The sequence below is a fragment of the Citrobacter sp. FP75 genome, assembly GCF_018342065.1.
GTDB lineage: Bacteria > Pseudomonadota > Gammaproteobacteria > Enterobacterales > Enterobacteriaceae > Citrobacter.
Map to the genome: position 1 here is coordinate 632,578 of NZ_JAFDOE010000002.1, position 115,343 is coordinate 747,920.

Here is a 115,343-nt window from a genome sequence, read left to right on the forward strand (position 1 = left end):
TGTAGTGGGTACGGCCATGGTACGCGCCGCTGAAGGCGATCGTACCGCTGCGTTTGGTGGCGGCGCGGGCGATTTTCACTGCGTTTTCCACCGCTTCGGAGCCGGTAGTCACCAACAGGGTTTTCTTGGCGAAATCGCCCGGCACTTTCTGGTTCATGATTTCGCACAGTTCCAGGTACGGCTCGTAGGCCAGCACCTGGAAGCAGGTATGCGACAGCTTTTTCAACTGCGCTTCTACCGCCGAGACAATCTGTGGATGCAGGTGGCCGGTATTCAGCACTGCGATACCGCCGGCAAAGTCGAGGAATTCGCGTCCTTCAACGTCCCAGACCCGGCAGTTTTCTGCGCGCTCGGCAAAAATCGGGTGGATCTGCCCTACGCCACGAGGGACCGCGTTGCTACGACGTTGCATGAGTTCTTTGTTGGTGCTCATCAGGTGTTCTCCAGTATTATTTTATTAAAGTCCGATGCACATATATTTGATTTCTAAGTAATCTTCGATGCCGTATTTCGATCCTTCACGGCCAAGACCGGAGGCTTTGATGCCACCAAAGGGGGCGACTTCGTTGGAGATAATGCCAGTGTTAATCCCGACGATGCCGTACTCCAGCGCTTCGCCCACGCGGAAAACGCGGCTTAAATCACGGGCGTAGAAATAGGCGGCCAGACCGAACTCGGTGTCGTTAGCCTGCTGAATCACGTCGGCTTCATCGGTAAAACGGAACAGCGGTGCCAGCGGGCCAAAGGTCTCTTCTTTGGCGACTTTGGCGTGGTTGGGAACATCAACAAGGATGGTCGGCTGGAAGAAATTACCGCCCAGCGTGTGAGCTTTACCGCCGGTGAGCACCCGGGCGCCTTTATCCAGCGCGTCGGCGATGTGCTCCTGCACTTTAGCGACCGCTTTCTCGTCGATCAGCGGTCCGGTGGTGACGTCAGGTTGCAGGCCGTCACCGAGGTTCAGTTTGTTTACCGCCTGCTGAAGCTTTTCGGCGAAACGGTCATACACGCCGTCCTGTACGTACAGGCGGTTGGCGCAGACGCAGGTCTGTCCGGCGTTGCGAAACTTCGAGGCCAGCGCGCCTTCAACGGCTTTGTCGAGATCGGCATCGTCAAAAACGATAAACGGCGCATTGCCGCCCAGTTCCAGCGACACTTTTTTGATGTCTTTAGCGCACTGTTGCATCAATTGGCGACCAATTTCAGTCGAGCCGGTAAACGACAGTTTGCGCACCAGCGGATTGCCGGTCAGCTCGTTGCCGACCGCGCTCGCTGAACCGGTCACCACGCTGAAAACACCTGCCGGGACCCCGGCGCGATTAGCCAGTTCTGCCAGCGCCAGCGCGGAGAACGGCGTCTGGCTGGCGGGTTTAAGCACCATGGTACAGCCTGCCGCCAGTGCTGGGCCGGCTTTGCGGGTGATCATCGCGGACGGAAAATTCCACGGCGTAATCGCGGCGGTCACGCCGATGGGCTGCTTAATGACGATCAGGCGTTTATCGGCCTGATGGCCGGGGATCGTGTCGCCATAAATGCGTTTACCTTCTTCGGCAAACCACTCAATAAAGGAGGCGGCATAGGTAATTTCGCCTTTAGCTTCCGCCAGCGGCTTACCCTGCTCGAGGGTCATCAGGCGGGCGAGATCGTCCTGGTGCTCAATCATCAGGTTGAACCAGCGGCGCAGGATAGTCGCTCGCTCTTTGGCGGTCAGCGCACGCCAGGCGGGCAGCGCACGGTTAGCGGCTTCAATGGCTTCGCGGGTTTCATCTGCCCCCATTTTCGGTACGCTACCCAATTGCTGACCGTTGGCCGGATTGGTTACTGCGAGGGTCTCGCCGCTGTTGGCGTCACGCCAGTGGCCGTCAATCAGTGCCTGCTGGCGAAACAAGGTGGGATCGTTAAGTTGCATGATTGCTTCCTGTCGTAAAAAGTTTAACGGGTAAAGGCGGCGTGTAATGTCTCCACGCTACGTGCCGCACGCAGCGTGCGTCCGGGATTACTCTGGTTTTCCAGCAGCGCGTGAACTTTGCTGACGATATGCGCGCCGATGGGGATCGCCGACGTTGCCGCCGGAGAAGGGGCGTTACAGGTGTGAATTGAGCGTGGCGTGGTGACAAACAGGAAATCGTCGATCAGCTTGCCGTCTGGCGATACCGCCTGCGCCCGCACGCCCGCAGGCCACGGCTGTAGATCCTTCTGCGTCAGGCTCGGGCAGTACTTTTGTACCAGCCGCAGATAGCCGCTTTTGCACAGCGAATTCTTCATTTCGCCAAGCCCGGATCGCAGGTTGTTTTGCAGCACGCGGCGGATGCCGGAAGAGCCGAGGATCTCCAGCGTATCGCTGAGCGAGAAGTCGCGTTTACGGTAGCCTTCGCGTTTAAACGCCAGTACCGCGTTAGGGCCGACCGTGACGCTGCCGTCGATCATGCGGGTAAGATGCACGCCGAGAAACGGCATTGCCGGGTCGGGGATGGGATAAATTAGATGGTTAACTATCTGGTTATGTTCTGACGCCAGACGGAAGTATTCGCCACGGAACGGACAGATGATAAAACCGGGCTCGACGCCGAGCATTTTCACCAGTCGGTCAGCCATCAGTCCGGAGCAGCTAATCAGCGTCGCGCCCTCATATTCCTGGCCCTGACGGGTATGTACAATCACGCCCGCCGCGTGTTCTTTCAGCGCGCTGACTTCGGCGTTATAAATAATCTCGCCACCTTTGGCCTGGAAAATCTTCGCCATCGCGGCGGTCACTTCGCGGTAGCTGACAATCCCGCTCGACGGGACAAAAATCCCGCCCAGCCCGGTGATGTTGGGTTCGCGCTCGTGTAGCTCCTCGGCGTTCAGCCATTCGCGCTCCAGACCGTTGGCAGTGGTGCGATCCCACAACGCGCGCATGCGCTCCATTTCCAGCTCTGAGGTGGCGACCAGCATCTTTCCGCAGACGTCATAGCGGATGTCATTTTGATCGCAAAAGGCTTTAGTGGCGCGATTGCCAGCCAGACAAAACTGAGCCTTCAGGCTGCCGGGGGTGTAATAAACCCCGGCATGAATCACGCCGCTGTTGTGGCCCGTCTGGTGACAGGCCGGGCCGGACTCTTTTTCCAGCAGCGCGATTCTGGCGTCAGGGTAGACATCAATCAGTTGCATGGCGGTCGACATGCCGATAATGCCACCGCCAATAATCACAAAATCATACATCCGCTTAATTCCTTCGCGCTTACTGATGAGTCTGGTAGTGGTTGGTAGCGTAGGCAAAATAACCACGCTGGCGCATCAGTTCGCGGCGCAGGTCCGGATGCGAGGTAAAGCGATCGCGACCATGTAGCCAGAACAGGTTGTTGATCAGCAGGAATTTGCCGACTGAAACCGGAACGGACAGGATACTTTTGCTGGTTTCCAGCGCATCGGACAGGTCGCTGAGCCAGACACCTTCTTCATAATCTTTTGGCTGGACGAACTGGTCAATGTAGCGCATCACCGGGCGACCCTGCTGGTCGACGTCAAACACCGGATGAAACACGTCCTGGGTGACATTTTTGCTTGGCGGTGCGGCAAAGCGCATCGCGCGGCGGGCCAGCGGGTGCGTGAAGTAGTGGTCCAGATGTTCCCAGTCGTCGAGGTGCAGCAACAGCGAGTTACCGCCGGTCATGTTCTGCTCGTCGATTTTCATCATCAGCACGTAGTCGGTTACCTCTTCGAGGTAGGTGCCGTCGTTATGCAGTTCCATCACGCGGTGCGGCTGGCGCAGGTAGCTGTCTGAGTTATCGACGTTTTTCACCACAAATCGCGCGTAGTATTGACCGCTCATCGCATCAAAGTTGGAGCGCCCAATCAGATGTGCCACCGCCGTCGCCAGCTTGACCATCTCCTCCGCCTGCGCCACGTCATCGACGCCTTCCGCGTTGATCAGCAATGCGCCTTCGGCACGATCCAGCAGCGTTTTTAGCAGCAGCGGTTGCAGTTGATTGCCGCACAAATCATTGAGGATGTTCGCCACTTTGAAGCGTAAGAAGGATTTGTATTCCAGCGCCTGCACTGGCCACTGCGCCACGGCTTGCAGAAATTGCTCCGCGGTCTGGGCAGAAAACGTCAGTTCCAGCAGGCGTGGAGATTGGGCTGACGGTTTCAGCGTGAAGCCGCTGTAGTGCTGGGTTGGATCTTCAGCGTTCGGTTGTACGGCAGTCAGTGCGTTCATCAGAGTCGATCCTCTCAGTAGATTGTCAGGGAGACATGGCGCTGCTCGTTTCGTAGCCATAAATTAAAAATATCTACATTTTTGAAAAACGCGCACAGAATGGGCTTGTTTGTTTATTATTTGTGATCAAAAACAACAAATATTTAACATTATAAACGGTGGGGATAAATGCCAGCAGAAGGAGAGGGGAGGGAAAAGTTATTTTAAAACAGGGGATTAATCAGGCTGCCGCAGACGGAATGCCGCGGCAGCAAAAATGTCAGTAACCGACTTTATAAATACGTCCGGTTTGGATGCCTTCGACGCTGCGGCGATAGGCGTTGGCGACCGTGGCGGCAGGGACGCTTTCAAAACCGGGGAAGAACCCGTCATAGGCAGCGGCGGATTCACTCAGCACGGTAGGGCTTATCAGGTTGATGCGTATGCCGCGCCCTAATTCACAGGCTGCGGCGCGCACAAACCCTTCCAGCCCAGCGTTGACCGTTGCCGCGCTGGCCCCCTGCACAATGGGCTCATGGGCGATAATGCCGCTAATCAGCGTGATGGACCCGCCATCGTTGAGATAATGCTGTCCGGTTAATGCCAGCCGCACCTGGCCCAGCAATTTATCCTGCAATCCCTGATTAAACTCGCCTTCGGTCATGGTCGACAGCGGACCAAAAAACAGGCTCCCGGTGGCGGAAACAATGGCATCCACCTTGCCAATTTTTTCAAATAGCGTCTGCACGCTGCGTTGTGAGGTGATATCGACCTGGTAATCACCCTGTGTGCGGCCCACGCGGACAATCTCATGCTTGCGACCCAATTCTTCTGCGACTGCGCGACCGACGGTACCGCTGGCACCAATAATGACGATTTTCATAACCACCTCCGCAATAGTGTGAGCCACTATTCTTTAATGAAAATGAAATCGGATAAACTGGCTAAAAGTTAGATGATTACTAACCAGAGGTTTGTAATATGGATAAGTTACGCGGTATGGAAACGTTTATCGCCGTGGTGGAAAGCGGCAGCTTTACCGGGGCGGCAACGCGGCTGGAGATGTCGGCGGTGATGGTGGGGAAATATATCGCGCTGCTGGAAGCGCAGCTCGGTACGCGACTGCTGGAGCGCAACACCCGTCGCCAGAGCCTGACCGATGCCGGGCGCGTCTATTTTGAGGAAGCGCGTCGCGTGCTGGAACAGGTGTCGATAGCCGAACGTTCGGTGGAGCGGCTGCGTTTGGCCCCGGCGGGGACGCTGCGCATCAGCGCACCCACCTCCTTTGGTGCCTGTGTAATCTCGCCGCTGGCCGCGGCGTTTTTACAACGCTGGCCGGAAGTGCGCATCGAGCTGGATCTGACCAACCGGATGGTTGATCTGGTGGATGAAGGGGTCGATCTGGCGATTCGCATTGGCGATATTCATCAGACCGACGTGGTGGCGAAATACCTGTGCCCTTATCGCATGGCGATCTGTGCGTCAGCAGACTATCTGGCACGCCACGGTACGCCCCGGACGCCCGCGGATCTGGCGGATCATCTGTGCCTATCTCACACCGTGTGGACGGCGCGTAATGAATGGAAGCTGCCGGGTATGGAAGGCGAGGTCAGATGGAAACGCGAGGCGATCCTGCGCTGTAACGATGGCCACGGCCTGCGCATGGCGGCGGTAGCGGGCGCGGGCCTGCTGCTACAGCCGGAAGTGTTACTGGCAGAAGAGCTTGCCAGCGGCAAACTGGTTCGAGTGCTGGAAGGGTTTACGCCGCAGCCGCGACCGATTCATCTGCTGTGGCGCCAGGATTTACGCCCATTGCCCAAGTTGACGCAGTTTGTCGAGCACGTGTTGGAAGGAACTCAGGGTTTACGCTGAAATAAAAATGCCGGATGGCGCTGTGAACTACGCCATCTGGCATATGACTAGCCGATATCCATCTGCGGCTTGCTGTTGCGCTTACGGATCAGGCGCAGCACCGGCGGGACAACGATAACCATCACCGCCATCGCCAGCAGCACTTTTGCTACGCCGCTAGCCCACAGAATATCCATACTGCCGTTACTGATCGACAGCGCGCGGCGCAGGTTCTGCTCCAGCATTTCCCCCAGCACAAAGCCTAAAATTAACGGCGACATCGGGAAGTGCATTTTACGCAAAATGTAGCCAAATACGCCGAGTCCGACCATCAGTACCAGATCGAAGGTGGTGCTGTGCACGGCATACACGCCCACGGCTGAAACCGCCGCAATAGCCGGTACCAGGAACCACAACGGGATGGTCAGCATGCGGGTAAACAGACCGATCAGAGGGATGTTCATTACCAGCAGCATCACGTTGGCAATCAGCAGCGCGGCAATTAGCCCCCAAACGATATCCGGTTGCTCGGTAAACATCGCCGGACCCGGTGTGATATTGTACAGCGTCAGCGCACCCATCATCACCGCCGTAGTGCCGGAGCCCGGCACGCCGAGCGTCAGCATCGGAATAAACGAGCCGCAGGCCGAGGCGTTGTTTGCCGCTTCCGGCGCGGCCACGCCGCGAATATCCCCTTTACCGAAGCTGTCGCTGTTACCGCTGAGCTTTTTCTCCGTCATGTAGGTGATAGCACTGGCGATGGTGGCCCCGGCGCCGGGAAGTACGCCGACAAAAAAGCCAATCACCGACGAGCGCAACGTGGCGCCCACGCACTGTGCACCTTCTTTTGCGTTGAACATCATGCGGCCCGTTTTGCGCACCAGCGCCTGGCCGCTGCTGGTATGTTCCAGCATTAACAGTATTTCTGAGACAGAGAACAGCCCAATCACCACCACGATAAACTGCACGCCGTCGGAGAGATGGACACTGTCAAAGGTGAAGCGATAAACCCCGGTATTGGCGTCTACGCCGACGGTCGCAAGGCCAAGACCGATCAGCGCTGCCAGAAATGATTTCAACGGGTTTTGCGCCATCATGCTGCCGAGGCAGGCAATGGCGAAGACCATTAAGGCAAAGTATTCCGCCGGACCGAAGGCCAGCGACCATTGAGCCAACGCCGGGGCAAACAGAATGATGCCGCCGATGGCGATGAGCGAACCAAAGAAAGAGCTGACCGCCGAGATAGAGAGCGCCACGCCGCCGCGCCCTTGCTGGGCCATCGGGTAACCGTCGAGGGCGGTCATAATGGCGGCGGCATCGCCGGGCACGTTCAACAAAATCGATGAGATTCGCCCGCCATATTCACAGCCGATATAGACGGTCGCCAGCAGGATCAGCGCAGACTCTGCGGGCAGATGCAACGCAAAGGCCAGCGGCAGCAGGATCGCCACGCCGTTGATCGGCCCCAGTCCTGGCAGCAGCCCGACAATAGTGCCAACAAAACAGCCGATCAGCGCGATGACAAGGTTTTCCGGCGTCATCGCCACTGCAAAACCCTGAGAAAGATATATCCAGGTATCCATCGTTTCTCCGTTAACTCAGCCAGGCGCCGAGAGGTAAGGTGACGTCAAGCAGCCGATCGAAGGCATACCACAACAAAATGCCGAGAACCGACCCGGAAATACCCGCTGCCGGGATGGTGGCCCCGAACAGCAAGCCGATCACCACGGTGAGAATGGCAGTGGCAATGGGGAAGCCCAGCCATTCAAAACCCCAGGCGTACATAAACAGAATAATCACCATCGTCAGCAGCTTTTGCAGCACGTGGCGACGAGGCCAACTGATGGTGTCCGGGTGGCGCAGTAACAGCGCCACGGCGCACAGCAACATCAGACCGATAATGCCCAACGGAAAGGGACGTGGCCCAACCGGCTCATAGCTGTATTCGCTGGTGATTTGCCAGGCTATGAATAGCCCGGCTATGCAGAGCAACAGCCAGATACCCGCAAAAATACGATCGCTCATCATGGTTGCCCCTGCGTTTATTTCGCCAGACCGAAGGCTTTTGCCTGCTCACGATAATCGGTGACCTGTTTCTTCACGTACTCATCGAGTTGCTTCCCGCTCATATTGAATTCAAACAGACCGCGCAGATCTCGCTGCTTTTTAAACTCATCGGTTTGCTGGAGTTTGCTAAAGGCGTCCACCCACCATTGATATTCGGCGTCGCTGACTTTTGGTCCGACGTAGAAGCCACGAATGATCGGCCACACGAGGTCATATCCCTGCTCTTTGGCGGTGGGCACATTGGCTAACTGACCCGGTAGGCGCTGGTCGGAGAACACCGCGAGCACGCGGATCTTGTCGCCGCTGAGATAAGGCACCATCTCACTGAGGTCGCCGGAAACCACCTGCACGTGGTTGCCCATCAGCGCGGTGACCGGCTCGCCGCCGCCTTCAAACGCCACGTAACGCATCTTGTGCGGATCGACGTTGGCCTTTTGCGCCAGCAGCGCCGACTTCATCCAGTCCTGACTGCCAATTGAGGCACCTGCGCCAATCACCACGCTATTGGGATCTTTCTCCATCGCTGTCAGCAGGTCTTTCAGCGTCTTCCACGGGGAATCATTGAGTACAGCAATCATGCCGTAGTCAGTGCCCACGCTCGCCAGCCAGCGCACATCATCGACGCCGTAGCGGCCAAATTTGCCCTGCGACAGGTTCAGCAGCGAGCCGCCGGAAAAGGCCACTACGGTTCCTGCCTCAGCCGGGCGTTGCGCGACGATGGCGTTATACGCCACGGCTCCGACGCCGCCTGGCATATAGGTCACGCGCATCGGTTTTTCGATGGCACCGGTTTCCATCATGCTCACCTGAATCAGCTTACAGGTGAGGTCAAAACCGCCGCCGGGTTTCGCCGGGGCGATACATTCGGTACGCGAGGGCGCTTGTTCCGCCAGAACAGAGGTACTCATCAGTAACATGCTTGCAGTAAGGGTACGAAGTAATTGTTTTTTCATTATTTATCCTCACGCCGGATGACCGGATTTCGGGTACGGAAGATTATTTTTGTGATTATGTGAACCGATGTGTAGCAGTTCGGTTGCATGATTGTTAAAACATTAACCTTTCAATTCCCTTTCAATGCGGCAGAAACTTTACAGGATGTGATATGCGTCTCTTATTAGCGGAAGATAACCGTGAGTTGGCTCACTGGCTGGAGAAAGCGCTGGTGCAAAACGGTTTTGCCGTTGACTGCGTTTTTGATGGTCTGGCAGCCGATCACCTTTTACACAGCGAAACCTACGCGCTGGCGGTGCTGGACATCAATATGCCGGGACTGGACGGCCTGGACGTCGTCCAGCGACTGCGCAAGCGTGGGCAAACGCTCCCGGTTCTGCTGTTGACGGCGCGCAGCGCGGTGGCGGATCGGGTGAAGGGACTTAACGCAGGGGCTGATGACTATCTGGCAAAACCATTTGAAATCGAAGAACTTGATGCCCGGTTGCGGGCCTTGCTGCGGCGCAGTGCGGGACAGGTGCAGGGCATCCAGCAACTGGGCGAACTGGCGTTTCACGATGAAGGCTATTTTCTGTTGCAGGGGCAGCCGCTGGCGTTAACGCCGCGCGAACAGGCGCTGCTGACGGTGCTGATGTACCGGCGGTTGCGCCCGGTCTCGCGCCAGCAGCTGTTTGAACAGGTTTTCAGCCTGAGCGATGAAGTCAGCCCCGAAAGCATTGAGCTTTACATCCACCGTCTGCGGAAAAAACTGCACGGAAGCGACGTGCGCATCGCGACTTTGCGCGGCCTCGGTTACGTGCTGGAGCGTGGCGATGAAGTGGGTTAAGCCCCAGTCGCTGTACCTGCAACTGCTGATGTTCCTTGGTCTGCCGCTACTGTTGCTGTGGGGGCTGTCGGCGTTTAACAGTTACGTTAGCGCACTGCAGGCGGCGACCCAGGCGTATGACCGGACGCTGCTCTCGTCTGCCAGGACCGTCTCTGAGCGGCTGGTTGTGCGCCATAAACAGCTGGAAGTGAACGTGCCGTGGGTCGTGCTGGACAGCTTTGAACTGAACATGAACGACAGGCTGTATTACAAGGTGGTGGATCCGACGGGGAAGGTGATTTCAGGCTATGACGATTTGCCGGCAATGCCGCCAGCAACTTCACGCACACGGCTTTATCCGGCGCTGGCGTGGTTTTATCATACCGAATATCGCGGCGAGGCGATTCGCGTGGCGCGTCTGCTCCAGCCGGTGAATGAAGGCGGGATTGTCGGTATGGCGGAGATTTATGTCGCCGAAACGCTGCAATCGCGACGCTATCTGGCGCGACAGCTGCTGTTTTCCTCGTGGGTTTCGCAAGGGCTGCTGGTGCTGCTCACGCTGGTGCTGGTCGGTTGGCTGCTGCGCCGGGTGTTACGCCCGATGCGCCAGCTGTCGTCGCTGATGGTACGCCGCGAGCCGGGGCTGCTGACGCCGCTGCCGGAGCTGCTGCCGTGGTCGGAGACCCGTCTGCTGATTGTGGCATTCAACCGCTACATTGATCGACTACGTGCGCTTATTTCGCGGCAGGAGCGCTTCAGCGCAGATGCTTCTCATCAGTTAAAAACTCCGCTGGCGGTGCTGAAAACCCAGGCAGCGGTTGCCCTCGCCAGCCCGCAACCGCAGCAGTGGTATGAGAGTTTACAGGCCATGAGCACCACGCTGGATAGCACCATTCAGCTGACGGAAAGGCTATTACAGCTTTCTGCAGTGAAGCGCAAAGAGCAGGGGGAAAGGCACTTTTCACCGGTCAATCTGTTTGAGATGGTGCAAACCAGCTGTTTTACCCGCCTGGCGCAGGCGCGCAGTAAAGCCATCGATCTCGGCTATGAAGGGGAGCAGGGCGCGGTATGGGTTGAAGGGGATGATGTCCTGCTCGGCGAGCTGTGCGGGAATCTGCTGGATAATGCGCTGAAATACACGCCTGCGCAGGGGATGGTGACTGCCCGCCTGCTGCGCGAGGGAGAAAGCGTGGTGCTGATGGTTGAGGATAGCGGGCCCGGCATTGATGACGATCGGGTGCATCAGGCGCTGTTACCGTTTCATCGTCTGGAAAACGTGGGCAATGTCCCCGGGGCGGGGATTGGGCTGGCGCTGGTCAATGATATTGCGCGTCTGCACCGTACGCATCCGCAACTCTCGCGCAGTGAAACCCTGGGCGGGCTAAGCGTACGGGTACGGTTTTTGTGCCTGGAGCGAGAAGGGCAGGACGATCAGTGTCGTCCTGCGCCTGTTATTTAAAGGTCACCGTCGCGTTGACCGGGATACTAAATGTGCCGGGTCGTGGTGGATTCTTCAGCCAGAACAGGGTTGCCATAAACTCTTTGCGCCGACTGTCGCTCTGGCTGGTAAACGCACCGCTGGTAAAATCGATGCGGTTGCCGCTGATAATATCCCCGGCGCCGGGCTGCGCAGCATCCTGGAGCGTAACGCCAATATCCGGCGTACCCTGACCGGTAAAAACCGCGCCGCTGTTTTGTGTGGTGCCGGTAAACGTCACCGCGTAGTTGATGCCGCGACATTCATGCTTCCCGGCGGCTTCTGCAGCGATAACGGCAAACTGTTTACGGTGGCTGTTGTCCTTTCCCGCTTTAGCTTCGGTAATGCTGATCCTGCCAAACTCGACGGTATCCGTTCCTTTGTCAGAGGCGATAGAGACGATCGGCTCGCAGTTGATATAGCTGATGTTATTCAGGCCATTAAGCGCGGGACCAAAATTTTTAGCTGGATTGCTGGCAGTGCAATGCATACCACAGGCGTTAATACTGCCAATACCGTCGACGACGAAAACTTTGTTGATGGTACGACCCGCCAGCGCGGGCAAAGGGTCCGGGAGCTTCCCGGTTGCGACCAGGCTGAGGTTAAAGGTGAAAGAAAAGGTTTGCGGGTGCGCCAGGCAGTTACTGCTATTCCTGTTTCTGTTTTGGTTACAGAAACTGGTAGAACCCGTTCTTGGCAGCGTTGCCTGATAGTGGGTGGTGACGGCCTGCGCGCCCTGATCGTAAGAACGACCGTCGATGCTCACCACCAGTTTCATATTGGTTCCCTGCAAAAAACGCGCAAACTCATGGTCTGGGTCGATGTAGATTCTGGCAGCTTCGCCCTGGGGCATATGGTCTGTGTCGCGGCAGGTGACGCTAACGGTCTGCGAATTGGACACCCAGACGGTGTCCCCGGCGGCGGTGCTGTGGCTGATTTTAATCGGGTCAACGTGTATAGAGACGCTGTTCGCTGTACAGCTCACCGCATAGCTTGTACTACTGAAGATCGACAGACAAAGCAGTACCATGAGTTTAACTGTGTTTAACGGGTTCATTGATAGCACCTTACGAGCCGACGCACTGGGCGGTAATTTGTGTGTATCCGATTTTCTTCACCGGCTGGTGATGGTTATCCGGCATCTGAATAAAGCAGTGTTCATCTGGATGGGAGCCCCAACGCACTTCCAGGCGCGAATTATCTTCCACGCCGCTGGCATACAGTGCGCCATGCAAACCGACCAGGCCGTGATTGCGGCCTTTGGCATCCCGCACAATCGCCCCGACCGGAGGGGCAATGTCGCCAGGTATGACGGCATTCACCAGATAGTTGCGCCCACTGAAGGTTTCAAACACCACTTTGCTGATGGCTTTCTCTGTCGGGACAATTTTTTTCTGTGCCTGGGGAATATCCAGACCGGCGCCAATATCGGCGGTATTCAGACTCACCACGTTGTAATGCCAGGCATCTGCCGCAGTCAGGACCGCATAGCCGTTACCGTCTATCGCCACGCCGTTTTGTTGCTGGATATGGACGCCGTCTGCATTTTGAGCCTCGACCAACACCATGGTGTCACCCGGAGAGTGCATAAGCGTAACGCCGCCTGCGTGCAGCATCGCACCGCCGCTGATGCCCATATTCATATTCTGGTAGTTGCGCCCAGCGCTATAGCCTCCCTGAACGTTGATCTTGTCACCTTGCCAGGCGGCGTTAACGCCAGTAGAGGGATCCTGCCGATCGGTGGTGCTGCCCTGGACGCCCCAGCTCAGACGATCGTCAAATGCGGTGTTGCTGTAGCTGGTGGAGTAGCTGTCGCCATTCTGCTGACTATGCATCATGTTGGCAGAGACAAAGCCGTGACTGTCCATGAAATCGAATGGGATGGATAATGTCAGATTGATACTACGGTCCTGATAGTCGTACTGGTTGCGGGTATCCTGCACGTATACGCTCCAGTTGATTTTCCCCAGCGTATCGTTGTAACCCAGCTGTATCGTGCGGTCGTGACTGCCGTTGTGCCAGTAGTTTTGCTGGCTGGCGCTAACGTAAAGCGAGGCGTTGTCCCACAAACGCTGGTTAACAGAAACCTCAAAACGTTGGCGACGATTATTGTAGTTATTGGTGTAGTAATGCTTCCTGTTGTGCTGCTCGCCAGGAAAACGCAGTTGCTGATTGGGGTCGTCATAGGCGATGTCGTAATAGCCCGAGGACCAGCTGTTGTGCTCGTTAATGGTGTCGCTAAAGCTGTAATAGCCGGATGTATTGTAACGGTAGCCGACCAGACGGAAATCCGTGCCGTACTGGTTCAGCGATTTAGAATAGAGGAAACGGTAACTTTGCCCCGTGGACGCTTCTCCGCTGGCAAGCAGGGCCCTGGCGGCGGTGATATCAAAGGAGATCGCACCGAACTGATGCAGATCCTGAGCGACCCCGCTGGCAATCGCGTTGTAACTTTCCGCCGTCAGTAAACCGCCGTACAGCGTGGTTCCAGAGCTGAGGCCATAGCTCAACGTTCCCTGGACAAAACGGGGTCGCCAGCCGCCGCTGTAGCCGTCACGATATTCCCCTGCCGTAAACTGAAAGCGGCTGTTACCAGCGCGCAGCATGTTCGGTACCGCTGAATAAGGCACGCTGAAATTGCGACGGCTGCCATCGGCCTCAGTAACGCTAACATCCAGATCGCCACTTTGGTTGCTGGGGTTAATATCGTCAATGTCAAACGCGCCCGGCGCGACGTTTTTACTGTAGATCAGGTAGCCATTTTGCCGGATTTCTATTGTGGCATTGCTATTGGCGACGCCGCGTACGACCGGGGCAAAATCGCGTTGACTATCTGGCAACATATTTTCATCGCTGGTGAGCTGCGCCCCGGTAAACTGGATACTGTCGAACACATTATCGTCCGTGTAGGTTTGCCCGATGCGCAAGCGGCTACGTAGCGCAACAATGTTGCGCTCCACCCACGTAGAAACAGCCTGCCACTGGCGACCTGAACCGCTGGCGTAGCTGAACGTAGACTGGTTACGGAAATGCCACCCCGCCAGGTTGATGCCGTTGGCAAAGCTGGCAAAGACGGAGTCATGATCCTGACCCTGTTCAGTCAGACGGGTGGTATTGGCGTTGTAGCCGACAAAAGCCGCATTAATCCCATCGTCATAGGCTGATTCCGGGATAGCATCATGTGCAGTCGAGAGCAGAAAAGCCTCCGGAACTGAAATATCAATGCGCTGGTAGTTTGCATCTGCCGTCAGGTGGCTGTTTGCTATCAGCGCTGCGAGCTCAATGCAGGCATCGGTGCGGCCATCCGGGATTTTAATCCCGTATCTGCGTAGATCGTCAGCGCTCAGGCAAGGTTGTGGCGTGTCTTCCGGCTGACGTCTTTTGAAGGCAACATTGCGCGTCTCAATGAAGTTGTGATCGAGATAAATATCGTACTCAAACGTCCCTTCGCTAAGCCCGTCATTACGGGCTATTTGCTCAACGGAGGTGATGTTTTGCGCACCGTGTACAAAACGGGTATTAAACTGTGGTGCGCCGCTGGCGTAAGCAGGCATACACATGACCAACGCTGACAACGTAAAGGCCTTTTCCTTGAACCGTTGCGGTTGCTTATTTATTATCATCATTGCAACCCCTGACTTAATAACACGCTACCGGGACGTTATTGACCGCGTTAGTGCCGCCGTAATCATCTACCCAGTTAAAACCAATACGGCTGACTTTTTGCTGCGACAGCGTAAACGTGCGTTCGCCATGAGGATTAACCATATCGGCATCAATGTGTTGGCCGTTAATATGCAACTGCGTCAAAGAAATATGAAGCGGTGTAGGATTAACGGCACGCAGAGTATTACCGTGACACTGCCACTGTAATTTCTCGACCGCTTCAGGTAGCGTCATATTCAATCCAGCAGGGCGATAAAAAAGTTTGATGCGAATACGTTGCGCCAGCTGCAAGGTGTTATCCTCGTTTTCAATGGTGGGGATTTCCTGCACATTAATCCACAATACCGATTCAACATCCTGGGGAAAGCCGCTGCCCTGATAAATAGCTCGCAACACGGCGGATTTATGTCCGTCGAGTTTCAGGATCGGCGGGGTAATTATCATTGGTAGATTGGCTGGCGTCTCGTCTGGATTACCCTTATCCAGCCACGTCTGTACCATATATGGTTTGTCTGTATTATTGTTGACGTCAAACATCGCCGCTTTATCGTTCTCATTATAAATAACGCGCGTTTGACCCAAATTAATAGCGCTGTGAGCGGTGCTGATGACGCACAACATCAGGCAAAAGAATACTTTATTCATCAGGTGCACTTTCCAGATTCAGGGAACAGTGCCATCCATAGCAATCAACGTCCGTTATTTATAAATGACGGTGTAATTCATATCCGCAGTGATTGTGCCTGCCGCAGGCAGCGTTGAGCCTATTTGCTGATACTTGGCGACCAGATCGATTTGCGCATCGCCCGCAGGGGTCGGGGACAATTGCACTTCATTTGAACCAGAGGCGAAATCAAGGGCGCTGCCTGAATTACCTGTATTGTCCACTTCAATGCCGACATCTTTGGCCGCCCCTGTCGAACGAGTTGCTTCCAGCAATGTGGTCTTACTGCCAGGGTTTTTACCGGTAAAGACCACTACATAGCTGCCTGCTCCCGCTGCACCAGTACAACCGGTAAATTGCAATGTAAACGGGGTATCGCCGGTGGTAGAACCCGCGCCGCTAAATAGCTGGTTGGTAACTTTCGGCAATGTGACGGTTGTATTTGTTGGATTGGCGGTGTTCACCACGCAGGTACTGGCGACGATTTCACCGGTAAAATGGACCGTCGCTGTCGCTTTAGAGCCTGATGCCGCAGTGGTAACGTAAGTTGTTCCTACCGCGCCAACATTAGCAGCAAATAAAGCGACCAGCACGGTGCTGGTGAGCGTAGTTTTCTTCATCATAACTCCGTTAAATTTATTATTTACCCAGAAGAGTACTTGTCAGAGGCGCAGGTTCAGCTGGAGTACATCAATGTCAAAAAATGATGCGGGACTTCATTTGAAAGAAACGATTAACGTTCGTAAATTGCTCAACAAGTAATCCGCTGTGGATATTATTTATTTGCGAAAAATAAGTAAACATAATTTTTTAGTGCAGCGAAATGGTATTGAGATAATGTTTTTGATGTTTTTTAACATAGCGTATACATGATTATAAATAACTGGTGGGATTATTGCTGTTGCGTGTTTAACAAAATATTAATGTTGTCATTTATTCTATTCTTATTTTTTAATAAGCAGGTTGAAATGTGCTGAAAATTCTGTTGTTAGATGTGTGTGTTTGTATAATGTTGACATTGGTGAAATGTGATGTTCATTTTTTTGGTTGATGGTTTATAGTGTGGTTTTTATACCAGCAAAGTCATATTGGTCATCTCTCATCATCGGAGTTGCTACAATTATTTAAACTAAATTTTTTTGCTGGGTTTCATTGTTCTTCAATTTTACACATCAGAATGACGATAATCCTGGATACTATCAGCAAGCATTGTACTCATAGTGATCTCGCTAATTATTTTTTTTGTGAATATATTGCAGGGTTATTTTTCTGGCGGATATTAATTACGCTACGGATTTTAAGTTGTAGGAAGGCGGCAAGTGAGAGAATCCCGCTGATCTTACTCCAGTAAGTGACCCAGGCGTTCATCATACAATTCCACTCACCTTTAGTTCATGAATTGTTATCTGTCAATGCGATTTTTGTTGCAGGTAATTATATTTTCTAATAAGGAAAATAAATCGAGCTTGATTTTAATGATCAATAAAATCATATGGATGCTGATTTCTCTTGAGGTGTTCGTCACAATCTGTCATCTTTGTTTTTACATTTGCTGACAATCTACCCTTGTATTTTTTAAGCTTGTGATATAATTAACATTGTGAAATGAGAAAAAAACAATTAAAGATCAATCGATAATAGGTTGAGATATGCTTAAAAATTCGCTAAAGATTAGCAGTCAAGGATATCCAGTGGTTCTGAAACTGGTCGATTTTCTTGTTATCAATATTACGTTGATTTTTAGCGCGCACCTGTTAGGTTTGGTGCCATTTAAAACTATTATCATCCTTAGTATTCTGTTCTCTACTTTCTTCTTATTATTCGCTGAGTACACTAAAATGTATCAGCAAAAAATTAAAACCATTGGTTTACGCAACCAGAAGCGGCTGCTTGGGTGTACCCTTCTGGCTATCTTTTTTAACGAACTGCTCAGTATGATGGTTCTTGAACCTGACTCACTTGGATACCTGGAGCCACTGGCACCTCCTTTTTGTTCAGCCATTATCTACTGGTATTTTATTCCGCTGCCTTTTCTCTACTATATCCGTTTTTTTCTTTTCAAATACTCCGCTAGGAAAAGTGTTCGCGTTGCTGTGATTGGGCTTACCGAGAATGGTCTGGCGGCGGAAAGCGCATTGACCACTGAATATGCCAACATCAAATTAGATCTGGCATTTTATGATGAGCGCAGCCCATCCCGTTGCGGCGAGGTGGTGGACAAAATAAAAAGTCCTTTTCGTGGTTCGGTGATCAATTTAGTTGAAGAAGCCAGGCAGGGGAATATAGATGAGATCTATATTGCGCTACCGATGGTGGCCTTACAGCGAATTCGTCACTTTTTGGCGATGATGTCTGACACTACGGTTGATACCTATATTGTGCCTGATTTTTATACCTACAGTAACAATATGTCCAAGCTGCGGTCGATCCACAACCTACAAACCATCGGCATCTTTAGCTCCCCGTTTGAAGGGGCTGGCTCGTTTATTAAGCGGGCGGAAGATCTGGTTTTGGGCAGTATCATTATGGTGATGATTTCCTCGCTAATGTTAGCCATTGCCATTGGGATCAAACTCACTTCGCGCGGGCCGGTTTTTTTCAAGCAAGATCGGTATGGCCTGAGCGGGCAAAAAATTAAGGTCTGGAAGTTTCGCTCAATGCGAGTGATGGAGAACGCGGACACCGTTATCCAGGCCACAAAAAACGATCCACGGGTGACAAAATTCGGCAGTTTTTTACGTCGTACCTCACTCGATGAGTTACCGCAATTTATTAATGTATTGCAGGGCAGTATGTCGATTGTCGGTCCCAGACCGCATGCGGTTACGCATAATGAGCAGTATCGCAAGCAGGTCGAAAATTACATGATCCGCCATAAAGTGAAGCCAGGAATCACCGGTCTCGCGCAGATCAACGGGTTTCGTGGGGAAATCGATGCGCTTTATAAGATGGAAAAACGTGTCCAGTATGACATTGAATATATTCAGAACTGGTCATTATGGCTGGATATAAAAATTATTATTAAAACTATTTTCAAAGGATTTGTCGGTAAGAATGCATACTAAAATAATCGTTATTACCGGGATCGTGATATCGCAGTCCGCATGGGCTGATTTGACACCGAAATCACACATTGGCTTTGCGGGGATCGACTTCCAGGGCAAGGTTGGGGTGGATTATGGCTATGATGATAACGTGACTTATCAGCCGCATAACCGCGATGCTAAAGGTTCCGCTTTTCAGAGTGCAGCGCCCGTGCTGAGTATGATCGGTGAGCGCGGCCAGGATAAGTATTTGCTGATGTATTCTGGCGATTACCGTCACTACTCCAGCGATTCCGCCGACAACTATAACGATCATTTTTTCCGTTTTAACGGTGCATGGCGCTACGGACAAATGCACGGCTTAACCCTGAATCTGGAGGATTCGCTTGGGCATGAAGATCGTGGTCGCGATATCACGGAAGGTTTTCTGCCGGGCCAGTTTCGCCAGTTTGGAATAACCTCGCCGTTATCGACGAATTTTATCAATAGTGAATTGCGCTACAGCTATGGTGCGCCGGATGGGCGCGGTAAAGCAGAACTGGCGTTGTTATACAAAAAATTGACGTTCGGCAATACGTCGGAGGTTCAGGATACCAGTGAGGATTTTTACAATTACATCCAGCAGCAGGAGTGGCATGAAAATAGCCTGGTTGCGGAGATTTTTGATCAATACACCTCGAGAACGCGTTTTCGCTATAGTTTTATTACGAACCAACGTCATTACGATAACAACTCAGAAAAAGACAGTAATGAATACTATTTGCTTTACGGCCTGAAATCACAGTTGACGGGTAAAACCAATGTCGACATGAATATTTCGTGGTTGTACAAAACATTTGAAAACGATCCAAACTCGCATGATTTTAATGGTCTAAACTGGGACATAAAAGGAGAGTGGAAACCGTTACAACAGTCTGTTTTCACAGCGCACTCGTCGCAAAGTATTAAAGACCCATCGGAAGTTGGGGGATATATTTTAGTGACACAATATGGGGTTTCGTACCAGCATTTCTGGTTGGGTAATCGTTTTTCTACTCTGCTCGATTACTCATACACCACGGAAGACTATAAAAAACAGAACAAGGATCGGCATGATAAAAATGGTGTATTTAGCGTTACCATGAGCTATGACTATACGCCGTCGGTTAATTTTGAGATTAAATATCAGTTAGATACATTGAATTCTAATAAGGATACTGATTCGTTTTATATCGGTCCCAATGACAATCAGGAAGTCATCAGAACGCTCGGTTATGATAATTCTATGATTATGCTTACAGCTAAGGTTCAGATCTAAAATGAAAATAATAGAACTGTGCGCGTTTATGCTATTCAGTATCCTGTTGGTCGGATGCGCAACGTCCAGGCCACCATTAACGGACGATCCTGCTGCGAGTGCAGCGGATTACCATCTTGGTGCCGGGGATACGGTCAATATCGTGGTTTACGGTGAACCCGAGATGACCATGAAATTTATCGTTGATAAGAGTGGGACACTCAATTTCCCCTATATTGGTGCGCTCGTATTAAAAGATAAAACGCCAGAACAGGTTAGTGCGGAATTAACGCAACGCCTGCGTAATGGTTATATGGTCAATCCCATGGTGACGGTCAGCGTCGCTGAATTCCGTAAATACTACGTTTCAGGCGAAGTGAAAAGTCCAAATGGTTTCGCGTATGAGCCGGGGCTTACCGTGGAGAAAGCTATTGCTCAGGCTGGCGGATTTACCGATCGCGCCGACCGGAAAGATATCAATATTCGCCAGTCGGGCAGCAATCAACTGCTGGAGAATGTGGATTTAACGCACTCGGTGCGTCCTGGGGACGTCGTGATCATTGGCATGGGGTTCTTCTAACGATGAAACTATCTATAGTCGAAAACGGCAAAAAGCGAGAAAACGCAGTTGAACTCTCCCGTTTTGCCAAAGAACTGAAAAAGAATGCCTGGAAAATCGCGCTTACCGGAATTATCGCCGGGGCGGTGGCGTATCCCTTGATCAGCATGATGACATCAAAGTATGTGTCGACGGCGACGGTGCTGATAAAGGCACAAGCCGATAACGTTTCGCCGTTTCCTCAGGTTGATGGCTTTGATTCAACGCGTAGCGGTTACTACGAAACGCAATATGCGCTGATGCAGTCGCGAATTATCCTTGAGCAGGCGGTACGCGACCTGAAGCTGGATGAAAATCCTGACTTCAATGGCGATAAATCGGCAGCTGTCGGGGCTGATGGCAGTGAACATCGGCAGCAGAGAGTCGACCAGGCGCTGAAGACTTTGTCGCAACACCTGAAGGTCATCGGCATTCGTACGACCAATCTGGCGTCTATTTCCTATGAATCCCCCTCACCACAGCGTTCGGCTGAGATAGCCAACGGCGTCGCGCAGGCTTTTATCAACTACACGGTCGAGCAAAAGCGGCAAAAAGTGGAGAAAGCGAAAGCGCTGAATGCTGAAAAGATGGACGAGATTCAGGCGTCGATCGCCAAACAAAAAGAGGAGATGGATGGTTACCTGAAAAATGCCGGATTGTTAACCTTCCGCGGTATCGATGGTTTTGAAACCGAGCAGCTTAGCATTGTGACCAATCGTCTGGCCGATGCGACCCAGCGCCGGGTCGCGGCGGAGTCAGTGTATAACGAAGTGAATAGCGGAGGGAAATCCCTCGAGAGCATCATTTCACAGCCATCTGTTTCTGACCATGCCCAGATTCAGGACTTACGTATTGCGCTGATTCAGGCGCAGCGCACGCTGTCGGAACAGCGAAAACTGTATGGGCCGAAACATGCGACGATTTTAAAAGCGGAAGCCGATGTTCAGTCGATCCAGAGCCAGACGGCGCGGGTCCTTGGCGAACTGAAAACAGGGTTGCGTCAGCAATATCTGGCCACGCTTGCGGATGAAAATAACTACCGGCAGCAGCTGGCGCAGCAAAAAGAGATATTCCAGAAAATGGCGTCAAAGCGGGATATCTACAACAGCCAAAAACTGTCGCTGGATAAAATGGAAGAGCTGTATAAAACCCTTTATCAGCGGACTCAGGAGCTGTCGCTGTCCGGCGTCAATGCCGACGCGGTGCTGTACGATCCTGCTGTACCCCCATTGAAACCGGCTAAGCCGAATAAGTCATTACTGTTGGTGATGGTGGTCTTGATGGCGGTGTTGTTTAGCATCCTGTACTTCATCGTCAAAGCGGCAATGGACAATTCTATTCGCACCCTGAGTCGCATGAGCAAATGCCTTAACCTCGCACCGCTGGGTGAGATCCGCCGGTTTAGCGGAGTAACAGGGCGGGCGCAAGTTCGGGATATGATTTTGAAGAATCCGCTGAATGCCGACATTGTTCACGGTATCCGCACCCGGATAATGCTTGATAGCAGGCCATTACAGATAGTCGCTGTGGCTTCTACAGAGCACGGCGAGGGGCGTTCTCTGCTGGCTAATTTGCTGGCGAGCTCGTTCAGTTTTGATCAGAAAACGCTGCTTATTGATGCCGATTTTTTTAATAACGATGGCTTATCCTCTGAGCTTGCTAGCGCAGCATCTGCGGGCGTGGCGGAGCTGCTGCGCGGCGAAACCGTGCTGGAAAACGTGCGGATGACGATCAATGAGAATCTCGATTTCATCCCACGCGGTAAGTCCACCATCTCTTCTTTGCTGATGCTGTCGTCGGGAAATGTTGAACCCTTAATGCGTGAGCTGAGGTCGCGCTATAAGCGCATTATTATTGATGTTGCGGCGGTGAATCAAAGCCAGGATATTCAGCTGATTAAGCGAGCCGCCGACGGGGTTGTTTTCATCGTGAAAGCCGGAGTGGGGTCGGTGCAGACCATTACCCGCGCGCTGGACACGATAGAGGATAATCATGGCGTGGTGATTGGCGCGGTGCTGAACGGGGTCGAGGAAAAAAACCTCGAAACGCAAGAAGGACTGCGTTCTCTGAACTTCAGTACTGACCAACTGATGACGACGCCAGGCCGCGTATGAGTCTACTGAAGAGCGCTTCCACGATAGCCGGCTCATCCGTCATTTCGCAGTTGATTGGTGCGTTGTCTATCTGGTTGATCTCACATAAGTATGACATGGCCGAGGTCGGGCTGTATGCGCTCAACTACAGTATTGCCGTGGTGGGCGCTCAGGTCTGTACCTTTGCTTCACAGCTGTTAATTCCTAAACAGCAGGACGACGAACTGGTGCAGAATGTCGTGTTTTGTCTGATTCAAAGCACGATTATTGCGCTACCGTACGCCGTACTGACCGCGTGGTTGTTTCACCAGAATATCCTGTTTCTCTATTTGCTGACGCTGGCAACGGCGTGGGTTTTAATCTCGGAAAACCTGTCGCTACGCACGGCCAACTTTCGTTTTCTGATCTTCCAGCGTATTTCTGTTTCTGTGGTAGTCGTGCTTTCTGTACTGTTTACGCACCATGTACAGCTGTTTTATTGGTCGTGGGCGTGCGCGACGATGGTGCTGACCATAAGCTGTATTTTACATTCGTTTGATATTCGCTCGGTGACGTCTCAGCATCTTCGCCCAATGAATAATTGGCTGTTCTTTAAGGACAATATTCATCACATCAGCAAAGTCGGCAGCGCTGAGGTGCTGGCGATGGCCAGCAGCAATTTGCCAATTATGCTGATTAACTTCTGGTTCTCGGCACTGACGGCGGGCTATTTTTCCGTTGTCAGCCGCTTCTGCCTGGCCCCGGTGGTGATTATTGGCAATGCGGTACGCAATACCATTTTCTCCAAGTGGTCTATTGATTTTCGTAATAACACCTTTAATTATCAGGAATATACCAAGGTCCGTTTACTGCTTTTAGTGCTCGGGGTGGTCTGTACCCTCGGGGTCTTTATTTTCTACCCGATAGTGATGCGGCTTGGATTTAGTGAAGACTGGATTAACTCCATTGAGACATCACGCTATATGTTGCCCTATTTGTTCCCGGCACTGGCGATCAGTCCTTTGACGGTGATTGAGCTTATTTTTGGTTCCCATCGCTATTTTCTGCGCATCCAACTGGAACAGCTGGCGATTGTGCTGTTTGCTTTTGTTATCACGCCCTATTTTTACAAAGACTATGCAACGTCGGTCATCTTGTTTTCTTCACTGACATTTATTCGCTATGCCTTCATTTATCTGAAAATGAACAAGCGAGCCAATCTCCTGAAAGACAGGCCGGTGATACTATGACGCTGAATACCGGGTATTATTTACAGGTATATACCTTTATCACGCTGATCCTGTGTGGTCTGGTGCAATATTTTACCGGCATGCAGTCGGTGCTGTGGATCCCGTTCTTTCTGACGCTGCTGATGGTTGGATTAATGGTGATGCAAACACGTGAGAGCCCGCTGCATCTGGATGCGCAGGAGACCATTATTCTTGCGTTGTATTTCTCTTTTCTGGTGCTGGCTGGGACTTCGACGCTGCTGCAGGGGGGGATAACCGTTGCGATTGTCGCCTTTAAAAATGAAATTGCACTGTCGCTGGTCATGATCTGTTTGCTGCTGGGATTCTGCCGGGAGTCGCAGATTTATCGGGCTACGCGCTATCTGTATTGGGTGTTTTATGCGCAAATCCCGGTGATGATCTATCAGGTATTGCTGGTGGTTCCCCAGCGCGTGGCCCAGCGCGGCGAAGAGGAAAAATGGGACTCGGTGGTCGGGACGTTTGGCGGCGACCCAATGGGCGGCGGTAATACGGCCGCAATGGGGTTATTTTGCCTGCTGATTATGTTGCTCAAACTCTCGGAATATAAACACGGACTGACGACGTTTAAATCCATGGCGCTGCATATTATTCTTGGATTTGGACTGTGTATCATTGGCGAAGTGAAGTTTGTCATCCTGCTTTCGCCGGTATTCCTGGCCTGGGTATGGATTTCGCCGAGCTATGTTAAAGACATCAATAGAATAAACCTTAAAACGTTGTTGATGATTATCGCGAGCATGCTGGTGCTCATCGGCCTGTCGATTATGATTCTGGCCTGGTATTATTCCTCGGCTTTTGGCGGCGATCCGACAAAAAGCGCCTTCAGCGTTTTCATCGATTCACTCAGCTATATTTTTGACCCTAACTACATCATGTCCACCGGAGAGCTGGGGCGCTTCACGACGTTTCTGTTCTGGCTGAAAAATAACGATCTTTGGGGGCTGTCCGGTACGCTGTTTGGTTACGGACTGAACGCAACGAACAGCGGAAGCACGGTATCACCAGGGTTTTTGAATATTGTCTATAACCTGATTCTGGACTCCACGTCCCTGAGTATGCTGCTGTGGGAAATAGGCGTTATTGGCACGCTGCTGTTTATTGGCCTGTTTATTTATATTCTGAAAGTGTGTCAGCCAAAGCCTGTGCTGGCGCTTGAACAACTGGACCAGCAGGACCTGCAATTATTGAGCTTTGCGCCAGCTTATAACGCTTTTGCAATCGCTTGTTTAGTGAGCTTACCTTACAGCCAGATTTTGATGATAACGCCGATGCTACAGTTCCTGTTTTATCTCTCCCTCGGTTCAAGCTTAGTGATTCGTCGCACCGTTCTTCGCAGTGCAGGAGGAGGGTATGGATAATAACCCGTTTATTTCGGTGAGTATTAAGACGCTCAACGAAGCGAAAGGTATTGAGAAAACTATCGACAGCATCCGCCGACAGCTGGTGGGATATCCACATAAAATTATTGTGGCCGATAGCTTGTCGACCGATAGCACCCAGCAGCTGGCGGTGAATAAAGGGGTGACGGTGGTGTCATTAACGGAGCCTGGCGATCGCTGCTGCGGCGTAGGACACCAACTGGGCTACCTTTATAGCGAAGGCGAGTACCTGCTGCTGATGGACGGCGATATGGAGCTGGAAGACGGGTTCGTCGATCGGGCGGTCGCCTTTTTACAGGCCCATGAGGAATATGCCGGTGTGGCGGGGACCGTCGAAATGGATGATGCGGCGAACTATGAGTTTAAATCCCGTAAGCAGCGAATTAATCAGATCTATCCCGTGGGTGATTGTGACCATTTAGGCGGCGGCGGGCTGTATCGCCGCGCGGCGATTGAAAAGATTGGTTATCTGACTAACCGGAATTTGCACGCATATGAAGAAGCTGAACTAGGGCTGAGATTAACCGATGCCGGATACAAACTGCGTCGCCTGGACATCCCTTATTTTAGTCATACTTCTCATACTCTGCCGACCTTCAAGATGCTCAAGCATCGCTGGTTAAGCGGCTACTACCAGGCGCCGGGAGAGCTTTTACGCTGTAGCTGGGGAACACCGTATTTCACACGCGCGCTCAAAATGGTCAAAAATGAGGCGGTATTTGCGCTGTATTTGCTCATCCTGTTTGCCGCGTTGATAACCGTCAACGGCAGTGTTATTGCCGTGGTGTTGCTGCCATTACTGGCCTTCACACTGTGGAAAATTGTGCAAAATCGTTCATTAAACGATGGGGTTCAAAGCGTCATTAATATGATTGTCCGTTCCGCGGGATTGCTCAAAGGGAGTCTTAATCCGGTACGCGATCCGCTGACTCCGCCCAACAGTAAAATCATTCAACAATAATAAGGGCTGGTGTAATGAAAATTTTATTGGTTAACAAGTTTTTCTTTATTAAGGGCGGTGCGGAAACGGTTTATTTTCAAGAGCGCGAAATGCTGAAAAAGGCCGGCGTGCAGGTGATTGATTTTTCGATGCAGCATGAAAAAAATTTCCCCTCGGACTATGCGGATTTTTTTGTCAAAAATATTGATTACCATAAAGAAAGTAACCTGTTAGGCGGTATTAAAACAGCGGTTAACTTTATTCATAATGCTGAAGCTTGCCGCAATATGCAGGTATTGCTGCAAAAAGAACGCCCGGATATTGTTCACTTTCATAATATCTATCATCAGCTCACGCCCGCGTTGATTAAAGTGGCGCGCAATTTTGGCTGTAAAACGGTGTTGACCGCCCATGACTATAAGATTGTTTGCCCCTCCTACTCAATGCTACGCGACGGAAAAGTGTGCGATGCCTGCATAACCGGGACGGTTTTCAATGCGTTCAGATACCGCTGCCAGGAAGGCTCAGCCGCAAAAAGCTTACTGCTCTCTTTAGAAGCCACCTGGCAATACATCGCCCAAAATTACCAGGCGCTGGATGTGATTGTATCCCCCAGCGCATTTTTACGCGGCATTTTGCTACGCACGCTACCGAATTCGCGTATTGATGTGATCGTCAACGGCGTAGACGACAGCCAGCCTGTTGATGCCACAAGCGATGAAGGCTATATGCTGTACTTCGGTCGCCTGAGCCGCGAAAAGGGGGTGGCAACGTTGTTGGCGGCCCACCAGAAAATGCGTAACCCGGCGACGCTGAAAATTGTCGGCCACGGCCCACTGCATGACGAGTTGGCCGCTAAATATCCTGACGTGGAGTTTTTAGGATATGTGCAGCAAGGAGAAGGCCTTAATAAGCTAATTAAGCACGCCCGGGCGGTGATCCTGCCTTCAGAGTGTTATGAAAACTGTTCGATGGCGGTATTAGAAGCAATGTCTTTTGCGAAGCCGGTAATTGGCTCACGTATTGGCGGTATCCCTGAACAAATTCGTGATGGCGTTGAAGGAATTTTATTTACGCCGGGCAATGCGCAGGAGCTGGCGGAGGCGATGGATGTGCTGGTTGAAGACCCGGAGAAAGCACGGGTGATGGGCTTGAATGGACGTCAACGGCTGAGTGAGAAATATGCGCTCAGCAAGCATATGGAGACGTTGCAGGCATTGTATAAAGAACTGCTGGGCAGGCCATAGTATGCGTAAAAAAATAACGGTATTTGGTACTCGTGGTATTCCTGATGTACTGGGTGGGGTAGAAACGCACTGCCAGCATCTTTATCCGGTAATTAAGCAGCTGTGTAATGTTGATATTTGCGTGATCGCCCGCTCACCGTATGTGAATTACACACGCTCATCGTATAAGAACGTCGAAACCTATGCGCTGTGGGCGCCTAAGAAGCGCTCACTGGAAGCGATTGTTCATTCCGTTTTAGCCGCGTTCAGAACCTGCGTTGATCGTTCGGATATTGTGCACGTCCATGCTATCGGTCCGGGGCTGGTTATTCCGTTATTACGTCTGATGGGTAAAAAGGTAGTTTTCACCCACCATGGCCCTGACTACGATCGTCAGAAATGGGGATACGTCGCCAGGAAAATATTATTACTCGGTGAACGCTGGGCGGTAAGACATGCCAGTGAGGTGATTGTTATTTCAGAGGTTATTAATCAACTGATCCAGAAGAAGCATGGTCGCTATGACGCGCATTTGATTCACAATGGCGTGAACGAACCGCGAGCGTTATCAGAACACACCCTTCACAACACGCTGTCCCGCTATGGACTCCAGCCAAAAAACTATCTCGTGGTGGTGGGAAGATTCGTGGAAGAAAAAGGCATGCATGATGCCATTTCTGCCTGGAAACAAAGCGGTTTGACGATGCCGTTGGTATTAATCGGCGATGCGGATCATCCGACCGAATACAGTATTCGCCTTAAGCAGCAGGCCGCCGATACGCCAGGCGTGGTGATGACCGGATTTTTACGCGGCGATGAGTTACAGGCGGTGTTTTCGCAGGCAAATCTGTTCGTCATGCCTTCGTATCATGAGGGATTACCGATAGCGCTGCTGGAGGCCATGTCCTTTTCTTTGCCTGCTGTGGTGAGCGATATTCCTGCGAATCTGGAAGTACAGTTACCCGCAGAGGCGTATTTTCAGGTAGGCAATTTGACCAGTTTGGCCGGGAAAATGACGGCGTGGGCAGCAGTAAAGAGCGTTGACTATAGTGTATATTTGAAAAACTATAACTGGCATGAAATTGCCAGAAAAACGGTCAACGTCTATCACTCTATTGATAAAGATATAGGTTAATTTTGCCCAGTCCTCAGAACCGCCCGCCCGTCATTGAACGATTTTATACTCATCTTGATGAGCAGATTGCGCAGGGGTTGACCCCAGAGCAAAAAGAGGGAGTGGAAAATGCGATCCTGGCCTCGACTCTGGCTTCGCGGCATCAGATAGATATTCGCAGAAGCTTTCCTTTTTTCGGTAAGCGTTTTTATCTGGTCTTTTTATTTGGCAGAGATTTACGTCGGCAACATCGCCAGGAATCGACTTTGTCGAGGATCTTGCTTACGTTTTTGTTGCTGTTCGCCGTGCTGTTCGTCACCTGCTGCGTATTGCTGACGCTTTACATGATCAAATCAGCGTTGGGTATTGATGTGTTCCAGAATTTTCACGTGGGTATTTGGGACTGGTGGCTAAGCCTGAAAGGCCACTAGCGTTAACCAACTGGTGGAGGGCGTTGCTGCGATGAAGAGTCAATGGGTTTCTGCGCTGTTGTGTCTGTTCTGTCCGTTGACGGTAATCGCTGCATTAACGACCGTTACCCCTAAAGCCGTGACCGGCCCGCTGACTAACCCCGGGATAGGGGTAGCCAGTTTTCATCAGGGTTACGGTGAAACGCTGGGCCAGGCGGATTACCCTAATACCGGGTTTGAATATGAACGTTTCTACTGGCGGGACCTTGAGCCCGTGGAAGGCCAGTACAATTTTGCGCTGGTTGATGATGCCTTCAAATACGCGGCGGCGCATCGACCCGCGATGAACGTAGGGCTGCGGTTTATGGCGCTTGCGGAACCGGAAAGCGGTCCGCAGATCCCTGACTGGCTGATTAAAAAAGGAGTGAAAGGTACATGGACACCCGATCATAAAACCTTTGCCCCGGATCTCGACGACCCCCTGTTTATTGCCTACAGCCAGCGGCTGCTGAATGCCTTTGGTAAGCGTTACGATGGCAATCAGAATCTGGCTTTTGTGGATATTGGCATGGTAGGAGCGTGGGGAGAATGGCATAACAGCAACTTTCCGACGCTGAAACCCTTGCTGGAAAGATACACGACGGCTCAACTGGATCGCTACGTCGCCATGCACTTTGCTGCATTTCCCGTGACGCCAAAAATTATGCTGATGAGCGGCGGGCAAAGCCTGGCCAATGCGGTGGCGCGAGGGGCGGGATGGCGCGCGGACTGTTGGGGAGACCTGCGCGTGTTTTCTGATAGCTGGAATCATATGCAAGATGATTACCCGCAACGATTGCTGGCCGCTCAGAAAAGTTATTCAGGGTTCGATGATGCCTGGAAACGATCGCCGGTGAGTCTGGAAATATGCTCGTATATGCTGGACTGGAAAAATATCTTTAAGTATACGCCCGATGAAGTGCAGGGTATTTTTAACTGGGCGGTGACTCATCATGTCAGTACCATCAACCTGAAATCGCGAAAGGTGCCCGGTGAGTATCGGCCCATTGTCGACGATGCGCTGACAAAGCTGGGTTATCGCTTTCGTTTAGCCTCTCTGAGTCACGAATCAGTGTGGGAAAACGGCCAAACGCTGGCGCTGGTGAGCACCTGGTATAATGACGGGAATGCACCGATTTATCTTCCCTACACGCTGTCATTTCGCATTATTAATGATGCCAATAAGGTGGTTGCCCAGGGGAATTCGCCGGAAGATATTCGTCGCTGGCTACCGGGTAAACATCAGCTGAATTATTCGCTGCCCATGCCCGGTGCGCTGCCAGGAGGGAATTACTTTATTGAGGTGGCGATCGTGGATAAATCAGGCACAGCAAGAATTAACTTTGCCAATGAAGGGGGGCAGAGCAGCGGCTGGTATCGGGTATCAATGTTGACGGTGCGTTAAGTCGCGGCAATGCGCCTGCGGTCAGACGCATTTCCGCTGGGTGTTAAACCTGATAACCATCAGGATTATTTTTCTGCCAGTTCCATGTGTCGCGCATCATATCGTCAAGCGTGTGGGTTGCCTGCCAGCCCAGCTCTTTGTGCGCCAGCGACGGGTCCGACCAACACTCGGCGATGTCCCCTGGCCTTCTTGCAACAATCTGATAATTTATTTTTGTTTGTGCTGCTTTTTCAAAGGCCGCAATAAGATTCATCACCGAATAGCCAATGCCGGTCCCGAGGTTAATCACCTTATAAGCCGCGCCTTTACCCTGGCAATCCAAAGCTGCTAAATGACCGGTTGCCAGATCCATAACATGAATATAATCACGTACCCCTGTGCCATCTGGGGTTGGGTAGTCATTGCCAAACACCGATACGGTTTCCAGCTTGCCAATGGCGACCTGAGAAATATACGGAACCAGGTTATTGGGGATACCGTTAGGATCTTCACCGATTCGGCCTGATGGGTGGGCGCCGACGGGGTTAAAATAGCGCAGACAGGTGATGCGAAACTCGGGGTGTGCGCGGGAAAAATCCGCCAGAATCTGTTCGACCATTAATTTGGAGGTGCCATACGGATTCGTTGTGCCCCCGGTGCGTGAATCTTCGCTAAGCGGCACGCTTTCCGGGTCGCCGTAAACCGTTGCGGAAGAACTGAATATTAAGCTGTTCACACCCGCAGCCTGCATTTCACTCAGTAAAACCAGCGTCCCAGTGACATTATTATCATAATAAGCAAGTGGCTTTTCTAGTGACTCTGAAACCGATTTTAATCCTGCAAAATGAATAACATCGGTAATAGCATGGCGAGAGAAAATTGTGCTTAATACCTCTCTGTCCAGGACGTCGGCGATGTAGATAACAGGTTCTCTACCGGTGAGTTCCGCGACCCGATTTAATGATGTTTGCGAGGCATTTGAGAGATTATCGATGACCACAACCTCATCACCTCTTTCCAGAAGCGTTAAAACGGTATGTGAGCCAATATAACCCGCGCCACCTGTGACAAGAATTGCCATACAGCCTCCAGCGAAATCTTATAAAAAAGATCGTTGATTCACCAATGCCACTGTTAAAAATAAAGAACTATTGATGGCGTCTGGTAAGGTATAAATTCCTGTATTTCACCATGCACTTATAAGATATTTTTTTGAGTATTGATAAAAAACTGAATGCACTTATCTTGCTATCATAAACAATATAGCTATCCGTGAAGTTAAACGTGTGAACGCCGTCGCTTTGGTTGATGGTGGCATTGATCTGTGTAACCAGGTTTTCATCAAAAATCGAGGCGTTTAGTGAAACTAATTCTTTGATGTAAATGGATTTTCCATAGGTTTCCGGTGTGCATTCCTGAGTGAGGATGTACAGCTTGCTGTCGATGCTATGGGGTGCGCCCGCTCCCCGCTGATGCGGATTGCACAGCTGCAAGGTGGGTGTTATTTTCTGCCACGGACCGCTTACACTATCAGCAGTATGGATCATCAGCTCATTATTCATTGTCGTCGACAACAGATAACAGCCATCATTACGTGAAATAAACACGTTATCTGTTAATGCAGTACCAGAGATTAATACTTTAATGGGCTTCCAGTACCGAGGGAAATCAACGCACTGGAATAAGATAACCTCTTTTCTTTCTGACGACTCAGGGATCATAAAGAGTTGGTCATTGTCCTTAAAGATAAAAGGGAAGGATAAATGACATTTCAGATAATCAAAGCCGTCGAGTTTCATATCGTCGAGTTCAACTAAATCGGCATCAAGTATACGGCAGCGCAGTATTCCCTTCGAATTACGAAAGCTTAATGCTTCATAAAAAATATAAATCTTATTATCTCTTTCGATGATGAAAGGATCGGCCTGGAAAGTATATTTCTTTTTTAACTGCTGAGCGGGAGTATGGCTCAGGATATCCAGCGTGTTGCTGGGAAATGAATGCAAACCATTATCCTTAATAATCATGATGTCCCACGACTCATGATAAAATAGCATATTTATTATTTTTTTATATTTGGCTTGCATTCGCACCTGTTCCTTTTGTTGCTTCAACTCACTGAGTACCTATACGGCAACATTAACGGTTAGTTTAAAAGCTAGTAGCAAGCGTGTTTTTTGTCCACTAACAGAAATAGTGGTAGGGGGAAGGCGTGGCGCTGCCAGAGCATCCTTGCTCCAGATGAAGGTTTTACTCGAAATGTACCTGCGGATTCTCTGCCAGTGAAACGTACGTTTTGCTGTTTTTATCCAGCGTACGGATCTCACCGCTTTCAATGTCGTACACCCAACCGTGCAGGCGCAGCGCATTATTACGCAGTCCGACAGCGACCGAAGGATGCGTTTTAATGTTATTCAGCTGAGCGATGACGTTCTCTTCCACCATGGCATTAACTTTATCGGTTTCGTTATCCCAGGTTTTCTTATCAACTACCGCTTTCGCCGCATCGGCATAGTGCAGCCAGTGAGCAACCGCGGGCATCGGATCCAGGCACTGGCTGGCGGCAATGGCTTTCATTGCGCCGCAGTTGGAGTGACCACAGATGACGATATCCGTCACGCCTAATGCGACAACCGCGTATTCGATGGTGGCAGACACCCCACCAGGCTCCGGGCCAAAAGACGGGACGATATTGCCGGCGTTGCGGATAACGAAAAGCTGCCCTGGCTCCTGCTGCGTGACCAGTTCTGGTACCAGACGACTATCTGAGCAGGAGATGAAAAGCGCTTTAGGATTCTGGCTGGAGGCCAGGCTGCGAAAGAGTTCCTTACGTTGAGGGAAAATCTCTTTTTGGAAGTTGAGGAAGCCCTCAATGATATGTTGCATAGCAGTGTCTCTTTTCTCTGTTTAAGCAGGTTATGATGAAGATCACACTTTCCAGTTTAACACCCGCTGACAGAAGAGAAAGAGTTTATAGCCGTTCAGTGGGGATCTTTGGGTTATTTAGCCCTGACGCGGCAGGGCAAATATTGAGCGTAGTGCTATGCGTTCTGCCTTTTCTGGTATGCCTCTTTTAGTCTGTTCATGACCTCTTCCAGTACGGATCGCGGACAGCCAACGTTTAATCGCATGTGACCTTCTCCACCTGGGCCATATTGTGAGCCAGGCGACAGAGCAAGCCGGGCATCATGGACAAAAAAAGCACTTAGCTGTTCATCGTTAAGACCCATTTTTTCAGCATTCAGAAACAGCAGGTAAGATGCGCCACCGTATACGATTGAGATCAAAGGGCAGTGTTTCTCAATTTCAGCCTTTACATACGCTATATTGTCAGCCAGATAGGCCAATAATTTCTGGTGCCAGTCACCGCAGTGAGTATAAGCACTGTAAATGGCCGCCTGCTGTAACGAATGCGCCTCGGCAAGATAGCAATTATCAAGAAAATGATAGAACCGATCGCGTAGTTCATCATTCTGAACAATGGCGATCCCGCCTTGTATCGCGGCGGTGTTAAAGGTCTTACTGATAGAGGCAAGCACAATTGACTGACTGTTCAACCCCTCATTGATGGTGAAAAATGGGAGGTGCGATTTACCGGGTAAGGTTAAATCGCAGTGAACTTCATCCGCGATCACGATGACTCCAGCGTCATGACAATAGCGACTTATTCTTTCAAGCGTCTCGCGGTGCCATACCATCCCACCAGGATTATGCGGAGAAGGAAAAAGAAACATTTTGCACTTTTTAAGCTTCTCTCTGAAATCGTGCCAGTCTAATTCGTACCCCCCATTTTTCTCGATTAGGCAGGTTTGTACCAGATTTCTGCCGCTGGTTTTGACAAGGTTGGGGTAGGGATCGTATATCGGGCTACAGGTTAATATATTATCCCCTGAACGGGTGAGTGCCATCAAAGATAACACGATGGTTTTGATGACCCCCGGAATAAAATGCACCCAATGCGGCTGAATAGTGCTGCCATACTGTTTCGCGTACCACTGGATAACCGCATCTTTCCACTGTGGATAATCCAGGTTATAGCCCTGAACGGGCTGTTCTATAACCGAACGTAGCGTATGCATAATCGGCTCTGGCGTGGCAAAATCCATATCTGCAATCCACAGCGGTAATACGTCGTTGGTGCCGTACATCTGTTGTAATTGCCCGTACTTACGACAGTTAGCATCCCTTGTGACAATATCGTCAAATAAAGACATCGCTGACTCCTGGCCGGTTTTAATCATAAAAGTTAAATAACGAAAAAATAATTGAAGTCTATTGAAAGAAATAACCAGACTATGATTTTTGTTCAACGACATACTCTACGTTGTCATTGGGTTCATATTTGGCGATGCCAATACCCGTTGCCGCCCACAGCAACGCAAAAATGACTCCGCTGTAGCATAAGATTGCCCAGGGTAAATAATCGAGAGTGGTAACGCCCAGCATAGTGGCACAATAAACACCGGAAGCAGACCAGGGAATAATGGGTTCGACGACTGTTCCGGCGTCCTCCGTGGTCCGCGAAAGGTTTTTTGCGGCAAGGCCGCGTTTTTTATATTCATCTTTAAAGGCGTCGCCGCACAACAACAGAGGTAAGGTGCCGTTTGCCGTGCAGGCGCAGATGGTGAACGTGGTGACAATGGTGGTGGCGACCAGGCGAAATGTCGATTTTACCCCTTTTGTCAGTGCGTTAATGACGGTGTGCAGAGAGCCTGTAGCGCTCATCGCCCCGGCAAAACTAAAGGCGCTGAAAACGGTAACGAAACTGCTAAACATCGAAATCGCGCCACCGCGTTCCAGCAAGCGAGAAACATCAGATGACAGTGCAGGGAGGTTATCACCTGTCAGCATCGCGAGCTTAAAGCCACTGACCACCGACTCACCGACTGAGGATGCAGTGAATGCCTGAAAAACTAACGCCAGAATCATCGACACGATGGTCGACAGAAATAACATTGGAATCGGCGGTTTCTTTGACAGTGAACCGTACAAAACGATAATCGGTGGCAGAAGTAGTAGAATATTAAAGTGATAAATTTGGTCGATAGAGCTCATTAAACTGATAATATTAGTCGGTGCACTGGATGAGGCATCAATACCCATCCCCATATAACTGTAAATAACACAGCAGATCACAAAACCAGGGCCAGTGGTCCACAGCAGATGCCCGATATGCGAGTACAGGTTTACGCCTGCCGCCAGTGCGGCCATATTTGTTGAATCCGAAACTGGAGAGAGTTTATCGCCAAACCAGCAGCCTGAGACAATAGCTCCCGCCGCGATGGGAAGCGAGACATTTAGCCCGATAGCGACGCCAATCATGGCAATTCCGACGGTACCAATCGATCCCCAGGACGTTCCGGTACAGACAGAAATGAGCGCTCCCAACAAAAAGGCTGAAATATAGAAATATTGTGGGTTAATCCACTTCAAACCATAATAGATCATCATGGGAATGGTGCCTGACACCATCCATGATCCAATTAAGAAGCCGATACTCGCCACAATGAGTATGACAGGAAGTGCCTCGGATATTTTATTACAAATTGATTGTAGAATATCGTCCCACGTATAGCCGTGCGCGATAGCGATAAATGAAGAAGTCGCCGTTCCCATCAAAATCATGGGTTCTGCACGAATATTAAAAACAAAATATCCGATGCTAATCCCACTTAACATGACTACCATCGGTAATACTGACCAAAAGAAGGATAACTTCTTCCGGTTATTTAAGGTACAGTTATGTTGTTCCATAATTCCATCCCAATAGTTAATGGTTTACAAATCAAGTAAATACCTGTCACAGGTCATGCAGTTGTTGAATGACGTAGTGACTCGCGTTCACAGCGAATGTTATTTTATTAACTGTGTCAGGCTATTTATTCTTGATTTGTCATTTTGATATTCATCTTCGGGTAGTAATATAAGAGTTTGCCTTAATAATACGTTATTCCTCTGCATAAGATTAATGGTTCCGACGCTGTTGGCTTAGTTTGCGATACTGTTGCGGTGGCATACCAACGTATTTATTAAATGAGCTATAAAAACGACTGCTGGAGCGAAAGCCGGCAATTGTAGCGATATCGAGTATCGTTTTATCGGTATCACTCAGTAGCGCGCGGACATGATTGATACGCATGGCGGTAATGTACTGCTTCATGGTCAGCTGCATTACCCGGTGGAAAATGCCCATTGCATAGTTCGGGTTGAGTTTGACGTGTTCGGCAATGGCATCAACCGTCAGCTGTGTGTCGCAGTTTGCGGCGATAAACTCAAGCATCTGGCTGACGTAAAACTGTGAATGTCGCGAAATACCGTTCTTCTGAGTTCGTGGTGTTTTATTACCCAGTAAAGTCTGCCAACCTGAAAGACTAAATCGCTTGAGCATGAGGGCAATTTCATCAATCGCCAACTGGCGAATCTGCTCGTTATCGCTGTTAAGTTCACTCTGCCAGCGCTGGACTTCGAATGTGCTGAGCTGCTGTGACGCTAATGATGTAATGACCATTCCGTGAGTCACATGGTTAATCAGTTCCCTGTCCAGGGGCCAGGATAAAAACAAATGCATCGGCAAGTTGAAGATTGCCATTTGTGTGCACTGTCCTGGGTCGGTGAGTTGATGAGGCGTACAGGCCCAAAATAGTGTGATGTAGCCCTGCTTACTCCGTACAACTTCGTCATTGAAAAGGTATTCTACGTCTCCATCAAACGGAACATTCACCTCAACCTGGCCGTGCCAGTGGCTGTAGGTCATGGCCAACGGCGCTCGCAATTCGACGTCCATACGCTGATACTCGGAATAGAGTGCCAGTGGGCTACGCGTTTTTTTTTCATAACTGCGGCACATATGTGGGTCATGTGGCAGTTGCGGGATACTTTTAGCCATGATGGATTCCTGGATAGTGAGTCTGGCCGGGTGGTAGCGCCAAAGCATGAACATAGCTTAACCGAAAAAAATCGCCGTTATTCTCTCCGTTTTCGCGAAGTTATTCCCAAAAACTCAGATCTCCTGTCAGTCACATGAAGATCTGAGCTATCGGGAATAGCGGGTTCAGCTAACCTTTGCCGTCATCGGCCCAATAAGGGGTACGGGAACATCGCAAGGATGCACAAAAAAATGGAACAAAGAGCCGATCGCTGTTTTAGCGACGCTAAAGCCAGCCGGGATGGCGATATGTTCGGTTTACAACTGTTCCGACAGAATGTGCGCTGGTGTACTAAATCAATCTCTTAATTGAATTCTCTAATGAAAATAACATCGGGTGTTTTAAACCACAAAAATAAGACGTTTTATTGTTTATTGTATCCAGATCTGGATAGATAAGAGCATATCTCTTCTTAGAGAAGCATTCAGTATAGAAATCCATGTGGTTTAATACTTCGGTGTTTAATGGTTTGGCTTTGGTGTATATCTCTTTAGCGAAAGCACTGCATTTACTACAGTTGCAATGACAAGTGGAATAATCAGTAGAGATGATAGAATCATTATTGTCCAGGCTAAACCCCAGTTTTTCTCGCCGGGTATAGGCATCCATTATTCCGCTGGCCTCATGCTTCAATAACACGCTTGTCCATTCACTTCTTTTTAAATATGGGGATAATATATAACTCAGCAACAAGATGGTTCTTTCATTTATCGTCGGGTAGACATTTAACGTGTTTATTTGTTTTGTTATGATGATAAAATATGATGCTATTATAAACCCAAGGCTCCGGGCGGTACTGATCTCCAGATCTCCGTTTCGTTTGTGTGAAGCATAGCCTCCGGATAAGGGTATGAGTACATTTTCGAAAGCTAAAAAATCGGCAATAAACTCCATAGTCCTGTGGTAGGGTAGTTTATTTCCATTGCTCTTAATGAATTCATGGCGATGACATATCAGATGAACCAGTTCATGGAAAAAAACAAAGTTCATAAAAGATTTTGCTGTGTTAAGCGATACCGCTACTGATTTAGTATCAACTCTATTTGCAATCATACAAAGAGCTGTATCAGCTAATGCCGAGTGCTTAAATATTGTGGATAAATCGAGGCTGATGTTTAAGTTGTAGGTTCCTGTAACAATAATCACCCAGGAATAGAATCTTCGATTGATTGCAATAAATGCAGTATCATCTTTAATCTTTATCTGGACTAAGGGTTCATTTTCATAAACAAAACCCCAAACGGATTTCCGCACAGGGATTAATGCGTCACGTCCCAGCCAGGCGTCAAGAGTTAAATCAAGCTCAGTAAAAGAATACCAGGTTATATCGGTGTCAATGTCTGCCGGGGAGCACCAGGACTGATAGGGCCATGAGTCGGGAGTTATATCAGGGAAATCAACATTATTTAATGATTCTCGTATCTGATTCATTTTACTTTACGCCATTAATCAATTGCTTCGTTGACGACCAGAAAGGCAGCGTAGTTGCTATTCTGGCACCTTATGTTCTCCTTAAATGGTGAAAGTGATGCTTTAAAGGGCTGGGTTTTCTTCACACCAGGTTATGCAGTAGTGAAATTTCTGCGGATCTGATTTTTTCTAAAGATAAATTGTCGAAATTGTTATCACCCGAAAGTATGAGAACGCATATCGCTGATATATTTTGAACAATGAACTAATGTGTCCAGGCGGTTCGTTTATGGGGTGTTCCTGTTATATAAATGCGTAAAGACAAGTGTAGAATATTTTTACGTAGAAATGAAATTCACAAAAATAAATTTTGTCAACGCTTTGAAAAATAATATTTGTTTGATTTATAAATCCTATAATAGACAGGAATATATCGTTTTCCAACGGTGACGGGACGCTTAACGGTTCGGGTCATCCGGCGAAGCGGGTGCTTCGCGTTCTGCGGCCCTGTGAAACAGAGTCGCAGATGGCGTTATGCGCGGCTTATTCTACATCTGATATTCGATCATCCCGCTTTTTCTGGCAACCCAGTCATAAAGGCGCTGCCCACGGAGATTAGTTTCATGGGTATGCCAGTATAATCTTGAAGCATGGCGCTTACGGGCGCATTTTTGAACATACTCAATGAGCTGCTTGCCGATATGTTTACCCCGGACATCCTCGCTAACAAACAAGTCTTCCAGATAGCAATATTCTGTCTCAGACCATGTTGAGCGATGGAAGAGATAGTGCACCAGGCCGACAATTTTACCGTCAGACTTCGCGACAGCACAAAAAACAGGTTCCACGGGATTGAGAAAACGCGCCCAGGTTAACTGTGTTACCTTGTCTGAAATGTCAGTGTGGTAAAAAATCTGGTAGTTTAGCCATAGAGGAAGCCAGTCGGCGTAGTCTTGTTGTGAGACGGGTTCGATAGTAATACGTGCATCAGTGTTTGGGTTACTCATAGGTCTCCTGATATTTTTAGTTAGCATGGTTTTGTATTGTGGTTATCCTAGTTAGTGTTTGAACCACCGCAAAGAGACACTTTTTATATATTGATAGGATCCACTTTTTCCGGAAGAGTTAAAACAATGAAAAAAAACAACGCTCCTTTATTTCAGGAGCTCTTTTTAGAAAAAGGCATTATTAAGGAGCAGGTCTACCATGCTCTGCGTAACGCCATTGTAGAGGGGCGTTTGCCGTCAGGTACGAAGATCCCCTCAACCCGGGCGTTGTCCGAGATGATGTCAATTTCACGGAACTCGGTTATTGCTGGTTATGACCGCTTATTAGATGAAGGGTATATTCTGACGCGCAAGGGTGCCGGAACATTTGTCACACAAAATATTCCTGACCGAAGTATTAGCAGTCACTATTCCAAAACGGTGCAGGAGAATGAACAGCCGTTTGATGGGCAGCTAAATGCGGATATCACTGCTGTTCATGATTTGTGGTCAGGGGATTATGAGGGGCGAGAACTGAATCGACTCTTTGCGGTTGGCGTGGGTTGTACCGATCTCTTCCCACATACATTATGGGGAAAGTTGCTGGGACGAGTCTGGAGACAATCCCGGCATCAGTTGGGTTCTCACACCAGTCCCTGTGGTTTTTATCCCCTAAGAAAAGCAGTTTGCCATTATATTAAAACGACACGGGGTGTTAACTGTAGCGAAGATCAGATTATTATCGTTAACGGTATTCAGCAGGCATTAAATATTACTGCACGGGCGCTGCTTTCAAAAGGCAATGAAGTTTGGCTGGATGACCCGGGTTATAAAGGCGCTCGAGGCGTATTTATGTCAACGGGGGCAATAGTGAAACCCGTGCCGGTAGATAGCGAAGGGATGAATGTGCAATATGGTATTAATCATTTTCCGCACGCGAAACTGGCCTATGTCGTTCCTTCAGACCAATACCCATTAAGTGGCGCTCTGAGTTTATCCCGGCGACTTGAGTTACTGGAATGGGCGAAGTTAAATCAGGCATGGATATTTGAAGACGATTATAATAGTGAATTTCGCTATGCCGAGCGTTCTTTACAAGCATTGCAAGGATTGGACCAGCATCAGCGGGTAATCTATTCCGGGACATTCTCTAAAATGATGTACCCAGAGTTTCGCTTAGGCTTTTTAGTTGTCCCTCCGGGTTTAAAAGAACAGTTTATCGTGACGAAATATTTTTCAGATATAGGGACCAGCTATCTTGAACAGGCCGTGTTGGCGAGTTTTATTGAAGATGGGCACTATGCCAGTCATGTGCGCCGAATCCGTAAGGCGTGTTATGAGAGAAGGGCGGTGTTAGTTAATGCGATTCAATACTATCTTGCAGATAAAATGACTATCCAGCCTTCGGATTCAGGGATTCATATTGTGTGCTGGTTGCATAATGGGTTGACGGGAAATGAAGTCGAAGAAAAAGCCAGAATGCTTGGCATGGGAATACAGTCACTGAGTCATTATTATCATGGGGAGGCATCTCGACAAGGGGTTATGATCGGTTTTGCAAATCATCCGCCAGAGGCCATTGTTGACGGCATCCGCCGCCTTGCGCATGTTATTTAGAGGCGGTCTGGTGGTTGATGCAATGCAAAAGTGTGGATCTCTAAAAAACACCGATTGTGGCTCTTTTTACCTACGCTTTCATCCCTTATTCTGGCGTCGTTTGGCGCAAATATAAGAGGTAAAAAATGTCATCCACCTTTAATGAATTCCAGCAGCCAATAGGTGTGGGATTACCTGACTGGCAAGGTGCGCAGTTTCCTGCGGCTCAACAAATTACAGGGCGCTATTGCAAGCTCGAGCGTATAAATGCCGAGCGCCATGCGCAAGATCTCTATGAAGCCTATCGCGATGCCCCTGATTCCCGCGACTGGACCTATCTCGCCGCCGGGCCATTCGCAACGTTTGATTCAATGTTTGCTTATTTAACAAAGATTGAGGCACAGTCCGATCCTCTGCATTACGCCGTGATCGATTTGGCCAGTATGAAGGCCGTTGGAACGCTGGCGTTGATGCGTATTGATACGTCGAATGGCGTGATAGAAGTTGGCTGGGTTACTTATTCCCGACGTATGCAACGCTCGCGGCTGTCAACGGAAGTCATGTCGCTGATGTTAAAGTATGTTTTTGAGGAACTGGGCTATCGCCGTTTCGAATGGAAATGCGATGCACTTAATGTGCCTTCCCGTGAGGCTGCTAATCGCTTTGGCTTCAGCTTCGAAGGGATATTTCGTCAGGCAGTTGTCGTGCATCAGCGTAATCGGGATACCGCCTGGTATTCAATCCTTGACAGTGAATATCCAGCGCTACAAGCAGCCTACAAGATCTGGCTTGATGAGAGTAATTTCGATGCCAGCGGACAGCAGATTCAGCGCCTGGCGGATGTGATTCGCAAGGAACAAAACAAGCGCTCAATGTGACTGAACTCGCGACGAGTCAGATGCCTGTTTATTGTACAATATGACCTCTGGCATTCGTCGCGATTGGCGCTTACTTTCAATGGGTTCTTACCCAGCCGAACGGCTTTTTTCATTTACCCCATCGCCTAATCTGTAAGCCAGCGCCACCACTAACGATTGCACCAGGCACAGCGTTGCAGATTGTGATCGAAATGCGTCGACCTGCGCCTCTTTTACCACAAAGCAAAGATCGCTGAACGTTGCCAGCGGACTGATCTGGCTGTCGGTGATCACAATCTGGCGGGCACCCGCGTTCGCCGCCGTTTCACTGACCATCACCGTCTCTTCTGCGTAAGGCGAGAAGCTTATCGATACCACGATATCGTTCGCTTTAATGCGGTTTATCTGCTCGCGCAGCATTCCCCCCATCCCGTCGAGCAGTATCGGGCGGCACTCAAGGTGGCTCAGGGCGTAGGTGAGATAGGCGGCCACGCTAAAGGAGCGACGCAAACCGGCGATGTAAATCGTGTCGGCTTCTTTTAACAGTTGTACGGCGCGTTCCAGCATTTCTGGTTCGGCGCGGGCCGCCAGTTGTTGTAAGGCCTGAGCGTTCGAACGGGCAAATTCCTGCAGGATGTCCAGCGGGGTTTCCGGTACGGCTTCGCTTTCCATTTCGCGAAACAGCCGCGCACGGTCGCTGTAGCTGGCGGTTTCTTCAACCAGGTTCATACGAAACAGCTGTTTCATTTCGTTGAAACCGGAGAAGTCAAAGGCATTAGCAAAGCGGATCAGCGTTGATGGCGGTACCCCGGCACGCTCGGCAATGACGGCAACCGTATCGAAGGCCACGCTGTTGGTATTATCCAGCACATAGCGGGACACCTGCTGCAGCCTCTTGCTCAGGCTATCGTAGCGATCGCGGATTTGCTGCTGCAGCTCGTTCAGGCTGGTTGCTGTCGTCATTTTACCTCCTGTTGCATAGTTTTATGATTCTAAACGCAAAGCCGCGTCTTTTAAATGTTGCTCATTCAATTGCTATAAAAAATGAAACAAAAGCTTCAATGCTCACATCACCTGAAATACACGAATAGCCAGATGAATCTGGCGATGCCGCTCGTTAACATAAAAATCCATCCTTGATCACATTAATCATTATTTGTTTTATTTCAACTTAAAATGGAATATTTGTTTCATATATAGTGTGTAGATAACGATAGTGTTCAGGTAACAGTCACGTATCAACAGCGAGAGGTTAAGGATGGAGACGGTAGCGAATTTTATTCACGGCGAATGTGTCACCGGTTCAGGCCAGCGTGTGCAGGCAATCTTCAACCCCGCCACCGGCGAACAAATCCGCCAGGTGGTGATGAGTTCGGTACAAGAAACCGAACAGGCCGTCGCGGCGGCGCATGACGCTTTTCCAGGATGGGCGCGGCATTCTCCGCTAAAACGTGCGCGAGTGATGTTTCGCTTTAAGGCCTTACTGGAAGAGAACATGGAACGGCTTGCCCGGTTGATCAGCGAAGAACATGGCAAAGTGTTTTCTGATGCCGTCGGTGAAATCACCCGTGGCCTGGAAGTGGTGGAGTTCGCCTGCGGTATTCCGCATCTGCAAAAAGGCGAGCACTCCGCCAACGTGGGGACCGGCGTTGACAGTCACTCGCTGATGCAACCGCTCGGGGTGTGCGTCGGGATTACGCCGTTTAACTTTCCGGCGATGGTACCGATGTGGATGTTCCCCATCGCGCTGGCGACCGGCAACACCTTTGTGCTGAAGCCGTCGGAAAAAGATCCTTCTCTGGTACTCGAACTGGCAAAACTGCTGCAACAGGCAGGGCTGCCGGACGGCGTGTTCAACGTGGTGCAGGGGGATAAGGAGTCGGTAGACGTGCTGCTGACCGACCCGCGCGTGCAGGCCGTGAGCTTTGTGGGCTCCACACCGATTGCCGAATACATTTATCAGACCGCATCGGCCCACGGTAAACGCTGCCAGGCGCTGGGCGGGGCAAAAAACCACTGTATTTTAATGCCGGATGCCGACATGGAGATGGCGACCAGCGCCATTATGGGGGCCGCTTACGGCGCGGCAGGAGAACGCTGCATGGCGCTCTCCGTGGTGCTTGCGGTGGGCGATAAAACGGCGAATGAACTCTGTACCCGACTGGAAAAACAGATTGCGGCGCTGCGCGTCGGACCCGGTCTGGACCAGATGCCGGAAAATGAAATGGGGCCGCTTATCTCCTCGGCGCACCGCAGCAAAGTGCTGAGCTATATCGACAGTGGAGAATCTCAGGGCGCCAGCCTGCGCGTTGATGGCCGGCGTTTTAGCGTTAAAGGTCATGAGCAAGGCTATTTTGTCGGGCCGACGTTGTTCGATAAGGTCACGCCAGAGATGACCATCTATAAAGAAGAGATTTTTGGACCGGTGCTTTCCGTGGTGCGGGTAGCAGATTACGCCAGCGCGGTGGAACTGATTAACCGCCATGAATATGGTAATGGTACGGCTATCTTTACGCGTGACGGCGGCTGTGCACGCCGCTTCTGCGAAGAGGTGCAGGCGGGTATGGTTGGGGTGAACGTGCCGATCCCGGTGCCGATGGCGTTTCACAGCTTTGGCGGCTGGAAGCGTTCTATCTTTGGCGCGCTCAACGTTCACGGTAACGACGGCGTGCGTTTCTACACCCGAATGAAAACCGTCACCGCGCGCTGGCCGGAAATGCAGCAGGACACGGGCGCTGCGTTCTCCATGCCGACGCTGGGCTGACAGGAGGTGCTATGCAAACCGAACGTATGACCATGGCCCAGGCGCTGGTCAAATTTCTCAATCAACAATATATCTGCGTTGATGGACATGAAACGCCCTTCGTGGAGGGCGTGGCGACCATCTTTGGTCACGGTAATGTGCTCGGCATTGGCCAGGCGCTGGAGCAGGATGCCGGACACCTGAAGGTGATGCAGGGCTGTAATGAGCAGGGAATAGCGCATATGGCGACCGGATTCGCCAAACAGCATTGTCGACAGCGCATTTGGGCCGTGACATCGTCGGTAGGTCCAGGCGCGGCCAATATGCTGACGGCGGCGGCAACCGCGACGGCGAACCGCATTCCTCTGCTGCTGTTGCCGGGGGACGTTTACGCCAGCCGCCAGCCGGATCCGGTATTACAGCAAATTGAGCAGTACCACGATCTCAGCATCAGCACCAACGATTGCTTCCGCCCGGTCTCCCGTTACTGGGATCGCATTAACCGTCCAGAGCAGTTAATGAGCGCGATGTTAAGTGCGATGCGAACGCTTACTGACCCCGCAGACACCGGTGCGGTGACGATTTGTCTGCCGCAGGATGTACAGGGCGAGGTCTGGGAGTATCCGCTGAGCTTCTTCGCACGCCGTGTCCACCACATTGAACGCCGACCGCCTGACCCGCAGCGTCTGGAGATGGCCCGGGGGCTGATTGCCCGTAAACAGCGCCCGCTGGTGGTGTGTGGTGGCGGCGTGCGTTACTCCGGCGCGCATGAAGCGCTTCGCACGTTTGTTGAGACACTGTCGCTGCCGTTTGCTGAAACCCAGGCCGGAAAAGGCGCGCTGGTAAGTGACCACCCACTTAATCTCGGTGGCATCGGCGTGACGGGAGGAATGGCGGCGAATCAGCTCGCACCGCAGGCCGATCTGGTGATTGGCATCGGCACCCGCCTTACCGACTTTACCACCGGTTCAAAAACACTGTTCTCACACCCGGGCGTGGAGTTTTTGCTGCTGAACGTGGCGGAATTTGATGCACTAAAGCTGGATGCCACCGCGCTGATTGCCGATGCTCAAACCGGGCTGACGGCACTAACCGGGGCGTTGAAAGACTACCGCAGCGAATGGGGAGCGGAGGTCGCGCAGGCGCAATCGGCCTGGCGTGATGAGTGTCAGCGTTTATGGGCCCGCGACTGGCATCCTGATGATGTGCCGGAAGTGGCGGGGCACCTTGATGTCCAACTGGCGGAATATGGCGATACGCTCAACACCCGGCTGACCCAGACGAGGGTGCTGGGGCTTATCAACCAACATATTGAAGATAACGCCATCGTGGTAGGCGCGGCCGGATCGTTACCGGGGGATTTACAGCGCATCTGGCAGGTCAGAACGCCGGACAGCTATCACCTGGAGTACGGCTATTCCTGTATGGGCTATGAGATTGCTGCCGCGATAGGCGCGAAGCTGGCAACGCCGCAGCAGCCGGTATACGCCATGGTGGGAGATGGTTCGTACATGATGCTGCACTCGGAGCTACAAACCGCCGTGCAGGAGGGAATAAAAGTCACCATCCTGCTGTTTGATAATGCCAGCTTTGGCTGTATTAACAATTTACAGATGGGTCACGGAATGGGGAGTTTTGGCACAGAGAACCGCCATCGCAACCCGCAAACCGGGCGGCTGGACGGGCCGCTGGTGAAGGTTGATTTTGCCCAAAATGCCGAAAGTTACGGTTGTCGGGCATGGCGGGTACATGATGAGCAAAGCCTGCTGGCGGCGCTGGAAGCCTCCCGGGCGCATCCTGGCCCTACGCTGCTGGATATCAAAGTCCTGCCGAAAACCATGACCCACGATTACGCCGCCTGGTGGCGAACCGGCGATGCACAGGCTGCTGAATCCCCTGCGGTGCGCAAAGCCGCAGAGCAGACCCAGACGCAGGTGAAAAACGCGCGCCAGTATTAGTTTTCCCGCCATAACGAAACTTTCATTTCATTTTTCCTGTTTGTTCACACATCGCCCTCTTCCTGACCGGGAGAGGGCGAATCATCGTGTCTGGTCGCGGTAATGTTGTGATATTGATAACAGATTTTATCTCACTCATCTCAAAAATGTTAACTCGCACTCAAAAACATAATTTTCACTATTTATAAAAATGAAATAAATGTTTTATTTATGGTGTCGTTAGTTCATCGCATTCACCAACACCGGGAGCCGTTATGTTTAACATTGCTTTACTGGGCGCTGGCCGAATTGGCCAGGTACATGCAGCTAACATTGCCAGTCACAGTGCCACCACCCTCTGGTCCGTTGTCGACCCGAATCAGGAGTTTGCCACCCGTCTTGCAACGCTTTATCAGGCCCGCTTGCAGAGCCTGGATGAGGCGATGACTGACCCGAACGTTCACGCCGTGCTGATCGCCTCTGCCACGGATACCCATGCAGATCTGATTGAACTGGCAGCCCGTCACGGCAAAGCCATCTTCTGCGAAAAGCCGGTCCACCTTGATCTCGCCCGCGTGCGCGACTGCCTGAAAGTGGTCAAAGAGTACGACGTGCCGCTGTTTATCGGTTTTAACCGCCGCTTCGATCCGCAGTTTCGCCGCGTGAAAACGGATGTGCTGGCCGGGCGTATTGGTAAGCCGGAATCCCTGTTGATCATTTCCCGCGACCCGTCACCGCCGCCTGCGGAATACGTGCGCGTGTCCGGTGGGATGTTCCGCGATATGACCATCCACGATTTTGATATGGCACGTTTTATCATGGGCGAAGAGCCGGTGTCTGTGTATGCCCAGGGCAGCAATCTGGTGGATCCGGCGATTGGTGAAGCGGGGGATATCGATACCGCGTTCATCGTCCTGAAATATGCCTCCGGCGCGATGGCGACCATCGTCAACAGCCGCCGCTCCTCTTACGGTTATGACCAGCGCCTGGAGCTGCACGGTTCTGAAGGACTGCTGTGTGCGGGCAACATTCTGGAAAATCAGGTACAGCATTACGCTAAGACCGGTTGCACCAGCGCCCTGCCAGAACATTTCTTCCTGCAACGTTACAAATCTGCTTACGCCGCGGAATGGGAACATTTTGTTGCCGTACTGCGCGGTGAAGCAGTCCCGGATTGCAGCGGCGATGACGGTGAGCGCGCGCTGTATCTGGCGGATAAAGCGCTGGAATCACTGCGTAGTCAGCGTGAAGTTCTCCTCTGATTGTTATACCCAACCCCCCTACACAGAGAGACATAATAATGAAAAAACTGATCTTAGCTGTCCTCATCGCCATGACCTCCGGGGCAGCAATGGCTGAAAACGAACAAATTGTTTTCAGTACGCCAAACCTGGCAATGCCGTTTGAAGTCCACATGCAGCGCACGGCGGTGAAAGCCGCAAAAGAGATGGGCGTCAATCTACAGGTTCTCGACGGGCAGGGCAGCTCGCCGAAACAGGTCGCTGACCTGGAGAACGCCATCACCCGCGGGGCGCAGGGATTTATCGTTTCTCCGAATGATGTTAACGCCGTTTCCAGCGCGGTGGATGAAATCCAGGATGCAAAACTGCCGGTTGTCACGCTGGACCGCTCCGTTGACAGCCAGAAAAAAGTGCCGCACTTCGGGGCCAACAATTACAAAGGCGGCCAGGTTATTGGCGACTTTGTGAAAACCAAATTCCCCGAGGGTGCCGACATTATTCTGCTCACCGGCCAGCCGGGATCGTCCTCCAACATTGAACGTACCAAAGGCATTCGCGACAGCCTGAAAGCGGGTGGCGAAAAGTACAAGATCGTCGCCGATCAGACGGGTAACTGGATGCGTTCTGAAGGGATGCGCATTGTAGAGAGCGTACTGCCATCTCTACCGAAGCGTCCGCAGGTGATCCTCTCCGCTAACGACGACATGGCGCTGGGGGCAATTGAGGCGTTACAAGCCCAGGGGATGAAACCCGGTGAAGTGCTGGTGACGGGCTTCGACGCGGTGCCGGAAGCGCTGGCGCGCGTGCGTGATGGCTGGATGGCGGTCACGGCGGATCAGCGTCCTGGCTTTGCGGTAACCACGGCGATGAGCCAACTGGTGGCAAACGTGCGTGAGAAGAAACCGATCACCGGCGCGGACTATCCGCCAACGCTTATCACCAAAGAGACCCTGCAACAGGCTGAGCGCATTAATGAGGCCGGTAACTGATATATCCGGAGCCGCTGCGTAAGTGGCGGCTCACTATGAAGAGGAGCAGGCTGATGTCGCAACCCTTACTGAATGTGACCGACCTGGCAAAAAGCTTTTCCGGCGTCTGGGCGTTAAGCAGTGCGCAATTGACCGTTGGAACCGGTGAGATTCACGCGCTGCTCGGCGAGAACGGCGCGGGAAAATCGACCTTGCTGAAGGCGCTGGCGGGCGCACAGCCGCAAACTCGCGGTGATATCTGCTTCAACGGTGAAACGTTACCGGTGGATGACTCCCCGGTCGAGCGGCAGAACAAGGGCATTATCACTATCTATCAGGAATTTAACCTGCTGCCGAATATGACCGTTGCCGAGAATATGTTCCTCGGGCGCGAACCGCGCAAACGCAATCTGATTGTTGATGAAAAGGCGGTGAATCAGGAAGCGCAGGTGATTCTGGATTATCTGCAGTTGAACGTGGCACCAACTACGGCGGTGGCCCGCCTGAGCGTGGCGCAACAGCAAATGGTAGAAATTGCCCGGGCGCTGACTCTCAATGCGAAGCTTATCATCATGGACGAACCTTCTGCCGCACTGAGCGACAGCGAAGTGGAAAGCCTGCATCGGGTGGTGCGGGAGCTGAAAAGCCGTGGCGTGAGCATTATTTATGTCACTCACCGTTTACACGAAGTGTTCCAGCTCTGCGATCGATTCACCGTATTTCAGGATGGCCGTTTTACCGGCAGCGGCGAGGTTGCCCAGACCACGGTAGAACAGTTGATCCGGCTGATGGTCGGGCGCGACGTGGCGTTTAATCGCCGCCCACCGAGCGAAACCCATCATCAGGACAAACCTGTACGCCTTTCGATAAAGGGGCTGAGCCGCGAGAAACCGCCGCTGGATCCGCACGGGATCGCGCTGCATGACATTAGTTTCCACGTTCATGCCGGAGAAGTGTTAGGCATTGCCGGGCTGGTGGGCGCCGGGCGCACTGAAGTCGCGCGGTGTCTGTTTGGCGCCGACGCCTTTACGTCTGGCAATTTTGAGCTGGATGGCGTGCCGTATCAGCCACGTGACCCGCTGTACGCTCTGGATCAGGGGGTGGCGATGGTCCCTGAGGATCGCAAAAAAGAGGGGGCGGTTCTCGGGTTGTCTATTCGCGACAACCTGTCGCTTTCCAGCCTCTCTTCTCTGTTGCACTGGCGCTGGTTTGTGAACACCCGCAAAGAGGATGCCCTGATTGAGTCCTACCGCCAGGCACTGCAGATCAAAATGGTCAACAGCGCGCAGGAGGTGCGCAAGCTCTCCGGTGGCAATCAGCAAAAAGTGATCCTCGCGCGCTGCATGGCGCTCAATCCCCGCGTGCTGATCGTCGATGAGCCGACGCGTGGCATCGACGTCGGCACCAAATCAGAAGTGCACCAGGTGCTGTTTGAAATGGCGAAAAAGGGCGTGGCGGTGATTGTGATCTCCTCCGATCTCCCCGAAGTGATGGCGGTTTCTGACCGGATCATCACCCTGAGTGAAGGTCGGGTGACCGGCGAGATCCACGGCGATGACGCCAACGAAGAGCGGCTTATGACGATGATGGCCATCAACCACAACGCCCTGAACGCGGCATAACGGAGTTTCTCATGACGCAGATAATTACTAAAACGCAGGCTCCGGGTAAACGCGCCGGACGTCTCGATCCCATCGCTTTTTTTGAGCGTTTCGGCGTGCTGATTTTCATGATCCTGCTGCTGATTTTCTTCCAGTTGCAGAACAGTAATTTTCTCTCTGAACGCAACATTTTCAACATTCTGACTGAAGTTTCGATCTACGGGATCATGGCCGTGGGGATGACCTTTGTCATTCTGACCGCCGGGATCGACCTGTCCGTAGGCTCCATTCTTGCCGTCTGCGCCATGACCGCGGCGTATGTGATTAAGGGCGACAACTTTACCACCGTTGACCCGAATGCCTGGGGCGGCTTGAGCTGGTTGGTTGGGATGGGAATTTGCCTCGCGATGGGCACCGCAATTGGTTTTCTGCATGGCCTCGGCGTGACCCGCCTGCGTCTGCCGCCGTTTATCGTCACCCTCGGCGGGATGACCATCTGGCGCGGTCTGACGCTGGTGGTTAACGACGGTGCGCCGATCGCCGGTTTCGATCCGGGCTACCGCTGGTGGGGACGCGGCGAGCTGCTCGGCATCTCCATTCCTATCTGGATCTTCGCCCTGGTGGCTATTGGCGGCTATCTGGCGCTGCATAAAACCCGCTGGGGACGCTTTGTGTACGCCATTGGCGGCAACCCGGAGGCGGCGCGCCTGGCGGGGGTCAACGTCAAGCGGGTGCTGGTGAGCGTTTACGTGCTAATCGGTTGTCTTGCCGGGTTGGCGGGCTTCATTCTCAGTGCGCGATTGGGCAGCGCAGAGGCGGTTGCCGGGATCTCGTTTGAGCTGCGCGTCATCGCTTCGGTGGTGATCGGCGGAACGTCGTTGATGGGCGGATACGGGCGTATTGGCGGCACCATTATCGGCTCGATCATCATGGGCATTCTGATTAACGGCCTGGTCCTGATGAACGTCTCGGCCTACTACCAGCAAATTATTACCGGCTTAATTATCGTTCTGGCTGTGGCGTTTGACACCTATGCCAAGAACCGTCGCGGCGCATTGTGAGGGATAAATGATGAAAGAGGTACGCATTGGGTTAATTGGTACCGGGTACATCGGCAAGGCGCACGCCATCGCCTATGCCCAGGCACCGACGGTGTTCAACCTGCGCGGCAAGCTGGTGCGAGAAATGGTTGCCGAAGTCACGCCGGAGCTGGCGGCCGAGCGGGCGCAGGCGTTTGGCTTCAACCGTTCAACCGGGGACTGGCGTGCGCTGGTGGCCGATCCGGCGATAGATGTGGTGGATATTTGTTCGCCCAACCATCTGCACAAAGAGATGGCGCTGGAGGCCATTCGCCACGGTAAACACGTCTATTCGGAAAAGCCGCTGGCGCTGAATGCCCATGACGCCCGCGAGATGGTTGAGGCGGCGAAGCAGGCTGGGGTGAAAACGCTGGTGGGGTTTAATTACATGAAAAACCCGACCGCGAAGCTGGCGAAAGAGATTATTGAGCGTGGTGAGATCGGTGAGGTGATCCATTTCTACGGCACCCACAACGAAGACTATATGGCCGACCCGCTTTCCCCTATTCACTGGCACTGCTTTAAAGAGACGGCGGGGCTGGGGGCGTTGGGCGATCTCGCAGCGCATATCGTCAATATGGCCCAGTATCTGGTGGGTGATATCCAGCAGGTCTGTGGTGATTTGAAGATTGTGGTGCCGGAACGCCCGGCGAAGGCCGGTTCATCGCAAAGGGTGGCGGTGGAAAACGAGGATCAGGCCCACGCGATGGTGCGTTTTGCGGGTGGCGCACAGGGGGTGATTGAAACCTCACGCGTTGCCTGTGGGCGCAAAATGGGACTCTCGTATGTGATTACCGGAACCAAAGGGGCCATCAGTTTTACCCAGGAGCGCATGGCGGAGCTGAAGCTCTATCTGCATGACGATCCGGTTAACCGTCAGGGATTTCGCACGCTGCTGGTGGGCCCTGCGCATCCGGACTATGCGGCATTTTGCCTGGGGGCGGGCCATGGCATCGGCTTTAACGACCAGAAAACCGTGGAAGTGCGCGACCTGGTTGACGGTATTGCCGCCGATGTTCCGATGTGGCCGGACTTCGAAGAGGGCTGGAAGGTGTCGCGCGTGCTGGACGCCATTGCGCTCTCACACCTGCAAGGCCGCTGGCTGAATGTGAACGATATTGTCTGAAGAGGGTTCAACGTGGAAAAGCAGTTTGATGTGATATGCATGGGCCGCGTGGCGGTTGACCTCTACAGTCAGCAGATTGGTGCGCGCCTGGAAGATGTGTCGAGCTTTGCCAAATACCTTGGCGGCTCGTCGGGCAATGTGGCCTACGGCACGGCGCGTCAGGGGCTGCGCTCGTCAATGCTGGCGCGGGTTGGCGACGAACATATGGGCCGCTTCCTGCGGGAAGAATTACACCAGGTCGGGTGCGATACCAGCCATCTGATTACCGATAAAGACCGCCTGACGGCGCTGGTGCTACTCGGCATTAAAGACCGGGACACCTTTCCTCTGATTTTTTACCGTGATAACTGCGCGGATATGGCGATTGTCGCCAGCGATGTTGATGAACAGTACATCGCGTCTGCGCGTTGTCTTGCCATCACCGGGACACACCTTTCTCACCCACAAACCCGCGAAGCGGTGCTGACGGCGCTGAACTACGCCCGCCGCCACGGTGTACGTACGGCGCTGGATATCGACTATCGCCCGGTGTTATGGGGATTGACCTCATTAGGCGACGGTGAAACGCGCTTTATTGCCGCCGCGCAGGTGACGCGTCAACTGCAGGAGGTGCTACACCTGTTTGATGTGATTGTTGGGACCGAGGAGGAGTTTCATATTGCGGGCGGCAGTACCGATACGCTACAGGCGCTGGCGCAGGTTCGCACCGTGAGTAAGGCGACGCTGGTTTGCAAACGCGGGGCGCTTGGCTGCTCGGTGTATACCGACGCTATTCCGCCACGGCTTGATGACGGCCTGACGGTGGCCGGCGTACGCGTGGAGGTGCTCAACGTGCTGGGGGCGGGCGATGCGTTTATGTCCGGTCTGTTGCGCGGCTACCTTAACGATGAAGGTTGGGAGCAGGCGTGCCGCTATGCCAACGCCTGCGGCGCGCTGGTGGTGTCGCGCCACGGCTGTGCGCCGGCGATGCCGAGTAAACTGGAGCTGGATGACTATCTTTCCCGTGCCGAAGAGGTGCTGCGCCCGGATATCGATCCGCGTCTTAACCATTTGCACCGCGTCACGACGCGTCGCCGCGAATGGCCGGAACTGTGCGTGATGGCATTCGATCACCGCAGCCAGCTTGAAGAGATGGCCTTACAGTGCGGCGCCTCGCGAAAACGCATCCCGGCGCTAAAACAGCTGATCCTGCAGGCCAGTCGCGAAGCGGCGAGCAGCGCCGGACTGGAAGGTAAAGCCGGTCTGCTGTGCGACGGCACGTTTGGTCAGGATGCGCTGAATTCAATCACGGGTGACGGCTGGTGGATAGGTCGACCGATTGAACTGCCGGGCTCGCGTCCGCTGGAGATGGAGCATGGCAATATCGGCACCCAGCTCATCAGTTGGCCGCAGGAACATGTGGTGAAATGCCTGGTCTTTTTCCATCCGGAAGATGCTCACGCCCTGCGCCTGGAACAGGAGCAGAAAATCGCCGAGGTCTACCACGCCTGCTGCCAGTCCGGGCATGAACTGCTGCTGGAGGTGATCCTGCCTGCCAGTATGCCGCGTAGTGATGAGCTCTATTTGCGGGCCATTTCTCGCTTCTATAACCTGGGGATTTATCCCGACTGGTGGAAGCTGCCGCCGCTCACTTCTGCAGGCTGGACGGCGCTGGGGGAGATTATCGAACGACGCGATCCGCACTGCCGGGGTGTGGTTATTTTAGGGCTTGATGCGCCGGCCGATCAGCTCCGTGCTGATTTCAAAGCGGCTGCGGGCCATGAACTGGTGAAAGGGTTTGCCGTGGGGCGCACGCTGTTTGGCGACGCTTCCCGCGCGTGGTTGAAACACGACATTGACGATGCGCAACTGGTGGCGCGCATTAAAGATAACTACCTGCAGCTTATCGCCTGGTGGCGCGAGCGCGGACAAGCATAATTCAGGAGCAGAGAATGACGGTACAATTAGGTATTAATCCACTGACGTGGACCAACGACGACCTTCCTTCACTGGGCGCGGAGACCTCGCTTGATACTTGTCTGAGCGAAGGCAAAGAGGCCGGATTTGCCGGGTTCGAACTGGGCAACAAATTCCCGCGTGAAGCGCGTCTGCTGGGACCGATCCTGCAACGCCACGATCTGCAACTGGTCTCCGGCTGGTACTCTGGCCGTCTGCTGGAGCGCAGCGTGGAGGAGGAGATTGCCGCCGTGCAATCGCACCTGACGTTACTGCGCGAACTGGGGGCGAAGGTGCTGGTGTTTGCTGAGGTGAGCGGTTGTATTCATGGTGAGCAGCAGACGCCAGTTCATCTGCGCCCGCGCTTCCCGCAGCAGCGCTGGCAAGAATACGGTGAAAAACTCACCGAGTTTGCGCGTTACACCCAGCAGCAGGGGGTGCAAATTGCCTACCACCACCATATGGGGACGGTGATTGAGTCTGCTGAGGACGTGGATAATCTGATGACACACACCGGTGATGAGGTTGGTTTGCTGCTCGATACCGGCCATCTGACTTTTGCTGGTGCCGATCCGCTGGCGGTAGCCCAGCGCTGGGCATCGCGTATCAACCATGTTCACTGCAAAGATGTGCGTGCCGACGTGCTGGCCGATGTGAAAAATCGTAAAACCAGCTTCCTCGATGCGGTATTGAGCGGGGTTTTCACCGTGCCGGGTGACGGTTGCGTGGACTACCCGCCGATTATGGCGCTGCTGAATGCGAATCAGTATCAGGGCTGGCTGGTGGTGGAGGCTGAGCAGGATCCGGCTATTGCGCATCCGCTGACCTATGCGCGGCTGGGCTATAACAACCTTAGCCGTCTGGCGTGTGATGCCGGGCTTATCTGAGGAGGTGGCATGTCACGTTTATTATCACGCTGGCAGCAGCCAAATGCGCAGGGGCGTACGCAGGCGGTGACGCCGGAAGGCGCAGGCTGGGGATATGTGGGCTTTGAGGCGTATGAACTGGAGGAAGGGCAACAGCTCACGCTGCCCGCCGTCAGCGAGGAGCGTTGTCTGGTGCTGGTGGCCGGACGCGCGACCATCACCACGCCGGGAGCTACGTTCGCAGACATCGGTGAACGCATGAGTCCCTTTGAACGCATTAAGCCGTGGGCGGTTTACGTTACCTCGCGGGAGGCCGTGCAGGTTACCGCGCTGACGAGGCTTGAGCTGGCGGTTTGTGCCGCGCCGGGGAAAGGCACGTATCCAACGCGGCTGATTACACCTGAGGATATCGACGGGGAAGCGCGCGGCAAGGGGCATAACCAGCGCTATGTGCATAACATTCTGCCGCAAGACAAACCCGCTGACAGCCTGCTGGTGGTTGAAGTCTGGACCAGTGAGGGATGCACCAGCTCGTATCCGAGCCATAAGCATGATACCGACAATCCACCACGAGAAACGTATCTTGAGGAGACGTACTACCATCGCCTTAATCCGCAGCAGGGATTCTGCATGCAACGGGTGTACACCGACGACCGGACGCTCGATGAGTGTATGGCCGTCTACAATCGCGACGTGGTGATGGTGCCAAAAGGATACCACCCGGTGGCGACTATGGCGGGATATGATAGCTACTACCTCAACGTCATGGCCGGTCCGGTGCGTCAATGGATGTTCACCTGGGAAGATGACCACGCGTGGATCAATCGTGATTATCCTGCTAATAAATAAAGGGCGTGGTGATTATTGAATGTCACATTTGTCAGAAAAAGTCCTCAGCTTTTGCTGAGGGCTTTTCCAGATAGATAATTGTTTAGGTATTATCAATATATTATTCCCTATGCGGTGTCCTTAACTTAATTTTAGTGAAAACTATGATTGAGTTCTGTTCTTTATTTCATTAGGAACAGGTGGTAATAAATGAGAGGGTTTTCTTACATGTGTAGGATGTATCCTATATATCGTGTTAATGTTTAGGGTGTTCGATATATTCAAGATGTTAACTTTGTGGGTTTTGATGTTTCATTTTTGATTTTCTCTTGTTTTTATAAAAATTAATAATGATACACATAGTGAATATGTTAGAGTTTACAGCCTGAAGGCTTAAGTCTGTAAATTATAATATTGACGCCTCACCTGCTCATTAGGCATCGCCTCACTTTTTTATCGGGATTCTCATACGCTATGAACGCGATAATCGTTGATGATCACCCATTGGCTCGTATTGCCATCCGAAATTTACTCGAAACTAACGGTATCACTGTTACCACCGAGCTTGACAGCGGAGAGTGGGTGGTACAAACCGTGGAAAAAATCAAGCCAGAACTGCTCATTATTGATGTCGATATTCCGGGTATCAGTGGTATTGAAGTGCTGGAGCAATTACGCAAGCGGCACTATGCTGGTGTAATTATTATCATTTCAGCAAAAAATGAATTTTTTTATGGCAAACGCAGTGCCGAGTATGGTGCTAATGGTTTTGTGAGCAAAAAAGAGGGCATGAACAATATTCTTGCCGCAATCGAAGCCGCCACCAATGGTTATAGTTACTTCCCTTTCTCACTTGAACACTTTACGGGTACATCCATCACCGAACAGGACAAACTTGATGCTTTGTCTGCACAGGAAATGAAAGTATTGCGTTATATCCTTAGCGGAATAGATTACAACTCCATAGCCAGCAAGATGAATATTAGTAATAAAACAGTCAGCACCTACAAAAGTCGTTTAATGGAAAAATTAAATTGCTCATCATTAATGGAACTTTATGACTATGCACAAAGGAATAAAATAGGATAGGGATATGCAAGTGCGTTTTTTGGTTTTTCTGATGGCTGTATTTACCATCGGGTTATCTGTGGGTATAAGTTCTGCTCAGCAAGTTGAATTAAAAAGTAACTATAATGCAGTGGTACAAAATATTAGTTTAACCAGAGAGGAAATAAACTGGTTAGCGCATAAAAAAACATTGGTTGTTGGGACCTGGTTGCCTGAGGTCTCTCCTGTTGTTTATCAAAATGGTGGTGAATATTATCGTGGGGTCAACGCTGATTATCTTACGCTAATGCAAAAAAGCCTCGGCGTGAAAATTATTATAAAACAATATGATAATGAAAAGCAGGCGCTTACCGCACTCTCCAGTAATGATGTCGATACTTTGTTGACCCAGTTGTCCTGGCGAAAAGATATGGGGAGCCATTTATTGCGTACTGCGGCATTGCTGAAAACGTGGCCGACGCTTGTGACGTCAATAAAAAACACCATGCTACCACTGACAACGGAGCAAAAGGTAAACGTCGCGTGTGTGCGGGGTTGTCCCTTTCTTGATGTTATTCAGACCACTTTTCCAAATGCTAAAATTTCATTTTACGACGATGAACATCAGGCCATGGCATCAGTTGTGAACGGTGATAACCACTATTTCATTGGTAATAATATTACCAGCAGCTATTGTATTTCCAGATATTACTCCCAATCACTCGTCATTACTCACTACTTTGATAAGCAAGAGCAGTATAACTTTTTTGTGGTTAATGAAGCACAACCACTGTTAAGAAAAATACTTGATGGTTTTATTACATCAATCAGCAATGAAATTCATATGCAGGTGATGCAGAACTGGTTGAATCGCGGAAATCTAACTTATCTGAATACCCCCATTCATTTCAGTTCTCAGGAAAAAGAATGGCTGAAGGCTACGCATCGCATCCGAATTTTGATCAACCCAGATTACCCGCCCTACACGCTTGTGGGCCACGGCGGTGAATTACGCGGTATTCTCGGTGATTTACTTAATATTATTCACCTGCAAACGGGGCTTGAGTTTGAACCGATTCTGGTTAGTTCAAAAAGCGATCAGATGAAGCAAATAAATGGCCAGCAATGGGATATGTTTCCCACTATCGCCAGAACCGATAAATCTCAGGGAGATACGGCCTTTAGCGATCCCGTGATGAATATTACCTTCGTGATGATCACGTCTTCCCAGGAAAACCCTGAATCGCTACTGGAAAAACCGATACGTATTGCTCTGCCTGCCGGGCATATTCTGGCAAATGATTTAAAGCAACGCTATCCGCAGGCAACCTGGGTGAAGGCGGATACTGCCAGTATTGCCATGGCAATGGTCAAGGAGGGCAAAGTTGACGCTGCAATCGCGACAGAATTGTCGGCGAGGTTCATGATTGATCATTATTACCAGAAAAATATGCACTTCTTTCGACTTCCTGATATGCCTGGAGCGTCCGTTAGCTTTGCTATCTCTGCGCATCAGCCGATGCTGAAGTCCGTTATAGATAAGGCACTGCAAGCCATACCACCACGTGAAATTTTGCAGATGACAGAGAAGTGGTCGAAAATTTCCAATACACAGGTCGATATCTGGAGCCGTTTTAGCAAGCAGTTCTATCAACTGGTGGTTTTTGCGCTACTGCTTATTGCGATAAGTCTCATCTGGGGGTTGTCACTGTCTCGCGAAGTACGTAAAAGAAAGCAATCGCAGCGGTTACTGGAGGAACAACTTCATCTTAAAGAAGTATTATCCCTCGAACTGGAAGCCGAAAAGAATAAAGCCATTGAGGCAACCAAAGCCAAAAGTCGCTTTCTTGCGAGCATGAGTCATGAATTACGCACGCCAGTGAGTTCGATTGTTGGTTTTCTGGAATTGCTGTCGAGTTCAGAACTTAGCGCAGTACAACGAAAAGAGGCGATTGCGCTTACCGGGGCGACAGCCCAATCGTTGTTGGGGCTGATCGGAAAGATTCTGGACGTCGATAAAATTGAGTCCGGTAAATATCAGGTTGTTCCTCAGTGGACAGATCTCTCACAACTGATCGAATTGCAGTGTCACTCTTTTGACGCGTTAGCCCGGCAGAAAGGCATTAACCTTTGCTGCATTAGCCAACTGCCGACTCACGAGCGGGTGTTTATTGATCAACAGGCTTTGCGGCAAATTCTCACCAACCTGGTGGGTAACGCGCTGAAGTTTACCGAGCAAGGGCATATTCATGTCACGGCCCATCTGACTCCTGAAGGCGGCAATCAGGGCACCCTGACGATCACAATCAGCGACACGGGCTGTGGTATCAGCGAAGAAGAGCAGGCTGGGCTGTTTCATCGTTACGCTCAGACGCCTAAGGGCCGCCAACAAACCGGTTCAGGTCTGGGGTTGTTTATCTGCAAAGAACTGGTGACCCTGATGGGGGGGACGCTGGAGATGATGAGCCGCCAGTCGCAGGGGACCACCTTCACGATAACATTGTCGGTGGAAACCGCCCGACAGTCGAAAGCGCCTGATGGTGATGCGGCAGGTGCATTGCTGCCGCTGCCGTGTCTCTCCATCCTTATTGCCGACGATCACCCGACTAATCGGCTGCTGCTCAAGCGCCAGCTAAATGCCATCGGTTACAGCGTGGATGAAGCCTGTGATGGCGAAGAAGCTGAAGCCAAACTGGCTAAGAAATCATACGACTTGTTGATAACTGATGTGAATATGCCGAAGAAAGACGGGCTGACGCTCGCTGCCTCGCTACGTCGTCAACATGCCCAGTTACAAATATGGGGGCTAACGGCCAGCGCGCTCACACAGTCACGCGAGGAATGTCTGCAAAGCGGTATGAATTTGTGTCTGTTCAAGCCCGTAGCGATTCAGACGCTGACCCACGAATTGAGCAAAATCGATAAGGGTTACTCCTCTCATAGCACTATCCGGCATTTGAAATTCAATGTTCTGACTGAAAACACCGGCGGGGATCGCGCGTTAATGAACGAAATACTGGAAACCTTTCGCGAGGCGACGGTTAGTGATTTACAAGCCGCTGAGAGCGCTGTTGCACAAGATGAACCGCAGTTATTTTTACGTGCTCTCCATCGGTTACACGGATCGGCTCAAATTCTGGGTATCACCGCACTTCAGACGCTGTGTGAACCTTTTGAGTCAATGCAACAAGACAATCTACCTCTGGCATTACGCCAGGAGGTATTACAGAAAATTGTTGCTGTTATGCGGGAAATTGAGATTGAGATTGATAGTCTAATCAGCCATTAACTGGTCTGAACGGGTAGCCGTTGCTACCCGTTCAGAAGAGGAATATCCCTGTTTCTATAACCCGCGTGGCGAGTCTTATTGTCCCGCACCCAGAATTTCGCTATCGATGACAATACCTTCTTCAGCACCTTTGAGCGCCAGGTTAGCCTCATAGTATTTGCCAGAGGACAGCAGCTTTTCGGCGCTGGCAACGGCTTTACGAGTCTGGTTAAGCGGCATCAGGTATTGAGTTTGCGCCACGCTAATTCCCGCCAGTTGCAAGGTATCCACCGCACCTTTCCAGTCGCCTTTGGCCATTTTGCCATTCGCCGTTTTGATTGCAGTTTCTTTTGCCGGGCTGGCAATATAGTCTTCTGATACCGCTACCGTGGCGTTAATAATCACATATTGATCGTCAATCATCTTCGCTTTGGCGTCTGTTTTGACAAACTTCGCCCAGTCGTGGCTATCACCCGCCAGCAGGGAGGCTGCGTCATCTGTTAACTTTTTGGCGCTGTCAGGCTGTCCATGAAACAGGGCCAGTCTTGCAAACTGAATATCACGCATCGCATTAGCACCTTGCACAGCAACCTGCATAATATCTGCTGCTTCTTTTTGTACATTTGCGCTCGCCGCCTGCGCCGGGGTGGTAGCTGTCGCTGCCAGTACCGGGGTAGAACTCATCATTGTTGCAAGCAGACCTGCCAGAATAATCTTTTTCATTATCTTCTCCTGAATAAAATGGGTATATGTCACCAAACGAAGCCAGCATAGTAAATAAAATTAAGCTCTGGAATCGGAACGTGGAAGTAATAGTGAGGTCATAATCTTACACGTGTCAGAATTCTGACGTGTGTAGGAATAGGTGTATAAACATCGTCCTGCGTTCTTATTTACGTATGCCAGTGATAAGTTTTATTGTCTTCTCGTGAGCGATATTTACGGATTGACTGATGATGTCTTTTTATATTGCCATGTGACAATGCGGTATTTTTAAGGTGACGGAGGTAGTATGTTTGTTTTTAACCAGTATAGCCTGAGAGCGTTTAATGAAAAAGCACGGCTTCATTATAGAAAACACGCTACAATTATGGCTGCATTGTTGTTGATTTGTGGTTTTTGCTGCCTTATTTACCCAATTGCTGCGGGTATTTATTTGAGCTATGCAACAGGGTTTATGTTTCTGCTGTGCGGTTGCTATTCTATTTATAGTCTGATTACTTCTGGTAAACAGCCGTTGAGAGCTAAATTTACCTATGCTCTTTTTTCTGCCGCATGGTTATTGCTGGGGTACAGCTTTATTGTCAATCCCATCGCAGGGATGGGGTCATTGGCTGTGATTTTTTGCTGTTTATTCATTGTTGGTGGTATTTTTCGCATCGTTTCCGGGTTCAAAATGTTTAGTAGCCCGGGGTATGGATGGAATGTCTTTATTGGCATCTTTGATCTGCTTATCGCTGGCATCTGGTTGAATATGGATGCCGATAAATCTTATCTATTTACCACTGTTTTTATTGGCCTGGAGATGATTTTCAGCTCTTTTGGATTTATTCGCTTGCGTAAAAATATGACATTTTTTAAAGATGATAAAGTACTCGGTAAAAATTAATGTGAAACACTGGAGGGTATGTGAACATCAAAATAATTATCTCTGCTGTCATTCTGGTGACCTCCTTTTCAGCTTCGGTGACTCGTGTTTTTGCTGCTGAAATGACAGAGGTTGCACCACAAGATATGACCTGCAAAGAATTCGTAAATCTGAGCCCGAAATACATGACGGCGATTGCCTTTGTGGTGGTTAATAAAAATAGTGATTTTAAAGGTGATGACTATGTTTCCCTGCATGAGGTGGAAACAGTTTCTGTACCGAAAATGCTAAAACAATGTCATCAAACTCCGAGCGCTAAATTAGGTGAACTCATAGGGAGAGTAAAGTAGTTGGTACATACGATTAAGTAAAAATGTTAATGGTCTATTTTGAATGAGGAATTAACAATGACAATACTTATTGAGCCCGTTGAAAATGATGATGTCTATGCTTCTATAGAGTTGGCTACCTTCTTGCCTAAAACAGCGTTTCCGCTGCAGGAAAGCAATCCACGTAATGTTTACAATGCGATTCATGATGAGCTGATGCTGGATGGCAACTCCCGGCAAAATCTGGCTACCTTTTGCCAGACCTGGGTTGATGATGAGATCCGCCAGTTGATGGATCTCTCCATCGACAAAAATATGATTGATAAAGATGAGTACCCGCAAACTGCCGAAATTGAACGGCGTTGTGTGACCATGCTTGCCGATCTGTGGCATTCTTCTTCGGCTGTTGACACGCTGGGCTGTTCAACGATTGGTTCTTCAGAAGCTGCGATGCTCGGTGGTCTGGCGATGAAATGGCAATGGCGTAAACGCCGTGAGCTGGCAGGAAAGCCTACCGATAAACCTAATATGATTTGTGGTCCGGTTCAGATTTGTTGGCATAAATTCGCCCGCTACTTTGATGTTGAGCTACGTGAAATCCCGCTGGAAGGCGATCGCTTATTGATGACACCTGAAGAAGTTATCAAACGCGTGGATGAAAATACGATTGGCGTTGTGCCGACGCTGGGTGTGACCTTTACCTGTCAGTATGAACCGGTAAAAGAAATTAATGATGCGCTGGAACAGCTTTGCCAGCAGACCGGCCTCGATATCCCAATACATGTTGATGCCGCCAGCGGCGGTTTCCTGGCACCTTTTTGTGCGCCAGAGCTTGTCTGGGACTTCCGCCTGTCGCGAGTCAAATCGATTAATGCCTCCGGCCATAAATTTGGCCTTGCCCCACTGGGTGTGGGCTGGGTGGTATGGCGTGAAAAACAGGATCTGCCGCAAGATCTTATTTTCAATGTTAACTATCTCGGCGGAAATATGCCGACCTTTGCACTGAATTTCTCACGTCCTGGCGGACAAATAGTTGCGCAGTACTACAACTTCCTGCGTCTGGGCTATGAAGGCTATCGTAAAATTCATCAGTCCTGTTATACCGTGGCTCAGTATCTGGCGAAGGAAATCGCTGCGATTGGCCCGTTTGAAATGGTTTTTGATGGTGACTGCCATAAAGGGATCCCTGCGCTCGCATGGACACTGAAATCCAATTTCCAACATGGTCAATATACGCTGTTCGATCTCGCAGACAGGCTGCGTAGTCGTGGCTGGCAGGTCCCTGCCTATTCCATGCCCAGCCATCGTGAAGATTTGGTCGTGCAGCGCATCCTTGTGCGCCATGGCATGAGTATGGATCTGGCTGAATTGTTGATTGATGACCTCAAACGCACTCTTGATACGCTGGAAAAAAATCCCGTCACCCAGCCTTTAACCGCTGAAGAAGCCGGCGGCTTCAACCACAGTTAATCGTTTCTCCAGTCGACTACCCGAGAGCCATGGTGCCATGGCTCTTTTTGTTTCTACGTATAAACATCTGCCCAGGCTCAAGGCCTGCTGATGCGGAGGGACTTATGTCCACAAAAACGACTCAGATGCCCGCCAGGCAACTTACCCTGCTTGGCTTTTTTGCCATTACCGCTTCGATGGTCATGGCTGTTTATGAATATCCTACTTTTGCGACCTCAGGTTTTAGCCTTATTTTTTTCCTGCTAATGGGGGGGATCTTTTGGTTTATTCCAGTTGGTTTGTGTGCCGCGGAAATGGCAACCGTTGAAGGCTGGGAAGAGGGTGGTGTCTTTGCATGGGTTTCTAATACTCTGGGGGATCGTTGGGGATTTGCAGCGATCTCTTTCAGCTTCTTGCAAATTGCTGTTGGCTTTATACCAATGCTTTACTTCGTGCTGGGCGCACTCTCTTATATTCTCAACTGGCCGGAGATTAATACCGACCCACTGCTTAAAACGGTTGTCGCCGTCATTATTTTATGGGGGCTGGCGCTAACCCAATTTAAAGGCACACGTTATACTGCGCGCATTGCAAAAATTGGTTTCTTTTTGGGTATCTTATTACCCGCCATTGTGCTGGTGGTACTGGCACTGGTCTGGATTTATAAAGGCCAGCCTGTTGCGATTGAGATATCGGCCCATTCTTTCTTTCCTGATTTTTCCCAGATCGGTACGTTGGTGGTGTTTGTTGCCTTTGTTCTCAGTTATATGGGGGTAGAGGCGTCGGCAACTCACGTCAATGAAATGAGCAACCCTTCCCGGGATTATCCGCTGGCAATGATTCTGCTGGTTATTGCGGCTATTGGGCTTAGTTCGGTTGGCGGTTTGTCAGTCGCGGCGGTGATCCCTCATGACGAGATCAATCTTTCAGCCGGTGTTATGCAAGCATTCAGTACATTAATTGACTTTTACGGGCCGGGTTTTGAGTGGGCGATTCGTGGTGTGGCTGCTTTACTTATGCTGGGCGTGTTGGCAGAAATTGCGTCGTGGATTGTTGGCCCATCTCGGGGAATGTTGGTCACTGCGCAAAAAGGTCTGTTACCCACCCGCTTTGCCAAAGTGAATAAGAACGGCGTGCCAGTCGCGTTGGTTTTCTCCCAACTGATTATCACAACAATTGCGTTAATTGTGCTGACGAATACCGGAGGGGGCAACAATATGTCCTTCCTGATCGCACTTTCACTGACTGTGGTTATTTATCTGTGTAGCTATCTGATGCTGTTTATCGGGTATATCCAGCTGGTTTGCAAACAGCAGGATAAAAAGCGTGCATTCCAGATACCGGGTGGCAAAAAAGTGAAACTGCTTATCGCCAGTTCCGGGCTGGTCGTCTCGGTGCTGGCATTTGCTGTTTCTTTTATTCCACCGTCTTCTTTGCCAGGAACTCATGCGGATGAGATGTATGCGGAGTTGCTGATAGTCTGTTTTGCTCTCGTCTTTATTCTTCCTTTTATTGTTTACCTGTTTCGTAATAAAAACAGCAAAAAACAAGTGCCGGACTTGGTGTTGGTGAAAACAGATAATGCACCGCCAGGACATTTTTTCATTCATCCTAAAGCTCGTTCTACGCATTATCCTAAGTGGTAAAAGGCAACGGATGAGGAAGTGGGCGCAAAAAAGCCCGCAAGGTTTGTATCGTGCGGGCTACTTACAATATCTTCTGCATAGTCTTCGGCCACGCTGGCTTTCTTCACATTCCACCAACGTTCAGCTACGAGTTGGAAAGTGACTGGTCCTGATAAAGGTTGACAGTTTTTTGTCTGTAAAAGGCCAGATTTTACTTCCGCTGGATTTGATGAGTAGCTCAAGGCCATCGCCATCATAGAGAACGTAGTCCGCTTCCTTGGGTTTGGCTGATTCGATTTCCTTAACGGATAGAGGTTTGTCTTGCCATTGCCGGGTTTCCATCGTTTTAGGCACCTCAAAAACAATAAAGCTTTATGAGGTGCCTAACAAGGTGCCTAAAAGGTTCGGATTTAATTAGTTGGCATCAGACTTCGCGGGACAAATTCAAGGCACAAAAAAGCCCGCAGGGCTTACGCCGTGCGGGCTTTCAGGACTTCATCGGATGACTCTGGTAATCACCGATGGAGAATTTTGGTGGAGCTGGCGGGAGTTGAACCCGCGTCCGAAATTCCTACATACCATTTTTATCATAGTAAAAACAGTAAGTTATGTTTAAAAACAATGTATTAGTATTATTTTGTATTTGTCCGTTTTACGCATTTTTAATGCTCTGTCGCCAAATTGCCGCCATCACTTCTTGTCTTCGATAGAACCGTATTCAAGAAGGTTGTCCATACACTTCTCTAACCTATAGAAATCTGTCAAAGGATAGAGATTGACAATGTTGTCATCAAAACTTTGCATACCTGATAAACGTTCTTTCGTTCTTAAGAATCTTGAGGCAGACCTAACACCATCATCCTCACTTGGTTCACAGGAATAATCTAGAGTTTTTAGTACCTGCCATGAAACAGGGGGAGTAAGCTTGAACATTTTTACTAGCTTAGGACAGAAATCTTTTGTTATGGTTTGCTGATATGTAACTTTAGGTGGAAGAACAACGTTAATAGATTTATCACTATGGTTTGTTTTAATCATTCTTGTCGATCTGTATGCAATTCCGACAATGTTTGATTTATTTCTACGACTAATCCATTGCATTAATAAATTTGGAATTATATACTCCTGAGTGAAAGATGTGCTGCCGTTAATCTTTGCAAAACTACAAGCGTAAATTAGTGGCATTAAACAAATATAAGACATCTTTGTGATGTATGACATTTTGTCATTATCAATCTTACCATAGAAACGTGAGTAGAGGATTTCCGAAGTGAAATCTAATATTTTGGAATTTTCTTCACTGGATATAAAAGAAGATATATATAACTTATCAAAATCAGGTTTATCCATTTCAAGCCAACATACATATAGGGATGAGCCTAAATATAAACAGGGTAGACCCGCAACCGAGTATCTTTGGGCATTTACCAAGTGCCTTTTAGAGAATGGTATATGAAAGATTTCATTTCTATTTTTTACTGCTGTATCAGATTTTCTAACCCTGAATAAAGGTCTTGAAGAATTGCAAATATTCTCTAAGGGGATTGATATTTTCTGAATGTAGTTAGCTGTGAATCGATCAGAAAATGTTCTGTCGAAAGTATCATATGAGGACTTGATATCACCTGATAAAAAATATTCCAAAGAGCTTACAACGCCAAAGTATATTCTTGTTATTCTATCAAGTTTAGAACTCAATCTACGAGATAATTCATTGTCATTATCTTCTATGTAGTCATTTAAAGTATTAAAGTAAATTTCACATTTATTTTTAAAATCATTAATAATGTCTGTCTTAACAGTGAAAGGGAGTTTTAAATCTCCCGTCTTTATAAGGCTTTCAAATAAATCATTAAAATCATCATGTATATTTTCGGTTTCCATTTTTATTGTCCTTTTGAATAATTTAATGAATATAACGGATTTTTCGTGACAGCATCATTCCAAATGATCTGCAGCCGCTTTGCCGCCAAGGATTTTCATATAAGGAGGCTTAGCATAAACTTCCTTGGTCTGCTGGAAAGTGGTTTTGGAGAATCTTCTTTCTTCTGATTGTAAATATTTAAGCAGGCGTTGATGTTTGTTTTCTAATATTTGACTATTTCCAGCCAGATCGTAAATATCGCAGGTTATGTTATAAAGCCAATAAACTACGGCTTTGATTTCAGGCTCTGAGAAATAGGTTGTGTTAAATACATATTCATTATTATGATTGTAAATGTAGGAGTGTTTCCTTTGTATAGTGTTAACTTTAAGTAGCTTCATAAGGTTGATGATTTTAAGGTCAATAGAAATTAAAGAAATTATCTCTGACTTCAAATTACCCTTTTTGATACCAGTAATTTCTTTATCAAGTTCATTCCAGGCATTTATGATTTTTTGCGTGAATTGTGGGGAAGGGCTATAAATTGCACCAGTATTTTGTGAGGATTGAAATAAATTATTATAAAGCTTATGAGGAAATACAATTTTCACTTCGTAAGTATTTACTTTTTCACTTGATTCTATATAAGCATGACTAGCCACTTCAGCAGCCACATGTCTTGTTCGATCAGTCTGAGTGGGGATATATTCAAGAACCAAAGTAGGGAATGAACTAATCGTTTCGATAAATAGTTTTAAATGAGAGTAATAAGCGTCTGCATTGTTTTTAACTTTAGCTGATTGTATCTGTGATTCAGTTTGAATGGTTCTATGAATATTATTTACTATTGAAGCCAGTGGCACTGATGAAGCTAATAATAGCAACGGAAGTTTACTAATATTAAGAAAATTTGCAAACCCGTCGGTTGTCAATTGTAAACTATGATCTCTCCAAACCCAGCAACCGAATAAAATAAAATAGTAAAAGGGTAATAAGATAGAAGCTATAAACAAAGGTTGTTTGAATAAATTATTGTCATTTAACTCAAACCACCCGTAAAAATAAAATACTCCTATTGTTATAAATAATGAAGTTATTGCCACCGTTAAGAACGTTATCTCAAAACCATAATATATTGTAAAAGTATTTGCAACTATGGATAGTAAGAGCAAAAAAGTTAAAGTGATAATTTTATTTTTCATAAGTTAATCATATTCAACGGATTTTTGGTAACTGCATCTTCTAAATGATCTGGGGAGAAATGTGCATAGATCATTGTCATCTTAATATCGGCATGCCCAAGAATTTCTTTAAGAACAAGTATATTACCGCCATTCATCATGAAATAGCTTGCGAAGGTATGGCGCAGCACGTGAGTACATTGGCCCTCTGGCAAGTCGATACCAGCTCGTTTCACTGCGCGCTCAAAAGCTTTTCTGCATGGCGTGAATAGTTTCCCTCTGTTTTTGGGGAGTTCATCATACAACTCCTGAGATATCGGTACGGTACGGTTTTTCTTGCCTTTGGTTTTGGTATAGGTGATCCGGTATTTAGTTAACTGATGGCCTTGAAGGTTTTCTGCTTCACTCCATCGTGCGCCGGTAGCCAGGCATATTTTTGCAATCATCAGCAGGCTGGGGCTTTGAGAATCAGCGCAAGCATCAAGCAGGCGTTTAATTTCTTCCGGGGTTAGGAACGCCAGTTCGCCCTCTGCGATTTTAAATGTTGGCAGCCCGGCAAGCGGGTTGGGGGCTGACCAGTGGCCCAGCTTTTTCAGTGTGCCAAAAACCGATGATAGGTTGCGCTGTTCAAGGTTTACAGTGCGGGGTTTAACGGGCGACATAAGCGCGCCATCTTCATTTCGCACTTCACCTTTTAGCCGTGCTTCGCGGTATTTCGTAAAGTCACCGGCGGTCAGTTCTGAGGCGATGGGATCGCCTAGGCCATTACAGATAATTCTAAGTTTCGCCATCAGGCGTTTGGGGTCTGCAAGCGTCTGCCCGTAGAGTGAGTGCCATTGCTCTATCACTTCTGACAGATGCCGCCGATCCTCCTTTTCCCCTAGCCATGGTTTTTTGTTTACTTCATCCATGGTGAAGTTTTCGAATGCTACGGCTTCGCCTTTCGTCGCAAATTGTTTGCGCACACGCTTGCCGTCGCGCCCGTTCGGGTAGCATTCACACAACCATTTTCCGTTTGGCTGCTTTCTGATGGTCATATCAAAGGCTCTTAATTATTTTTAATGCGCGGCCTACTACCTCGATATCATCAAGGCTGCACTCAAAGGATGATTCGTCTTGATGGACCACCAATCTGTTTCCTGGTAGCCGTGTTAACTTCACGATGCTTTTTATTCCGTCGATATCTACCAACCACATACCGTTAACTGGAGGCGTTTGGCTGCGGTCCACTAAATAAGAATCTCCAGAAGTATTCACCAGCAATAGGTTGCTTGAGTCCGAGGGGAGCAGACTGCTATCAATGATTGCTTTTCCAGCATCGACCAATAAGCCACCGTTGAGAGTTGCCTTATCAATTTCGGGGGAAACAAGCTCAGAAAGGGGTTTAACTTTGCTAGAGTTCACGAAATTGATATCTTTTTTGCGTTCAATATTTGAACCTGTCTCGCCCTGTCCAGTAGTGAGCCACAGTAAAGAAACCCCTGTCTCCAAAGCACACTGAATCACCCATTCTGCCGGAAAACTATCTCTTAAGTATCTGTTTGCCATAGTGCTTTTTGATGCGCCCAAGTGATCGCACAGTTGCTGTCTGGACTTGAAATCATAGGCGGCCATTAGCCTATGGATAGCCTCTCTTCCCCCGGTATTCTCGCCAGCTTTCACCTGTATCATTTTTCAATCCTATTGACGTATCAAATATTGGATCGTAGTATCTCGATGTATCAATTATTGAATCAAATAAAACAAGATAAAACGACGTAAACCAAACCTTAACCGAGAGATATTGCACTATGAGCACTGATATTTCAATTCGTGTACCAAAAGAGATGGCTACGCCTGCAGAGTTCGCTGAATGGGAAGGTATCTCCCGTGGCTCTGTTTACCAGAAAATTCACCATGGTCAGCTTGCCAAGTACATGGTCAAAAAAGAAAAAAACAAAGGTCGCGTAAGCCTGCGTTACCTGATGTACAAAACCGACCAGGTTCGTGAATCCCTCGGTCATTCCAACTTTCGCGTCATTGTTGGTCAGTAAGTTCAATTATGAGAACTTTTTGAGAGGGGCGCATGTTTGATTATAAGATTTCCAAACATCCACACTTTGAAGAAGCCTGCCGGGCTTTCGCGCTGCACCACAACATGGTGAAGCTGGCAGAACGCGCAGGAATGAATGTCCAGACGCTGCGCAATAAGCTGAACCCGGAGCAACCGCACCAACTGACGCCGCCGGAGATCTGGCTGCTGACTGATATCACAGAGGACTCAACGCTGGTTGACGGTTTTCTGGCTCAAATCCATTGCCTGCCGTGTGTGCCATTGAATGAAGTGGCAAAAGAGAACCTGCCGCATTACGTCATGAGTGCAACTGCGGAGATTGGGCGTGTAGCTGCAGGTGCAGTGTCCGGTGATGTGAAAACCAGTGCAGGCCGTCGCGATGTGATCAATAGCATCAACTCTGTTACGCGCCTTATGGCACTCACTGCAGTTTCATTGCATGCGCGTTTGCAGGCGAATCCGGCGATGGCAAGCGCGGTAGACACCGTGACGGGCCTGGGCGCTTCGTTCGGTCTGATCTGAGGTGGTTATGCTGACTAAAGAACCATCTTTTGCATCACTGCTCGTTAAGCAAAGTCCTGCAATGCACTGCGGTCATGGCTGGATTATGGGGAAGGATGGCAAGCGCTGGCACCCGTGCCGCTCTCAGGATGCGCTGCTGGCTGAACTGTCTACTAAAAAGCAGAGGAAACCATGGCTATTGAAGGCGATGCTGCGACTGTTCCGCTAAGCGCTGGCCTCCGCCTTAACGGGTTAAACCACATCGCGGAATTAAGGGCGAAAGTGTTTGGCTTAAATATTGATTCAGAACTGGAGCGCTTTATTAGCGATATGCGGGACCAACGGGATATTAACCATGAGCAGAATAAACGCGCATTAGCTGCAATATTCTTTATGGCAAAGATTCCGGCGGAACGTCATAGCGTCAATGTTAGTGAGCTGACGACTGACGAAAAGCGGGAGCTGATTAAAGCAATGAACCATTTCCGTACAGTGGTGAGTTTATTTCCAAATCGGCTAGCCATGCCGAATTAACCCACAACCGAAATTAAAGGCGTAAACCCGCCGGGCTTCTTATTGCCCAAATTCAGGAGAAACAACAATGCGAAATATTGAAACCCGTATTACCAAAACAGGACCAGATGATGCTGGCCTTAACCAGATGCTGACTGATGCACGCATGGAAGAACGCCGAGCACGTGCTGCGGCAATGGCAGCCCGTCTTGATAGCCTGGCTTGCCATATCACGTTACGCCAGCTTAACCACGTTGAAGCGGCGGAGCTGCTGCGTATTGCGGCTGAAAACATTCAGAACGAAGCGCAGGAGATCCACTGATGGCTGATTCAATGGACCTTGTACAGCAGCGGGTTGAAGAAGAACGTCAGCGCCACATCCACACCGCCCGCAACAGAACCCCGGGCGTTTCCCGTGTTCTCTGCATTGATTGCGATGCGCCGATCCCGCCAGCACGCCGCCGAGCCATTCCGGGCGTGCAGTGCTGTGTCACTTGTCAGGAGATTGCGGAGCTGAAAGGCAAACATTACGTAGGGGGGGCTGTATGAGCACTATCCTGAAATGGGCGGGTAATAAAACCGCCATCATGGCAGAACTGAAAAAACACCTTCCAGCAGGCCCGCGACTGGTTGAACCTTTCGCGGGTTCCTGTGCTGTGATGATGGCGACAGACTATCCTCATTATCTTGTCGCGGATATTAATCCAGACCTGATTAATCTCTATCAGGTGATTAAGAATGATGTTGAATACTTCATCAAAGAGGGCCGATATCTTTTTGAAGCCCGTAATGATTCAGAGGCATATTATAAGACGAGACAGGAGTTTAACTTGCGCCATGGTGGCGCAATTGAACGCGCATTGTATTTCTTATATTTAAATCGCCATGGTTATCGCGGACTGTGTCGCTATAACTTGGACGGTTATTTTAATGTTCCTTACGGTAATTATAAAAAGACGTACTTCCCTGAAAACGAAATACGCGCATTTGCAGAAAAAGCAAAACGCGCAACGTTTATCTGCGCCAGCTATGACGAGACACTGGCACTGCTGCAAACGGGTGATGTTGTCTATTGCGATCCACCATATGACGGCACGTTTAACGGATATCACACAGCTGGTTTTACAGAAGATGATCAGTACCATCTGGCGTCTATTCTTGAACGCCGGTCATCAGAAGGTCATCCGGTTATCGTGTCCAACAGCGATACGTCTCTGACCCGTTCGCTTTATCGTGATTTTACTCGCCATCGTATAACCGCTAAGCGCAGCATGGGGGTGGCTGCCGGTGATAGTAAAACTGCACTAGAAATCATCGCCACAAAATCAGCATGCTGGTTTGGTGTTGATTTGGCGTCTGGTCCTGATATCTCGGTGGAAGCTAAGGTACGGGCGTGGCAGTGAGTAAATTCACATTACATCATGCACAAACCACCGGCGGCTCGAATGAGGCCGCCGTGGCCTTTCCATGGAATACCCCAAAAAAAGCGGTTAACCCCTATCTGGACCCGGCGGAAGTTGCGCCGGAGTCTGCGCTTTCAAACCTGATCGCTCTTTACTCTGTGGATAACGAGCAGGAGCATCTGCGCCGTGAAGCGCTGAGTGATAAGGTCTGGGAACGTTATTTCTTCAATGAATCCCGCGATCCTGTCCAGTGTGAAATGGAGCAGGATCGGCTGATTAGCCATGCCAAAATAGCCCGCGAACAGCAGCGCGTTAATCCCGATTTGGTGATTATTGCCGATGTTAGCGCCATGCCTGCCCATATCAGCAAGCCTTTGCTGGAGCGGATTAAATACTTCCATAGCCTGGGCAGGGCTAAAGCTTATTCCCGCTATCTGCGCGAAACAATCAGGCCTTGTCTTGAGCGGCTGGAGCGCGTGCGTGACAGCCAGGTGTCTGCGTCTTTCCGGTTCATGGCGAGCCAGGACGGGCTGGAGGGGCTGCTGGTACTGCCTGAAATGAATCAGGAGCAGGTCAAGCGCCTTTCCACGCTGGTTGCGGCACATATGAGCATGTGTCTTGATGCGGCCTGCGGTGATCTGTTTGTCAGTGATGATGTTAAACCAGAAGAAATCCGCCAGGCATGGGAAAGGGTTGCTGCAGAAGCCATGCGCCTTGAGGTCATCCCGCCTGCCTTTGAGAAGTTACGCCGCAAAAAGCGCCGTCGCAAGCCGGTGCCTTATGAACTGATCCCACCGTCGCTGGCGCGCATGCTGTGCGCGGACTGGTGGTATCGCAAATTGTGGCAGATGCGCTGTGAGTGGCGGGAGGAGCAGTTGCGTGCCGTCTGCCTGGTCAACAAGAAAGCGTCCCCGTATGTCAGCTATGAAGCCGTGATCCACAAACGCGAGCAGCGCCGCAAATCGCTGGAGTTCTTCCGCTCGCATGAGCTGGTCAACGAAGACGGTGACACGCTGGACATGGAAGATGTGGTGAACGCCAGCAACAGCAACCCGGCGCACCGCCGTAATGAAATGATGGCCTGCGTTAAAGGGCTGGAGCTGATCGCGGAAATGCGCGGAGACTGCGCCGTGTTCTATACCATCACCTGCCCGTCACGCTTCCACGCAACCCTCAACAACGGCAGGCCAAATCCGAAATGGACCAGCGCCACTGTCCGGCAGAGCAGTGATTATCTGGTTGATACATTCGCCGCTTTCCGCAAGGCCATGCACAAGGCCGGTCTGCGCTGGTACGGCGTCCGCGTTGCAGAGCCGCACCATGACGGCACCGTGCACTGGCATCTTCTGTGCTTTATGCGCAAAAAAGACCGTCGCTCCATCACCGCGCTGCTGCGTAAGTTTGCCATCCGTGAAGACCGCGAGGAGCTGGGCACCAATACCGGGCCGCGCTTCAAGTCCGAGCTAATCAACCCACGCAAGGGCACGCCGACCAGCTACATTGCCAAATACATCAGTAAGAACATCGACGGGCGCGGGCTGGCGAAAGAAATCAGCAAAGAAACCGGCAGATCACTGCGTGACAGCGCCGAGCATGTCAGCGCCTGGGCGTCACTGCACCGTGTCCAGCAATTTCGTTTCTTTGGTATTCCGGGGCGTCAGGCATACCGCGAGCTGCGCTTGCTGGCTGGTCAGGCCGCGAGAGTGCAGGGTGAGCGCAAAGCGGGTGCGCCGGTACTGGATAATCCGCGTCTGGATGCGGTACTGGCAGCTGCAGATGCGGGTTGCTTTGCCACCTACATCATGAAGCAGGGCGGTGTACTGGTTCCCCGCAAACATCACCTTGTCCGCACGGCTTATGAGCTTAACGACGAACCGAGCGCCTACGGCGATCACGGTATCCGTATCTATGGCATCTGGTCCCCGATTGTAGAGGGCAAGATTTGCACGCACGCGATGAAGTGGAAAAAGGTTCGTAAGGCCGTTGACGTTCAGGAGGCGGCAGCCGACCAGGGCGCTTGCGCCCCTTGGACTCGTGGCAATAACTGTCCCCCTGTTGAAAATCTGAACAAATCAGGGGGTGATTTACCCGATATTAAAACCATGGATGAGAAGGAGCTGCAGGAATATCTCCACAACATGGGCCAGAAGGAACGGCGGGAGCTGACAGCCAGGTTGAGACTGGTAAAACCGAAGCGGAAAAAAGCATACATACAGAGTATTTCGGAGCAGCAGCGCCTGCAACTTGAGGCAGAACTGACTGCCAGAGGGTTTGAAGGTAGTGCATCTGAGATTGATTTGCTTCTGCGTGGCGGCAGCATTCCATCCGGTGCCGGTTTACGTATTTTTTACCGTAACCAGAGGCTGCAGGAAGATGACAAATGGCGTCAATGGTACTAAGGCTGCTGTTTAACATTTCGTGCTTTATTGACCGACATCAGTACATCCAATTAACTGACAAAAAAGAGTTTTACATTTTTTCTTTCCTACTATACTGTTTATATAAACAGTGGATATATATACAGTATTTGTGTATCCGTGTAATGATAGGAGGGAAGATGCAGGACTATCTTTTGGAGTCATTGAAGCTCCAGCGTATTGATTTTTTTATCAAGCTTGTAGCGGCTAGTGAGTGCAGCGACGAAGAAAAGCGGCTGGCTATCCAGTGGGTGTCCGAACTGACAGACGAGTTGATGGCGAAAATTCGCAGCCATGAATACAGCCGGTCAATGGATGTTACCAGTTAAAGGGAATCTGTATGCGCATTGAAATAATGATCGATAAAGAGCAGAAGATTAGCCAGGCCACACTGGAAGCCCTTGAATCCGAGCTTTACCGTAATTTGCGCCCTCTGTATCCCAAAACAGCAATTCGTATCCGTAAGGGCAGTGCCAATGGTGTTGAACTGAGCGGGTTAAAACTGGATGAAGACAAAAAGCGAGTGATGGAAATTATGCAGCAGGTCTGGGAGGACGACAGCTGGTTACATTAGATAACGTTGTGAGAGGCAGAACGTAGTTCTGGCGCTCGCAAGGTTGAACAACGAGCTATGCGAGGCGTTAGCTATGGGGTCTAAAGACAACAAGTATCAAATTGTATATCGCGGTCAAACGCTGGAAACAATCATTCCAGGTCAGTGGGTTTTCTTTCAACGCCCAAAAGAGTGCGGCGGCGGATACTGGATGGGAAGAACTTATGATGACTGTTTCTGGCTTGAGCTGGAGTATCCGGTGTCTTTATCTGATGGACTTGGTTACTTGATAGTTATTACGAAAGTCGAAGCCACAAGTCATGAATTTGATGCAAATTATTCTCTGTTTGGCTGATTTCGTCGTAGTGCATGACTATGCCGCATGAAAACGCATGATCGTTTAAGGATCGTTTATGCTGAGGCCCGCCAGAACTGGCGGGCTTTTGCCTGTCTCATGCAGGTGCATGAAAACCACTACATAAAGCGGGCAGGCGTGGCGGGGATACGAGCGCGCGCTAGCGGGTTTAAATGAGGTTTCAAGATCCTTGTCTCATTTTCGCTTGAAGGGAAGTATTACCCTACATTCTACATGTGGAATGGAGATAGACATGGCATTTCAAATTGAGGCTGTTTGCCCCTGCTGTGGGGTTATTGCAAGTGGTGATTTGAACAAAATTGACGAAGTGTTTGGTTTTAGGACGGTGGAAGGAGAGCGACTGATCCCTCAGTCGTATTGCCGCAAATGTCGCAGGTTAAGATGTTCCCCAAATGATAAAAAGTGCGGGGCTTAAAGGATGGCTATTTATTGTATAACCTATGACTTGAAGGCTCCGGGAAGAAACTACGATGAAGTTTTTGACTATCTAAAGCAGTTTACGTACTGTAAAAATCTTGAATCATTTTGGTTAATAGATACAACGCTGTCAGCAGCTCAACTGCGTGATGGACTCAAAGCCAAGGTCGATAGTAACGATATTCTGTTTGTAGCTCGTTTACAAAGGGAATGGGCGTCAAGACATTATCCATGCGGTGATTGGTTAAACTCCGAAGAAAGAAATTGGTAATGAATAAGGCCGCTTAGTCTGCGGCCTATGCTCATGATTTTTATTGGCTAACTTTTACTGCTTTTCATTCTGAATATCTAAGGTGTATGGCCCGAAACGTATAACTTCATCGCCCAGCCAGTCGTTTAGCTCCTGTAGCCGCTTCTGTAGCGGCATCAATTCGTTGCGAACAAAGACGCGGCTGGCCTTTTCCACATCACCAAACCCCCCAACATTACTCGGCATGATCCCCATCATCTGAGGCGGAACGCGGTGCGCGGCCATCATGTCATCCCGGCTCACGTTCTTGATGTTCAGAAACTCATCCTTAGCAGCCACTTCTGACAACGGAATTATCTGGATACCATCCTTTTTCCCGTTAGGTGAGTACATAAACAGGTTGCGGAAGTTACCCGGTCCTTTTGCGCTTTTCATGGCCTGGCGGATATTGTTCACGTCCTCCTGATTTTGTGCTGCGTCGGTCATGTACATGATGAAACCCGCATGGCTGCCGTTGATGTAGTACTTCCGGCGGAACAGTGTTGCGGATTCATTCAGAAGGGCGGAGGGGATAGCGGACAGGTATTCCGGCAGGCCGTAAATCTCCTGGTTCAAATCCGGCTCCATCAGGTGAAAAATGCTGCCTTTGGTGAACTCATACGGCTGCGTTGTCATGCCATACTGCACAAACCAGTATGTGTCTAGATCTACTCCGCGGCGGGTGTATTTCGCCAGTGATGGCTCCAGTGAGAGAATGCCGCCTAGGCGGTTGGTGCGCTTCTCCAGATAGGCGTTACCGAATACCAGATAGTCCTGCACAAAGCGGCTGAACGCCTGCTGGCTCAGCAGCGGATGTGGGATAAATGTGCTGGTCAGAATGTTGCGTTTGACGGCAATCGGCGAGCTGTGATGTACGGCGGCGCGATAGGTCCGTGCCAGCCCGTCAAAACTCACCGGTGGTTCATACCATCTATCCATCTGTACGCATTCCACATAGTCCAGCAGCTCGCGGCGATCCAGCACCGGGATCGGGTCACCAAAGCTGAAAGCCTCGGCAGTTACGCCTGCGTTTTTAGGCGCCGTGGCTTCTGTTGGCGTTGAGCTGGTTAAGGCTTCGGGTTCACTCATCAAAAAATCTCCACAATATTGCTGGTATTGGCGGATTCGCCCTGCAGCGGTTCGTTAAACAGTGCGTGCATCGTTGCCCAGGCCAAATCTGCGTGGCTGGCTTCTTCGCTGCGGCTGGCTTCGTAGGTAGGGCGGTTGCCGCTGGCGGTGGTGGCCCGGCGGATGGCCATAAAGGATTGCGCAATGTCAGTGTGTCCGGCGTCAAACTCCAGACGGCGGTGGCTGATGATGTCGTAGGCCTTGAGCACCAGGGCGTTTTTGACGTTGGGGTTGTAGACAAACTCCCGCACGGCAGGAAAGAACGCTTTCACGTTCTCGTAGACACCGTGACCGACGCCGGTCGAGTCGATGCCGATATAGGTCACGTTGTACTGCTGCGTCAGTTTTTTAATGGCGTCAGCCTGGGCGCGGAAGTCCATCCCGCGCCACTGGTGTCGCTCCAGAATGCGGAACTTGCCGCCCGGCACGGTTGGCGGTGCCACCACCACGCACCCGGCGCTGTCACCGTTCTGCGTGCCTTTCGCCGGGTCGTATCCGATCCAGACTTCGCGCCAGCCAAACGGGCGCAGCGCCAGAGCCTGAAAATCGGTCCAGACTTCCCAGCTGTCCACCATGCACGCCTGCAGTTCGCTGAGCGGGAATACTGACGCCAGATCGTCAATAAATTCGCACATCAGCAGGTTCTGGTATTCGTCCGGGCTGTACTCCATGCGCAGCTGGTCGAGGTCGAACAGGTTACAGCCGCCGCGCACCGCATCCTCCACGGTGACGATCTGGCGGTACTGTCCGTCAGGGCAGAGCAGGCCGCGCGCAAGGTTGCTGTGGGTCAGGTCAATATCCACCTTGTCCGCTTTGGCACGGCCCCGGTTAAACAGCGCGCCGGACCAGAACGGATAGGCACTGTGGGTCAGGCTGGACGGCGTGGAGAAGTAGGTTTGTCGCCATTTCTTGTGAATGGCCATACCGGAGGCAACCTTGCGCAGCTCCTGGAATTTCGGTATCCAGAAATATTCATCAAGGTACAGATTGCCGTGGTAGCTCTGCGCCGTGCGGGCGTTGGTGCCGAGGAAGTACAGGCACGCGCCGTTGCTGAGCGTCATCGGGTCGCCTTTCAGCTCAACATCCACCTCTTTTGCAAAGTCGATGATGTACTGCTTAAAGACGTGCGCCTGCGCCTTACTGGCCGAGAGGAAGATCTGGTTGCGCCCGGTGGTGATGGCATCAATCAGCGCTTCGCGGGCAAAAAAGTATGTTGCCCCAATCTGACGTGATTTAAGCAGGTTGCGAATGCGGTGTTTTACGCCTGCCTGCCACCAGTGGCGCTGATATTCAAACATGCCGTTGCGGAAGATTTCTTCCAGCTTTTCGGTCTGTTCATCGGTGAAAACATTCTTTTCGGGCTGGCGGCGCGGCCCTTTGTTACGGTTGGCAACTTTCGGGTTTAAGTCTGCTTCGTTGCCGCCATCGTTAAATTTACCGATCCGGGCGTGGCGCTCTGACTGGCGCGCCAGCAGGTCAATTTCCTTGAAGTCTTTCCCTTCTTTCTGCTCCTTCATAATGAGCTGGCAGTAACGTGCGGCGGTGGTGAGCTGCATCTGATCCAGCGGCCCATAGTCGCCCCACTTGTCGCGCTTCTTCCAGCTGTGAACGGTTGCAACTTTCTCGCCCAGCATTTCAGCAATGCGGGCTACGCGGTATCCCTGAAAGTACAGCAGCATGGCCTGCCGACGGGGATCGAGGTCTGCGGGGGTCAGTGTCGTGTTCATGGCCCAAACATACGGCCTTGGATGGAGGCTTTCCCCGGCTGCGATTTGTGTGGTTTACCGTACAAATACAGCGCGTTGTCTCACTCCCCCCATCACCGCAAACATAAGGCTCCAGTAAGTTATTTCTAACGGAGCACGGCTCATGACAGTGAAAGCAAAGCGTTTCCGTATCGGGGTGGAAGGTGCCACCACTGACGGGCGCGAGATCCAGCGTGAATGGCTGGTACAGATGGCTGCCAGCTACAACCCGACGGTCTATACCGCGCTGATTAACCTTGAGCACATCAAGTCTTATCTGCCGGACAGCACCTTTAACCGCTACGGCAGGGTGACGGGGCTGGTTGCAGAAGAAATCCAGGACGGCCCGCTGGCGGGCAAGATGGCGCTTTATGCCGATATCGAACCCACTGACGCCCTGGTGGAACTGGTGAAGAAAGGCCAGAAGCTTTTCACCTCCATGGAGGTCAGCACGAAGTTTGCCGACACCGGCAAAGCCTATCTTGTGGGGCTGGGTGCGACGGACGATCCTGCGAGCCTGGGCACCGAAATGCTGGCTTTCAGCGCCAGTGCAGCACATAACCCGCTGGCAAACCGTAAGCTGAACCCTGAAAACCTGTTTTCGGAAGCGGTTGAAACGCTGATTGAACTGGAAGAAGCCCAGGACGAAAAGCCGTCCCTCTTTGCCCGCGTCACCGCGCTGTTCACCAAAAAAGAGCAGACCGACGATGCGCGATTCTCTGATGTGCATAAAGCCGTGGAGCTGGTCGCTACTGAGCAGCAGATCCTGAGCGAGCGCACTGATAAATCCCTGTCCGATCAGGACCAGCGCCTTTCTGAGCTGGAGTCCTCCCTGCAGGAGCAGCAGACCGCCTTTGCCGAGTTACAGCAGCGGCTGAGCCGTGAAGACAGCCGCAAAGATTACCGCCAGCGCGCGCCGGGCGGTGACGCACCGGCAGGCACCCTGACCAATTGCTGATGGAGCATAAAACCCGATGAAAAAGAAAACCCGCTTTGCCTTTAACGCTTACCTGCAGCAACTGGCGCGCCTGAACGGTGTGGAAGTTGAAGAACTGTCCAGCAAGTTTACCGTGGAGCCGTCCGTGCAGCAGACGCTGGAAGACCAGATCCAGCAGTCCGCCGCTTTCCTGACGCTGATTAACATCACGCCGGTCACTGAGCAGTCCGGTCAGTTGCTGGGGCTGGGCGTTGGCAGCACCATTGCCGGAACCACCGATACCACCACCAAAGAGCGCGAGCCTACCGATCCGACGCTGATGGAAGACGTGGAATACAAATGCGAGCAGACCAACTTTGATACGGTGCTGACCTACGCAAAACTGGACCTGTGGGCGAAATTCCAGGACTTCCAGGTGCGTATTCGCAACGCCATCGTCAAGCGTCAGGCGCTGGACCGCATCATGATCGGCTTTAACGGCGTGAAGCGCGCCAAAACCTCCAACCGTGCTGAAAATCCGCTGCTGCAGGACGTCAATAAAGGCTGGCTGCAGAAAATCCGCGAAGACGCGCCGGATCACGTCATGGGCAGCAAAACCGCAGAAGACGGCACCACTACTGCAGAACCAGTAAAAGTAGGTCCGGGTGGTAAGTATGTAAATCTTGACGCGGTGGTGATGGATACCGTCAACGAGCTGATCGATGTGGAGTATCAGGATGATGACGAGCTGGTTGTTGTCTGCGGACGTGAACTGCTGTCTGACAAGTATTTCCCGCTGGTCAACAAAGAGCAGGACAACAGCGAGAAAATCGCCGCCGATCTGATCATCAGCCAGAAACGCATGGGCGGCCTGCAGGCTGTGCGCGCGCCTTTCTTCCCGGCAAATGCCCTGCTGATCACCCGTCTGGATAACCTGTCCATCTACTGGCAGGAAGATACCCGCCGCCGTTCAGTTATCGACAACCCGAAACGCGACCGGATTGAAAACTTTGAATCCGTCAACGAGGCGTATGTGGTCGAGGACTACCGCTGCGCGGCGCTGGTAGAAAACATCACTATCGGCGATTTCAGCGCGCCAGCCGCGCCGAAAGCTGAGGAGTAACGCATGAGCCTGAGTCCCGCACGGCAGCACCGCCTGCGCATTCAGGCCGAGCAGGCCGCCCGCGAGGGCGGCAGTGTTCGCCATGCGTCGGGCTATGACCTGATGCTGCTCCAATTGGCAGAAGACCGCCGCCGCCTCAAGGGCGTCCAGTCCACGGTGAAAAAGGCGGAAATCAAGGTGGAGCTGCTGCCGAAATATTCCGCCTGGGCGGAGGGCGTGCTGGCTGCCGGAGGTGCGCAGCAGGATGACGTGCTGATGTACGTGATGCTGTGGCGTATCGACGCCGGTGATTATGCCGGTGCGCTGGAAATCGGGCGTCATGCGCTGCGCCATGGCTGGGTGATGCCGCTGGGCAACCGTAACGTGCAGACCGTGCTGGCAGAAGAAATGGCAGACGCGGCGCAAAGCGCCCTGCTTGCCGCTGCTGGTTTTGATGCCGATCTGCTCCTGCAGACGCTGGACCTGACAACCGATCTGGATATGCCGGACCAGTCGCGGGCGCGCCTGCATAAAGCCATCGGCGCTGTACTGAGTGAAAGCAACCCGGCATCTGCCCTGAATCACCTTAACCATGCACTGCAGCTTGATCCCCGCTGTGGCGTGAAAAAAGAAAAGCAGCAGCTGGAGCGCAGACTGCGCAATGACAGCCGCTAAAGAACGTGCCCCGCGCACGGGCGGCACGGGGTGGCGAAAGGCACTGCCACATCAAACCCCGTCCACCGCCCACTTATTCAGGAGAAAGCCGCATGAAGTTTGTTGCGCCCGAACAGGCACCGGAACAGACGGAGGTCATCAAAAATACGCCGTTCTGGCCTGATGTGGATCTGTCGGAATTTCGCAGTGTGATGCGCACTGATGGCACGGTGACGCAGCCGCGTTTAAAGCAGGTCGTGCTGACGGCGATCTCTGAGGTTAACGCTGAGCTGTACGACTTCCGCAAGCGTCAGCAGATGCTGGGCTGGCAGACACTTGCAGACGTTCCGGCAGAAATGCTGGACGGCAAAAGCGAGCGTATCCGGCACTACCACAACGCTGTTTTCTGCTGGGCGCGCGCCGTGCTCAATGAGCGTTATCAGGACTATGACGCCACGGCGTCAGGTGTGAAGCGAGGGGAGGAACTGGCGGAGGCCAGCGGCGATCTGTGGCGTGATGCCCGCTGGGCTATCAGCCGGGTGCAGGATGCACCGCACTGTACGGTGGAGCTTATCTGATGAAAGTGCGTGCGCATCAGTATGACACGGTGGACGCGCTTTGCTGGCGTCATTACGGGCGTACGCAGGGTGTCACTGAGCAGGTTCTGCAGGCAAATCCGGGGCTGGCTGAGTACGGCCCATTTTTACCGCACGGGCTGCAGGTGGAGCTGCCGGACATTACGGCGTCAACCACGGCGCAGACCGTCCAGCTATGGGACTGAATTATGACGCTTGAACGAATCAGCGCCTTTATCACTTACTGCATCGCCGTGCTGCTGGCATGGCTGGGCGATCTGTCGCTCAAGGATGCGTCAACGGTTGGCGGCGTACTGATTGGTGTGCTGATGCTGGCTATCAACTGGTACTACAAACACCAGTCTTTCAAATTGTTACGTGGCGGCAAAATTTCGCGGGGGGAATATGAATCCTTCAATCGTTAAGCGCTGCCTTGTCGGGGCGGTGATGGCTATCGCCGCCACGCTGCCCGGTTTCCAGTCGCTTCATACCTCCGTTGAGGGGCTGAAACTGATCGCCGATTACGAGGGATGCCGCCTGCAGCCTTATCAGTGCAGCGCGGGCGTGTGGACCGACGGGATCGGCAATACGTCCGGTGTGGTGCCGGGCAAAACTATCACGGAACGGCAAGCGGCGCAGGGACTTATCACCAATGTGCTGCGCGTGGAGCGGGCGCTGGAAAAATGTGTGGTGCAGCCGATGCCGCAAAAGGTCTATGACGCGGTGGTGTCGTTTGCTTTCAACGTGGGCACCGGCAACGCCTGCAGCTCCACGCTGGTTAAGTTGCTGAACCAGCGGCGCTGGGCGGATGCCTGCCATCAACTGCCGCGCTGGGTATATGTCAAAGGTGTGTTTAATCAGGGGCTGGACAACCGCCGCGCGCGGGAAATGGCCTGGTGCTTAAAAGGAGCATAACGGAATGAAAAAGAAAGTCATGAGCGTTTTTTTCCAGCTGGCATGGGCTGCGCTGTTGGTTATCAGCCTGCTGTATCCGCGCAGCGTTGCGCCGGTTCTGGTTGGTGCGTCTGTCTGGGTATCATGCTTCCTCGCCTGGCTGCTTGCTGCGCTGTGCGCTGTAGGGTGGTTCGCCGGAGATCGGGCGCGCGATGAGGTCAGGGCGGCATTGCTGAAATTCAGGGCGCACCCCGTAAAACCCGTGCGTACATGGGTAATCAGGCTGCTTATTGTTCTGTGCCTGGCGTTTTCTGGATGGGTGATCACCCTGGTGTTTTACCTGCTGACGCTGGTTCTGTATCAGATTGCCCGCGCGCCGCTTCATGAGCCGATGGCGGCCTGATGCGTGCGCTGGCGGTAGTGCTGGCGCTGGCACTTGCGGCTCTGGGCTGGCAGTCGTGGCGGCTTAACAATGCCAGCCACACTATCGAGACGCAGGGCGCGGCGCTGAAAAGCAAAACGCAGGAGCTGACGAAGAAAAACAGCCAACTGATCGGCCTGTCCATTCTGACCGAAACCAACAGCCGGGAGCAGGCGCGGCTTTATGCGGCAGCGGAACAGACCACCGCACTTCTGCGCAGCCGCCAGCACCGGATCGAGGAACTGAAACGTGAAAACGAGGATTTGCGCCGCTGGGCTGATACTCCTTTGCCTGCTGACATTATCCGGCTGCGGGAGCGTCCGGCCCTCGCCGGAGGTGCAGCTTACCGTGAGTGGCTGTCCCAGAGTGACGCAGTGCCGTCTGGAAAGGTCAGCGCCGCGCAGTAACGGCGATCTGAGCGCGGTGCTGGATGAAACCGAGGCCGCCTGGGCGGTCTGTGCTGACAAAGTGGATACGATTATTGCGTGTCAGGAGCGAGACAGTGAACAAACCGCAGTCCTTACGCAGCGCCCTGAATAAAGCGGTTGCTTATGTCCGCGACAACCCGGACAAGCTGCACCTTTTCGTTGATAACGGCTCACTGGTGGCAACCGGTGCCAGCTCTATGTCATGGGAATACCGCTACACCCTGAACGTGGTGATCGAGGATTTCAGCGGCGACCAAAATTTGCTGATGGCTCCCGTGTTGCTGTGGCTCAGAGAAAACCAGCCGGACGCCATCAACAACCCGGACCTGCGCGAAAAACTGTTCACCTTTGAAGTGGATATTCTGCGCAATGATGTATGCGATATCAGTCTGAATCTGCAACTGACAGAGCGTGTACTGGTCAGCACCGACGGCGGTATTTCGACGGTTGAGGCTGAGCCGGAACCCGACGAGCCAGAAGAAAGGTGGACGGTGAAACGTGGATAATCTGCATAAGGTGGATGAGTGGCTGGCGGCCCTGCTGGCGAATCTGGAGCCTGCCGCGCGCAGTCGCATGATGCGCCAACTGGCGCAGGAATTGCGCCGCAATCAGCAGAACAATATTCGGCTGCAGCGTAATCCTGATGGTAGCGGATACGAGCCGCGAAAAGTTACGGCCCGAACCCAAAAGGGGCGCATCAAGCGGCAGATGTTCTCGAAACTTCGTACGGCGAAATACCTGAAAACTGCAGCCAGCGCGGATTCTGCAAGCGTAGCATTTGCCGGGCAAGTGCAGCGCATTGCGCGGGTGCATCATTACGGTCTACGTGATCGTGTAAATTCTCGTGGAATTACAATAAAATATTCGTCTCGAAAACTCCTCGGTATTAACAATAATGCGATTTTATCTATTGAAAATATGTTGGTGGATTGGTTTGTGAAATGATTTTTTGTCGCGCACACCACGTGGTAGTGCACGCGATTTAACTCTCAGGATGTTATTTTTCTGATTTCGTCTCAAGGTTTCGCAAGGTGTTTGGAATTAGTGTTTCGCTAAATCCGGAAAGAGCGCATATTACATAAATGGAAAAGGAAATGTCGCTATCCGTGTTCAAAAAACCAAATATTAAATTCCCCTTTAACATGAAGTATATTAATACGCCAGCGATAATTGAGAACAAAATTCTTTCGGCACCATATGAGAAATAGTTTGATTTTTTTAATTCTCTGTCTGTGTGAAGGCTTTTTATTTTCAATGAGACGGAAATAAATCCCCCCATTGATGCAAAGGCTGCTGCGTAAAATACAACAGGTATGAAGTGGTTGTCTTTTATAAAGTCTGTAGTTCGTGTAAGGTAAATAATGGCACTTAGGATAATGGTAATGATTGAGAAAGTGATGGCTCCCAATTGATAATAGTTTCTTCCAAGCATCATGTTGGCATAATCAAGTTTAATATCATCATTGATTTTTTTGAAGTTATCGTCTGTAGGTTCAAGAATGCCCAAGAGAATAGAGGATAATACGGTTGCTGCTCTTTTTCTGTATATTGATGCGCAGTTATATCGATAACAGTTGGCAATAAACTCATCAAAGTGTGGTTTGCACTGTTGAAATAAAATTATTTTGGATTCATCGTATTCATCTTTGCTTTGGATGTACACGCGTAAGGATTCATGTGTTGGTACATCTTGAACCTCATAAATAATAAATTCATCAAATCTAGAATACACTCTTGAAATTATATTTCCTGCGTAATCTGTTGCACCAACAGTAAAGTGTGCGATTCGTTCCTCTTGCCATTTTTCATACTTATCTGCACGTTCCTTAGCTTTCTGCAGCTCATCCCGCTCAATTGCGGTATCAATACTTATAACGTTTTCTTCTGCATCATTGCTTAAATTTGTTGTTTCGGTCATTTTCGCATGCTCTGTAAAAGGTGTTGTTTGATATCTGATACAACTAGGCAAGAACGTAAATATACGTTTTATCGAGTTATATTTAAAGAATGAACGCACAACTGACCGAAATCATGCGCCTTATCACCAACCTGATCCGCACCGGCACTGTGACCGAAGTGGATCGGAAGAAATGGCTGTGCCGGGTGAAAGTGGGCGAGCTTGAAACCAACTGGATTAACTGGCTGACGCTGCGTGCCGGTGGTGCCCGTACATGGTGGTGTCCGTCGCCGGATGAACAGGTGGTGGTGCTGAGTATGGGTGGCAATCTGGAAACCGCATTTGTGCTGCCTGCCATCTACTCGAATCAGTTTCCGCCGCCGTCGGATTCCGTGGACGGCTGCGTGACGGAGTACCCGGACGGGGGCTGGTTTGAGTATGAACCTGCCACCGGACGGTGGCATGTCCGGGGTATCAAATCCATGGTGATCGAAGCGGTGGACAATATCACCCTCAAAACCGGTGAGTTTGTGGTGGAGGCTGACACTATGCGCATTAACAGCGAGGTGGTGATCAATGGCAGCGTCAGCCAGGGCGGCGGTGCAATGAGTTCTAACGGGATCGTAGTTGATGACCATGAGCATACTGGTGTTCTGAAAGGCGGCGACAACACGGGAGGTCCGGTATGACGTTGTATATCGGTATGAGCAGGAATGACGGGCAGGCCATTTCAGATACAGACCATCTGCGCCAGTCGGTGCGGGATATTCTGCTGACGCCGCAGGGCAGCCGTCTTGCCCGCCGGGAATATGGCTCCCTGCTGTCTGCCCTGATTGACCAGCCGCAGAACCCGGCGCTGCGCCTGCAGATTATGTCTGCGGTCTATGTGGCGCTGAACCGCTGGGAACCGCGCCTTACGCTGGACTCCATCACCATCAACGGCAATTTTGACGGCTCTATGGTGGTTGAACTTACCGGACACGGCAATAACGGCGCACCGGTTTCCCTTTCCGTATCAACAGGAGCAGACAATGGCAGTCATTGACCTTTCCCGGCTACCGCCGCCGCAGATTGTGGACGTGCCGGACTTTGAGGCATTGCTGGCAGAACGCAAGGCCGCCTTTGTGGCCCTCCATCCGGCTGATGAACAGGAAGCCGTTATGCGCACGTTAGCGCTGGAGTCAGAACCCGTCACCAAACTGCTGCAGGAAAATACTTACCGAGAAATCCTGCTGCGCCAGCGTATTAATGAGGCTGCGCAGGCGGTCATGGTGGCCTATTCCATGGGAAATGACCTTGAACAACTGGCAGGTAACTGCAACGTGAAGCGCCTGACGGTAGTCCCTGCCGATAATGACGCGGTGCCGCCGGTGGCCGCAGTGATGGAAAGTGATGAAGCATTACGCCAGCGCATTCCTGCAGCATTTGAGGGGCTGTCCGTTGCAGGGCCGACGGGAGCCTATGAGTTCCACGCCACAAGTGCCGACGGGCGCGTGGCTGATGCCAGCGCAACCAGTCCTGCACCGGCTGAGGTGGTGCTTACCGTACTGAGCCGCGAGGGTGATGGTACGGCAGGGGCTGACCTGCTGGCGGTGGTTGAGCAGGCGCTTAACAGTGAAAAGGTTCGCCCGGTGGCAGACCGCCTGACGGTGCGCAGCGCTGAAATTATTCCGTACAGCGTGGATGCGACGATCTTCCTTTATCCGGGGCCGGAGGCTGAGCCGGTGATGGCAGAAGCAAAAGCCAGCCTGCAGAAATACATCGCCAGTCAGACGCGGCTGGGACGTGATATCCGCCGCAGCGCCATTTATGCCGCGTTGCACGTGGAGGGCGTCCAGCGTGTGGAACTGACGTCCCCGCTGGGTGATGTGGTGCTGGATAAGACGCAGGCGGCATCCTGTACTGAATGGAGCGTCACCAACGGGGGCACGGATGAATAGCCTGTTGCCGCCGGGTTCGTCGCCGCTTGAGCGCCGACTGACGCAGACCTGCAGTGGGATTTCCGATCTGCAGGTATCGCTGCGTGATTTGTGGAACCCGGCAACCTGCCCGGTCAGATTCCTGCCTTATCTGGCCTGGGCGTTTTCTGTTGACCGCTGGGATGAGAGCTGGACAGAAAGCGTCAAGCGCCGCGTTGTGCAGGACGCTTTTTATATCCATCAGCACAAGGGGACAACCAGCGCCGTGCGGCGCGTGGTGGAGCCGTTCGGCTTTCTGATCCGCATCATTGAGTGGTGGCAGACTGGCGAAACACCGGGGACGTTCCGTCTGGATATTGGCGTGCAGGACCAGGGCATAACAGAAGAAACCTATCTGGAGCTGGAGCGTCTGATCGGTGATGCCAAACCGTGCAGCCGTCATCTGGTTGGCATGTCCATCAACCTGCAGACAGGCGGCCCGTATTTTGTGGGTGCAGCCACTTATACCGGCGAAGAAATCACGATCTACCCGTATATAAACGAAACCATTATTTCCGGCGGCACCGCATATGAGGGCGGCGCGGTCCATGTTATTGACACGATGAGAGTGAACCCATGAGCGCAAAATTTTACACCCTGCTGACGGATATCGGCGCGGCGAAACTGGCAAGCGCCGCCGCGCTCGGTGTCCCACTAAAAATTACCCATATGGCGGTGGGCAGCGGTGGCGGTGTGCTGCCCACACCCAACGCGCAACAGACCGCGTTAGTGGCTGAGGAACGCCGCGCAGCGCTGAATATGCTGTATATCGACCCACAGAACAGCAGCCAGATTATTGCTGAGCAGGTGATCCCGGAAAATGAGGGCGGGTGGTGGATTCGTGAAGTCGGCCTGTTTGATGAAACAGGTGCGCTGATTGCTGTGGGAAACTGCCCGGAGAGCTACAAGCCGAAGCTGGCGGAGGGCAGCGGACGCACGCAGACCGTGCGTATGGTACTGATTACCAGCAGCACCGATAACATCACCCTGAAAATTGACCCTGCAGTGGTTCTGGCAACCCGCAAATATGTCGATCAGGTTGCCACAGGGATGCTTAAGAAAGCCGAGAATGGTGCTGATATTCCTGACAAGCTGAAGTTTTTACAGAATATAGGGCTGTTCAATATCGTTAACCCAACAAGCCCAAATCAGACGGTGCTTTATACCCCGGATATGAAGAAATGCCTGGTTATTCGTGAAGACGGGTCATGGGGCGCAAGGGTGGTCAATAATGGCCAGGTGATAGCGCTGAAAGTGAATGAAGGTGGGACCGGGGCAATGACAGCAGAAGACGCAAGAAAAAATCTTGGTCTTGATATCCTGCTGAACGGTAAGCAGCCGCTGAACGAAGTGCTGACAGCCTTTGCCGGACTGATGATGCAGCAGAATACCCTGCCTTATTTCACGGGAAATAAACAGGCGGCAGTGACCGCTATCAGTGAGTTTATGCGCGTGATGCTGGGGAAAGGGGATGCAGCCAGTATTGCAGCTTATCTGGGAATGGGGAGCGGTGCGCCGATGATTGGCTCACCTTTCGCATGGCCTTTGGCGCAGATGCCGAGTGACGTGTTTGATGACATGAAAAACATGGTTTTTCTGAAAGTGAATGGCGCGCCATTTGATAAGAATAAATACAGCAAGTTAGGTGTTACATACCCGTCGGGCGTGTTGCCAGATATGCGCGGCGAATTCATGCGGGGTTATGACGACGGACGCGGGGTTAACCCTTCTCAGGCTTTGCTCGGTTGGGCTGCCGATGAGTTCAAAACACACAAACATCCCTTTATGGGGTCAGGCGGTGCAGCCGGGAATAATACCGTTTTTGGTGTCGAAACAGGTATCAGGGGAATTTATACCAATGGCATTAACCAGCCTGATGGCTCAGTAGCGCCTGCATTTCAGGATCCTGGTGGAACTGAAACTCGCCCACGTAGCGTGGCATTTAATTTTATTGTGAGGGCGGCGTAATGGCTAAAGCGACACTGAACAAAAACGGTATTGCTACTAAAGCCGGTGATATCACCGTTTATAATTATGCGAGTGGTACGGGAGAATATTTGTCTGTGTCAGTCGAATACCTGCCTGTCGGGGTGGGTATTCCTGCCGACTCATGTACAGATGCGCCGCCTGTGAAAAAGAGTGGTTTTACTGTTTGCCGTAATTTGGGTCGTAGTATCTGGGAGTATGTCGAAGACCACCGGGGCGAGATAGTCTATGAAACGGTGACAGGCAAGCCGATAGTCATTTCTGTGCCGGGAGCGTATGCCGACAGTATAACCCGCATAGCACCGTCAACACCTTATGATACCTGGAACGGCAGTGAGTGGGTTACAGATGAGAAGATGCAGAAAAACGCTCAGGTGAAGGCGGCAGAACAGAAAAAATCCGCACTGCTGGCTGGTGCTCAAAGTACCATCAGCCTGTGGCAGACTGAGCTACAACTCGGTCTTATCAGTGATGAGGACAAAGTTAAACTGATATTATGGATGCATTACATTCGCGACTTGCAGGCCATAAAAACATCTGAGGCACCTGATGTTTTTTGGCCTGAAGAACCTGAGTTAGCTTAGCTCTAAAGATGAATTCGGCTTACGTCGCCAGTTCAGGATGAAAGATTTAATTGTCTTATTATCCTCAACGAAATGATAGCAAGCCGAAGCCATCAATAAATTGATGACGGCCAAAAGTGTCCAGATAAACCATGTAGGGAATGATGCAAGGCTGTCATGATATTTTGTTATGTAAATCATTATAGGTAATTGCATCAAATAAAATGAATAGCTTATTTTCCCTAAATATATCAACGGTAGGGTGAATGTGTTTTTATTAATTGCTGCAGTTGCGAGATAATAAACAACAATACATGTTGCTGGTAGTGTTGCATAGTTGTTTTGCATCCAGCCATTATTGTTGGACGGAGAAATGAAAAATAGAGATGCTATTGCAAGAATAAACAGGGGGGTGTTAAATCGGGTAAAACGAAAGCCGCGAGAAAAAATACAACCAATTGCTACCCCTGCGACAAATTCTGGCAGGCGATGAATAGGGCTGACATAATAACGAGGAAAAGCCGCGCTATTAGTTAATATCATAGATGTTGGTATGATTATTGATGATATCAATACTGCAATGCCTAATGCGAGAACCGGTCTTTTTTTAATTACTGGCAACAGGAATGGGAAAACAAGATAAAAAAACATTTCGGTTGAAACGGACCAGGAACCGCCGAAATTCCATTGGCTAAAACTATCCGGGAACCACGACTGTGCAGTAGTTAAAAATAATAAAACATATGTGGTGATTTGCGTTATGTTGTACTCAAAAAGGAAAGGGACTGTAATTAATCCCATGACCAGATAGGCAGGGAATATTCTGGCAATTCGGGAACGATAGTAATTTTCTTTAATGCCATTTCTTGATGCCCACGCCATGACAAAACCAGAAAGAACAAAGAAGAAAGACATCCCGATAGCTCCATTGTTGATAACAGACTGCAGCCAGTCAGAAACATCAGCCTTATATCTGATATTACAGTGAAATAAAAACACATAGAAAGCAGTAACAAAGCGGAATATCGTTAATCCGTGAAGGTCATTTCTGATGTTCATAGTCATGTTCAGGTTAAATTTTTACTGATGCTATCACAGCATTTGATGGTAACACCCATCGATTTCTTCATTCTAAGTCAAAATGCAGTTTCTTACTCTCTAAATTGTACCATCTCTCACACACCTCCCGTCGCGTGCATAGTGTGCATATCAACCAGAACATAGGCAGACACCCTGTAAACCGGAGAGACTGCCTTATGGCTCAGGATTACCACCACGGTGTGCGCGTTGTTGAAGTCAACGACGGCACCCGCTCCCTCACCACGGTAAGCACTGCTATCGTGGGTATGGTCTGCACCGGCGATGATGCTGATGCGTCCGTGTTCCCTCTCAATAAGCCGGTTCTGCTGACGGATGTGCTGGAGGCCAGCGGTAAAGCAGGCGAGTCCGGCACGCTGGCCCGTTCGCTGGATGCGATTGCCGACCAGTCAAAGCCCGTGACGGTTGTTGTGCGCGTGGCGCAGGGCGAAACCGAAGCGGAAACCACCTCCAATATTATCGGTGGCGTCACCTCCGACGGTAAAAAAACGGGGATGAAAGCGCTGCTTTCTGCGCAGTCGCAGCTGAAAGTTAAGCCGCGCATTCTCGGTGTGCCGGGGCACGACACGCAGGCGGTAGCCACTGAGCTGATGAGTGTTGCGCAGAGCCTGCGCGGGTTTGCCTACCTGTCCGCCTATGGTTGTAAGACTGTGGAGGAAGCCATTGCTTACCGGGACAATTTCAGCCAGCGAGAAGGGATGCTGATCTGGCCTGATTTCATCAACTTTGACACCGTTCTTAAAGCCGATGCGACGGCTTACGCCTCCGCACGTGCGCTCGGTCTGCGTGCCAAAATCGACGAACAGACCGGATGGCACAAAACCCTGTCCAACGTGGGTGTGAATGGCGTCACCGGTCTTTCCGCTGATGTGTTCTGGGATCTGCAGGACCCGGCAACGGACGCGGGACTGCTGAACCAGAATGACGTCACCACGTTGATCTGCAAAGACGGCTTCCGCTTCTGGGGTTCCCGCTGCCTCAGTGACGATCCATTGTTTGCGTTTGAGAACTACACCCGCACGGCGCAGGTGCTGGCTGACACGATTGCAGAGGGGCATATGTGGGCGGTGGATAAGCCACTGAATCCGTCACTGGCCCGCGACATTATCGAAGGTATTCGCGCCAAATTACGCAGCCTGGTAAATCAGGGATACCTCATCGGGGCTGACTGCTGGCTGGATGAGTCAGTGAACGATAAAGACTCTCTGAAAGCAGGGAAGCTCACCATCGACTACGACTACACGCCTGTGCCGCCGCTTGAAAATCTGATGCTGCGCCAGCGCATCACCGATCGCTACCTGGTCGATTTTGCCAGCCGTGTCAGTGCATAAGGGGGATACATGGCATTACCACGCAAGTTAAAACACCTGAACCTGTTCAACGACGGGAACAACTGGCAGGGGATCGTTGAGTCCCTGACTCTGCCGAAATTCACCCGCAAGTTTGAGAAGTATCGCGGCGGCGGTATGCCGGGCGCGGTGGATGTGGATATGGGGCTGGATGACGGCGCACTGGACACGGAATTTTCAATCGGCGGCACCGAACTGTTGTTATTCAAGCAGATGGGCAAGGCAACCGTTGATGGCATCCAGCTGCGTTTCACCGGCTCTATTCAGCGTGACGATACCGGCGAAGTTCAGGCCATTGAGCTGGTTGTGCGCGGGCGTCATAAAGAAGTGGATTCCGGCGAGTGGAAAACCGGCGAGAGCAGCACCACCAAAGTCAGCAGTACCAACAGCTACGCGAAGCTGACCATTAACGGCGAAGTGCTCTATGAGGTTGATCTGGTCAACATTATTGAAATCGTTGGCGGCGTGGACCTGATGGAAGCACACCGTAACGCCCTTGGCCTCTGATTTAACTTAACGGCGCGGTGATCCGCGCCAGTATCTGATTAACAGGAAACGAACATGAGCGACAAGCTGACTGAAAAAACCGTACAACTGGATACGCCAATCATGCGCGGTAAAACCCAAATCACCGAAATTGTGCTGCGTAAGCCGCAGTCCGGTGCGCTGCGCGGCACCCGCCTGCAGGCCATTATGGATATGGACGTGGGGGCCATGATGACAGTGATCCCGCGTATTTCCACCCCGACGCTGACCGCACAGGAAATGGCTGAACTGGACCCCGCCGATCTCACCGCGCTGTCGGTCGAGGTGGTAACTTTTTTGTTGAAGAAGTCGGTGCTTGCCGGTTTACCGACAGCCTGACGATTGATGACCTGGTGGCGGATATCGCCACCATCTTTCACTGGTCGCCGTCCATCACTGACGTTATGCCGCTGACAGAGGTGCTGGAGTGGCGGCACAAAGCGATTCAGAGAAGCGGGGCCAGCGATGAGTGATAATAACCTGCGTCTGCAGGTGATTCTGAATGCGGTTGACAAGCTCACCCGCCCATTTCGATCCGCGCAGGCCAGCTCAAAAGAGCTGGCTGCCGCTATTCAGCAAAGCCGCGCCCGGCTGAAAGAGTTAGATTCTCAGGCGGGCAGAATTGATGGCTTCCGTAAGGCCAGCGCGCAGCTGGCAGTCACAGGTAACAGCCTTAAAGCCGCCCGCGAAGAAGCGGCAAAACTCGCCACGCAGTTTACTGCGACCAACCGCCCGACGGCAGCACAGGCCAGACTGCTTGAGCAGGCTAAAAATCGCGTCACCGATTTACAGGGAAAATATAACGGGCTGCGTCAGTCAGTGCAGCGTCAGCGCCTTGCGCTGAATGAGGCAGGGCTTGATACAAAGAAACTGAGCAGCGCACAGCGTGAGCTACGGCAGAACGCCGATGAAACCCGACTGGCACTGGAGCGACAGCAAAAATCCCTGAAACGCCTGGGTGAACAGCAGGCGAGAATGAATGCGGTTCGTGATCAGTATTCGCGCCGTCTTGAGGTTCGGGATCGCATAGCCGGAGCCGGGGCCACCACTACGGCAGCGGGGCTGGCAATGGGCGCGCCGGTTATGGCTGCAGTTAAGAGCTACGCCAGTATGGAAGATGCCATGAAAGGCGTGGCAAAGCAGGTAAACGTGCTTCGTGACGATAACGGCAACCGTACAAAACAGTTTTATGACATGCAGGATGCCATTAAGGCTGCCAGTGAGCAGCTGCCGATGGAGAATGGCGCTATAGATTATGCCGCGCTGGTTGAAGGGGGCGCGCGTATGGGCGTGACCAACCAGGACGATCCCTTTGAGGACCAGAAACGTGACCTGCTGGCCTTTGCATCCACGGCGGCAAAAGCTGCAACGGCCTTTGAGCTGCCCGCCGATGAGCTGGCGGAAGGATTGGGGAAAATCGCGCAGCTCTATAAAGTGCCGACGCGCAATATTGAACAACTGGGCGATGCGCTGAACTACCTGGACGATAACGCCATGTCAAAGGGTGGGGACATTATCAACGTCCTGCAGCGTATGGGGGGCGTGGCTGACCGCCTTGACTTCCGAAAGGCTGCTGCGCTGGGTTCAACATTCCTTTCTCTTGGGGCTGCCCCGGAAATTGCCGCCAGCGCCTCTAATGCCATGGTGCGTGAACTGTCCATTGCCACCATGCAAAGTAAGCGCTTCTTTGAAGGTATGAACCTGCTGAAACTCAATCCGGCGGAGGTTGAAAAGCAGATGACCACCGATGCTATGGGCACCATTCAGCGGGTTCTGGAGAAGGTCAACAATCTGCCGCAGGATAAACGCCTGTCAGCCATGACAATGATTTTTGGTAAAGAGTTTGGCGATGATGCGGCAAAGCTGGCTAACAACCTGCCGGAGCTGCAGCGTCAGCTGAAACTCACATCAGGCAGCGGTGCTGATGGCTCCATGCAGAAAGAATCCGACATTAACAAGGATTCATTGTCTGCGCAGTGGTTGCTGGTTAAGACTGGCGCGCAGAACGCTTTCAGCAGTCTGGGGGAAACGTTGCGCCAGCCGCTGATGGATATTATGGGCATGGTTAAGGGCGTGACCGGGGCGCTGCGTCGCTGGGTGGAGCAGAATCCCGTGCTGGCTGGCACGCTGATGAAAGTGGCGGCGGCTATGGCGGCTGTTATTGTCGGGCTGGGTACACTTGCTGTGGCGGTAGCTGCTGTGCTGGGGCCGATTGCGGTGATTCGGTTTGGCCTGTCTGTGCTGGGTGTAAAAACATTACCTTCCGTTGCTGCAGCGGTAACACGTACTGGCGGTGCCCTGTCATGGCTGGCAGGTGCGCCACTTTCCCTGTTGCGTCGGGGTATGACGTCATCCGGTGGCAGTGTCGGGTTACTGAGTGCCCCGCTTAATTCCCTGCGTCGCTCAGCCGGAATAGTGGGTAATGCACTGAAAACGGTGGCAGGTGCGCCGCTTGCCGTGTTCCGTGCCGGTATGTCAGGCATCTGTAATATTATCGGTATGGTGATGAACCCGCTGGCGGCGTTGCGGGGTGGGCTGACAGCTACCGGTGGCGTGTTGCGTTTTCTTGTTTCTGGTCCGCTGGCATTACTTCGCGGCGCGCTGTTTGGCATTTCTGGCCTGCTGGGCGCGCTGCTCAGTCCGATAGGGCTGGTTGTGGCTGCGCTGGCTGGTGTGGCGCTGGTTGTGTGGAAATACTGGCAGCCCATCAGTGCATTTCTGGGGGGCGTGGTGGAAGGGTTCAAAGCCGCTGCAGCACCCATCAGCGCCGCCTTTGAGCCGCTCAGGCCCATGTTTCAGTGGATGGGTGACAGGGTGCAGGCCTTGTGGGGCTGGTTCAGTGATTTACTTACGCCGGTTAAATCCACTTCCGAAGAACTGAACAGCGCAGCTGCAATGGGGCGCCGGTTTGGTGAGGCGCTGGCGGAAGGTCTGAATAGGGTGATGCACCCGCTGGAGTCTCTTAAATCCGGTGTGTCATGGCTGCTGGAAAAGCTCGGTATTGTCAGTAAGGAGGCGGCAAAGGCGAAACTGCCTGCGCAGGTCACGCAACAGCAATCCGCCACGGTGAACAGTGACGGCAAAGTGGTGCTGCCGCCTGGCGGGTTTCCGGCTTACGCAGGGATGTACGACACGGGCGGGATCATTCCACGTGGGCAGTTTGGCATTGTTGGAGAAAATGGCCCTGAAATTGTGAATGGCCCCGCAAATGTTACCAGCAGACGGCGAACAGCCGCTCTGGCTTCTGTCGTTGCAGGCGTGATGGGGGGAGCTGCGACACCTGCAGAAGCAGCTCCGTTTCATCCGTTCAGTCTGCCTGCGAGGGCATACCAGACGCAGCCTGTTAAGGCAGACAGCCCGCCGTCAGTTATTCGTTATGAGATAAATGCGCCCATTCATATCGTCGCGCAGCCGGGACAGAGTGCGCAGGATATTGCCCGTGAAGTGGCACGGCAGCTTGACGAGCGGGAACGCAGGGCCAGGGCAAAAGCGCGCAGCAATTTCAGCGATCAGGGGGGGTATGAATCATGATGATGGTGCTGGGTTTATATGTATTTATGTTGCGCACTGTCCCTTATCAGGAACTGCAGTATCAGCGCAGCTGGCGACACGCCGCCAACAGCCGGGTGAACCGCCGCCCGTCAACGCAATTTCTTGGCCCGGATAACGATTCACTGACACTGTCCGGGGTTCTGCTGCCGGAAGTGACCGGAGGCAGGCTGTCATTGCTGGCGCTGGAGTTGATGGCAGAGCAGGGCAAAGCCTGGCCTTTGATTGAAGGCAGTGGAACCATTTACGGCATGTTTGTTATTGAGAGTCTGAGCCAGACAAAGACGGAGTTTTTTGCCAGCGGCATGCCCAGGCGCATTGAGTTTACGATCACCCTCAAACGGGTTGATGAGTCGCTGTCTGACATGTTCGGGAGCCTGAGTGACCAGCTCAGCAACCTGCAGGACTCTGCTGCCTCTGCGATTGGGGGGATTAAAAACACGGTTGGAGGATTGCTGCAGTGAACGTTAATTCTGATCTCCTGAACCTGAACAGCAAAAGCCCGGCTTTCAGTATCGTCATTGAAGGTAAGGACGTGACGACCATGCTGGATACCCGCCTGATGAGTCTGACGCTGACGGATAACCGGGGCTTTGAAGCGGACCAGCTTGATCTGGAGCTGGACGATGCCGACGGGCTGATCGCCCTGCCGCGACGTGGCGCAGTGATTCAGCTGGCGCTGGGCTGGAAAGGCCAGCCGCTTTTCCCTAAAGGGGCTTTTACCGTGGATGAAATTGAACACAGCGGTACACCTGACCGGCTGACCATCCGGGCGCGTAGTGCAGATTTCCGTGAAACCCTCAATACACGGCGCGAAAAATCATGGCATCAGACAACTGTGGGGGAGGTGGTAAAGGAAATCGCCGCCCGGCATAACCTCAAAGTGGCGCTGGGTAAAGACCTGACGGATAAGGCGCTGGATCATCTGGACCAGACCAATGAAAGCGATGCAAGTTTTCTGATGAAACTGGCGAGACAGTATGGGGCGATTGCTTCCGTTAAGGACGGGAATCTGCTGTTTATCCGGCAGGGACAGGGAAGAACGGCGAGCGGCAAGCCGCTGCCGGTTATCACCATCACGCGCAAAGCCGGTGACGGTCATCGGTTCACCCTTGCTGATCGTGGTGCCTATACCGGCGTTATTGCCAGCTGGTTGCATACGCGTGAACCCAGGAAAAAAGAGACAACCAGTGTTAAGCGTCGTCGAAAGAAAACCACCACACCCAAAGAGCCGGAAGCAAAACAGGGCGATTATCTGGTGGGAACGGATGAAAACGTGCTGGTTCTTAATCGTACCTACGCCAACCGGAGCAATGCAGAGCGCGCAGCGAAAATGCAGTGGGAACGTCTGCAGCGTGGGGTTGCTTCATTTTCCCTGCAGCTAGCTGAGGGGCGGGCTGATCTCTATACGGAAATGCCGGTGAAGGTGACGGGGTTTAAGCAGCCGATCGATGATGCAGAATGGACCATTACCACTCTGACGCATTCTGTCAGCCCGGATAATGGATTTACGACCAGCATGGAGCTTGAAGTAAAGATTGGTGATCTTGAAATTGAATAATCGGTTCTCAATACTGAATAATGCTGTATCATTATTGCGACTACGGCAAGAGTGGTGGGATAACAGCGATGATGAACTGTCCAGAGTGCGGTCATGCAGCACATACCAGAAGCAGCTTTCAGGTATCAGCTACGACAAAAGAACGTTACAACCAGTGCCAAAATATAAATTGTGGCTGTACGTTCGTTACTCATGAAACGTTTGTACGGCACATTATAAAACCGAATCTAATTTCTTCTGCGCCGCCACATCCTGGAAAAGGTGGTCAAGGCCACATGAGTTTCTGAACAGAACCCGCTTTAATGGCGGGTTTTTTGTTGTCGCCAGTCCGACACTCTGTCGCCATTTTGCCGCCACTACCAAAGAAAAAGGGGCTACGTTTTCACGTAACCCCTTGTTTTATTTGGTGGAGCTGGCGGGAGTTGAACCCGCGTCCGAAATTCCTACATCCTCGGCACTACATGCTTAGTCAGTCTTTACATTCGCACGCCAGCTGCGGACAGACACGCCACTAACGAACTAGCCTGATTAGTTTTAGCACTTCAGCCCCAGGCAGGACATCCGCGCGATCTCTTTTGGGTTTGACCTCTCTTGATCCCCGTCTTAAGAGCGGAAGCTAGGGAGAGAGGGCTCTTAGCAGGTTATTAAGCTGCTAAAGCGTAGTTTTCGTCGTTTGCGACTATTTTTTTGCGGCTTTTTACGAGGCCAACCGCCCCTCGGCATGCACCTTGGGTTTCGCAAATCCCGTCGAATCCAGAATCAGCCCCAATGTGTTAGAACAAGTATAACAGACTTGTGACACGCGTGACCAGCCCCTGCAACCCCTTATCCTCAACGATTTACCGCTCGCGTAGCGCTTCTTTTGCGCGATTAAACGGTTTGATTAAATAGTCGACGATGGTTTTTTCACCTGTTTTTATATCCACTGTGGCAATCATGCCCGGAACGATGGAAAAATGACGTCCCAGTTTGTTCTGCAAATAGTCCTGATGGGTGCGGATAAAGACGCGGTAGTAGAATATTTCTGGCTTCACTTTGTCCTGAATGGTGTCCGGGGAGATGGTTTCGACCACGCCTTCCAGCCCGCCGTAGATGGCGTAGTCATAGGCGGTGATTTTCACCAGCGCCCGCTGTCCGGGGTGAATAAAGGCGATATCGCGCGGTGACAAACGGGTTTCAATCAGCAGATGATCGTCCACCGGCACAATCTCCATCATCTCGCCGTTGGGTGGGATCACGCCGCCAATGGTGGTGACCTGGATGTTTTTCACTATGCCGCGCATCGGGGCGCGAACGGTCAGGCGGGTGACGGAATCCTCACGTCCTTTTAAAATGGCCGCCAGCATATCCACTTCGGCGTTGGCTTTCGACAGCGCTTCCCGCGCCTGCACGTAATATTGCGAGCGCAGGTCGGTGATTTTCAGCCCGAGGTCACTTTTTTGCCGCTGCAGGCGCAGCACTTCCACATGGCTGGCGGCACCGCTTTTCTCCAGCCGCTGGGTGATCGCCAGCTCTTTGTTCACAGATACCAGCGCATCCTGCAGTTCTACCATCGAGTCGGCGAGCTGCGCCCGACGGCTTTTATACAGTCGGGTCTCGGAGGCGATAAGGTCCGGCCAGGCTTTCAGCGCGTCGGGAAACGTCAGCGCCAGATCGTTGACTTCGGCGTTGAGTCGCGCGCTGGAGGCCAGCGAGGCGCGGTATCGGGCGGCGCTTTCACCGACGTTGGATTCCGAACGGGTCGGGTCGAGACGGGCCACGACTTGATTGGCCTGCACTTTGTCCCCTTCGCGTACCGTCAGTTCGGCGAGGATCCCGCCGTCAAGCGACTGCAGCACCTGTTCGCGAGAGCTGGGGATCACTTTGCCGTTGCCGGTGGAAACTTCATCCAGCTTGCCGAAGTATGCCCAGATGCCGAGGACGGCAAACAACAATGTACTGAGCAGGATAATGCGGCTTGCCCCGGAAAAGCGCTGCTCGCGGCGGATATCGAGGTCGTCCATGGCGGCATCATGCGGATTGGTTTTCATTTTTCCACTCCCGACCGTGAGTTTGTGCAGGCGCCCGGCTTGCGTTCAGCGCCTGTGCTTTCGGGGCATCCATTACCAGCTGACCTTCTTTCAACACTACCACGCGCTCGACCAGCTCCAGTACCGGTACGCGATGGGTGGCGACGATCAGCGTGCGGTTGCCGAGCCACTGGTTCAGTCGCTGAATAAACTCCCGTTCGGTATGTTCGTCCAGCGAAGCACTTGGTTCGTCGAGCAGCACAATATTGGGCGAACGCAGCAGCATTCTTGCCAGCAGAATAGACTGCCGCTGTCCGCCGGAGAGGCCGTTGCCGCCCTCCATAATCGGGTGTCCCAGCCCTTTGGCGAGCTGTTTAACAAAGGTGGCTGCGCCGCTGACCTCCAGCGCGTCGAATATCTGTACATCGCTGGCATGCGGTGCACCGAGAGTCAGGTTCTCACGCAGGGTGCCAAAAAAAAGTCGCGCATTTTGGCTGAGAAAGCCGATGTTGCGGCGTAAATCGGCCATATCGATTTGCGCCAGGCTCAGGTTATCGAGCCGAACGTCGCCCTGAATAAGCTCCACGCCGCCGGCCATCGCCTGTAGCAGGGTGGATTTCCCCGCGCCGTTACGTCCGAGGATGGCGATGCGTTCTCCTGGCATGACCTCCAGGCGAGAGATGCGCAGCGGCACCCGCTGGTCGTCGCTGTGGTAGCGAAAGTGAGCGTTCTCAAACAGATAATGCCCACGAAAGATCTCCTGATGTACCCGATTCTCATCGTGCTGGGTTTCAGTAGGGAGCTGCATAATGCTGTCCAGCCCCATCTTCGCCGCCTTGACCTGCTGCCAGCGGGCCAGCACGCCGCACAGATTCGCCATCGGGGCGATCATTCTTGAACCGAGCATTGAGGCTGCCACGACCGCCCCGGTGGTCATGGTGCCTTCGATGACCATCGGCGCACCGAACATAATGATCGCGGCGTAGACCAAGCTTTGCACCGACATGCCCCAGCCAATCAGCCCCTGAGTCAGCTTGCGGGTACGCAGCCCGGACTCGCCGGTAATGCGGATGTAGCTGTTCCACTGCTGCAAAAAGCGGTTCTCCGCCTGCATCAGCTTGATGTCTTCGAGGCCCTGAACGCTCTCGACCAGTACCGCATTACGCAGCGTGGACTCGTGCGCCGCCTGATTAGCGAGCACCGCCAGCTTTTTTTGTAGCAGCAGTCCTGGCAGGATCATCAATATCGCGGCGACGGGTGCAATCCACGCCAGCGGCGGAGCGATGCAGGCCAGTACAATGATAAACAGAAAGAAAAAAGGCAGATCGACGATGGTCGACATGGTCGAGGAGGTGATCATCTCACGCACTTGCTCCAGCTCGCGGAGCTGGGAGATAAAGCTTCCGGTGGAGCGGGGGACGGCACTGTTACGCAGGCGCAGGGCGTGGCTGAACACGCGGTCGGAAATGCGCATGTCGGCACGTTTGCCGAGCACATCCATGATATGGGTGCGCGCTTCGCGCAGTAAAAAACCGAACAGCACCGCCACCAGTACCCCGGTCGAGAGGACATACAGCGTGGGGTAAGACTGGGCTGGGATCACCCGGTCGTAAACCTGCATCGAGAAGATAATCCCGGCGAGCGACAGGACGTTAATCAGGAATGCGGCGATCATCACCGGCAGGTAAGGCCGGATGTCCTGTAGTACCAGTTCGCGCATCCAGTCGGGCTTAAAGCGCGAAATATAGCGGTCAACCCGACTGTCTTTGAGCGCTGACAGTGGGCGCAGCGCGATGATGGCGTGGATCTCCGGCAGCAGCTCCGCAAGCGCCAGCCGGTTGCGCTGTCCTTCCTCGGCGATGATAAACACATCCAGCGCATCTTCACCGTTGAAGTGCTCTATCACCATAATTTGGCCGTCGCGCAGTTCCGCCACCACCGGTAAGCGCCACTGGCTGAACGCCTGCTTCGCTGTATCCAGCACATGAAACGACAGCCCCGCCTGGCGCGCAAGCTGCGTCAGCGCAAGGGTTTTGTTTTTCCCGTCAAACCACGGGGCGTTGGCCTGAATTGCGCCGGGTGAGCAGGTAACACGATAGTGGCTGGCAATGTGGGTAATGGCCTGCGCCCACTGGCTCAGAGCGGGCTCGCTAATCATCTCTTCAGCAACAGGCTCGACGCGGCTCATAGCTGGATCTCCACCGACTGGATGCTGCGATTGTTGAGGGCGAACGCCTGGCGCAGCGCGCCAGTATTGTAGAGGCAGTTCAGCTGGAGTTGACGAAGCTGGCTTTGGGTCTGCAGTTCGGCGAAACGGGCCTGGTACACCTCCTGCTCGGCGTTAAGTACGTCGAGCAGCGGACGAGAACCGAGATCCAGATATTGCTGCTGATACAGCTCGCGCGTTTGTTCACTCAGCCGTTGTTGGCGGCGGAGGATCTGCAGGGCGGTGGCAAGGCTCATCGCCTGGCTGCGGGATTCGAGCAATTTCTGGCGCACGTCGAGCCGGGTGCGCTGGATGGAATACTGCGCCGAGTCTACCGCATGGCCGGCGGCGTTGCGGCGGGCGGTGAGTCCGCCTCCCTGGTACAGCGGCATCTCCACTTTTACCCATGTGGAGTACTGCGTTTTGTCGAGCACCTCATGGCTGGGATATTTGTCATTGAGATAGTGCTGCACGGAAGGTTCGAGCGAGATGGTCGGCGTCATCTGCGCGTTGGCGTAATCGAGGTTTGCCTGCGCGACATTGGCCTGCGCCCAGGCCGCCAGCACCGCGGGAACCAGCCTGTCGTCAGGTTTGGCTACGTCGCAACTGCTGTCCAGTTTTACCGGGAATTCATTGCTGATGCCGTTGAGCGAGTTCCAGCCAAGAAAGCTCATCAGCGTCGCCTTGCTACTATCGAGATTCGCCTGATACTGCGCCAACTGTGAACGGGCGGACTCGATACGTGCATCGGTTTGCACTACGTCTGACAACGAGGTCGCCCCTTCATCGTTGCGTTGCCGGGTCAGCCTGCCAATACCGTTCAGGGCGGAGACCTGTGATTCGGCGGCATCGACCATTTGTTGCCATGACTGAACCTGCACAATGGCATTGGCGGTTTCGTGGGCGACGGTATCAATGCTGAGTAATACGTTAGCCTGCTGCTGTGCGGCACCCGCAGTTTCGGCGCGCACCTGGCTGGCGACTTTGCCAAAGTCATACAGCATTTGCGACACCGAGATCACCAGCGACGGACTGAAGCCATGATCGTTATAGGTATTGCTGTAGCCGTTGTTCATCCCGGCGGTGACCTGCGGGTAATATTTCGATTTTGCCACGTCGATCTGCTCATTTTGCGAGAGCAGTTTGCCGATAGATTCACGGATCGCCGGATGCCAGCTCACGGCGCGGCTTACCGCATCGTTCAGTGTCAGGTTGCCGGGCGCGGCGGCGCTCAGCGGCAGATCGGCCACCGAACCATCCAGAGAGGGGAGCATCTGACTGGTTGCCAGCCCTTCCGGCGTGATGATTTGCGGTGCATCTTCGGCATTAACCCGCACCGAACAGAGCGTTAATGCCAGCAGTAAAGCGACAGGGGTGACATTTCTCATCGTTTATCCCTTACAAAATACGGCCGTGACGACTGTTATTGCCCCGGACGTCATAGCATCCGGGGCTGTAGTTATGGAGTTTTGGTACAAACGTCAGGTCACAATATGATTTTGTTGAACCAGCTCATCGAGCGTGGTGTGTACGTTCTCCAAAGTCACGAGACTGGTTGATTGATAAGTGGTACCCGTACCGTCGCGGTCGATAGAAACCACGGTGTTGCTACCGTTGGTGGCAACGGTGAGATAATTGCCGAGCGTGGCGTTTTGCCCGTTCCAGCCCACCAGCAGATCGCCGATATCGATTTTATCTCCCTGTGCCAGTGAGAAGTTGGTCCAGGTGTCCGCTGTCCCGTTGCCGCCGGTGGCGTCGTTGGCGCTGAGCAGGTGATAAATCAGCGTATCGCCATACACGCTGCCGATGAGGCGATCGGCATCAACGGTGCTCACGACCTGCGGGTTCATGTCGATGGTCAGCGTGGCGCTATCGGTATGGCCTTTCTGGTCATTAAGGGTGTAGGTGAATGTCTCTTTGGTTTTGATGGACTCCAGTGAAACATCGCTGTTGAGGGCATAGGTGTAATGCCCGTCAATGCCGATCGTCAGCTTGCCATACAATCCATTAATGGTGGCGCTGGCAGTGCTGCTGCCCAGCGGATCCAGCGTGGCAGAGCCACCCGCGCCGTTCACCGTCAGCAGGGTATGCACGCTGGCAATATGGTCTCCGTCATAGATGTTGCCAGTGACGCTATTCGTGCCAGCGGTTTCGAAGTTATCGAGATCGACTATCGCCCCTTTCACGCTAGGGGTAATGGTGATGGTACCGAGCCCAAGAGCACCGGCGTTACCGGTGTAATCGAGGCGATAATTACCGGCGTGCAGCACCAGTCCGTTCAGGGCGATATCAAGATTGCCGCCAATCAGTAATCCGCCGTTGAATGAATCACCGGCAACTTTAACGCCTTTGCTGTCGTACAGCGCCCAGGTCACGTTCAACCCGCCCAGCGTCAGTAAAGATGCCACGTTGAAATGCAGCACCACGTTTTGTACGGCTGTACCCGCAGCAACTTCAACGATGCCGCTGCCACTTTTTGAGCTGGGTCCCAGCACTGTGGTCCAACTGGCAGAGCCGACGCTGGTGTCACTAAAGGGTTGAGAAGTATCCTGCAGCGTGGTGACCGCCATCTGGCTGCTGGTATCGTTCACGGCGTCAAGCGCTTGCGGGGTTGCCTTGATGTTCAGCGATGCGCTGCCGATATCCCCGTTTGGCGCCTTGACCGTGTAGACAAAGCTGTCCGGGGTATTAATGCTGTCTGCCCCCAGTCCGCTTTTCAGCGTATAGGTGTAGTTACCCTTCGCATCAATAGTCAGCGTGCCGTACTGCCCAACAATGCTGGTGGTGCCTGTCCCACTGACCGCGACGCCGTTCACTTCGGTGATGAGCGTATTAGCAGGAGCAGAATCATTGGCCAGAATGTTACCGTTGGTGGATGCGCTCAGGCTGTCTACCGCATAGGTGTGATCGGCCTGAATATTCAGGGTGTAGCCGGTCAGCAGCGCCAGACCACCGGAGGCGTTAAGTAAGAACAGGTAGTCTCCGCCCGGCAGCGTGATGGTATACGCCGTTGAGCTTCCGCCGAGTAACGCGGTGACCCAGTTCGGTTTCACCCGGTATTGCTCATACTGCTGAATGGCGTCATTGAAGCGGTAGACATAGAGATCGAAACCGCCAAGCGTAACGCCGAGAACGTTAGCCTGAACGGTCAACGTACGGGTTGCGCCGTCATCAACGTTGAATTTGATCGGGCTGGTCAAACCGTTTACCAGACTAACGTCCAGGACATTACCCAGACCGATATTGGCGAGCGTGAAGCCGGTTTGCTGTGACGGCCCGTGATCGACTGCGCTGACCTGCGTCCCGTAAGTGAGCGTAGCAACATCGTCTGCCGCCGTTACCGTGCTGGTTGTTGGGGTCTGGCCCAGCGTCACCACCAGTTTTGCCGATGAGTGGTCACTGCCATGCGTCAGCGTATAGGTGAAGCTTTCGGAACGCCCATACACCGATGTCGAGGTATTCGTGAGGGTGTAGGTATAGCTGCCGTCCTGGTTAATATGCAGGATGCCGTATTTGCCCTGAATATCCGCTCCGCCCGCCGGGATGTTCACTGTATTGCCGTTGCCATCGGTAATCGACGTCACCCGCGTGCCGGAAGGGGCGTTATCCTGCCCGTTGGTGGGGTCGGTATCCGTGATGATGTTACCGGATCCCGTCAGGCCGCCGGTAATGGTTCCGGCGCTGGTTTTGACCACCGCTACGTCCAGGCTGGTGAAGGCGCCGGTTGCCAGCAGGCTGGTGTTGTAGCTGACCACGCGGTAGTCCCCGCCGGTGAGCTTGTCATAGTTGAGCGTCACGCCGGAGGCGCTGAGCGTCAACAGATCGGCAAAATCGGCTTTACCGGTATCGACCACCGTCACCCAGGCGTTGAGCGTAGTGTCAAAGCGCTGGATAACAATCTCCATGGTGCTCAGTAGCGACAGCACAATGCCTGTTGCCGCCGCATTGATGGTGATGGAGCCGCTGCCGCCAGAGGCAATGCTGAAATTGACGGATGCCGTATCGTTCCCCAGCACGTTGGCCACATTACCCAGCGCGTTAACCAGCAGGAAGCCATAATCGCTTTTGTGCTCGTTAGTGACCGTGACGTCGGTTTGTAATGCCAGACTGGCGACGTTGTCTTCGGCCAGCAGCGGCAATACCGGTGCGATAATGCTGGTCGGCAATGAAGTGTTACCCGCCGCATCGGTCGCGGTGGCGGACAGCGATTGGCCTTCAATCTGGCGTACCGGCAGGGTGACGCTGTAAACACCGCTGCTGTTGGCGATAGCCGTTACGCTGCCGCCGCCGGGCAGGGAGATAGTGACCGTGCTTCCCGCTTCGGCGACGCCGCTGACGGTACCGCCATCGGCGCTGATCAGTATCGTTGGCGCGGTCGGTGGCGTGGTATCCACAATCACGCTGAACGAACCGGACAATCCGCTTGCGCCGTTGGCGTTTGTTGCCGTGGCGGTAAACGCGTGGTTACCTTCACTGAGCGCGCCGGATGGGGTAAAGCTCCAGAGTCCGTTACCGTCGGCGGTCGTGCTGCCCATGAGTACGCCATTGTTGTACAGATTGATGATGGCGTTAGCCTGCGCCGTTCCGCTGAGCGTAGGCAGGGTATCATTGGTGGTTTTACCGGCAGCGACCGGCCCCGTGATCGTGCCGACGTCATCGAACACGCTGGCAATAACCGGCGCAGGCGGTACGCCGGTAAACGGTGCCAGCACGTTACCTGGGGTACCGATGTTACCTGCGGCATCCTGTGCGCTCACCAGCAGCGTTTGCCCACTGATTTGCGGTGGGTTTAGCGTGAAAGTGAAATTACCGGAGCCGTTGGCGGTTGCCGTACCGATCACCGTTCCGCCGCTGGAGGTAATAATGACCGTGCTGTTTGGCTCGGCAACGCCGGTAAGCGTGGTGCCGTTGGCGTTGACCGCCAGCCCGGTTGGGATGCCCGGGGCGACGGTATCGACCACAATTGCGGTGGCAGACGACATGCCGCTGGTATTCCCCGCAGTGTCCGTTGCGGTGATAGTAAACGAGTGGGTACCTTGTGCCAGCGCGGTGGCCGGGGTATAGCTCCAGTTGCCGCTACCGTCCGCCGTCACGCTGGTGACAAAGGTGCCATTATCATAAATATCGACCCGCGCGTTGGCCTCGGTGGTACCGTTTAACGTTGGGCGTGCGTCATTGGTAGGCTGATTACTGCCAATCGCCCCAGTGTTTGGCCCAACATCGTCAATAATGCTGCTGATTGATGGCTGTGTTGGTGCCGTGGTGTCGACCACCACGTTAAAGCCTGCCGTCGCACCGCTGGTATTGCCCGCCGCGTCGGTGGCGGTGATGGTGAAGGTGTGTGTGCCATTTACCAGCGGCGTGGTGGGTGTAAACGACCAGCTGTTATTGCTTTGTACCAGCGCCGTACCCAGCAGGGTGCTTCCGTCATAGATACTGACGGTGCTGCCTGCCTCGGCGGTACCATTCAGCGTCGGGCGTGCATCGTTGGTCAGTTGCCCGTTGCTGAGCGCCGCATTGAACACGCCGCCTGCGACGTCATCTATCACTGAGACCAGCAGCGGGACGGAAGGCGCAATGGTGTCGACATTAATAGTAAACCCGCCTGAGATGGGGCTTACGTTCCCGGCGGCATCGGTAGCGATAGCGGTAAACACGTGCTGGCCGTTGCCCAGCGTGGCAGGCAGATACTCCCAGGTGCCGTCTACCGCCGCAGTCACCGTCGCCAGCAGCGTGCCATTATCGTAGATGGCTACCCGGGCACCGGCTTCCGCCGAGCCGTTGAGTACGGGACGGGTGTCATTAGTGTAAGCGCCGTTCGATAGCGTTCCGGTACCCGGCAGTACGTCATCAAAAGCCTGGATAATCGTTGGTGCAAGCGGGGCCACGGTATCAACAACGATGTTAAATCCAGCGGACGTTGGGCTAACATTTCCGGCTGCGTCGGTTGCTGTCACCGTCAGCGTGTGGTTGCCGTTGCCAAGAGCCGTTCCCGGCGTGAAATTCCATGCTCCTCCTCCGTCTGCCGGAACGGTGCCGATCAGCGTGCCGTTGTCGTATATTTTAACCGTTGAATTGGCCTCCGCCGTGCCGCTAAGCGTAGGGAGTGCATCGTTTGTCGCCTGGCCGTTGTTCAGATTTCCGGTCAGTGGGCCGACATCATCAACAACCTGGGTAATAGCCGGTGCTGTCGGTGCCAGCGTATCGACAGTGTAGGTAAAGCCGCCTGAAGGCAGACTGGTATTGCCTGCGCTATCTGTCGCCGTGACGGTCAGAGTATGCAGGCCGTTACCTAACGCCGTTGAGGGCGTAAAACTCCAGGTTCCACCCGCGCCGACGATGGTGGTGCCAATGGGTTGACCATCACTCAGGACAGTAATGGTCGCGCCAACTTCACCCGTACCGCTGAGCGCCGGGCGACTTTCGTTACTGATTTGCCCGTTGGCGATAGGCCCGGTTGTCGGGGCTGTGTTGTCCTGAACGGTCAGAATTACCGGTGCTGATGGGGCAATCGAATCGACCAAAACGGTGAACGAGGCGGAAGCGCCGCTGGTGTTGCCTGCCGCATCTGTCGCGGTCACGGTAAAGATATTTTCGCCTTGCCCCAGCGCGTTTGTTGGGGTGAAGCTCCAGCTACCGGAGCCATCCGCATTAGTGGTGCCGATGATCGTACCGTTACTGCGAATGGTGACAATGGCATTAGGTTCGGTCGTGCCATTCAGTGTGGGTTGGGCATCATTGGTCAGTTGGCCGTTGGTCAACAACGTGCTTCCCGGCTGATCGTCGATGACTGACACAATAGTTGGTACTGCTGGCGGAAGTGTGTCGACCAACAGCGAGAACGGCGCAGTGGCCGGGCTGACGTTGCCAGCAGCGTCCGTGACCGTGGCGGTCAACGCGTGATTGCCCTCGCCGAGCGCCGGAGAAGGCGTAAAGCTCCAGTTGCCGCTTCCATCGCTGGTGGTGGTGCCAATCACCGTGCCGTTATCACGGATGGTGACTACGCTATTGGCTTCGGTGGTACCTGCCAGGGTTGGCGTATTATCGTTGGTTGTCTGCCCGGAAATGAGCGTGGTCGTTACACCCACATCGTTGGTTACCGACACAATGACCGGCGCTGAAGGCAGGCTCGTATCAACCGTTATCGGGTAGGGGGCAGAGGCGACACCCAGGTTCCCGGCGGCGTCGGTGGCGCGTACGGTGAAGATGTGAGGGCCGTCATTCAGGGCGTTCTGCGGGGTAAAGCTCCAGTTTCCGCTGCTGTTAACGGTTGTGGTACCGATGGATACGCCACCGTCATAAACTGTAATAGTCGCGCCAATTTCGCCAGTACCACTCAACGTTGGACGCGTATCGTTAGTGCTTTGTCCACTGCCGACGTTGCCCGTTACCGGGGCTACGTCATCAGTAACGGCGGTGATGCTCGGCGCAAGCGGCGCAGTGGTATCAATGGTAATGGCATAGTTTGGTGACATGCCGCTGGTGTCGCCATTCACCGTTTGAGAGACCGCGTAGTTCCAGGTCGTGCCGTCCGCCAGCGCGGTGGGGAGGGTGTAGCTCCAGACGCCGGTGCTCGCATCGGCCGTAACGGTGGTTAGCAGAATGCCGTTTTGGTAGATATGTACATCAGCTCCGGCCGTTGCCACGCCTTGTAAGGTTGGCTGCGTGTCATTGGTGGTTTTCCCGTTGCCAATATCGCCTGTTCCGGGGTCGACATCGTCGATAATTTGCAGAGTTGGCGGATGCGGAAGGCCCGAGATTGAGGCGGTAAACAGTGTTTCTCCGCTTTGGTTACCCGCTGGATCCTGAGCGATCGCGTTCAATGTTTCACCCGCCGTCTGCGCCGGTGAAATCGTGACGGTGTAAGCGCCGGTAATGTTATTAGCTACGGCCTGGCCCAGTACCGTGGTACCGTTTTTGATGATAACGGTGCTGCCCGGTTCGGCTGTCCCGCTCACCAGCGTACCGTTATTATCTATGATGGTCACGATGGGGGCAGGCGGCGCTTGCGTATCGGTTGTTATTATTACCGGGTTGCCAGCCGGGAGGCTATTACCTGCCGCATCCTGCGTGCCAAAGGTCAGCGTATGTTGAACGTTGGCTGAGAGTGGAACATCCACGATCCATTTGCCATCGAGTCCCACCGTTGTGGTGATCAGCGGGATGGGATTACTATTATCATAAATTAGGATTGTACTGCCCGGTGTTCCCGTACCACTGACGGTGGGCGAGAGATCGTCCGTCACGCTGCCACTGCCGAGTGTACCGGTAATCACGCCGACGTTATCTTCGATATCCGTCACCTGCGGGGCGGTAAGCGGCGTCGAATTCACCGTAAACGAAATGCTATTTGATGAGTTGCTGGGGTTGCCAGCGGCATCGGTAGCAACCGCCGTCAGCGTGTAGGTGCCATTGGGCAGCGGGGTCGTCGGTGTGATGCTCCACAAACCATTCACTACGGTAGTGGTCCCGATAACCGTCGCGCCGTTATACAGCGTAATGGTCGAGCCGCTTTCGCCGGTTCCGCGCACGGTTGGTGTGCTGTCATCGGTGGTGCCGTTTTCCGGGATATCCGCCTGAATTGCGCCTACGTCGTCATTTGCGGCAATGATTGTGGGCGTTGCGGGAGGGGTAATATCAATGTTCAGGGTAACAGGAGTCGAAGCCGGGCTGACGTTGCCTGCCGGATCGGTCGCGGTAACGGTAACCTGATAAGTGTCCGGGTTAATAGGTGTGGTTGGCGTAAAACTCCAGGTGCCGTCTGCGCCAACTTTTGTGGTACCCAGCGGTGTGGCATTGCCGTCGAGATACACTGATATCACATCACCTGCCGTGCCGGTTCCGCTAAAGGTTGGCGTGGTGTCATTGGTGTTGCCATTCGTGACCACGCCTGTTACCGGAGCCACATCGTCGGTAATGATTGGCGTGCCAGGCTGCGCGGGAGGCGTATTGTCTACTGTCAGAGTAAAGCCTGCGGAAGGAATACCCGTGTTACCCGCAGAGTCAGTCGCCGTGGCGGTGAATTTGTGTGGTCCTTCGGGAAGCGCATTCGTTGGCGTAAATGTCCATGAACCATCAGGCTGGACGGTAGTGCTACCTATCGTTGTGCCGTTATCCGCAACGGTGATGGTTGCCCCCGGCTCGCCAGTACCTGAAAGAACAGGGGTGGTACTTTTCGTACTGCCGCCGTTTGCCAGAGGGAGAGTGGAACTGCCTATCAGTCCCTCACCGGCGACGATAACCGGTGCCACCGGTGGTGTTGTATCAATGGTTAACGTAAAGCTTCCAGGCGTGCTGGCATTACCTGCAGCATCGGTCGCCACGGCTGTCAGCGTGTGCGGCCCTTCGCTTAGCGGCTGAGTCAACTGGATGCTCCAGTTACCGCCAGCCGGCACTACCATGCTGCCAACAGGCGTCGTACCGTCATAGAGCGTGACGGTTGAACCTGCAACACCCGTACCGTTCAGTTTTGGCAGAGTATCGTCCGTACTCTTGTTGGTGGGCAGATCGCTTTGGATGCTACCGACATCGTCCGTCATACTGACAATGACAGGTGCGGCGGGCGCTTGCGTATCCACCGTAATGGACACCACGATTGGCGAGGTGGTGACGTTACCTGCCATATCCGAGGCCGATACCGTGAAATTATGCACCCGGTCAGTGAGTGGAGCGCTATTCGGCACCGTATAGCTCCATGTGCCGGAACTGTTGACCAGGACGGTGTTTAGCAAAATGCCATTATCAAACAGGCTGACCAACGAACCGGGTTCACCGGTGCCTGAAATCGTCGGTGTGTTGTCATTGGTTATGCCACCATTGTTGGCGACATTGCCGGTTATCGTCCCGACATCGTCGTTCACCAGTGTAATGGCGGGTGCTGTGGGCGCAAGGGTATCGACAATGATTTTCCAGCTTGCCGCGCCGCTGGTGTTATTCGCTGCGTCTGTGGCGGTCACCGTGAAAATGTGAGCGCCCTCGCTCAGCGCTGAGGTAGGCGTATAGTTCCAGTTACCGTTGGTATCAGCGGCCACTGTCGTCAGCAGGATGCCGTTATCATAAATTTTGACCTGAGAACCCGCTTCGGCGGTGCCTTCCAGTTTAGGTTTGCTATCGTTGGTGACGTCGCCGTTATTGAGAGGACCCAGATACATGGGCTGGTCATCAGTCACGGTGGTAATGATCGGGGTGCCGGGCGCGGTGATATCCGGCGCCAACGCGGAAGTAGGCTGACTCTCATTACTGCTGCTGTCCGTTGCGGTGACGTTTACCGTTTCGCCGTTCTTTTGCGATGGCGTAATCGACACGGCGAAGTTACCGCCGCTGTCAGCCTGGCCTACGCCAATCTGATTACCGTTGCTGTCTTTGACGGTGACGGTGCTCCCCGCTTCAGCATGTCCACTCACAGAACCACCGTCTCCGGCGACGGTGACGCCAGTTGGCGCATCAGGTGCTGTGGTATCCGGTGCGGTAACTGTGCTGTTGCCGCTGGTATTGCCTGCCGCATCTGTCGCGTTGGCGACGAGATGTTCTCCGTTGGTCTGCGGCGGAACCAGCGTGGCGGTGAAACTCCCGCTCGGGCCTGCGGTTGCTGTTCCAATGATCGCACCACCGGGAGCCAGAATATGCACCGTACTGTTGGGTTCTGCTGTGCCGGTCACCTGATCGCCTGTGGGATTTATCACCAGATTAGCAGGCGGCTGCGGGGCCGTGATGTCCGGTGCAAGCGCCGTTTCTGGCAGGCTTGGGTTTCCTGCCGGATCGGTTGCGATGGCTTCAATGGTTTCGCCATTGGTTTGTGGCGGGTTAATGGTGATGGCAAAGGAACCGTCCGGCCCGGCGACGCCGCTGCCGATCTGAGTTCCGCCACTGCCGGTGATAACCACGGTATTGCCAGGCTCGGTTGTTCCGGTGACGACAGTTCCATCCGCAGATACGGTGAGATCATCAGGCGGCGACGGTGGCTGGGTGTCGATGCTGATATTGAACGCAGGTGACATGCCTCCTGTACCTGACTGGTTTGTAGCCGTGACGGTGAAGGCGTGTAGATCGTCTGATAACGGGGAGCTGGAAGTCCATGTCCAGTTACCGTTACCGTCAGCCAGTACGCTGATGACAGGAAGCCCATTGTCGTAAATAGTCACCGTGCTGTTGGCGTCTGCAGTACCAGAGAGCGTTGGTGTTTGGTCGTTGGTTGCCTGATTGTTGCTCAATGGCCCGGTTGAGGGGGCTACATCATCCATAACGCTGACAATAACCGGTACGCCAGGATAGCCAGAGTTCGTCGCATTGAATGGGGTATCTGGCCCGATGTTGCCGGCCTGGTCCTGAATCTTAGCGATCAGCGCTTCACCGTGCGTTTGTGAGGGGGAAATCGCAATGGTGAAATTGCCGGTTTG

General features: G+C 52.1%; 104 protein-coding genes, 1 other RNA gene and 1 pseudogene (2 of these 106 only partly in view). 70 read left to right on the plus strand and 36 right to left on the minus strand.

The features are described from left to right. The 5 genes from gabT to JQ822_RS10725 form a co-directional block, all read right to left on the minus strand. Positions 1 to 433, minus strand: the 5' portion of a protein-coding gene (gene gabT, locus JQ822_RS10705; protein WP_213133443.1) for a 4-aminobutyrate--2-oxoglutarate transaminase. The gene continues 851 nt to the left of window position 1, outside the view; 433 of the gene's 1,284 nt are visible here — the first part of the coding sequence; its start codon is at positions 431 to 433; the stop codon falls past the left edge of the window. Between the two features lie 24 nt (positions 434 to 457). Then, a complete protein-coding gene (gene gabD, locus JQ822_RS10710; RefSeq protein WP_213133444.1) occupies positions 458 to 1,906 on the minus strand; it encodes an NADP-dependent succinate-semialdehyde dehydrogenase in 1,449 nt (482 codons plus the stop codon). A gap of 23 nt (positions 1,907 to 1,929) precedes the next feature. After that, complete coding sequence (gene lhgO, locus JQ822_RS10715; protein ID WP_213133445.1) at positions 1,930 to 3,198, minus strand: L-2-hydroxyglutarate oxidase; 1,269 nt, start codon at positions 3,196 to 3,198, stop codon at positions 1,930 to 1,932. A gap of 19 nt (positions 3,199 to 3,217) precedes the next feature. Continuing rightward, on the minus strand, positions 3,218 to 4,195 hold the full coding sequence (gene glaH, locus JQ822_RS10720) for a glutarate dioxygenase GlaH (protein WP_213133446.1): 978 nt from the start codon (positions 4,193 to 4,195) through the stop codon (positions 3,218 to 3,220). A gap of 259 nt (positions 4,196 to 4,454) precedes the next feature. Then, positions 4,455 to 5,072, minus strand: coding sequence for a short chain dehydrogenase (locus JQ822_RS10725; protein WP_446715010.1), 618 nt, complete (start codon positions 5,070 to 5,072; stop codon positions 4,455 to 4,457). 83 nt (positions 5,073 to 5,155) lie between these two features. Here JQ822_RS10725 and JQ822_RS10730 point away from each other — a divergent pair, with 83 nt between their 5' ends. Continuing rightward, the gene (locus JQ822_RS10730) at positions 5,156 to 6,046 is read left to right on the plus strand and encodes a LysR family transcriptional regulator (protein WP_213133448.1); all 891 of its coding nucleotides are present in this window, start codon (positions 5,156 to 5,158) and stop codon (positions 6,044 to 6,046) included. 47 nt (positions 6,047 to 6,093) lie between these two features. Here the strand turns inward: JQ822_RS10730 and JQ822_RS10735 are convergent, their stop codons facing one another. The 3 genes from JQ822_RS10735 to JQ822_RS10745 are packed head-to-tail and all read right to left on the minus strand — an operon-like array spanning position 6,094 to position 9,045. Beyond that, the gene (locus JQ822_RS10735; protein WP_213133449.1) at positions 6,094 to 7,608 is read right to left on the minus strand and encodes a tripartite tricarboxylate transporter permease; all 1,515 of its coding nucleotides are present in this window, start codon (positions 7,606 to 7,608) and stop codon (positions 6,094 to 6,096) included. Between the two features lie 10 nt (positions 7,609 to 7,618). After that, on the minus strand, positions 7,619 to 8,053 hold the full coding sequence (locus JQ822_RS10740) for a tripartite tricarboxylate transporter TctB family protein (protein WP_213133450.1): 435 nt from the start codon (positions 8,051 to 8,053) through the stop codon (positions 7,619 to 7,621). A 14-nt stretch (positions 8,054 to 8,067) separates the two neighbouring features. Continuing rightward, the gene (locus JQ822_RS10745; protein ID WP_213133451.1) at positions 8,068 to 9,045 is read right to left on the minus strand and encodes a Bug family tripartite tricarboxylate transporter substrate binding protein; all 978 of its coding nucleotides are present in this window, start codon (positions 9,043 to 9,045) and stop codon (positions 8,068 to 8,070) included. 152 nt (positions 9,046 to 9,197) lie between these two features. Between JQ822_RS10745 and tctD the strand changes: the two genes are divergently transcribed. Both tctD and JQ822_RS10755 read left to right on the plus strand, forming a co-directional pair. Further along, positions 9,198 to 9,872 carry a transcriptional regulator TctD gene (tctD, locus tag JQ822_RS10750; protein WP_213133452.1) on the plus strand — a complete coding sequence of 225 codons (675 nt, stop codon included), beginning with the start codon at positions 9,198 to 9,200 and terminating at the stop codon, positions 9,870 to 9,872. Next, positions 9,859 to 11,310, plus strand: a complete 1,452-nt coding sequence (locus JQ822_RS10755; protein ID WP_213133453.1) for a sensor histidine kinase — start codon at positions 9,859 to 9,861, stop codon at positions 11,308 to 11,310. Before tctD ends, JQ822_RS10755 begins: the two co-directional genes overlap by 14 nt. On the opposite strand, the gene JQ822_RS10760 is transcribed toward JQ822_RS10755, so the two are convergent. From JQ822_RS10760 to JQ822_RS10775, 4 genes are read right to left on the minus strand one after another with little or no spacing between them, the layout of a single operon-like run. Then, positions 11,303 to 12,385, minus strand: a complete 1,083-nt coding sequence (locus JQ822_RS10760) for a fimbrial protein (RefSeq protein ID WP_213133454.1) — start codon at positions 12,383 to 12,385, stop codon at positions 11,303 to 11,305. The genes JQ822_RS10755 and JQ822_RS10760 overlap by 8 nt on opposite strands. A gap of 10 nt (positions 12,386 to 12,395) precedes the next feature. Then, the gene (locus JQ822_RS10765; protein ID WP_213133455.1) at positions 12,396 to 14,954 is read right to left on the minus strand and encodes a fimbria/pilus outer membrane usher protein; all 2,559 of its coding nucleotides are present in this window, start codon (positions 14,952 to 14,954) and stop codon (positions 12,396 to 12,398) included. 13 nt (positions 14,955 to 14,967) lie between these two features. Continuing rightward, entirely contained in the window at positions 14,968 to 15,639 is a 672-nt protein-coding gene (locus JQ822_RS10770) for a fimbrial biogenesis chaperone (RefSeq protein ID WP_213133456.1), read from the minus strand. Positions 15,640 to 15,693: 54 nt separating this feature from the next. Continuing rightward, a complete protein-coding gene (locus JQ822_RS10775; protein ID WP_213133549.1) occupies positions 15,694 to 16,278 on the minus strand; it encodes a fimbrial protein in 585 nt (194 codons plus the stop codon). 1,029 nt (positions 16,279 to 17,307) lie between these two features. Between JQ822_RS10775 and JQ822_RS10780 the strand changes: the two genes are divergently transcribed. The 11 genes from JQ822_RS10780 to JQ822_RS10830 are packed head-to-tail and all read left to right on the plus strand — an operon-like array spanning position 17,308 to position 30,432. After that, positions 17,308 to 18,723, plus strand: a complete 1,416-nt coding sequence (locus tag JQ822_RS10780; protein ID WP_213133457.1) for an undecaprenyl-phosphate glucose phosphotransferase — start codon at positions 17,308 to 17,310, stop codon at positions 18,721 to 18,723. After that, positions 18,713 to 19,999, plus strand: coding sequence for an outer membrane beta-barrel protein (locus JQ822_RS10785; RefSeq protein WP_213133458.1), 1,287 nt, complete (start codon positions 18,713 to 18,715; stop codon positions 19,997 to 19,999). The genes JQ822_RS10780 and JQ822_RS10785 overlap by 11 nt, the downstream gene beginning before the upstream one ends. 1 nt (position 20,000) lies before the next feature. After that, on the plus strand, positions 20,001 to 20,558 hold the full coding sequence (locus JQ822_RS10790; protein ID WP_213133459.1) for a polysaccharide biosynthesis/export family protein: 558 nt from the start codon (positions 20,001 to 20,003) through the stop codon (positions 20,556 to 20,558). A 2-nt stretch (positions 20,559 to 20,560) separates the two neighbouring features. Next, positions 20,561 to 22,690 (plus strand): GumC family protein, encoded by a 2,130-nt coding sequence (locus JQ822_RS10795; protein ID WP_213133460.1) that lies wholly within the window; start codon positions 20,561 to 20,563, stop codon positions 22,688 to 22,690. Continuing rightward, entirely contained in the window at positions 22,687 to 23,898 is a 1,212-nt protein-coding gene (locus JQ822_RS10800; RefSeq protein ID WP_213133461.1) for a capsular biosynthesis protein, read from the plus strand. Before JQ822_RS10795 ends, JQ822_RS10800 begins: the two co-directional genes overlap by 4 nt. Continuing rightward, a complete protein-coding gene (locus JQ822_RS10805) occupies positions 23,895 to 25,277 on the plus strand; it encodes a capsular biosynthesis protein (protein WP_213133462.1) in 1,383 nt (460 codons plus the stop codon). The genes JQ822_RS10800 and JQ822_RS10805 overlap by 4 nt, the downstream gene beginning before the upstream one ends. Continuing rightward, positions 25,270 to 26,259 (plus strand): glycosyltransferase, encoded by a 990-nt coding sequence (locus JQ822_RS10810; protein WP_213133463.1) that lies wholly within the window; start codon positions 25,270 to 25,272, stop codon positions 26,257 to 26,259. Before JQ822_RS10805 ends, JQ822_RS10810 begins: the two co-directional genes overlap by 8 nt. Before the next feature lie 14 nt (positions 26,260 to 26,273). After that, complete coding sequence (locus JQ822_RS10815; protein ID WP_213133464.1) at positions 26,274 to 27,485, plus strand: glycosyltransferase family 4 protein; 1,212 nt, start codon at positions 26,274 to 26,276, stop codon at positions 27,483 to 27,485. A 1-nt stretch (position 27,486) separates the two neighbouring features. Next, a complete protein-coding gene (locus JQ822_RS10820) occupies positions 27,487 to 28,599 on the plus strand; it encodes a glycosyltransferase family 4 protein (protein WP_213133465.1) in 1,113 nt (370 codons plus the stop codon). A 2-nt stretch (positions 28,600 to 28,601) separates the two neighbouring features. Next, entirely contained in the window at positions 28,602 to 29,009 is a 408-nt protein-coding gene (locus JQ822_RS10825; protein WP_213133466.1) for a hypothetical protein, read from the plus strand. A 31-nt stretch (positions 29,010 to 29,040) separates the two neighbouring features. Continuing rightward, positions 29,041 to 30,432, plus strand: coding sequence for a DUF4832 domain-containing protein (locus JQ822_RS10830; protein WP_213133467.1), 1,392 nt, complete (start codon positions 29,041 to 29,043; stop codon positions 30,430 to 30,432). Positions 30,433 to 30,475: 43 nt separating this feature from the next. Here JQ822_RS10830 and galE read toward each other — a convergent pair whose 3' ends face one another. The 8 genes from galE to JQ822_RS10870 form a co-directional block, all read right to left on the minus strand. Next, positions 30,476 to 31,492 (minus strand): UDP-glucose 4-epimerase GalE, encoded by a 1,017-nt coding sequence (galE, locus tag JQ822_RS10835; RefSeq protein ID WP_213133468.1) that lies wholly within the window; start codon positions 31,490 to 31,492, stop codon positions 30,476 to 30,478. 67 nt (positions 31,493 to 31,559) lie between these two features. Then, entirely contained in the window at positions 31,560 to 32,498 is a 939-nt protein-coding gene (locus tag JQ822_RS10840) for a glucosamine inositolphosphorylceramide transferase family protein (protein ID WP_213133469.1), read from the minus strand. A 163-nt stretch (positions 32,499 to 32,661) separates the two neighbouring features. Beyond that, complete coding sequence (locus tag JQ822_RS10845; protein WP_213133470.1) at positions 32,662 to 33,297, minus strand: carbonic anhydrase; 636 nt, start codon at positions 33,295 to 33,297, stop codon at positions 32,662 to 32,664. A gap of 155 nt (positions 33,298 to 33,452) precedes the next feature. After that, positions 33,453 to 34,625 carry a MalY/PatB family protein gene (locus tag JQ822_RS10850; protein ID WP_213133471.1) on the minus strand — a complete coding sequence of 391 codons (1,173 nt, stop codon included), beginning with the start codon at positions 34,623 to 34,625 and terminating at the stop codon, positions 33,453 to 33,455. 79 nt (positions 34,626 to 34,704) lie between these two features. After that, positions 34,705 to 36,165, minus strand: coding sequence for a Na+/H+ antiporter NhaC (gene nhaC / locus JQ822_RS10855; RefSeq protein ID WP_213133472.1), 1,461 nt, complete (start codon positions 36,163 to 36,165; stop codon positions 34,705 to 34,707). Between the two features lie 211 nt (positions 36,166 to 36,376). Continuing rightward, a complete protein-coding gene (gene melR, locus JQ822_RS10860) occupies positions 36,377 to 37,297 on the minus strand; it encodes a transcriptional regulator MelR (RefSeq protein WP_213133473.1) in 921 nt (306 codons plus the stop codon). Between the two features lie 331 nt (positions 37,298 to 37,628). Further along, positions 37,629 to 38,768: an ImmA/IrrE family metallo-endopeptidase gene (locus JQ822_RS10865; RefSeq protein WP_213133474.1), complete on the minus strand. Its 1,140-nt coding sequence runs from the start codon at positions 38,766 to 38,768 to the stop codon at positions 37,629 to 37,631. Between the two features lie 527 nt (positions 38,769 to 39,295). Then, positions 39,296 to 39,754, minus strand: coding sequence for a GNAT family N-acetyltransferase (locus tag JQ822_RS10870; protein WP_213133475.1), 459 nt, complete (start codon positions 39,752 to 39,754; stop codon positions 39,296 to 39,298). A gap of 126 nt (positions 39,755 to 39,880) precedes the next feature. Here JQ822_RS10870 and pdxR point away from each other — a divergent pair, with 126 nt between their 5' ends. Together pdxR and JQ822_RS10880 are read left to right on the plus strand one after the other, a co-directional pair. Beyond that, positions 39,881 to 41,350, plus strand: a complete 1,470-nt coding sequence (pdxR, locus tag JQ822_RS10875; RefSeq protein WP_213133476.1) for a MocR-like pyridoxine biosynthesis transcription factor PdxR — start codon at positions 39,881 to 39,883, stop codon at positions 41,348 to 41,350. Positions 41,351 to 41,475: 125 nt separating this feature from the next. Then, positions 41,476 to 42,207: a GNAT family N-acetyltransferase gene (locus JQ822_RS10880; protein ID WP_213133477.1), complete on the plus strand. Its 732-nt coding sequence runs from the start codon at positions 41,476 to 41,478 to the stop codon at positions 42,205 to 42,207. An 87-nt stretch (positions 42,208 to 42,294) separates the two neighbouring features. On the opposite strand, the gene JQ822_RS10885 is transcribed toward JQ822_RS10880, so the two are convergent. Next, positions 42,295 to 43,149, minus strand: a complete 855-nt coding sequence (locus JQ822_RS10885) for a MurR/RpiR family transcriptional regulator (RefSeq protein ID WP_213133478.1) — start codon at positions 43,147 to 43,149, stop codon at positions 42,295 to 42,297. A 295-nt stretch (positions 43,150 to 43,444) separates the two neighbouring features. Here JQ822_RS10885 and JQ822_RS10890 point away from each other — a divergent pair, with 295 nt between their 5' ends. From JQ822_RS10890 to JQ822_RS10945, 12 genes are all read left to right on the plus strand, one after another. Next, entirely contained in the window at positions 43,445 to 44,950 is a 1,506-nt protein-coding gene (locus JQ822_RS10890; RefSeq protein WP_213133479.1) for a CoA-acylating methylmalonate-semialdehyde dehydrogenase, read from the plus strand. A gap of 11 nt (positions 44,951 to 44,961) precedes the next feature. Then, positions 44,962 to 46,887, plus strand: a complete 1,926-nt coding sequence (iolD, locus tag JQ822_RS10895; protein ID WP_213133480.1) for a 3D-(3,5/4)-trihydroxycyclohexane-1,2-dione acylhydrolase (decyclizing) — start codon at positions 44,962 to 44,964, stop codon at positions 46,885 to 46,887. Positions 46,888 to 47,141: 254 nt separating this feature from the next. After that, complete coding sequence (gene iolG / locus JQ822_RS10900; RefSeq protein WP_213133481.1) at positions 47,142 to 48,128, plus strand: inositol 2-dehydrogenase; 987 nt, start codon at positions 47,142 to 47,144, stop codon at positions 48,126 to 48,128. Positions 48,129 to 48,166: 38 nt separating this feature from the next. Next, entirely contained in the window at positions 48,167 to 49,096 is a 930-nt protein-coding gene (locus JQ822_RS10905; protein WP_213133482.1) for a substrate-binding domain-containing protein, read from the plus strand. A gap of 53 nt (positions 49,097 to 49,149) precedes the next feature. Beyond that, complete coding sequence (locus tag JQ822_RS10910) at positions 49,150 to 50,697, plus strand: sugar ABC transporter ATP-binding protein (protein ID WP_213133483.1); 1,548 nt, start codon at positions 49,150 to 49,152, stop codon at positions 50,695 to 50,697. Between the two features lie 11 nt (positions 50,698 to 50,708). Next, the gene (locus JQ822_RS10915) at positions 50,709 to 51,737 is read left to right on the plus strand and encodes an ABC transporter permease (protein WP_135324650.1); all 1,029 of its coding nucleotides are present in this window, start codon (positions 50,709 to 50,711) and stop codon (positions 51,735 to 51,737) included. 10 nt (positions 51,738 to 51,747) lie between these two features. Then, positions 51,748 to 52,881 carry a Gfo/Idh/MocA family protein gene (locus JQ822_RS10920; RefSeq protein ID WP_213133484.1) on the plus strand — a complete coding sequence of 378 codons (1,134 nt, stop codon included), beginning with the start codon at positions 51,748 to 51,750 and terminating at the stop codon, positions 52,879 to 52,881. Positions 52,882 to 52,893: 12 nt separating this feature from the next. Beyond that, positions 52,894 to 54,798: a bifunctional 5-dehydro-2-deoxygluconokinase/5-dehydro-2-deoxyphosphogluconate aldolase gene (locus tag JQ822_RS10925; RefSeq protein WP_213133485.1), complete on the plus strand. Its 1,905-nt coding sequence runs from the start codon at positions 52,894 to 52,896 to the stop codon at positions 54,796 to 54,798. 14 nt (positions 54,799 to 54,812) lie between these two features. Further along, the gene (gene iolE / locus JQ822_RS10930; RefSeq protein WP_213133486.1) at positions 54,813 to 55,703 is read left to right on the plus strand and encodes a myo-inosose-2 dehydratase; all 891 of its coding nucleotides are present in this window, start codon (positions 54,813 to 54,815) and stop codon (positions 55,701 to 55,703) included. Between the two features lie 9 nt (positions 55,704 to 55,712). Continuing rightward, on the plus strand, positions 55,713 to 56,531 hold the full coding sequence (gene iolB, locus JQ822_RS10935; RefSeq protein WP_213133487.1) for a 5-deoxy-glucuronate isomerase: 819 nt from the start codon (positions 55,713 to 55,715) through the stop codon (positions 56,529 to 56,531). Between the two features lie 453 nt (positions 56,532 to 56,984). Next, entirely contained in the window at positions 56,985 to 57,599 is a 615-nt protein-coding gene (gene evgA, locus JQ822_RS10940) for an acid-sensing system DNA-binding response regulator EvgA (protein ID WP_213133488.1), read from the plus strand. A gap of 4 nt (positions 57,600 to 57,603) precedes the next feature. After that, the gene (locus JQ822_RS10945; protein ID WP_244848839.1) at positions 57,604 to 60,846 is read left to right on the plus strand and encodes an ATP-binding protein; all 3,243 of its coding nucleotides are present in this window, start codon (positions 57,604 to 57,606) and stop codon (positions 60,844 to 60,846) included. A 75-nt stretch (positions 60,847 to 60,921) separates the two neighbouring features. Here the strand turns inward: JQ822_RS10945 and JQ822_RS10950 are convergent, their stop codons facing one another. Further along, on the minus strand, positions 60,922 to 61,548 hold the full coding sequence (locus tag JQ822_RS10950; RefSeq protein WP_213133489.1) for a YfdX family protein: 627 nt from the start codon (positions 61,546 to 61,548) through the stop codon (positions 60,922 to 60,924). Positions 61,549 to 61,837: 289 nt separating this feature from the next. On the opposite strand from JQ822_RS10950, the gene JQ822_RS10955 reads away from it, so the two are divergent. The 4 genes from JQ822_RS10955 (at position 61,838) to gadC (ending at position 65,837) form a co-directional block, all read left to right on the plus strand. Further along, positions 61,838 to 62,434, plus strand: coding sequence for a DUF308 domain-containing protein (locus JQ822_RS10955; protein ID WP_213133490.1), 597 nt, complete (start codon positions 61,838 to 61,840; stop codon positions 62,432 to 62,434). A gap of 20 nt (positions 62,435 to 62,454) precedes the next feature. Beyond that, positions 62,455 to 62,763: an HdeA/HdeB family chaperone gene (locus tag JQ822_RS10960; RefSeq protein WP_213133491.1), complete on the plus strand. Its 309-nt coding sequence runs from the start codon at positions 62,455 to 62,457 to the stop codon at positions 62,761 to 62,763. 57 nt (positions 62,764 to 62,820) lie between these two features. Further along, positions 62,821 to 64,212 carry a glutamate decarboxylase gene (locus JQ822_RS10965; protein WP_213133492.1) on the plus strand — a complete coding sequence of 464 codons (1,392 nt, stop codon included), beginning with the start codon at positions 62,821 to 62,823 and terminating at the stop codon, positions 64,210 to 64,212. A gap of 104 nt (positions 64,213 to 64,316) precedes the next feature. After that, the gene (gene gadC / locus JQ822_RS10970) at positions 64,317 to 65,837 is read left to right on the plus strand and encodes a glutamate:gamma-aminobutyrate antiporter (protein ID WP_213133493.1); all 1,521 of its coding nucleotides are present in this window, start codon (positions 64,317 to 64,319) and stop codon (positions 65,835 to 65,837) included. Positions 65,838 to 65,902: 65 nt separating this feature from the next. Here gadC and JQ822_RS10975 read toward each other — a convergent pair. From JQ822_RS10975 to JQ822_RS10995, 5 genes and pseudogenes are all read right to left on the minus strand, one after another. Next, a pseudogene (locus tag JQ822_RS10975) lies at positions 65,903 to 66,158 on the minus strand (integrase); the annotation flags it as partial. Positions 66,159 to 66,506: 348 nt separating this feature from the next. Then, a complete protein-coding gene (locus JQ822_RS10980; protein WP_213133494.1) occupies positions 66,507 to 67,700 on the minus strand; it encodes a hypothetical protein in 1,194 nt (397 codons plus the stop codon). A gap of 54 nt (positions 67,701 to 67,754) precedes the next feature. Further along, entirely contained in the window at positions 67,755 to 68,882 is a 1,128-nt protein-coding gene (locus JQ822_RS10985; RefSeq protein ID WP_213133495.1) for a hypothetical protein, read from the minus strand. After that, positions 68,879 to 69,898: a site-specific integrase gene (locus tag JQ822_RS10990; protein ID WP_213133496.1), complete on the minus strand. Its 1,020-nt coding sequence runs from the start codon at positions 69,896 to 69,898 to the stop codon at positions 68,879 to 68,881. Before JQ822_RS10990 ends, JQ822_RS10985 begins: the two co-directional genes overlap by 4 nt. Before the next feature lies 1 nt (position 69,899). Beyond that, a complete protein-coding gene (locus tag JQ822_RS10995; protein ID WP_193863024.1) occupies positions 69,900 to 70,532 on the minus strand; it encodes a phage repressor protein CI in 633 nt (210 codons plus the stop codon). 119 nt (positions 70,533 to 70,651) lie between these two features. Between JQ822_RS10995 and JQ822_RS11000 the strand changes: the two genes are divergently transcribed. From JQ822_RS11000 to JQ822_RS11055, 12 genes are all read left to right on the plus strand, one after another. Then, the gene (locus JQ822_RS11000) at positions 70,652 to 70,894 is read left to right on the plus strand and encodes a Rha family transcriptional regulator (protein WP_000102106.1); all 243 of its coding nucleotides are present in this window, start codon (positions 70,652 to 70,654) and stop codon (positions 70,892 to 70,894) included. 32 nt (positions 70,895 to 70,926) lie between these two features. After that, positions 70,927 to 71,436, plus strand: coding sequence for a phage regulatory CII family protein (locus tag JQ822_RS11005; RefSeq protein WP_193863025.1), 510 nt, complete (start codon positions 70,927 to 70,929; stop codon positions 71,434 to 71,436). Between the two features lie 7 nt (positions 71,437 to 71,443). Continuing rightward, positions 71,444 to 71,644: a phage filamentation protein Fil family protein gene (locus JQ822_RS11010; RefSeq protein ID WP_104652322.1), complete on the plus strand. Its 201-nt coding sequence runs from the start codon at positions 71,444 to 71,446 to the stop codon at positions 71,642 to 71,644. Further along, the gene (locus JQ822_RS11015) at positions 71,608 to 71,949 is read left to right on the plus strand and encodes a DUF5347 family protein (protein WP_000963480.1); all 342 of its coding nucleotides are present in this window, start codon (positions 71,608 to 71,610) and stop codon (positions 71,947 to 71,949) included. The genes JQ822_RS11010 and JQ822_RS11015 overlap by 37 nt, the downstream gene beginning before the upstream one ends. Before the next feature lie 67 nt (positions 71,950 to 72,016). Then, on the plus strand, positions 72,017 to 72,250 hold the full coding sequence (locus JQ822_RS11020; RefSeq protein ID WP_193863027.1) for a DUF2732 family protein: 234 nt from the start codon (positions 72,017 to 72,019) through the stop codon (positions 72,248 to 72,250). After that, a complete protein-coding gene (locus JQ822_RS11025) occupies positions 72,250 to 72,477 on the plus strand; it encodes a TraR/DksA family transcriptional regulator (RefSeq protein WP_016150819.1) in 228 nt (75 codons plus the stop codon). The genes JQ822_RS11020 and JQ822_RS11025 overlap by 1 nt, the downstream gene beginning before the upstream one ends. After that, positions 72,474 to 73,331 (plus strand): DNA adenine methylase, encoded by an 858-nt coding sequence (locus JQ822_RS11030; protein ID WP_192474715.1) that lies wholly within the window; start codon positions 72,474 to 72,476, stop codon positions 73,329 to 73,331. The genes JQ822_RS11025 and JQ822_RS11030 overlap by 4 nt, the downstream gene beginning before the upstream one ends. Beyond that, positions 73,322 to 75,730: a replication endonuclease gene (locus JQ822_RS11035; RefSeq protein ID WP_213133497.1), complete on the plus strand. Its 2,409-nt coding sequence runs from the start codon at positions 73,322 to 73,324 to the stop codon at positions 75,728 to 75,730. The genes JQ822_RS11030 and JQ822_RS11035 overlap by 10 nt, the downstream gene beginning before the upstream one ends. Positions 75,731 to 75,888: 158 nt before the next feature. Continuing rightward, positions 75,889 to 76,077: a hypothetical protein gene (locus JQ822_RS11040; RefSeq protein ID WP_001154444.1), complete on the plus strand. Its 189-nt coding sequence runs from the start codon at positions 75,889 to 75,891 to the stop codon at positions 76,075 to 76,077. An 11-nt stretch (positions 76,078 to 76,088) separates the two neighbouring features. After that, positions 76,089 to 76,322 (plus strand): DinI family protein, encoded by a 234-nt coding sequence (locus JQ822_RS11045; RefSeq protein ID WP_019077494.1) that lies wholly within the window; start codon positions 76,089 to 76,091, stop codon positions 76,320 to 76,322. A gap of 73 nt (positions 76,323 to 76,395) precedes the next feature. After that, entirely contained in the window at positions 76,396 to 76,656 is a 261-nt protein-coding gene (locus JQ822_RS11050; RefSeq protein ID WP_213133498.1) for a hypothetical protein, read from the plus strand. A gap of 439 nt (positions 76,657 to 77,095) precedes the next feature. After that, positions 77,096 to 77,365: a hypothetical protein gene (locus JQ822_RS11055; RefSeq protein ID WP_213133499.1), complete on the plus strand. Its 270-nt coding sequence runs from the start codon at positions 77,096 to 77,098 to the stop codon at positions 77,363 to 77,365. Between the two features lie 54 nt (positions 77,366 to 77,419). On the opposite strand, the gene JQ822_RS11060 is transcribed toward JQ822_RS11055, so the two are convergent. Next, positions 77,420 to 78,472, minus strand: a complete 1,053-nt coding sequence (locus JQ822_RS11060) for a phage portal protein (RefSeq protein WP_213133500.1) — start codon at positions 78,470 to 78,472, stop codon at positions 77,420 to 77,422. Then, positions 78,472 to 80,238, minus strand: coding sequence for a terminase ATPase subunit family protein (locus JQ822_RS11065; RefSeq protein WP_001528644.1), 1,767 nt, complete (start codon positions 80,236 to 80,238; stop codon positions 78,472 to 78,474). Before JQ822_RS11065 ends, JQ822_RS11060 begins: the two co-directional genes overlap by 1 nt. Before the next feature lie 142 nt (positions 80,239 to 80,380). Here JQ822_RS11065 and JQ822_RS11070 point away from each other — a divergent pair, with 142 nt between their 5' ends. From JQ822_RS11070 to JQ822_RS11120, 12 genes are all read left to right on the plus strand, one after another. After that, complete coding sequence (locus JQ822_RS11070; protein WP_213133501.1) at positions 80,381 to 81,214, plus strand: GPO family capsid scaffolding protein; 834 nt, start codon at positions 80,381 to 80,383, stop codon at positions 81,212 to 81,214. 16 nt (positions 81,215 to 81,230) lie between these two features. Next, positions 81,231 to 82,295, plus strand: a complete 1,065-nt coding sequence (locus JQ822_RS11075; RefSeq protein WP_213133502.1) for a phage major capsid protein, P2 family — start codon at positions 81,231 to 81,233, stop codon at positions 82,293 to 82,295. 3 nt (positions 82,296 to 82,298) lie between these two features. After that, a complete protein-coding gene (gpM, locus tag JQ822_RS11080) occupies positions 82,299 to 82,949 on the plus strand; it encodes a phage terminase small subunit (protein ID WP_000059173.1) in 651 nt (216 codons plus the stop codon). Between the two features lie 92 nt (positions 82,950 to 83,041). After that, positions 83,042 to 83,506, plus strand: coding sequence for a head completion/stabilization protein (locus JQ822_RS11085; RefSeq protein WP_213133503.1), 465 nt, complete (start codon positions 83,042 to 83,044; stop codon positions 83,504 to 83,506). After that, positions 83,506 to 83,709 (plus strand): tail protein X, encoded by a 204-nt coding sequence (locus JQ822_RS11090; RefSeq protein WP_000868184.1) that lies wholly within the window; start codon positions 83,506 to 83,508, stop codon positions 83,707 to 83,709. Before JQ822_RS11085 ends, JQ822_RS11090 begins: the two co-directional genes overlap by 1 nt. A 3-nt stretch (positions 83,710 to 83,712) precedes the next feature. After that, positions 83,713 to 83,928 (plus strand): HP1 family phage holin, encoded by a 216-nt coding sequence (locus JQ822_RS11095; protein WP_000171565.1) that lies wholly within the window; start codon positions 83,713 to 83,715, stop codon positions 83,926 to 83,928. Next, positions 83,909 to 84,418, plus strand: coding sequence for a lysozyme (locus tag JQ822_RS11100; RefSeq protein WP_213133504.1), 510 nt, complete (start codon positions 83,909 to 83,911; stop codon positions 84,416 to 84,418). The genes JQ822_RS11095 and JQ822_RS11100 overlap by 20 nt, the downstream gene beginning before the upstream one ends. A gap of 4 nt (positions 84,419 to 84,422) precedes the next feature. Continuing rightward, positions 84,423 to 84,800 (plus strand): DNZ54_00345 family protein, encoded by a 378-nt coding sequence (locus JQ822_RS11105; protein ID WP_001528673.1) that lies wholly within the window; start codon positions 84,423 to 84,425, stop codon positions 84,798 to 84,800. Beyond that, the gene (gene lysB / locus JQ822_RS11110; RefSeq protein WP_162926034.1) at positions 84,797 to 85,225 is read left to right on the plus strand and encodes an Rz-like lysis system protein LysB; all 429 of its coding nucleotides are present in this window, start codon (positions 84,797 to 84,799) and stop codon (positions 85,223 to 85,225) included. Before JQ822_RS11105 ends, lysB begins: the two co-directional genes overlap by 4 nt. After that, positions 85,110 to 85,358, plus strand: a complete 249-nt coding sequence (lysC, locus tag JQ822_RS24370) for an Rz1-like lysis system protein LysC (protein ID WP_244848885.1) — start codon at positions 85,110 to 85,112, stop codon at positions 85,356 to 85,358. Before lysB ends, lysC begins: the two co-directional genes overlap by 116 nt. Beyond that, entirely contained in the window at positions 85,321 to 85,752 is a 432-nt protein-coding gene (locus JQ822_RS11115; RefSeq protein ID WP_149281634.1) for a phage tail protein, read from the plus strand. The genes lysC and JQ822_RS11115 overlap by 38 nt, the downstream gene beginning before the upstream one ends. Next, positions 85,745 to 86,191, plus strand: coding sequence for a phage virion morphogenesis protein (locus JQ822_RS11120; protein WP_213133505.1), 447 nt, complete (start codon positions 85,745 to 85,747; stop codon positions 86,189 to 86,191). Before JQ822_RS11115 ends, JQ822_RS11120 begins: the two co-directional genes overlap by 8 nt. 52 nt (positions 86,192 to 86,243) lie before the next feature. On the opposite strand, the gene JQ822_RS11125 is transcribed toward JQ822_RS11120, so the two are convergent. Beyond that, positions 86,244 to 87,164, minus strand: coding sequence for a hypothetical protein (locus tag JQ822_RS11125; protein ID WP_244848843.1), 921 nt, complete (start codon positions 87,162 to 87,164; stop codon positions 86,244 to 86,246). Between the two features lie 89 nt (positions 87,165 to 87,253). Here JQ822_RS11125 and JQ822_RS11130 point away from each other — a divergent pair, with 89 nt between their 5' ends. The 6 genes from JQ822_RS11130 to JQ822_RS11155 are packed head-to-tail and all read left to right on the plus strand — an operon-like array spanning position 87,254 to position 91,671. Then, positions 87,254 to 87,832 (plus strand): phage baseplate assembly protein V, encoded by a 579-nt coding sequence (locus JQ822_RS11130; protein ID WP_149281632.1) that lies wholly within the window; start codon positions 87,254 to 87,256, stop codon positions 87,830 to 87,832. Continuing rightward, the gene (locus JQ822_RS11135) at positions 87,829 to 88,188 is read left to right on the plus strand and encodes a GPW/gp25 family protein (protein ID WP_213133506.1); all 360 of its coding nucleotides are present in this window, start codon (positions 87,829 to 87,831) and stop codon (positions 88,186 to 88,188) included. Before JQ822_RS11130 ends, JQ822_RS11135 begins: the two co-directional genes overlap by 4 nt. Then, entirely contained in the window at positions 88,175 to 89,083 is a 909-nt protein-coding gene (locus tag JQ822_RS11140; protein WP_213133507.1) for a baseplate assembly protein, read from the plus strand. The genes JQ822_RS11135 and JQ822_RS11140 overlap by 14 nt, the downstream gene beginning before the upstream one ends. Further along, positions 89,076 to 89,681 carry a phage tail protein I gene (locus tag JQ822_RS11145; RefSeq protein ID WP_213133508.1) on the plus strand — a complete coding sequence of 202 codons (606 nt, stop codon included), beginning with the start codon at positions 89,076 to 89,078 and terminating at the stop codon, positions 89,679 to 89,681. Before JQ822_RS11140 ends, JQ822_RS11145 begins: the two co-directional genes overlap by 8 nt. Then, positions 89,678 to 91,069 carry a phage tail-collar fiber domain-containing protein gene (locus tag JQ822_RS24645; protein WP_446715007.1) on the plus strand — a complete coding sequence of 464 codons (1,392 nt, stop codon included), beginning with the start codon at positions 89,678 to 89,680 and terminating at the stop codon, positions 91,067 to 91,069. The genes JQ822_RS11145 and JQ822_RS24645 overlap by 4 nt, the downstream gene beginning before the upstream one ends. Beyond that, on the plus strand, positions 91,069 to 91,671 hold the full coding sequence (locus JQ822_RS11155; RefSeq protein ID WP_149911521.1) for a tail fiber assembly protein: 603 nt from the start codon (positions 91,069 to 91,071) through the stop codon (positions 91,669 to 91,671). The genes JQ822_RS24645 and JQ822_RS11155 overlap by 1 nt, the downstream gene beginning before the upstream one ends. Here JQ822_RS11155 and JQ822_RS11160 read toward each other — a convergent pair. Beyond that, positions 91,663 to 92,709 (minus strand): acyltransferase family protein, encoded by a 1,047-nt coding sequence (locus JQ822_RS11160; RefSeq protein WP_213133509.1) that lies wholly within the window; start codon positions 92,707 to 92,709, stop codon positions 91,663 to 91,665. The two genes, JQ822_RS11155 and JQ822_RS11160, sit on opposite strands and share 9 nt — an antisense overlap. 197 nt (positions 92,710 to 92,906) lie before the next feature. On the opposite strand from JQ822_RS11160, the gene JQ822_RS11165 reads away from it, so the two are divergent. The 8 genes from JQ822_RS11165 (at position 92,907) to JQ822_RS11200 (ending at position 100,019) form a co-directional block, all read left to right on the plus strand. Further along, entirely contained in the window at positions 92,907 to 94,079 is a 1,173-nt protein-coding gene (locus JQ822_RS11165; protein ID WP_213133510.1) for a phage tail sheath protein, read from the plus strand. A gap of 9 nt (positions 94,080 to 94,088) precedes the next feature. Further along, a complete protein-coding gene (locus JQ822_RS11170) occupies positions 94,089 to 94,604 on the plus strand; it encodes a phage major tail tube protein (RefSeq protein WP_213133511.1) in 516 nt (171 codons plus the stop codon). A gap of 54 nt (positions 94,605 to 94,658) precedes the next feature. Continuing rightward, positions 94,659 to 94,961 (plus strand): phage tail assembly protein, encoded by a 303-nt coding sequence (locus JQ822_RS11175; protein WP_001744189.1) that lies wholly within the window; start codon positions 94,659 to 94,661, stop codon positions 94,959 to 94,961. Between the two features lie 14 nt (positions 94,962 to 94,975). Further along, positions 94,976 to 95,095: a GpE family phage tail protein gene (locus tag JQ822_RS11180; RefSeq protein WP_001397628.1), complete on the plus strand. Its 120-nt coding sequence runs from the start codon at positions 94,976 to 94,978 to the stop codon at positions 95,093 to 95,095. Continuing rightward, the gene (locus JQ822_RS11185) at positions 95,088 to 98,153 is read left to right on the plus strand and encodes a phage tail tape measure protein (protein ID WP_213133512.1); all 3,066 of its coding nucleotides are present in this window, start codon (positions 95,088 to 95,090) and stop codon (positions 98,151 to 98,153) included. The genes JQ822_RS11180 and JQ822_RS11185 overlap by 8 nt, the downstream gene beginning before the upstream one ends. Next, the gene (locus tag JQ822_RS11190; protein WP_000980407.1) at positions 98,150 to 98,635 is read left to right on the plus strand and encodes a phage tail protein; all 486 of its coding nucleotides are present in this window, start codon (positions 98,150 to 98,152) and stop codon (positions 98,633 to 98,635) included. The genes JQ822_RS11185 and JQ822_RS11190 overlap by 4 nt, the downstream gene beginning before the upstream one ends. After that, entirely contained in the window at positions 98,632 to 99,732 is a 1,101-nt protein-coding gene (locus JQ822_RS11195; RefSeq protein WP_213133513.1) for a phage late control D family protein, read from the plus strand. The genes JQ822_RS11190 and JQ822_RS11195 overlap by 4 nt, the downstream gene beginning before the upstream one ends. A 68-nt stretch (positions 99,733 to 99,800) precedes the next feature. Then, positions 99,801 to 100,019, plus strand: a complete 219-nt coding sequence (locus JQ822_RS11200) for an ogr/Delta-like zinc finger family protein (RefSeq protein WP_000980498.1) — start codon at positions 99,801 to 99,803, stop codon at positions 100,017 to 100,019. 117 nt (positions 100,020 to 100,136) lie between these two features. Here the strand turns inward: JQ822_RS11200 and ssrA are convergent. The 5 genes from ssrA to JQ822_RS11225 form a co-directional block, all read right to left on the minus strand. Beyond that, positions 100,137 to 100,499: a transfer-messenger RNA gene (gene ssrA / locus JQ822_RS11205) on the minus strand. A 72-nt stretch (positions 100,500 to 100,571) separates the two neighbouring features. Next, entirely contained in the window at positions 100,572 to 101,735 is a 1,164-nt protein-coding gene (locus JQ822_RS11210; RefSeq protein ID WP_213133551.1) for an HlyD family efflux transporter periplasmic adaptor subunit, read from the minus strand. 7 nt (positions 101,736 to 101,742) lie between these two features. Beyond that, positions 101,743 to 103,929 carry a type I secretion system permease/ATPase gene (locus tag JQ822_RS11215; protein ID WP_213133514.1) on the minus strand — a complete coding sequence of 729 codons (2,187 nt, stop codon included), beginning with the start codon at positions 103,927 to 103,929 and terminating at the stop codon, positions 101,743 to 101,745. Further along, entirely contained in the window at positions 103,926 to 105,335 is a 1,410-nt protein-coding gene (locus JQ822_RS11220) for a TolC family outer membrane protein (RefSeq protein WP_213133515.1), read from the minus strand. Before JQ822_RS11220 ends, JQ822_RS11215 begins: the two co-directional genes overlap by 4 nt. Before the next feature lie 93 nt (positions 105,336 to 105,428). Continuing rightward, positions 105,429 to 115,343: the 3' portion of a BapA/Bap/LapF family large adhesin gene (locus JQ822_RS11225; RefSeq protein ID WP_213133516.1), read on the minus strand. Its footprint extends 1,305 nt past the window's final position; only the last 9,915 of its 11,220 coding nucleotides appear in the window; its start codon lies off the right edge, out of view; it ends in the stop codon at positions 105,429 to 105,431.

Coding starts and splice junctions, on each gene's coding strand:
- JQ822_RS10880 (WP_213133477.1), top strand. CDS start 41,476: ATGTCATCCACCTTTAATGAATTCCAGCAGCCAATAGGTGTGGGATTA.
- JQ822_RS10985 (WP_213133495.1), bottom strand. CDS start 68,882: ATGAAAAATAAAATTATCACTTTAACTTTTTTGCTCTTACTATCCATA.
- JQ822_RS11170 (WP_213133511.1), top strand. CDS start 94,089: ATGGCATTACCACGCAAGTTAAAACACCTGAACCTGTTCAACGACGGG.
- glaH (WP_213133446.1), bottom strand. CDS start 4,195: ATGAACGCACTGACTGCCGTACAACCGAACGCTGAAGATCCAACCCAG.
- JQ822_RS11135 (WP_213133506.1), top strand. CDS start 87,829: ATGACGTTGTATATCGGTATGAGCAGGAATGACGGGCAGGCCATTTCA.
- JQ822_RS10990 (WP_213133496.1), bottom strand. CDS start 69,898: ATGACCATCAGAAAGCAGCCAAACGGAAAATGGTTGTGTGAATGCTAC.
- JQ822_RS11010 (WP_104652322.1), top strand. CDS start 71,444: ATGCTGACTAAAGAACCATCTTTTGCATCACTGCTCGTTAAGCAAAGT.
- JQ822_RS11070 (WP_213133501.1), top strand. CDS start 80,381: ATGACAGTGAAAGCAAAGCGTTTCCGTATCGGGGTGGAAGGTGCCACC.
- JQ822_RS11045 (WP_019077494.1), top strand. CDS start 76,089: ATGCGCATTGAAATAATGATCGATAAAGAGCAGAAGATTAGCCAGGCC.
- JQ822_RS11090 (WP_000868184.1), top strand. CDS start 83,506: ATGAAAGTGCGTGCGCATCAGTATGACACGGTGGACGCGCTTTGCTGG.
- JQ822_RS10850 (WP_213133471.1), bottom strand. CDS start 34,625: ATGTCTTTATTTGACGATATTGTCACAAGGGATGCTAACTGTCGTAAG.
- JQ822_RS24645 (WP_446715007.1), top strand. CDS start 89,678: ATGAGCGCAAAATTTTACACCCTGCTGACGGATATCGGCGCGGCGAAA.
- JQ822_RS10785 (WP_213133458.1), top strand. CDS start 18,713: ATGCATACTAAAATAATCGTTATTACCGGGATCGTGATATCGCAGTCC.
- JQ822_RS11050 (WP_213133498.1), top strand. CDS start 76,396: ATGGGGTCTAAAGACAACAAGTATCAAATTGTATATCGCGGTCAAACG.
- pdxR (WP_213133476.1), top strand. CDS start 39,881: ATGAAAAAAAACAACGCTCCTTTATTTCAGGAGCTCTTTTTAGAAAAA.
- JQ822_RS10735 (WP_213133449.1), bottom strand. CDS start 7,608: ATGGATACCTGGATATATCTTTCTCAGGGTTTTGCAGTGGCGATGACG.
- JQ822_RS11200 (WP_000980498.1), top strand. CDS start 99,801: ATGATGAACTGTCCAGAGTGCGGTCATGCAGCACATACCAGAAGCAGC.
- galE (WP_213133468.1), bottom strand. CDS start 31,492: ATGGCAATTCTTGTCACAGGTGGCGCGGGTTATATTGGCTCACATACC.
- iolE (WP_213133486.1), top strand. CDS start 54,813: ATGACGGTACAATTAGGTATTAATCCACTGACGTGGACCAACGACGAC.
- JQ822_RS11210 (WP_213133551.1), bottom strand. CDS start 101,735: ATGGACGACCTCGATATCCGCCGCGAGCAGCGCTTTTCCGGGGCAAGC.
- JQ822_RS10840 (WP_213133469.1), bottom strand. CDS start 32,498: ATGCAAGCCAAATATAAAAAAATAATAAATATGCTATTTTATCATGAG.
- JQ822_RS10910 (WP_213133483.1), top strand. CDS start 49,150: ATGTCGCAACCCTTACTGAATGTGACCGACCTGGCAAAAAGCTTTTCC.
- gabD (WP_213133444.1), bottom strand. CDS start 1,906: ATGCAACTTAACGATCCCACCTTGTTTCGCCAGCAGGCACTGATTGAC.
- JQ822_RS11065 (WP_001528644.1), bottom strand. CDS start 80,238: ATGAACACGACACTGACCCCCGCAGACCTCGATCCCCGTCGGCAGGCC.
- JQ822_RS11100 (WP_213133504.1), top strand. CDS start 83,909: ATGAATCCTTCAATCGTTAAGCGCTGCCTTGTCGGGGCGGTGATGGCT.
- JQ822_RS11025 (WP_016150819.1), top strand. CDS start 72,250: ATGGCTGATTCAATGGACCTTGTACAGCAGCGGGTTGAAGAAGAACGT.
- JQ822_RS11055 (WP_213133499.1), top strand. CDS start 77,096: ATGGCTATTTATTGTATAACCTATGACTTGAAGGCTCCGGGAAGAAAC.
- JQ822_RS10745 (WP_213133451.1), bottom strand. CDS start 9,045: ATGAAAAAACAATTACTTCGTACCCTTACTGCAAGCATGTTACTGATG.
- JQ822_RS11220 (WP_213133515.1), bottom strand. CDS start 105,335: ATGAGAAATGTCACCCCTGTCGCTTTACTGCTGGCATTAACGCTCTGT.
- JQ822_RS11145 (WP_213133508.1), top strand. CDS start 89,076: ATGAATAGCCTGTTGCCGCCGGGTTCGTCGCCGCTTGAGCGCCGACTG.
- JQ822_RS11155 (WP_149911521.1), top strand. CDS start 91,069: ATGGCTAAAGCGACACTGAACAAAAACGGTATTGCTACTAAAGCCGGT.
- JQ822_RS10965 (WP_213133492.1), top strand. CDS start 62,821: ATGACAATACTTATTGAGCCCGTTGAAAATGATGATGTCTATGCTTCT.
- JQ822_RS10920 (WP_213133484.1), top strand. CDS start 51,748: ATGAAAGAGGTACGCATTGGGTTAATTGGTACCGGGTACATCGGCAAG.
- JQ822_RS10950 (WP_213133489.1), bottom strand. CDS start 61,548: ATGAAAAAGATTATTCTGGCAGGTCTGCTTGCAACAATGATGAGTTCT.
- JQ822_RS11085 (WP_213133503.1), top strand. CDS start 83,042: ATGAAGTTTGTTGCGCCCGAACAGGCACCGGAACAGACGGAGGTCATC.
- JQ822_RS11015 (WP_000963480.1), top strand. CDS start 71,608: ATGGCTATTGAAGGCGATGCTGCGACTGTTCCGCTAAGCGCTGGCCTC.
- JQ822_RS10830 (WP_213133467.1), top strand. CDS start 29,041: ATGAAGAGTCAATGGGTTTCTGCGCTGTTGTGTCTGTTCTGTCCGTTG.
- JQ822_RS10890 (WP_213133479.1), top strand. CDS start 43,445: ATGGAGACGGTAGCGAATTTTATTCACGGCGAATGTGTCACCGGTTCA.
- JQ822_RS11000 (WP_000102106.1), top strand. CDS start 70,652: ATGAGCACTGATATTTCAATTCGTGTACCAAAAGAGATGGCTACGCCT.
- gpM (WP_000059173.1), top strand. CDS start 82,299: ATGAGCCTGAGTCCCGCACGGCAGCACCGCCTGCGCATTCAGGCCGAG.
- JQ822_RS11030 (WP_192474715.1), top strand. CDS start 72,474: ATGAGCACTATCCTGAAATGGGCGGGTAATAAAACCGCCATCATGGCA.
- JQ822_RS10810 (WP_213133463.1), top strand. CDS start 25,270: ATGGATAATAACCCGTTTATTTCGGTGAGTATTAAGACGCTCAACGAA.
- JQ822_RS11020 (WP_193863027.1), top strand. CDS start 72,017: ATGCGAAATATTGAAACCCGTATTACCAAAACAGGACCAGATGATGCT.
- JQ822_RS10980 (WP_213133494.1), bottom strand. CDS start 67,700: ATGGAAACCGAAAATATACATGATGATTTTAATGATTTATTTGAAAGC.
- JQ822_RS10995 (WP_193863024.1), bottom strand. CDS start 70,532: ATGATACAGGTGAAAGCTGGCGAGAATACCGGGGGAAGAGAGGCTATC.
- JQ822_RS10800 (WP_213133461.1), top strand. CDS start 22,687: ATGAGTCTACTGAAGAGCGCTTCCACGATAGCCGGCTCATCCGTCATT.
- JQ822_RS10845 (WP_213133470.1), bottom strand. CDS start 33,297: ATGCAACATATCATTGAGGGCTTCCTCAACTTCCAAAAAGAGATTTTC.
- JQ822_RS11165 (WP_213133510.1), top strand. CDS start 92,907: ATGGCTCAGGATTACCACCACGGTGTGCGCGTTGTTGAAGTCAACGAC.
- iolB (WP_213133487.1), top strand. CDS start 55,713: ATGTCACGTTTATTATCACGCTGGCAGCAGCCAAATGCGCAGGGGCGT.
- melR (WP_213133473.1), bottom strand. CDS start 37,297: ATGGCTAAAAGTATCCCGCAACTGCCACATGACCCACATATGTGCCGC.
- JQ822_RS11125 (WP_244848843.1), bottom strand. CDS start 87,164: ATGACCGAAACAACAAATTTAAGCAATGATGCAGAAGAAAACGTTATA.
- JQ822_RS10885 (WP_213133478.1), bottom strand. CDS start 43,149: ATGACGACAGCAACCAGCCTGAACGAGCTGCAGCAGCAAATCCGCGAT.
- JQ822_RS11190 (WP_000980407.1), top strand. CDS start 98,150: ATGATGATGGTGCTGGGTTTATATGTATTTATGTTGCGCACTGTCCCT.
- JQ822_RS10945 (WP_244848839.1), top strand. CDS start 57,604: ATGCAAGTGCGTTTTTTGGTTTTTCTGATGGCTGTATTTACCATCGGG.
- JQ822_RS10815 (WP_213133464.1), top strand. CDS start 26,274: ATGAAAATTTTATTGGTTAACAAGTTTTTCTTTATTAAGGGCGGTGCG.
- JQ822_RS10765 (WP_213133455.1), bottom strand. CDS start 14,954: ATGATGATAATAAATAAGCAACCGCAACGGTTCAAGGAAAAGGCCTTT.
- iolD (WP_213133480.1), top strand. CDS start 44,962: ATGCAAACCGAACGTATGACCATGGCCCAGGCGCTGGTCAAATTTCTC.
- JQ822_RS11075 (WP_213133502.1), top strand. CDS start 81,231: ATGAAAAAGAAAACCCGCTTTGCCTTTAACGCTTACCTGCAGCAACTG.
- JQ822_RS11005 (WP_193863025.1), top strand. CDS start 70,927: ATGTTTGATTATAAGATTTCCAAACATCCACACTTTGAAGAAGCCTGC.
- JQ822_RS10790 (WP_213133459.1), top strand. CDS start 20,001: ATGAAAATAATAGAACTGTGCGCGTTTATGCTATTCAGTATCCTGTTG.
- nhaC (WP_213133472.1), bottom strand. CDS start 36,165: ATGGAACAACATAACTGTACCTTAAATAACCGGAAGAAGTTATCCTTC.
- JQ822_RS11105 (WP_001528673.1), top strand. CDS start 84,423: ATGAAAAAGAAAGTCATGAGCGTTTTTTTCCAGCTGGCATGGGCTGCG.
- JQ822_RS10865 (WP_213133474.1), bottom strand. CDS start 38,768: ATGAATCAGATACGAGAATCATTAAATAATGTTGATTTCCCTGATATA.
- JQ822_RS10760 (WP_213133454.1), bottom strand. CDS start 12,385: ATGAACCCGTTAAACACAGTTAAACTCATGGTACTGCTTTGTCTGTCG.
- JQ822_RS10740 (WP_213133450.1), bottom strand. CDS start 8,053: ATGATGAGCGATCGTATTTTTGCGGGTATCTGGCTGTTGCTCTGCATA.
- JQ822_RS11130 (WP_149281632.1), top strand. CDS start 87,254: ATGAACGCACAACTGACCGAAATCATGCGCCTTATCACCAACCTGATC.
- JQ822_RS10870 (WP_213133475.1), bottom strand. CDS start 39,754: ATGAGTAACCCAAACACTGATGCACGTATTACTATCGAACCCGTCTCA.
- JQ822_RS10795 (WP_213133460.1), top strand. CDS start 20,561: ATGAAACTATCTATAGTCGAAAACGGCAAAAAGCGAGAAAACGCAGTT.
- JQ822_RS11140 (WP_213133507.1), top strand. CDS start 88,175: ATGGCAGTCATTGACCTTTCCCGGCTACCGCCGCCGCAGATTGTGGAC.
- iolG (WP_213133481.1), top strand. CDS start 47,142: ATGTTTAACATTGCTTTACTGGGCGCTGGCCGAATTGGCCAGGTACAT.
- JQ822_RS11215 (WP_213133514.1), bottom strand. CDS start 103,929: ATGAGCCGCGTCGAGCCTGTTGCTGAAGAGATGATTAGCGAGCCCGCT.
- JQ822_RS10775 (WP_213133549.1), bottom strand. CDS start 16,278: ATGAAGAAAACTACGCTCACCAGCACCGTGCTGGTCGCTTTATTTGCT.
- JQ822_RS10820 (WP_213133465.1), top strand. CDS start 27,487: ATGCGTAAAAAAATAACGGTATTTGGTACTCGTGGTATTCCTGATGTA.
- tctD (WP_213133452.1), top strand. CDS start 9,198: ATGCGTCTCTTATTAGCGGAAGATAACCGTGAGTTGGCTCACTGGCTG.
- JQ822_RS11175 (WP_001744189.1), top strand. CDS start 94,659: ATGAGCGACAAGCTGACTGAAAAAACCGTACAACTGGATACGCCAATC.
- JQ822_RS11160 (WP_213133509.1), bottom strand. CDS start 92,709: ATGAACATCAGAAATGACCTTCACGGATTAACGATATTCCGCTTTGTT.
- JQ822_RS11095 (WP_000171565.1), top strand. CDS start 83,713: ATGACGCTTGAACGAATCAGCGCCTTTATCACTTACTGCATCGCCGTG.
- JQ822_RS10770 (WP_213133456.1), bottom strand. CDS start 15,639: ATGAATAAAGTATTCTTTTGCCTGATGTTGTGCGTCATCAGCACCGCT.
- lhgO (WP_213133445.1), bottom strand. CDS start 3,198: ATGTATGATTTTGTGATTATTGGCGGTGGCATTATCGGCATGTCGACC.
- JQ822_RS10805 (WP_213133462.1), top strand. CDS start 23,895: ATGACGCTGAATACCGGGTATTATTTACAGGTATATACCTTTATCACG.
- evgA (WP_213133488.1), top strand. CDS start 56,985: ATGAACGCGATAATCGTTGATGATCACCCATTGGCTCGTATTGCCATC.
- JQ822_RS10955 (WP_213133490.1), top strand. CDS start 61,838: ATGTTTGTTTTTAACCAGTATAGCCTGAGAGCGTTTAATGAAAAAGCA.
- JQ822_RS10730 (WP_213133448.1), top strand. CDS start 5,156: ATGGATAAGTTACGCGGTATGGAAACGTTTATCGCCGTGGTGGAAAGC.
- JQ822_RS10755 (WP_213133453.1), top strand. CDS start 9,859: ATGAAGTGGGTTAAGCCCCAGTCGCTGTACCTGCAACTGCTGATGTTC.
- gadC (WP_213133493.1), top strand. CDS start 64,317: ATGTCCACAAAAACGACTCAGATGCCCGCCAGGCAACTTACCCTGCTT.
- JQ822_RS10780 (WP_213133457.1), top strand. CDS start 17,308: ATGCTTAAAAATTCGCTAAAGATTAGCAGTCAAGGATATCCAGTGGTT.
- JQ822_RS11040 (WP_001154444.1), top strand. CDS start 75,889: ATGCAGGACTATCTTTTGGAGTCATTGAAGCTCCAGCGTATTGATTTT.
- JQ822_RS11060 (WP_213133500.1), bottom strand. CDS start 78,472: ATGAGTGAACCCGAAGCCTTAACCAGCTCAACGCCAACAGAAGCCACG.
- JQ822_RS10905 (WP_213133482.1), top strand. CDS start 48,167: ATGAAAAAACTGATCTTAGCTGTCCTCATCGCCATGACCTCCGGGGCA.
- JQ822_RS11185 (WP_213133512.1), top strand. CDS start 95,088: ATGAGTGATAATAACCTGCGTCTGCAGGTGATTCTGAATGCGGTTGAC.
- JQ822_RS10915 (WP_135324650.1), top strand. CDS start 50,709: ATGACGCAGATAATTACTAAAACGCAGGCTCCGGGTAAACGCGCCGGA.